General features: G+C 55.9%; 114 protein-coding genes and 2 tRNA genes (1 of these 116 running past the window's edge). 38 read left to right on the top strand and 78 right to left on the bottom strand.

Annotated features, from left to right (window positions below; all coding sequences use genetic code 11):
- On the top strand, positions 1 to 1,311 hold the 3' portion of the coding sequence (locus tag ACSSVV_RS00580) for a hypothetical protein (RefSeq protein WP_022991196.1). It extends 396 nt beyond the left edge of the window; the window shows 1,311 of its 1,707 coding nt (coding positions 397-1,707); its start codon lies beyond the left edge, outside the window; the stop codon is at positions 1,309 to 1,311.
- 85 nt (positions 1,312 to 1,396) lie between these two features.
- On the opposite strand, the gene ACSSVV_RS00575 is transcribed toward ACSSVV_RS00580, so the two are convergent.
- Positions 1,397 to 1,711 (bottom strand): SCP2 sterol-binding domain-containing protein, encoded by a 315-nt coding sequence (locus tag ACSSVV_RS00575; protein WP_011785017.1) that lies wholly within the window; start codon positions 1,709 to 1,711, stop codon positions 1,397 to 1,399.
- A 232-nt stretch (positions 1,712 to 1,943) separates the two neighbouring features.
- Here ACSSVV_RS00575 and sohB point away from each other — a divergent pair, with 232 nt between their 5' ends.
- The gene (gene sohB, locus ACSSVV_RS00570; RefSeq protein ID WP_023010310.1) at positions 1,944 to 3,005 is read left to right on the top strand and encodes a protease SohB; all 1,062 of its coding nucleotides are present in this window, start codon (positions 1,944 to 1,946) and stop codon (positions 3,003 to 3,005) included.
- Between the two features lie 49 nt (positions 3,006 to 3,054).
- On the opposite strand, the gene ACSSVV_RS00565 is transcribed toward sohB, so the two are convergent.
- The 4 genes from ACSSVV_RS00565 to metH form a co-directional block, all read right to left on the bottom strand.
- Complete coding sequence (locus ACSSVV_RS00565; RefSeq protein ID WP_022991198.1) at positions 3,055 to 3,561, bottom strand: DUF934 domain-containing protein; 507 nt, start codon at positions 3,559 to 3,561, stop codon at positions 3,055 to 3,057.
- The gene (locus ACSSVV_RS00560; protein ID WP_022991199.1) at positions 3,554 to 5,206 is read right to left on the bottom strand and encodes a nitrite/sulfite reductase; all 1,653 of its coding nucleotides are present in this window, start codon (positions 5,204 to 5,206) and stop codon (positions 3,554 to 3,556) included. Before ACSSVV_RS00560 ends, ACSSVV_RS00565 begins: the two co-directional genes overlap by 8 nt.
- A gap of 351 nt (positions 5,207 to 5,557) precedes the next feature.
- On the bottom strand, positions 5,558 to 5,791 hold the full coding sequence (locus tag ACSSVV_RS00555) for a DUF2970 domain-containing protein (RefSeq protein ID WP_022991201.1): 234 nt from the start codon (positions 5,789 to 5,791) through the stop codon (positions 5,558 to 5,560).
- A 15-nt stretch (positions 5,792 to 5,806) separates the two neighbouring features.
- Positions 5,807 to 9,505: a methionine synthase gene (metH, locus tag ACSSVV_RS00550; protein WP_023010308.1), complete on the bottom strand. Its 3,699-nt coding sequence runs from the start codon at positions 9,503 to 9,505 to the stop codon at positions 5,807 to 5,809.
- A 238-nt stretch (positions 9,506 to 9,743) separates the two neighbouring features.
- On the opposite strand from metH, the gene nfuA reads away from it, so the two are divergent.
- The 3 genes from nfuA (at position 9,744) to ACSSVV_RS00535 (ending at position 12,107) form a co-directional block, all read left to right on the top strand.
- Positions 9,744 to 10,331, top strand: a complete 588-nt coding sequence (gene nfuA / locus ACSSVV_RS00545; protein ID WP_011785011.1) for a Fe-S biogenesis protein NfuA — start codon at positions 9,744 to 9,746, stop codon at positions 10,329 to 10,331.
- Positions 10,332 to 10,514: 183 nt separating this feature from the next.
- The gene (locus ACSSVV_RS00540) at positions 10,515 to 11,726 is read left to right on the top strand and encodes a DUF445 domain-containing protein (RefSeq protein ID WP_200861785.1); all 1,212 of its coding nucleotides are present in this window, start codon (positions 10,515 to 10,517) and stop codon (positions 11,724 to 11,726) included.
- Between the two features lie 21 nt (positions 11,727 to 11,747).
- Positions 11,748 to 12,107, top strand: coding sequence for a hypothetical protein (locus ACSSVV_RS00535; protein ID WP_022991205.1), 360 nt, complete (start codon positions 11,748 to 11,750; stop codon positions 12,105 to 12,107).
- A 23-nt stretch (positions 12,108 to 12,130) separates the two neighbouring features.
- Here the strand turns inward: ACSSVV_RS00535 and ACSSVV_RS00530 are convergent, their stop codons facing one another.
- The 5 genes from ACSSVV_RS00530 to ACSSVV_RS00510 form a co-directional block, all read right to left on the bottom strand.
- On the bottom strand, positions 12,131 to 12,457 hold the full coding sequence (locus ACSSVV_RS00530) for a TusE/DsrC/DsvC family sulfur relay protein (RefSeq protein WP_031210926.1): 327 nt from the start codon (positions 12,455 to 12,457) through the stop codon (positions 12,131 to 12,133).
- A gap of 3 nt (positions 12,458 to 12,460) precedes the next feature.
- Positions 12,461 to 12,748, bottom strand: coding sequence for a sulfurtransferase complex subunit TusB (tusB, locus tag ACSSVV_RS00525; protein ID WP_022991207.1), 288 nt, complete (start codon positions 12,746 to 12,748; stop codon positions 12,461 to 12,463).
- A 9-nt stretch (positions 12,749 to 12,757) separates the two neighbouring features.
- Positions 12,758 to 13,108, bottom strand: coding sequence for a DsrE family protein (locus tag ACSSVV_RS00520; protein ID WP_022991208.1), 351 nt, complete (start codon positions 13,106 to 13,108; stop codon positions 12,758 to 12,760).
- Between the two features lie 2 nt (positions 13,109 to 13,110).
- Positions 13,111 to 13,521 carry a sulfurtransferase complex subunit TusD gene (tusD, locus tag ACSSVV_RS00515; RefSeq protein WP_014421414.1) on the bottom strand — a complete coding sequence of 137 codons (411 nt, stop codon included), beginning with the start codon at positions 13,519 to 13,521 and terminating at the stop codon, positions 13,111 to 13,113.
- A gap of 100 nt (positions 13,522 to 13,621) precedes the next feature.
- Positions 13,622 to 14,323 (bottom strand): Bax inhibitor-1/YccA family protein, encoded by a 702-nt coding sequence (locus ACSSVV_RS00510; RefSeq protein WP_022991209.1) that lies wholly within the window; start codon positions 14,321 to 14,323, stop codon positions 13,622 to 13,624.
- A 263-nt stretch (positions 14,324 to 14,586) separates the two neighbouring features.
- Between ACSSVV_RS00510 and ACSSVV_RS00505 the strand changes: the two genes are divergently transcribed.
- Positions 14,587 to 14,677, top strand: a tRNA-Ser gene (locus ACSSVV_RS00505).
- A 281-nt stretch (positions 14,678 to 14,958) separates the two neighbouring features.
- Here ACSSVV_RS00505 and ACSSVV_RS00500 read toward each other — a convergent pair.
- Genes ACSSVV_RS00500 through ACSSVV_RS00470 form a run of 7 tightly spaced genes read right to left on the bottom strand, consistent with a single transcriptional unit; the run spans position 14,959 to position 19,790 of the window.
- Entirely contained in the window at positions 14,959 to 15,912 is a 954-nt protein-coding gene (locus tag ACSSVV_RS00500; RefSeq protein WP_023010306.1) for a 5-oxoprolinase subunit C family protein, read from the bottom strand.
- Positions 15,909 to 16,592 carry a 5-oxoprolinase subunit PxpB gene (gene pxpB / locus ACSSVV_RS00495; protein WP_023010305.1) on the bottom strand — a complete coding sequence of 228 codons (684 nt, stop codon included), beginning with the start codon at positions 16,590 to 16,592 and terminating at the stop codon, positions 15,909 to 15,911. Before pxpB ends, ACSSVV_RS00500 begins: the two co-directional genes overlap by 4 nt.
- Complete coding sequence (locus tag ACSSVV_RS00490) at positions 16,589 to 17,329, bottom strand: 5-oxoprolinase subunit PxpA (RefSeq protein ID WP_023010304.1); 741 nt, start codon at positions 17,327 to 17,329, stop codon at positions 16,589 to 16,591. Before ACSSVV_RS00490 ends, pxpB begins: the two co-directional genes overlap by 4 nt.
- 19 nt (positions 17,330 to 17,348) lie before the next feature.
- Complete coding sequence (gene hemH / locus ACSSVV_RS00485; RefSeq protein WP_023010303.1) at positions 17,349 to 18,461, bottom strand: ferrochelatase; 1,113 nt, start codon at positions 18,459 to 18,461, stop codon at positions 17,349 to 17,351.
- 23 nt (positions 18,462 to 18,484) lie between these two features.
- Positions 18,485 to 18,913, bottom strand: coding sequence for a TIGR01244 family sulfur transferase (locus ACSSVV_RS00480; RefSeq protein ID WP_014421421.1), 429 nt, complete (start codon positions 18,911 to 18,913; stop codon positions 18,485 to 18,487).
- Positions 18,894 to 19,349, bottom strand: coding sequence for a YeeE/YedE family protein (locus ACSSVV_RS00475; RefSeq protein WP_031210549.1), 456 nt, complete (start codon positions 19,347 to 19,349; stop codon positions 18,894 to 18,896). Before ACSSVV_RS00475 ends, ACSSVV_RS00480 begins: the two co-directional genes overlap by 20 nt.
- 3 nt (positions 19,350 to 19,352) lie before the next feature.
- Complete coding sequence (locus ACSSVV_RS00470) at positions 19,353 to 19,790, bottom strand: YeeE/YedE family protein (RefSeq protein WP_023010302.1); 438 nt, start codon at positions 19,788 to 19,790, stop codon at positions 19,353 to 19,355.
- A 343-nt stretch (positions 19,791 to 20,133) separates the two neighbouring features.
- On the opposite strand from ACSSVV_RS00470, the gene ACSSVV_RS00465 reads away from it, so the two are divergent.
- Complete coding sequence (locus ACSSVV_RS00465; protein ID WP_011784979.1) at positions 20,134 to 20,553, top strand: phasin family protein; 420 nt, start codon at positions 20,134 to 20,136, stop codon at positions 20,551 to 20,553.
- A gap of 3 nt (positions 20,554 to 20,556) precedes the next feature.
- On the opposite strand, the gene ACSSVV_RS00460 is transcribed toward ACSSVV_RS00465, so the two are convergent.
- From ACSSVV_RS00460 to ACSSVV_RS00415, 10 genes are all read right to left on the bottom strand, one after another.
- Complete coding sequence (locus ACSSVV_RS00460; protein ID WP_023010301.1) at positions 20,557 to 21,186, bottom strand: TetR/AcrR family transcriptional regulator; 630 nt, start codon at positions 21,184 to 21,186, stop codon at positions 20,557 to 20,559.
- Between the two features lie 18 nt (positions 21,187 to 21,204).
- Positions 21,205 to 22,017: an exodeoxyribonuclease III gene (gene xthA, locus ACSSVV_RS00455; protein ID WP_023010300.1), complete on the bottom strand. Its 813-nt coding sequence runs from the start codon at positions 22,015 to 22,017 to the stop codon at positions 21,205 to 21,207.
- A 78-nt stretch (positions 22,018 to 22,095) separates the two neighbouring features.
- The gene (locus ACSSVV_RS00450; RefSeq protein ID WP_023010299.1) at positions 22,096 to 22,836 is read right to left on the bottom strand and encodes a hypothetical protein; all 741 of its coding nucleotides are present in this window, start codon (positions 22,834 to 22,836) and stop codon (positions 22,096 to 22,098) included.
- Complete coding sequence (locus tag ACSSVV_RS00445) at positions 22,833 to 23,357, bottom strand: DUF2878 domain-containing protein (RefSeq protein ID WP_023010298.1); 525 nt, start codon at positions 23,355 to 23,357, stop codon at positions 22,833 to 22,835. Before ACSSVV_RS00445 ends, ACSSVV_RS00450 begins: the two co-directional genes overlap by 4 nt.
- On the bottom strand, positions 23,354 to 24,628 hold the full coding sequence (locus ACSSVV_RS00440; protein WP_023010297.1) for an SAM-dependent methyltransferase: 1,275 nt from the start codon (positions 24,626 to 24,628) through the stop codon (positions 23,354 to 23,356). The genes ACSSVV_RS00445 and ACSSVV_RS00440 overlap by 4 nt, the downstream gene beginning before the upstream one ends.
- Positions 24,616 to 25,518: a DUF1365 domain-containing protein gene (locus tag ACSSVV_RS00435; protein WP_023010296.1), complete on the bottom strand. Its 903-nt coding sequence runs from the start codon at positions 25,516 to 25,518 to the stop codon at positions 24,616 to 24,618. The genes ACSSVV_RS00440 and ACSSVV_RS00435 overlap by 13 nt, the downstream gene beginning before the upstream one ends.
- Positions 25,519 to 25,520: 2 nt before the next feature.
- Positions 25,521 to 26,786: an NAD(P)/FAD-dependent oxidoreductase gene (locus ACSSVV_RS00430; protein ID WP_023010295.1), complete on the bottom strand. Its 1,266-nt coding sequence runs from the start codon at positions 26,784 to 26,786 to the stop codon at positions 25,521 to 25,523.
- Positions 26,787 to 26,811: 25 nt separating this feature from the next.
- Entirely contained in the window at positions 26,812 to 27,594 is a 783-nt protein-coding gene (locus tag ACSSVV_RS00425; protein WP_454105365.1) for an SDR family NAD(P)-dependent oxidoreductase, read from the bottom strand.
- On the bottom strand, positions 27,591 to 28,061 hold the full coding sequence (locus ACSSVV_RS00420) for a nuclear transport factor 2 family protein (protein WP_023010293.1): 471 nt from the start codon (positions 28,059 to 28,061) through the stop codon (positions 27,591 to 27,593). Before ACSSVV_RS00420 ends, ACSSVV_RS00425 begins: the two co-directional genes overlap by 4 nt.
- Positions 28,058 to 29,014, bottom strand: coding sequence for an acyl-CoA desaturase (locus tag ACSSVV_RS00415; protein WP_023010292.1), 957 nt, complete (start codon positions 29,012 to 29,014; stop codon positions 28,058 to 28,060). Before ACSSVV_RS00415 ends, ACSSVV_RS00420 begins: the two co-directional genes overlap by 4 nt.
- Positions 29,015 to 29,022: 8 nt before the next feature.
- Between ACSSVV_RS00415 and ACSSVV_RS00410 the strand changes: the two genes are divergently transcribed.
- Positions 29,023 to 30,048: an NAD(P)/FAD-dependent oxidoreductase gene (locus ACSSVV_RS00410; RefSeq protein ID WP_023010291.1), complete on the top strand. Its 1,026-nt coding sequence runs from the start codon at positions 29,023 to 29,025 to the stop codon at positions 30,046 to 30,048.
- 6 nt (positions 30,049 to 30,054) lie between these two features.
- Here ACSSVV_RS00410 and ACSSVV_RS00405 read toward each other — a convergent pair whose 3' ends face one another.
- Complete coding sequence (locus tag ACSSVV_RS00405; RefSeq protein ID WP_023010290.1) at positions 30,055 to 31,539, bottom strand: HD domain-containing protein; 1,485 nt, start codon at positions 31,537 to 31,539, stop codon at positions 30,055 to 30,057.
- A gap of 112 nt (positions 31,540 to 31,651) precedes the next feature.
- On the opposite strand from ACSSVV_RS00405, the gene ACSSVV_RS00400 reads away from it, so the two are divergent.
- The 7 genes from ACSSVV_RS00400 (at position 31,652) to ACSSVV_RS00370 (ending at position 37,142) form a co-directional block, all read left to right on the top strand.
- Entirely contained in the window at positions 31,652 to 32,860 is a 1,209-nt protein-coding gene (locus ACSSVV_RS00400; protein WP_023010289.1) for a PP2C family protein-serine/threonine phosphatase, read from the top strand.
- Positions 32,861 to 32,874: 14 nt separating this feature from the next.
- Entirely contained in the window at positions 32,875 to 33,366 is a 492-nt protein-coding gene (locus ACSSVV_RS00395) for an STAS domain-containing protein (protein ID WP_011784965.1), read from the top strand.
- Positions 33,367 to 33,418: 52 nt separating this feature from the next.
- A complete protein-coding gene (locus ACSSVV_RS00390; RefSeq protein WP_023010288.1) occupies positions 33,419 to 34,480 on the top strand; it encodes an NAD(P)H-dependent glycerol-3-phosphate dehydrogenase in 1,062 nt (353 codons plus the stop codon).
- Positions 34,481 to 34,510: 30 nt separating this feature from the next.
- Complete coding sequence (locus ACSSVV_RS00385; RefSeq protein ID WP_023010287.1) at positions 34,511 to 34,960, top strand: SixA phosphatase family protein; 450 nt, start codon at positions 34,511 to 34,513, stop codon at positions 34,958 to 34,960.
- Between the two features lie 41 nt (positions 34,961 to 35,001).
- Complete coding sequence (locus ACSSVV_RS00380; protein WP_023010286.1) at positions 35,002 to 35,898, top strand: radical SAM protein; 897 nt, start codon at positions 35,002 to 35,004, stop codon at positions 35,896 to 35,898.
- 14 nt (positions 35,899 to 35,912) lie between these two features.
- A complete protein-coding gene (locus ACSSVV_RS00375) occupies positions 35,913 to 36,479 on the top strand; it encodes a DUF1285 domain-containing protein (RefSeq protein ID WP_031210922.1) in 567 nt (188 codons plus the stop codon).
- Between the two features lie 201 nt (positions 36,480 to 36,680).
- The gene (locus ACSSVV_RS00370) at positions 36,681 to 37,142 is read left to right on the top strand and encodes an FKBP-type peptidyl-prolyl cis-trans isomerase (protein WP_011784960.1); all 462 of its coding nucleotides are present in this window, start codon (positions 36,681 to 36,683) and stop codon (positions 37,140 to 37,142) included.
- A gap of 122 nt (positions 37,143 to 37,264) precedes the next feature.
- Here the strand turns inward: ACSSVV_RS00370 and ACSSVV_RS00365 are convergent, their stop codons facing one another.
- The gene (locus ACSSVV_RS00365) at positions 37,265 to 38,917 is read right to left on the bottom strand and encodes an electron transfer flavoprotein-ubiquinone oxidoreductase (protein ID WP_023010284.1); all 1,653 of its coding nucleotides are present in this window, start codon (positions 38,915 to 38,917) and stop codon (positions 37,265 to 37,267) included.
- Between the two features lie 318 nt (positions 38,918 to 39,235).
- Between ACSSVV_RS00365 and ACSSVV_RS00360 the strand changes: the two genes are divergently transcribed.
- Together ACSSVV_RS00360 and ACSSVV_RS00355 are read left to right on the top strand one after the other, a co-directional pair.
- Positions 39,236 to 39,985 (top strand): electron transfer flavoprotein subunit beta/FixA family protein, encoded by a 750-nt coding sequence (locus ACSSVV_RS00360; protein ID WP_011784958.1) that lies wholly within the window; start codon positions 39,236 to 39,238, stop codon positions 39,983 to 39,985.
- Positions 39,986 to 40,927: an electron transfer flavoprotein subunit alpha/FixB family protein gene (locus ACSSVV_RS00355; RefSeq protein ID WP_014421441.1), complete on the top strand. Its 942-nt coding sequence runs from the start codon at positions 39,986 to 39,988 to the stop codon at positions 40,925 to 40,927.
- Positions 40,928 to 40,957: 30 nt separating this feature from the next.
- Here ACSSVV_RS00355 and ACSSVV_RS00350 read toward each other — a convergent pair whose 3' ends face one another.
- Positions 40,958 to 41,413, bottom strand: coding sequence for a hypothetical protein (locus tag ACSSVV_RS00350; protein WP_011784956.1), 456 nt, complete (start codon positions 41,411 to 41,413; stop codon positions 40,958 to 40,960).
- A gap of 24 nt (positions 41,414 to 41,437) precedes the next feature.
- Positions 41,438 to 41,767, bottom strand: a complete 330-nt coding sequence (locus ACSSVV_RS00345) for a hypothetical protein (RefSeq protein WP_228223593.1) — start codon at positions 41,765 to 41,767, stop codon at positions 41,438 to 41,440.
- A 158-nt stretch (positions 41,768 to 41,925) separates the two neighbouring features.
- On the opposite strand from ACSSVV_RS00345, the gene ACSSVV_RS00340 reads away from it, so the two are divergent.
- Positions 41,926 to 43,167 carry a saccharopine dehydrogenase family protein gene (locus ACSSVV_RS00340; RefSeq protein ID WP_454105364.1) on the top strand — a complete coding sequence of 414 codons (1,242 nt, stop codon included), beginning with the start codon at positions 41,926 to 41,928 and terminating at the stop codon, positions 43,165 to 43,167.
- Here ACSSVV_RS00340 and cydC read toward each other — a convergent pair whose 3' ends face one another.
- From cydC to ACSSVV_RS00320, 4 genes are read right to left on the bottom strand one after another with little or no spacing between them, the layout of a single operon-like run.
- The gene (gene cydC / locus ACSSVV_RS00335) at positions 43,168 to 44,787 is read right to left on the bottom strand and encodes a thiol reductant ABC exporter subunit CydC (RefSeq protein ID WP_454105363.1); all 1,620 of its coding nucleotides are present in this window, start codon (positions 44,785 to 44,787) and stop codon (positions 43,168 to 43,170) included.
- Positions 44,780 to 46,453, bottom strand: coding sequence for a thiol reductant ABC exporter subunit CydD (gene cydD, locus ACSSVV_RS00330; RefSeq protein ID WP_022991237.1), 1,674 nt, complete (start codon positions 46,451 to 46,453; stop codon positions 44,780 to 44,782). The genes cydC and cydD overlap by 8 nt, the downstream gene beginning before the upstream one ends.
- Positions 46,454 to 47,455 (bottom strand): cytochrome d ubiquinol oxidase subunit II, encoded by a 1,002-nt coding sequence (gene cydB / locus ACSSVV_RS00325; RefSeq protein WP_022991238.1) that lies wholly within the window; start codon positions 47,453 to 47,455, stop codon positions 46,454 to 46,456.
- Between the two features lie 2 nt (positions 47,456 to 47,457).
- Positions 47,458 to 48,897: a cytochrome ubiquinol oxidase subunit I gene (locus ACSSVV_RS00320; RefSeq protein WP_014421448.1), complete on the bottom strand. Its 1,440-nt coding sequence runs from the start codon at positions 48,895 to 48,897 to the stop codon at positions 47,458 to 47,460.
- Positions 48,898 to 49,081: 184 nt separating this feature from the next.
- Between ACSSVV_RS00320 and ACSSVV_RS00315 the strand changes: the two genes are divergently transcribed.
- Positions 49,082 to 49,711, top strand: coding sequence for a class I SAM-dependent methyltransferase (locus tag ACSSVV_RS00315; RefSeq protein WP_014421449.1), 630 nt, complete (start codon positions 49,082 to 49,084; stop codon positions 49,709 to 49,711).
- Positions 49,712 to 49,934: 223 nt separating this feature from the next.
- Positions 49,935 to 50,020: transfer RNA gene (locus tag ACSSVV_RS00310), tRNA-Leu, on the top strand.
- Positions 50,021 to 50,150: 130 nt separating this feature from the next.
- On the opposite strand, the gene ACSSVV_RS00305 is transcribed toward ACSSVV_RS00310, so the two are convergent.
- From ACSSVV_RS00305 to ACSSVV_RS00210, 20 genes are all read right to left on the bottom strand, one after another.
- Positions 50,151 to 50,417 (bottom strand): hypothetical protein, encoded by a 267-nt coding sequence (locus tag ACSSVV_RS00305; RefSeq protein WP_454105362.1) that lies wholly within the window; start codon positions 50,415 to 50,417, stop codon positions 50,151 to 50,153.
- Positions 50,418 to 50,422: 5 nt separating this feature from the next.
- On the bottom strand, positions 50,423 to 51,094 hold the full coding sequence (locus ACSSVV_RS00300; protein ID WP_454105361.1) for a hypothetical protein: 672 nt from the start codon (positions 51,092 to 51,094) through the stop codon (positions 50,423 to 50,425).
- A gap of 22 nt (positions 51,095 to 51,116) precedes the next feature.
- Positions 51,117 to 52,508, bottom strand: coding sequence for a hypothetical protein (locus tag ACSSVV_RS00295; protein WP_454105360.1), 1,392 nt, complete (start codon positions 52,506 to 52,508; stop codon positions 51,117 to 51,119).
- Positions 52,505 to 52,858 carry a hypothetical protein gene (locus ACSSVV_RS00290; RefSeq protein ID WP_454105359.1) on the bottom strand — a complete coding sequence of 118 codons (354 nt, stop codon included), beginning with the start codon at positions 52,856 to 52,858 and terminating at the stop codon, positions 52,505 to 52,507. Before ACSSVV_RS00290 ends, ACSSVV_RS00295 begins: the two co-directional genes overlap by 4 nt.
- Before the next feature lie 494 nt (positions 52,859 to 53,352).
- Positions 53,353 to 55,533 (bottom strand): hypothetical protein, encoded by a 2,181-nt coding sequence (locus ACSSVV_RS00285; RefSeq protein WP_454105358.1) that lies wholly within the window; start codon positions 55,531 to 55,533, stop codon positions 53,353 to 53,355.
- 622 nt (positions 55,534 to 56,155) lie between these two features.
- A complete protein-coding gene (locus ACSSVV_RS00280; RefSeq protein ID WP_454105357.1) occupies positions 56,156 to 56,359 on the bottom strand; it encodes a hypothetical protein in 204 nt (67 codons plus the stop codon).
- A gap of 3 nt (positions 56,360 to 56,362) precedes the next feature.
- Positions 56,363 to 56,626 carry a helix-turn-helix transcriptional regulator gene (locus ACSSVV_RS00275; RefSeq protein WP_454105356.1) on the bottom strand — a complete coding sequence of 88 codons (264 nt, stop codon included), beginning with the start codon at positions 56,624 to 56,626 and terminating at the stop codon, positions 56,363 to 56,365.
- A gap of 79 nt (positions 56,627 to 56,705) precedes the next feature.
- Positions 56,706 to 57,161, bottom strand: coding sequence for a hypothetical protein (locus ACSSVV_RS00270; protein WP_454105355.1), 456 nt, complete (start codon positions 57,159 to 57,161; stop codon positions 56,706 to 56,708).
- The gene (locus ACSSVV_RS00265; protein WP_454105354.1) at positions 57,158 to 58,465 is read right to left on the bottom strand and encodes a tyrosine-type recombinase/integrase; all 1,308 of its coding nucleotides are present in this window, start codon (positions 58,463 to 58,465) and stop codon (positions 57,158 to 57,160) included. The genes ACSSVV_RS00270 and ACSSVV_RS00265 overlap by 4 nt, the downstream gene beginning before the upstream one ends.
- Positions 58,466 to 58,743: 278 nt before the next feature.
- On the bottom strand, positions 58,744 to 59,019 hold the full coding sequence (locus tag ACSSVV_RS00260) for a hypothetical protein (RefSeq protein ID WP_454105353.1): 276 nt from the start codon (positions 59,017 to 59,019) through the stop codon (positions 58,744 to 58,746).
- A complete protein-coding gene (locus tag ACSSVV_RS00255; RefSeq protein ID WP_023010408.1) occupies positions 59,016 to 59,156 on the bottom strand; it encodes a hypothetical protein in 141 nt (46 codons plus the stop codon). Before ACSSVV_RS00255 ends, ACSSVV_RS00260 begins: the two co-directional genes overlap by 4 nt.
- Positions 59,157 to 59,159: 3 nt before the next feature.
- Positions 59,160 to 59,702, bottom strand: coding sequence for a hypothetical protein (locus tag ACSSVV_RS00250; protein WP_454105352.1), 543 nt, complete (start codon positions 59,700 to 59,702; stop codon positions 59,160 to 59,162).
- Entirely contained in the window at positions 59,699 to 61,111 is a 1,413-nt protein-coding gene (locus ACSSVV_RS00245) for a hypothetical protein (protein WP_454105351.1), read from the bottom strand. The genes ACSSVV_RS00250 and ACSSVV_RS00245 overlap by 4 nt, the downstream gene beginning before the upstream one ends.
- Positions 61,108 to 61,461 (bottom strand): hypothetical protein, encoded by a 354-nt coding sequence (locus ACSSVV_RS00240; RefSeq protein WP_454105350.1) that lies wholly within the window; start codon positions 61,459 to 61,461, stop codon positions 61,108 to 61,110. Before ACSSVV_RS00240 ends, ACSSVV_RS00245 begins: the two co-directional genes overlap by 4 nt.
- A 583-nt stretch (positions 61,462 to 62,044) precedes the next feature.
- Complete coding sequence (locus ACSSVV_RS00235; RefSeq protein ID WP_454105349.1) at positions 62,045 to 64,555, bottom strand: hypothetical protein; 2,511 nt, start codon at positions 64,553 to 64,555, stop codon at positions 62,045 to 62,047.
- Positions 64,552 to 64,767: a hypothetical protein gene (locus ACSSVV_RS00230; RefSeq protein WP_454105348.1), complete on the bottom strand. Its 216-nt coding sequence runs from the start codon at positions 64,765 to 64,767 to the stop codon at positions 64,552 to 64,554. The genes ACSSVV_RS00235 and ACSSVV_RS00230 overlap by 4 nt, the downstream gene beginning before the upstream one ends.
- Positions 64,764 to 64,967, bottom strand: coding sequence for a hypothetical protein (locus ACSSVV_RS00225; protein WP_454105347.1), 204 nt, complete (start codon positions 64,965 to 64,967; stop codon positions 64,764 to 64,766). The genes ACSSVV_RS00230 and ACSSVV_RS00225 overlap by 4 nt, the downstream gene beginning before the upstream one ends.
- Positions 64,968 to 64,969: 2 nt before the next feature.
- On the bottom strand, positions 64,970 to 65,233 hold the full coding sequence (locus ACSSVV_RS00220; RefSeq protein WP_454105346.1) for a helix-turn-helix transcriptional regulator: 264 nt from the start codon (positions 65,231 to 65,233) through the stop codon (positions 64,970 to 64,972).
- Between the two features lie 105 nt (positions 65,234 to 65,338).
- On the bottom strand, positions 65,339 to 65,995 hold the full coding sequence (locus ACSSVV_RS00215; protein WP_454105345.1) for a hypothetical protein: 657 nt from the start codon (positions 65,993 to 65,995) through the stop codon (positions 65,339 to 65,341).
- The gene (locus ACSSVV_RS00210; protein WP_454105344.1) at positions 65,992 to 67,278 is read right to left on the bottom strand and encodes a tyrosine-type recombinase/integrase; all 1,287 of its coding nucleotides are present in this window, start codon (positions 67,276 to 67,278) and stop codon (positions 65,992 to 65,994) included. Before ACSSVV_RS00210 ends, ACSSVV_RS00215 begins: the two co-directional genes overlap by 4 nt.
- A 355-nt stretch (positions 67,279 to 67,633) precedes the next feature.
- Here ACSSVV_RS00210 and ACSSVV_RS00205 point away from each other — a divergent pair, with 355 nt between their 5' ends.
- The 3 genes from ACSSVV_RS00205 to ACSSVV_RS00195 are packed head-to-tail and all read left to right on the top strand — an operon-like array spanning position 67,634 to position 70,501.
- Positions 67,634 to 68,530 (top strand): sce7726 family protein, encoded by an 897-nt coding sequence (locus ACSSVV_RS00205; protein WP_454105343.1) that lies wholly within the window; start codon positions 67,634 to 67,636, stop codon positions 68,528 to 68,530.
- A 4-nt stretch (positions 68,531 to 68,534) separates the two neighbouring features.
- On the top strand, positions 68,535 to 69,482 hold the full coding sequence (locus ACSSVV_RS00200; protein WP_454105342.1) for a sce7725 family protein: 948 nt from the start codon (positions 68,535 to 68,537) through the stop codon (positions 69,480 to 69,482).
- The gene (locus ACSSVV_RS00195; protein ID WP_454105341.1) at positions 69,479 to 70,501 is read left to right on the top strand and encodes an RES family NAD+ phosphorylase; all 1,023 of its coding nucleotides are present in this window, start codon (positions 69,479 to 69,481) and stop codon (positions 70,499 to 70,501) included. The genes ACSSVV_RS00200 and ACSSVV_RS00195 overlap by 4 nt, the downstream gene beginning before the upstream one ends.
- Before the next feature lie 159 nt (positions 70,502 to 70,660).
- On the opposite strand, the gene ACSSVV_RS00190 is transcribed toward ACSSVV_RS00195, so the two are convergent.
- From ACSSVV_RS00190 to ACSSVV_RS00175, 4 genes are all read right to left on the bottom strand, one after another.
- Positions 70,661 to 71,626 (bottom strand): TerB family tellurite resistance protein, encoded by a 966-nt coding sequence (locus ACSSVV_RS00190; RefSeq protein ID WP_454105340.1) that lies wholly within the window; start codon positions 71,624 to 71,626, stop codon positions 70,661 to 70,663.
- 5 nt (positions 71,627 to 71,631) lie between these two features.
- Positions 71,632 to 72,105 (bottom strand): hypothetical protein, encoded by a 474-nt coding sequence (locus ACSSVV_RS00185; RefSeq protein ID WP_454105339.1) that lies wholly within the window; start codon positions 72,103 to 72,105, stop codon positions 71,632 to 71,634.
- 113 nt (positions 72,106 to 72,218) lie between these two features.
- Positions 72,219 to 72,953 carry a THxN family PEP-CTERM protein gene (locus ACSSVV_RS00180; protein ID WP_454105338.1) on the bottom strand — a complete coding sequence of 245 codons (735 nt, stop codon included), beginning with the start codon at positions 72,951 to 72,953 and terminating at the stop codon, positions 72,219 to 72,221.
- Between the two features lie 196 nt (positions 72,954 to 73,149).
- Positions 73,150 to 73,299, bottom strand: coding sequence for a hypothetical protein (locus ACSSVV_RS00175; protein ID WP_014421453.1), 150 nt, complete (start codon positions 73,297 to 73,299; stop codon positions 73,150 to 73,152).
- A 148-nt stretch (positions 73,300 to 73,447) separates the two neighbouring features.
- Between ACSSVV_RS00175 and ACSSVV_RS00170 the strand changes: the two genes are divergently transcribed.
- Positions 73,448 to 74,239, top strand: coding sequence for an enoyl-CoA hydratase (locus tag ACSSVV_RS00170; protein WP_278801943.1), 792 nt, complete (start codon positions 73,448 to 73,450; stop codon positions 74,237 to 74,239).
- Here ACSSVV_RS00170 and ACSSVV_RS00165 read toward each other — a convergent pair whose 3' ends face one another.
- The 3 genes from ACSSVV_RS00165 to ACSSVV_RS00155 are packed head-to-tail and all read right to left on the bottom strand — an operon-like array spanning position 74,240 to position 76,446.
- Positions 74,240 to 74,734 (bottom strand): DUF192 domain-containing protein, encoded by a 495-nt coding sequence (locus ACSSVV_RS00165; protein WP_454105337.1) that lies wholly within the window; start codon positions 74,732 to 74,734, stop codon positions 74,240 to 74,242.
- Positions 74,731 to 75,492, bottom strand: a complete 762-nt coding sequence (locus ACSSVV_RS00160; protein ID WP_011784940.1) for an ABC transporter permease — start codon at positions 75,490 to 75,492, stop codon at positions 74,731 to 74,733. The genes ACSSVV_RS00165 and ACSSVV_RS00160 overlap by 4 nt, the downstream gene beginning before the upstream one ends.
- A gap of 33 nt (positions 75,493 to 75,525) precedes the next feature.
- On the bottom strand, positions 75,526 to 76,446 hold the full coding sequence (locus ACSSVV_RS00155; RefSeq protein ID WP_011784939.1) for an ABC transporter ATP-binding protein: 921 nt from the start codon (positions 76,444 to 76,446) through the stop codon (positions 75,526 to 75,528).
- Between the two features lie 100 nt (positions 76,447 to 76,546).
- Here ACSSVV_RS00155 and ACSSVV_RS00150 point away from each other — a divergent pair, with 100 nt between their 5' ends.
- Positions 76,547 to 77,029, top strand: a complete 483-nt coding sequence (locus ACSSVV_RS00150) for a hypothetical protein (RefSeq protein ID WP_022991244.1) — start codon at positions 76,547 to 76,549, stop codon at positions 77,027 to 77,029.
- Between the two features lie 40 nt (positions 77,030 to 77,069).
- A complete protein-coding gene (locus tag ACSSVV_RS00145; RefSeq protein ID WP_041654698.1) occupies positions 77,070 to 77,366 on the top strand; it encodes a hypothetical protein in 297 nt (98 codons plus the stop codon).
- Here the strand turns inward: ACSSVV_RS00145 and ACSSVV_RS00140 are convergent.
- The 4 genes from ACSSVV_RS00140 to ACSSVV_RS00125 all read right to left on the bottom strand — a co-directional run bounded on the left by ACSSVV_RS00140 (position 77,359) and on the right by ACSSVV_RS00125 (position 81,117).
- Entirely contained in the window at positions 77,359 to 77,937 is a 579-nt protein-coding gene (locus ACSSVV_RS00140; protein WP_454105336.1) for a hypothetical protein, read from the bottom strand. The genes ACSSVV_RS00145 and ACSSVV_RS00140 overlap by 8 nt on opposite strands.
- A 166-nt stretch (positions 77,938 to 78,103) precedes the next feature.
- Complete coding sequence (locus ACSSVV_RS00135) at positions 78,104 to 79,570, bottom strand: PhnE/PtxC family ABC transporter permease (protein WP_454105335.1); 1,467 nt, start codon at positions 79,568 to 79,570, stop codon at positions 78,104 to 78,106.
- A gap of 18 nt (positions 79,571 to 79,588) precedes the next feature.
- Positions 79,589 to 80,239 (bottom strand): ATP-binding cassette domain-containing protein, encoded by a 651-nt coding sequence (locus tag ACSSVV_RS00130; RefSeq protein ID WP_219193317.1) that lies wholly within the window; start codon positions 80,237 to 80,239, stop codon positions 79,589 to 79,591.
- On the bottom strand, positions 80,239 to 81,117 hold the full coding sequence (locus ACSSVV_RS00125; RefSeq protein WP_454105534.1) for a putative selenate ABC transporter substrate-binding protein: 879 nt from the start codon (positions 81,115 to 81,117) through the stop codon (positions 80,239 to 80,241). Before ACSSVV_RS00125 ends, ACSSVV_RS00130 begins: the two co-directional genes overlap by 1 nt.
- Before the next feature lie 170 nt (positions 81,118 to 81,287).
- On the opposite strand from ACSSVV_RS00125, the gene senB reads away from it, so the two are divergent.
- Complete coding sequence (gene senB / locus ACSSVV_RS00120) at positions 81,288 to 82,253, top strand: selenoneine biosynthesis selenosugar synthase SenB (RefSeq protein ID WP_031210917.1); 966 nt, start codon at positions 81,288 to 81,290, stop codon at positions 82,251 to 82,253.
- 49 nt (positions 82,254 to 82,302) lie between these two features.
- Here senB and ACSSVV_RS00115 read toward each other — a convergent pair whose 3' ends face one another.
- From ACSSVV_RS00115 to ACSSVV_RS00100, 4 genes are all read right to left on the bottom strand, one after another.
- Positions 82,303 to 82,935 carry a helix-hairpin-helix domain-containing protein gene (locus ACSSVV_RS00115; RefSeq protein WP_022991249.1) on the bottom strand — a complete coding sequence of 211 codons (633 nt, stop codon included), beginning with the start codon at positions 82,933 to 82,935 and terminating at the stop codon, positions 82,303 to 82,305.
- Between the two features lie 46 nt (positions 82,936 to 82,981).
- Positions 82,982 to 83,380, bottom strand: a complete 399-nt coding sequence (locus ACSSVV_RS00110) for a hypothetical protein (protein ID WP_014421463.1) — start codon at positions 83,378 to 83,380, stop codon at positions 82,982 to 82,984.
- A 160-nt stretch (positions 83,381 to 83,540) separates the two neighbouring features.
- Positions 83,541 to 85,061 (bottom strand): bifunctional GNAT family N-acetyltransferase/carbon-nitrogen hydrolase family protein, encoded by a 1,521-nt coding sequence (locus tag ACSSVV_RS00105; RefSeq protein WP_011784929.1) that lies wholly within the window; start codon positions 85,059 to 85,061, stop codon positions 83,541 to 83,543.
- Positions 85,062 to 85,319: 258 nt separating this feature from the next.
- Positions 85,320 to 86,246, bottom strand: a complete 927-nt coding sequence (locus ACSSVV_RS00100; RefSeq protein WP_454105334.1) for a hypothetical protein — start codon at positions 86,244 to 86,246, stop codon at positions 85,320 to 85,322.
- Between the two features lie 180 nt (positions 86,247 to 86,426).
- On the opposite strand from ACSSVV_RS00100, the gene ACSSVV_RS00095 reads away from it, so the two are divergent.
- Positions 86,427 to 86,981 (top strand): YiiD C-terminal domain-containing protein, encoded by a 555-nt coding sequence (locus tag ACSSVV_RS00095; RefSeq protein ID WP_023010197.1) that lies wholly within the window; start codon positions 86,427 to 86,429, stop codon positions 86,979 to 86,981.
- On the opposite strand, the gene recQ is transcribed toward ACSSVV_RS00095, so the two are convergent.
- Positions 86,965 to 88,842 (bottom strand): DNA helicase RecQ, encoded by a 1,878-nt coding sequence (gene recQ, locus ACSSVV_RS00090; RefSeq protein ID WP_454105333.1) that lies wholly within the window; start codon positions 88,840 to 88,842, stop codon positions 86,965 to 86,967. The two genes, ACSSVV_RS00095 and recQ, sit on opposite strands and share 17 nt — an antisense overlap.
- Positions 88,843 to 89,009: 167 nt before the next feature.
- Between recQ and ACSSVV_RS00085 the strand changes: the two genes are divergently transcribed.
- Positions 89,010 to 90,215: a lysophospholipid acyltransferase family protein gene (locus ACSSVV_RS00085; RefSeq protein WP_454105332.1), complete on the top strand. Its 1,206-nt coding sequence runs from the start codon at positions 89,010 to 89,012 to the stop codon at positions 90,213 to 90,215.
- A gap of 3 nt (positions 90,216 to 90,218) precedes the next feature.
- On the opposite strand, the gene glgP (ACSSVV_RS00080) is transcribed toward ACSSVV_RS00085, so the two are convergent.
- The 3 genes from glgP (ACSSVV_RS00080) to glgB are packed head-to-tail and all read right to left on the bottom strand — an operon-like array spanning position 90,219 to position 96,162.
- Positions 90,219 to 92,771 (bottom strand): alpha-glucan family phosphorylase, encoded by a 2,553-nt coding sequence (glgP, locus tag ACSSVV_RS00080; RefSeq protein WP_454105331.1) that lies wholly within the window; start codon positions 92,769 to 92,771, stop codon positions 90,219 to 90,221.
- A 32-nt stretch (positions 92,772 to 92,803) separates the two neighbouring features.
- Positions 92,804 to 94,270, bottom strand: coding sequence for a glycogen synthase GlgA (gene glgA, locus ACSSVV_RS00075; RefSeq protein ID WP_023010266.1), 1,467 nt, complete (start codon positions 94,268 to 94,270; stop codon positions 92,804 to 92,806).
- On the bottom strand, positions 94,267 to 96,162 hold the full coding sequence (glgB, locus tag ACSSVV_RS00070) for a 1,4-alpha-glucan branching protein GlgB (protein WP_023010265.1): 1,896 nt from the start codon (positions 96,160 to 96,162) through the stop codon (positions 94,267 to 94,269). The genes glgA and glgB overlap by 4 nt, the downstream gene beginning before the upstream one ends.
- Positions 96,163 to 96,339: 177 nt before the next feature.
- Between glgB and glgC the strand changes: the two genes are divergently transcribed.
- The 6 genes from glgC (at position 96,340) to glgP (ACSSVV_RS00040) (ending at position 103,990) form a co-directional block, all read left to right on the top strand.
- A complete protein-coding gene (gene glgC, locus ACSSVV_RS00065; protein WP_023010264.1) occupies positions 96,340 to 97,605 on the top strand; it encodes a glucose-1-phosphate adenylyltransferase in 1,266 nt (421 codons plus the stop codon).
- The gene (locus ACSSVV_RS00060; protein ID WP_454105330.1) at positions 97,595 to 99,307 is read left to right on the top strand and encodes a glycoside hydrolase; all 1,713 of its coding nucleotides are present in this window, start codon (positions 97,595 to 97,597) and stop codon (positions 99,305 to 99,307) included. The genes glgC and ACSSVV_RS00060 overlap by 11 nt, the downstream gene beginning before the upstream one ends.
- Entirely contained in the window at positions 99,304 to 100,776 is a 1,473-nt protein-coding gene (gene malQ / locus ACSSVV_RS00055; RefSeq protein WP_454105329.1) for a 4-alpha-glucanotransferase, read from the top strand. The genes ACSSVV_RS00060 and malQ overlap by 4 nt, the downstream gene beginning before the upstream one ends.
- Positions 100,777 to 100,881: 105 nt before the next feature.
- Positions 100,882 to 101,244 (top strand): PilZ domain-containing protein, encoded by a 363-nt coding sequence (locus ACSSVV_RS00050; protein ID WP_454105328.1) that lies wholly within the window; start codon positions 100,882 to 100,884, stop codon positions 101,242 to 101,244.
- A 42-nt stretch (positions 101,245 to 101,286) separates the two neighbouring features.
- Complete coding sequence (locus tag ACSSVV_RS00045; protein ID WP_370257148.1) at positions 101,287 to 101,472, top strand: SDR family oxidoreductase; 186 nt, start codon at positions 101,287 to 101,289, stop codon at positions 101,470 to 101,472.
- A gap of 13 nt (positions 101,473 to 101,485) precedes the next feature.
- Positions 101,486 to 103,990, top strand: coding sequence for an alpha-glucan family phosphorylase (gene glgP / locus ACSSVV_RS00040; protein ID WP_454105327.1), 2,505 nt, complete (start codon positions 101,486 to 101,488; stop codon positions 103,988 to 103,990).
- Here glgP (ACSSVV_RS00040) and ACSSVV_RS00035 read toward each other — a convergent pair whose 3' ends face one another.
- Positions 103,991 to 105,409, bottom strand: coding sequence for a TrkH family potassium uptake protein (locus tag ACSSVV_RS00035; RefSeq protein WP_011784915.1), 1,419 nt, complete (start codon positions 105,407 to 105,409; stop codon positions 103,991 to 103,993).
- 250 nt (positions 105,410 to 105,659) lie between these two features.
- Here ACSSVV_RS00035 and ACSSVV_RS00030 point away from each other — a divergent pair, with 250 nt between their 5' ends.
- Positions 105,660 to 106,199, top strand: a complete 540-nt coding sequence (locus ACSSVV_RS00030; protein WP_454105326.1) for a porin family protein — start codon at positions 105,660 to 105,662, stop codon at positions 106,197 to 106,199.
- Between the two features lie 51 nt (positions 106,200 to 106,250).
- On the opposite strand, the gene nhaD is transcribed toward ACSSVV_RS00030, so the two are convergent.
- Positions 106,251 to 107,504 (bottom strand): sodium:proton antiporter NhaD, encoded by a 1,254-nt coding sequence (gene nhaD / locus ACSSVV_RS00025; protein WP_454105325.1) that lies wholly within the window; start codon positions 107,502 to 107,504, stop codon positions 106,251 to 106,253.
- Positions 107,505 to 107,675: 171 nt separating this feature from the next.
- Here nhaD and ACSSVV_RS00020 point away from each other — a divergent pair, with 171 nt between their 5' ends.
- Positions 107,676 to 108,182, top strand: coding sequence for a hypothetical protein (locus tag ACSSVV_RS00020; protein WP_454105324.1), 507 nt, complete (start codon positions 107,676 to 107,678; stop codon positions 108,180 to 108,182).
- Positions 108,183 to 108,207: 25 nt separating this feature from the next.
- Here ACSSVV_RS00020 and ACSSVV_RS00015 read toward each other — a convergent pair whose 3' ends face one another.
- Entirely contained in the window at positions 108,208 to 109,419 is a 1,212-nt protein-coding gene (locus ACSSVV_RS00015) for an MFS transporter (protein ID WP_023010258.1), read from the bottom strand.
- 205 nt (positions 109,420 to 109,624) lie between these two features.
- Between ACSSVV_RS00015 and ACSSVV_RS00010 the strand changes: the two genes are divergently transcribed.
- Positions 109,625 to 110,449 (top strand): MipA/OmpV family protein, encoded by an 825-nt coding sequence (locus ACSSVV_RS00010; protein WP_023010257.1) that lies wholly within the window; start codon positions 109,625 to 109,627, stop codon positions 110,447 to 110,449.
- Between the two features lie 86 nt (positions 110,450 to 110,535).
- Here the strand turns inward: ACSSVV_RS00010 and ACSSVV_RS00005 are convergent, their stop codons facing one another.
- A complete protein-coding gene (locus ACSSVV_RS00005) occupies positions 110,536 to 110,961 on the bottom strand; it encodes a DUF6448 family protein (RefSeq protein WP_454105323.1) in 426 nt (141 codons plus the stop codon).
- Positions 110,962 to 110,963 lie beyond the last annotated feature (2 nt).

Genomic DNA, 110,963 nt, shown 5'->3' with positions numbered 1-110,963 from the left:
GAGAAACCTTATCCCGAATCCTGCTTCTTCGATATCGACATCAAGGAGCGCCCGGACTTTTGCAGCGATCTGGGGCTGAGGCCCATGGATGATGCGGAGTCTGAATATGAAATCCTGGCCCGTCGCATGCGCCTGACCTTCCAGGTGGCGCTGCTCGGCATTCTCCGCGAGCGCAACGAAGCGGTTAGCAAAAAACTCATTGCCAGGGCTGCCCGTGGTCTCGCACGACTGTGTCAGGGAGCGCCTATGGGGCAGATGTGGTGCCTGCTGGCGTTGGTCTCCGATACCATGCTGGATCGTGCCATGGGCTTTAGCAAGGCCCGCAAGCGTCTGCTGATGCGAATCGAGAAATACGCGCGGGAAGTGGTGTATGTCGGCAAGGTAGCTACCGCCAAGGACGCCCCCGAATCGCTGATCAAAGATCTGGTCTATCTGCTTTACCGCAGTGGCTCAGCCAACCCTGAGGTGACGCGGGTACTCTCTGCTTATCAGCTCGGTCCTGCCGAATTCCCGGATGCACTTCTTGAGGCTCATTCCCGGCGCCTCTATGGCCCTGGCACGGACGTGCTCAAATCCCTGTCTGAAGCCTTGCAGGAAGAACTTAATCAGCTGAAAGACAAGCTGGACATCATCGAGCGCGGAATAGAACCGGATCTGGCCGAACTTGCCTCGATTGCCGATACTCTGGAGCGCCTGGCCAATACGCTGGTGATGCTCGATCTGAACCGCCTGGCCAGTATTTCCCGTGAAGAAGCGGCCAAACTGCGTAAATGGGAAGAGGAAAACCGCCTGCCGGCGGAGGAGGAGCTCTATCGTCTGGCGGATTCCGTGCTGGGGGTAGAGGATGCCGTCATGCAGATTGTGACCCGTGGCATTACCTCAGAGACCGATGCCCTTGCTGGTGCAGACCGGAGCCGGGACGAATCCGTGTACCTGCAGGAAGCCATCTGGGTTGTGGCGGATGAGGCCCGTAGTGCGTTGACCCTTGCCAAGCGAGCGATCACAGCATTTATCGAATCCGATTACGACAAGCTTCATCTGGCCAATCTGCCGGGGACACTGCGCAGTATCTGGGGTGGCTTGCAAATGGTGGACGACCCCATCGCAGCGGACGTCATTGCCAGGGTTGCGACGTCTATTCAGGAGCGCCTGCTGGATGCGCGCGAAGCCCCTGCGTCTCAGGTTCTGGAAGCGCTGGCGGATGCGCTCACCTCGCTCGAGTACTACATTGAAGGCGTCGGTCGGCGGGAAGACAGGAATGTAGACCTGCTCAAGCTGGCTCAGAGTTCGCTGGATGACGTCGGTCTGTAGACGCCAGGGTGGCCCGAATTTCTGAATGGCATAAAAAAAACCTGCGGTTTGCGCAGGTTTTTTTATAGCTGGTGTTTAACCGGGCTCAGCCCATGTTGAACAGTTCCCCCAGCTTGGTTGCCAGCATCATGTCGCCTTCGGCGCGTAGCTGACCAGCCATGAACGCCTGCATGCCGTCGGTCTCGCCAGAGACGATACCCTGCAGGGTTTCAGAGTTCATGATCAGGGTAACAGAAGGATCGTCGTGTGCGCCTTCGTGCAGCTTGCAGGTGCCGTCATTGATCACGAGGTGGTAAGTCTTGTCGTCTTCGATGTCGAACTGGAATACCAGGTCCAGGCCCTGTGCTGCGTCTGCGTTGAAGTTCTGTTCGAGTTTTTCAAATACCTGAGCTACAGACATTGTTTTACCCTTTTTGATGGTTGTCTTGTCATGGTGGTGACGACTAGTGATCCCTGGCGAAGGCAGCCTGTACAGCAGCCGGGGTAGCGCCAACCTCGCAATCCGACTTTATGGTTAGAGCCGGTTCGTGTCAAGCTTGATCGAACGCTTGTTTTAATTTTATCGCGGGCTTATCAGGCCTGTGCCGAGGCGGTACACTTCGGGGTTTGCAAATACGTGTGGAGACTGCATTTTGGAATTTCTGACCGAATACGGCCTGTTCCTCGCCAAGGTGGCGACTTTCGTGGTGGCGGCGATTGTGCTCGTGTCCATCATTGTCTCGGCAACCCAGAAAGACCGGGACGATCACGAAGGTGAGGGTGAGCTGAAAATACGCAAGCTGAACGATCAGTATCGCCGGCTCAGAGAGTCAATCCAGGCCAGGTTGATGACAGACCAGGAACGAAAGGCCTGGCAGAAGAAAAAGAAAAAAGAGGACAAGGCTGAAAAGAAAGCGACGAAAAAGCAGCCAGAACCTGACGCTACCGAAGAGAAAACGGCGCGTGTTTACGTGCTTGATTTCGATGGTGACATTAAAGCCAGCGATACCGATACCCTGCGGCGTTCAGTGTCGGCGGTTCTGAGTGTTGCCAATCCGGAAACGGACGAAGTGGTTATCCGCCTGGAGAGCGGCGGTGGTCTGGTTCATGCCTATGGGCTGGCGGCAGCCCAGCTGGACCGGATTCGCAGCAAGGGCATCAAGTTGACCGCCTGCGTCGACAAGGTTGCGGCCAGCGGCGGCTATATGATGGCCTGCGTGGCTGATCGCATTATTGCTTCGCCGTTTGCCGTGCTCGGTTCCATCGGGGTGGTGGCGCAACTCCCGAACTTCCACCGGTTCCTGAAAAAGAACGACGTTGACTTTGAGGTGCTCACCGCGGGTGAACACAAGCGAACGCTGACAATCTTTGGTGAGAATACCGATAAGGGACGCCAGAAATTCCTCGAGGACCTGGAGGATACCCATGTCCTGTTCAAGGAGTATGTGAGTGAGCGGCGTCCGGATCTGGATATTCAGGCGGTTGCCAATGGAGATATCTGGTTCGGCAAGCGCGCTCTGGACGTGAAGCTGATCGATGAGATCAAAACGTCTGACGAATACCTGATTGAGGCTTGTGAGCGGGGAGACGTGATCTCAGTGTCTTTCCAGCGCAAACGTACACTGCCGGAAAAGCTCGGTTTGGCTACCAGCGCGGCGCTCGAACATACCGTCTGGAAAGTGTTGAGTGCGTTTCGGAATCAAAAAATGCAGTAAACCAGAACTGAACACCAGCGCATGACGACTCATGCGCTGGTGATTGGTCTCAGGAGGCCCGGCGGCGGAACAGGGGCTGGTCCGTGTCGGTCGCAGCCTGGTAGGTCTGGGTGAAGAAGCTCAGGCACTTCGGTGCCTTTGCAATGTCCTTGTCAGCGCGCAGTACGTAGCTGTCAAAGCCACAGCGCTTCATGAACTGAAGCTGGTCGAGCAGCACATCGCCAATGGCTCGCAGCTCGCCGCGGTACCCGAACCGTTCACGTAGCAAACGGCCAATGCTGTAACCACGGCCATCGACAAAGCGCGGGAAATTCACCGCGATCAGTGGCAATTCATTCACTTTCTCGCCAAGCAATTCCGGCTCATCGTGGCTGTCAAACCAGACACCCACTGAGGGCTTTGCGGCAAAGTGCTCATGGCCGGCCAGCCACAGATCTGCCGGAATCAAGACCGGCTTATCTTCAGGAATATCCATGGATTCACCCGCCGCAGGGCGGGGCACCACAACCCAGTCGTCATTACGAATCGTGCCGTCAGCGGCAATTACATCAGGCATATACCCGCTCCTTGAAAGGATCCAGACCGACCCGGCGATAGGTGTCCAGGAAGGTTTCCTCTTCCGTCCGGTTTTCTACGTAAACATTGATCAGCTTGGCGATGACCTCTGGCATTTCCTCACGAGCGAAGGACGGCCCAAGAATCTTGCCGATGGTGGCGTCGTGGTGTGACGATCCACCCAGGCTGATCTGATAGAACTCTTCGCCTTTCTTGTCGACGCCCAGAACACCAATATTGCCCACGTGGTGGTGGCCACAGGCGTTCATGCAGCCTGAAATGTTCAGGTCGATGGGGCCGAGGTCGTACAGGAAGTCCAGGTCATCAAAACGACGCTGGATTGCTTCAGCCACAGGAATCGACTTGGCGTTGGCCAGGGCGCAGAAATCGCCGCCGGGGCAGCAGATAACGTCGTTCAGTGTGTTCAGGTTCGCCGTTGCGAAGCCCAAAGGCAAAAGCTTTTGCCAGAGCTCAAACAGTCGATCCTGGCGGACGTCTGCCAGTACCACATTCTGCTCGTGAGTGGCCCGGGCTTCACCGTAGCTGTACTCATCCGCAAGGTCGGCAATCTGCTCCAACTGGAAGTCGGTGACATCCCCCGGGGGCGTGCCGGTCTTCTTGAGCGTCAGGGTTACAATGGCGTAGCCCGGCTTTTTGTGACTGTTGACGTTGTGGGTCAACCACTTGTCAAATTCACGGTTCTCGAAGCGCTGCGTCGCCAGCAGGTCGGTAGCATTGTCCAGTGCATCATACGCCGGCTCGGTAAAGTAGCCCTGGAATTTGCTCACCACCTCCGGTGTCAGCCGGGAAGGTGAGTCTTTGATGTGGGCCCACTCCGCTTCAACTTTTTCGGCAAAGCCCTCGGGGCTCAGCGCCTTGACCAGAATCTTGATGCGCGCCTTGAACTTGTTGTCCCGGCGGCCGTAACGGTTGTAAACCCGGACAATGGCTTCCAGGTAAGTCAGCAGATCCAGTTCCGGCAGGAAATCGCGGATGACCGGGCCAACCATGGGGGTACGACCAAGTCCGCCGCCAACGTGAACCCGGAAGCCAAGTTCTCCCTGGTCATTGCGTACCAGCTGCAAGCCAATGTCATGCACCCGGATAGCTGCGCGATCCGTGTGTTCGGAGGCATTCACGGCAATCTTGAATTTACGTGGTAAAAACGCAAACTCCGGATGGAACGTCGACCACTGGCGAATAATCTCGCAATAGGGGCGTGGATCAGCGATTTCGTCCACCTGGACACCGGAGAACGGGTCCGTGGTGGTGTTCCGGATGCAGTTACCGCTGGTCTGATTTGCGTGCATTTCCACTTCCGCCAGCTCAGCCAGAATATCGGGCACGTCTTCCAGGTTCGGCCAGTTCAGCTGGATGTTGGTGCGGGTGGTGAAATGGGCGTAGCCTTTATCATAGTCCCGGGTTACGCGTGCCAAGCGGCGAAGCTGCTCGGAGCGAAGCATGCCGTAAGGGATACAGATACGGAGCATGGGTGCGAGACGCTGAACATAAAGCCCGTTCTGCAGTCGAAGTGGAAGAAATTCCTCTTCAGCCAGCTCGCCGGCAAGGGCGCGCTCGGTCTGGTCGCGGAATTGGGCAACACGCTCTGCGGCTATCTGCCGGTCGTGCTCATCATAAACGTACATAGTGGAACGTCCTGCCTGCTACATCAGAAGAGCTCAAATTTCCGGCCGGGTTTCATGGACCGGGCCTTATTCCTGCGAGGCAGGATACCATCGTGTTTTTATTCTCAAAATGATTATTTCAACATAACATTATCGATTCAGGTGATAAGTGATCGAACCCGGGACTGGACGAATGTCAATTTGCTGCTTTACTTGAACGGGAAAGTCAGAAAAACAACAACTTCGAATACGAAGGAGGAAATGCCATGAAAAAGTCCGTGCGATCAGACAGCCAGGCCGACGCGGTGGCCGCGGTATTGCTCGTGTTACTGGCAGTTGCCTTTGCGGTGGTTTGGGTGTCCGGGCAGTAGCTTATTGCCCGGCCAGCACCAGTTTAACCACGATGATCAGCCCGCCTACAAACGCGACGGTAAACAGAACGCCGGCAATGATGTAGGGCAGTGGGCTGTGGTGTGAAAAGTCTTCCTGGCGGCGCTTGTCGGACTGCACACCGAATGCGCCTGCCAGAATGCTCTGCATGATTTTCAGAACCCCCGGGCTGCGGGGGCGTTGGTCGTTATTGTTGTTATCGGTCACGTCATTCATGGAATCCGCCTCAGGTTATTCCGCCGGATCGTACGCCAGGCTTGGCATCAACCAGCGTTCGGCCTCGGCTTTGGTCAGGCCTTTGCGTTCAGCATAGTCCTCAACCTGATCAACGCCAATTTTGCCAACGGCAAAGTACTTGGCTTCCGGGTGGGCGAAGTACCAACCGGAGACTGCTGCGGTTGGATACATAGCAAAATGCTCCGTTAGCTGCAGGCTGGTGTTGGCGGTGGCGTCCAGCAATTTGAACAGGGTGGCCTTTTCAGTGTGGTCCGGGCAGGCGGGATAGCCGGGGGCCGGACGGATACCACGATAGCGTTCCTTGATCAGGTCCTCGTTGGCCATCTGCTCGTCGGTGGCATAACCCCAGAACTCCTTGCGCACTCGCTCATGCATGCGCTCGGCAAAGGCTTCGGCCAGTCGGTCTGCCAGGGCCTGGACCATAATGGCGCTGTAGTCATCGTGGGCGTTCTTGAACTCTGTGGTCAGTTCGTCAACGCCGATGCCAGTGGTCACCGCAAAGCCGCCCACGTAATCGCCCAGATGCAGACTCTCCGGCGCCACGAAGTCGGACAGTGCCATCATTGGCTTGCCCGGAGCCTTCTCATCCTGCTGGCGCAGGTGGTGCAGGGTGGTCAGCTCTTCGGTTCGGGACTCATCGGTGTACACCACAATGTCATCACCCCGGCGATTGGCGGGCCAGAACCCGATAACGCCTCTTGCCGAGATCCGCTTGTCCCCGATCATCTGTTTCAGCAGTTTCTGGGCATCGTCAAACAGGGTGCGGGCGGCTTCGCCACGCTTCGGGTCGTCAAAAATAGCCGGGTATTTGCCGGCGATGTCCCAGGAAATAAAGAACGGTGTCCAGTCGATGTAGTCCACCAGTTCGTTCAGATCATAGTCTTCGAATACCCGGACACCGGTAAAAGCCGGCTTGGGTGGCTGGTAGTTCTCGAAATCGATTTCCGGTGCACGAGCACGGGCTTCTTTCAGCGACACCAGTTTGGTGCGGTCGCCACGGTTCTTCCGGCGTTCACGGATTTCATCATATTCGGTGCGGGCTGCTTCCACGAAAGCCGGCTTGGCGGTTTTGCTCAACAGCTGGGAAGCCACGTTCACACAGCGGGAGGCATCAGACACGTAGAGGGCAATGTCATTCTTGTACTGGGGCTCGATTTTTACGGCGGTGTGGGCTTTGGAGGTGGTGGCGCCGCCAATCATCAGCGGGATATTGAAGTCCAGCCGCTGCATTTCACGCGCTACGTGCACCATCTCATCCAGTGACGGTGTGATCAGGCCGCTCAGGCCGATCATGTCGACATTTTCTTTTCGGGCCGTTTCCAGGATTTTTTCACAGGGCACCATCACTCCAAGGTCGATCACCTCGTAGTTGTTGCACTGCAGGACAACGCCAACAATGTTTTTGCCAATGTCGTGTACGTCGCCCTTGACCGTGGCCATCAGGATCTTGCCCTTGGCCTGCTGGTCTTCAGTCTTCTCTGCTTCGATGTAGGGAATCAGGTGCGCCACGGCCTGCTTCATTACCCGGGCGCTCTTGACCACCTGGGGCAGGAACATCTTGCCGTCACCGAACAGATCGCCGACCACGTTCATGCCAGCCATCAGCGGACCTTCGATCACTTCAATGGGATGGCTGGCGTTCTGCCGGCAGGCTTCCGTGTCGTCAATAATGTAACTGGTAATGCCTTTAACCAGGGCATGCTCCAGGCGCTTCTCAACGGGCCACTCACGCCAGGCAAGATCTTCTTCTTTGGCCTGGCCGCCTTTACCTTTGAACTTTTCGGCGGCTTCAAGCAGGCGATCGGTGGAGTCATCCCGGCGGTTCAGAACCACGTCTTCCACCAGTTCCTTCAGATCCGGCTCGATCTCGTCGTAGATCACCAGTTGGCCGGGATTCACGATGCCCATATTCATGCCGGCCTTGACCGCGTGATACAGGAAGACAGAGTGAATGGCCTCACGTACCGCATCGTTGCCGCGGAACGAGAACGACACGTTACTGACGCCCCCGGAGATAGAGGCGTGGGGGCAATGCTCCCGGATCCAGCGTGTGGCGTTGATAAAGTCCACCGCGTAGTTGTTATGCTCTTCAATGCCGGTGGCAATGGCAAAGATGTTGGGGTCAAAGATAATGTCGGCCGGGTTGAAGCCGATGCCGGTCAGCACATCATAGGAGCGTTTGCAGATTTCAGTCTTGCGTTCGAAGGTATCGGCCTGGCCGTCTTCGTCAAAGGCCATCACCACCACCGCAGCGCCGTAGCGCATGCAGTCCCTGGCACGTTTGATGAACTCCTCTTCACCTTCTTTCAGGCTGATGGAGTTCACCACGGCCTTGCCCTGAATACAGCGCAGACCTGCTTCGATCACATCCCACTTGGACGAGTCGATCATGACGGGTACGCGGGAAATGTCCGGTTCAGAGGCCACCAGGTTCAGGAACGTAACCATCACCTCCCTGGAATCCAACATGCCCTCGTCCATGTTGATATCGATGATCTGCGCACCGTTCTCAACCTGATCCCGGGCAACGCTCAGGGCTTCCTCATACTGTTCTTCCTTGATCAGCCGCAGGAAGCGCTTGGAGCCGGTTACGTTGGTGCGTTCACCCACGTTGATGAACAGAGTGTTTTCGTCACCGGTAAACGGTTCCAGGCCGGAGAGTCTGAGTGCTTTCGGGCGTTCAGGAATCTGTCGGGGCGGATACTTGGCCACTGCCTTGGCGATGGCTTCAATATGATCCGGGCGCGAGCCGCAACAGCCGCCGATGATGTTCAGAAAGCCGTCTTTGGCAAAGCCTTCAATGATCTCGGCCATTTCCTCCGGGGTCTGGTCGTATTCACCAAACTCGTTGGGCAGCCCGGCGTTGGGGTGGGCTGATACATAGGTTTCGGCCTTGTTCGACAGTTCTTCCACATAAGGCCGCAGCGCGTCCGCGCCCAGTGCACAGTTCAGGCCCACGGAAATCGGTTTAGCGTGGGCAACCGAGTTGTAGAAGGCTTCAGTGGTTTGGCCGGACAGGGTTCGGCCAGAGGCGTCGGTGATGGTGCCGGAAATCATGATCGGCAGCTCAATACCACTGTCTATAAAGAACTGCTGAGTTGCGTAGATTGCTGCTTTGGCGTTCAGGGTGTCGAAAACAGTTTCAATGAGAATAAGGTCTGAACCACCTTCAACCAGGCCGGAAACTGCCTCGTAGTAATTGTCGACCAGAGTCTGGAAATCCACGTTCCGGTAACCGGGATTGTTCACATCCGGTGAAATAGAAGCGGTGCGTGAGGTGGGACCCACGGCACCGGCTACAAAACGTGGCTTTTGGGGATTCCTCGCGGTGAACTCGTCGGCGATTTCCCGTGCCAGCTTTGCCGCAGCTACGTTCAACTCCCGTGCCAGCGATTCCAGGCCATAGTCGGCCTGCGACAGCTTGGTGGAGTTGAAGGTGTTGGTCTCGATAATGTCGGCGCCCGCGTCCAGGTACTCTGCATGGATGTTGCGGAGCAGGGCAGGCTGGGTAAGGTTCAGCAGGTCATTGTTGCCCTGAACTTCCCGTTCGTAATCCTTGAATCGATCGCCCCGGAATGCGGCCTCATCCAGTTTCTGGTTCTGGATCATGGTGCCCATGCCACCATCAAGAATGACAATCCGCTCCTTGAGGGCTTGGTGCATCTGTTCCAGGCGTGTATTGCGATCGGTCATAGAAAACTCTTCCGGGTGTCGTTATTAACGTCGTGTTTTACGTTTTGGCGCGGGATCATAGCAAAAATGCTGAAAGGCGTCTTAGTACGGATGATCATTATCAAGTTCCGTTTTGCCTGTCCGCCGTTGGGATAAGGGAAATTGATTACCCCATTAATGCCCGACTATTTTACTTGGTCTTTTATGTTCCGGCGATCTCTCATAAAATGTCAGTCACACTTGATAACAGGTAGGAAGCATGGCTCTGGTAACTGTGACTGATTCCGCAAGGGATTATCTTGCGCAACTGATTGAAAAGCAGGACGTTGAAGGTATGGGCGTACGCATTTTCGTGACCCAGCCCGGCACCCGCAACGCAGAGACCTGTCTGGCATACTGTCCGCCCAATGAAGTTGTGCCAACCGATGAGCAGGTCAACCTGGAGAAGTTTACTCTGTATCTGGACCATAATTCGGTGCCGTTCCTGGAAGACGCCTATGTCGATTACTCCAAGGATCAGATGGGCGGACAACTGACCATCAAGGCGCCTAATGCCAAGGTGCCGCAGGTGGCTGATGATGCGCCCCTGCCGGAGCGTGTGAACTACGTGCTGGCCTCTGAAATCAATCCCAACCTGGCAGCTCATGGCGGTGATGTTTCGCTGGTTGAGATTGTTGACGAATCGGTTGCGGTGTTGCGCTTTGGTGGCGGGTGCCAGGGCTGCTCTGCGGTCAGCCTGACGCTGAAGCAGGGTGTCGAGAAGACTCTGAAGGAACGCGTACCAGAAATCTCCGCGGTGCGTGATGTGACAGACCACTCGAATACCGAAAACGCTTACTATCAGTAAGTTGCACCCTTCCTCCGGCAGTCGCCCCTTCTCTGGCGGCTGCCAGAAACACCCGCCTTGCCTGGCTACACGGCCAATGGCCTGTTAAGCGCGATACTTCATTATCGGTCACATAAACAGAATCAAAGCCCGGGTATTATCCGTGCCGTGTGAGCGAATGCTTTTTCTATTTCGGGGTAACGCTTGACTGACCTTGCTCTTGTGTCCGTGCCTGTAATGGCTGCCGTGGTGGGATGGTTCACTAACTGGCTCGCCATTCAGATGTCCTTTCATCCTGTCCGGTTCATCGGCGTTGGGGTTATTGGTTGGCAAGGGGTGATTCCGCGCAAGGCCGAGAAAATGGCCCACATCTGTATTGATCGCACCCTGCAGAAGTTTGGCGACCTGAATTCTGTGTACCAGAAGCTGGAGCCCAACCGCATTGTGGAACAGGTGGTGGCTCAGGTGACGCCCCGCATGGATGAGTACATTGACGAGGTCATGTACGAAATCCAGCCGGTACTCTGGGATAACCTGCCATTGTTTGTTCGTGCCCGGATTTATCAGTGGGCGCGGCAACAGTTACCGAATCGGGTAGAGGAGCTGGTTGAGGATTTTGGTGACGATCTGGATGAGCTGGTCGACCTCAAGGCGCTGTTGAGTCGGGAGCTTCAGAGCCACCCGGATTTGATGAATCGTATCTTCCAGCAGGCCGGCGCGGTTGAACTCAGATCCGTCATCAATCGGGGCGCGATTATCGGTGCCTTGATGGGCGCAGTGCTGGCGCCGGTTTCGGTGTTCTACCCCCAGCCCTGGTTACTGCCGGTGGGCGGTTTTTTCATTGGCTTTATCACTAACTGGATTGCCATAAACCTGATCTTTGCACCGGTGCGCCCGCGCCGGGTATTGTTCTGGCAGTTGCAGGGGCTGTTCCTGCGTCGGCAGGATGAAATCAGCGATATCTGGGCGCGCCTGGTGGCGGAGGAATTGATCACGGTGGAGAAAGTCGCCGATGCCATGATCAACGGTCAGCATGGTGACCGTACCCGCGCCATCATCCAGAAACACCTGCGCCCCATGCTCGACAATTCCATGGTCATGAAGCTGGCGGCCCAGGTGTCTGTGGGCATGACCGGTTACACCGAGCTCAAGCGCGTGATGAATCAGAAAGCGGTGCTGGCCACGCGGGATGTATTCAGTGATCCCGCTTTCAATCGTGAGCGTGCACCAGTCGTCGCGGGGGTGCTGGCCAGCCAGATGAAGGCCCTGCGTCCGGAAGAATTCCAGGACATACTTAGGCCGGCGTTCCGGGAGGAAGAAATTCAGCTGATGTTCGTGGGTGGCTTGTTTGGTGCCGTGGCCGGGCTCGTTCAGTTTCTTGCCATGACCGGCTTGCCCCAGGCCATTCTGGGCTGAGTACACCAGGGAGAATAGCGTATGCCAGTTTGGGCACAGATACTCACACAGGTTTTGCTGACAGCGGCCACCGTAACGGCCGTTCTCTTCGGTTTCTGGTTCTGGGTGGTAAAACCATGGCTGGCTGAGCGCATCCAGGAATTGATCGACACCGCCAATGAGATTGAGCCGAAGGTCACGAGTGGCGTTCAGAAGGGCGTTGCAGAATCTATCCGGCAGATACCCCAAAGCGCCTGGGACGGTGCAACCCGTGAATCCACTCGCCAGTTCCTCAAGTTTGGCTCGAACCTGTTTGAAAATGGGCTGAGCACCTTTCTGGGTGCCGCTGCCGAAGAGCAGCAAGCGGCCCGGGCACGGTCAGCCGAAAAGCGGGACAGATAACCGCGGCTCTATCAGCCTCGGGTTCAGAGGCAGTTCGTAGGGCGAGGCAGACCAGCTATCCGGCAGGCCGTTTTGGCGGGTGTTCCGGGGAACAGTGTCATCAGGTAGATACTGTCGCCTTTCTCGTCCCCCAGCGCTTCTCTTACGGCCTTTACGAACAACCGGTTCGACGGTGGCGACATCTCATGCTGTTTATAAAAATCCCTTAAAAAGTATATGATTTCCCAGTGTTTTTCCGTTAACTCAATGTCGTCTTCCTGAGCGATTTCCTGGGCTACCTCATTGGTCCAGGTGGCCGCGTCCTCCAGAAAACCTTCGTTGTTTCTCACAGGCGAATTAGAAGCACTCATGGTTTACCAGTTGATGATTCGTGAATGATTGACGGTCAGCTGCACAAAACCGGCGTAGTCGACCAGTTGCTCCGCGGGGACGCGGTTAGCCACGGCGCGCGCATTCGCGTCTGTCTCCAGGCCATAAGACGCCCCTGGCAGCTGTCTTTCCCGATCAAGCAGTGCGAGCACCGCATCCTCAATCAGCAGTAGCGTGTCACCCTGCTGAACAGATGCCAGACAATGCCGGAACCTGGCGTGTTCCGGAGCCTTGTTGATGATGTGCAGGGTAGTGTTGACGTTCTCAGGCATGACAGGGTCCTATCCGGCAAAAACGACGCGGCTATACTGGCCCAGGGTTTCGGAAATTGACTCCGCTGCCGTAGTCCCTGGCAGTAAATCGCTGGTCTCCAGCCCGTACTTCGCGCAAGCCCGGGAATCCACCAGTATCTGTTCAACGCCGAACAGGGCGGCCGCAGCGAGATTCTTCTCCACAGATTTCTGGCCGACGGCGTCGGCGGCCTGGCCTTTGCACAGCCAGTTGACGCCAGCCCCCAGAAACAGCATGGCGGCGGGCTGGTCGAAGGCTGCCAGGGAGAAGGTCATGTCCAGCGCTTCTCGTCCAGTCCACGAGCCATAGGGTGGCTGATCGATCACAATCAGGGTGGTCATGGTCAGTGTGCCCCGTGAAAATAAAGAACCCGGTTGGACTTCAGGTTACCCTCTACCCATTCGCCAAGACCGGCAATCTCGAAGGGTGCCCTGAGATTGCTGGCGGTCAGTTCGTAACGGGCCTGTTCGGTCTTATCGACAATGCCACGGCGCAGGGCTGAAGCAATGCAGGCGACCGCTGCGATGTTGTTCCCGGAAAGAAATTCAGACCACAGTCGCGGCCAGTGTTGCTCATCGGAGGGAGGAGCGCTCAGGGCCGACGCCAGGTGTACGCCATCACCATACAGGAACACCCGGTCGATACGGTGGCCCGCTTTCAGCAGGGCCTGAGCGAATGACAGGGCAGTCTGGGGCGCCTGTGTTGCCCAGGGGGCACCGGTAATCACGAGTGTGTAACTGAGTGGCTGAGGCATGGAACTGGATGCTGACTGATGGAAACCCTGCAAGTGTACCTAAAGCAAAAACCCCGGCATAGGCCGGGGTTTTCTCAAGGCATTGGACTGAGTGTACTGATCAGTCTTCGCCGCTGAACGCAGACAGCAGGTGCAGCAGGCTGACGAACAGGTTGTAGATGGACACATACAGGCCCACAGTAGCGATGATGTAGTTACGCTCGCCACCCTTGATGATCTGGCTGGTTTCGAAAAGGATCATGATCGAAGCGAAGATCGTGAAGCCTGCGGAAACGGCCAGGTGCAGAGCAGAACTCTCCATGAAGAACGCCAGCAGCATGGCGCCAATCAGCACGAATGCGCCAGCGGTCAGGAAGCTGGACAGGAAGCTGAAGTCCTTCTTGGTGATGATAGCGGTTGCGGACAGGCCCACGAACGCGACGGCCGTCAGCGTCAGTGCCTGAGCAACAATCTGCGAGGCGCCGGCAGCAACAAACGCACCGATGATCGGGCCAAGGGTGTAACCCATAAAGCCGGTCAGTGCAAAGGTGGTGACGATGCCCCAGGGGCTGTTCTTCAGTTTATAGGTGGCGAACAGCAGGCCGATGTAGCCCACGATGGTAATCAGGAAGCCCGGGTGCGTGCCATTCATGTTCAGGAACGCAGTCACGGCTGAAAACGCCAGGGTCATACCGAGCAGCATGTAGGTGTTACGCAACACCTTCATGGCGTCGTCGCTGATACCTGCCGTAGCGCGACTGGTCTCGCTGGCCGGCGAGTAGGCCGCCTGGTTGTTCTGAACGCCGAAACGTCTGTCTTCCATTGTCATCTCCGTTTAGTGCTTTAGTGCAACTGGATACTGTAGACCATCATAATGTCGAAACCGCAACTTTCAATCATTTACGACAGAGAAACACCAAATGGATTCCATTAAAACGCGGTAATCTTGTCTAAGCTCTGACCAGAAGCCACGGAATTTGCTTTGTTTTTCTTGCAGGGCGTTGACAGAGGGGGCAAATCCGGTATCATTCCTCCCGCTGTCGACAAGGCAGCAAGCCGAAGCGTTTCCTGATGCTTCGACAAGACGGTGGGCTGGCAGAGTGGCTGAATGCAGCGGTCTTGAAAACCGCCGACGGTTAATAGCCGTCCCGGGGTTCGAATCCCTGGCCCACCGCCATTTTTCTTCTTGTTTTTCCTCTCGATACCCCAATATCCTGGTTACACCAATCCCCCGTTGGATTCCAAACGCCACGCTTCATATCCGGGAGATTTCATCCATGGCTGAAGAACCCGAAAGTCAGGAACAGTCAGATCGCAAAAACCGCCGCTTCGCCGTGTCAGCCAATCGAGGCAGGGCGAGCCATCGCGTGCGTTATGTCGAGACGGGTGGCGCGGCCGTGGATACGGAAGAGTGCACCTTTTGTCAGACCGTTCCCGACCTTGCACATGCCGGGGGAATTAAAGCCACTCAAGTGCCTGGCCATTCTGACACCAGCGAGTGTTCTGGTAGTGAAGCTCAAAAAGCCGACGCTGATTCTGCGCCGTAGCCAGATCGCATAATTCAAACCAGATACGGTCACCGGGTAGTTGCTGAGCCAGGCGGCTGCAATCCAGCGTTGGTACGACACCGGGCTTGGGGTACCCTCCAATCGTCTGGCCATCGCTCAGCAGTACGATAGGCTGACCGTCGCCGGGAATCTGAACGGATCCGTGTGTAATACCTTCGGAGATGATGCCGGGAGGAGGGGAGTCCATGGCCGCGCCCTGAAGCCTGAAACCCATACGGTCGGATTGATCACTAACGGTGTAGCTGCTGGTTGTCAGTCGCAGGATATCTGAACGCTGAAACTGAGCGTACTGATAGCCCGGTATCAGGCCGATAACCACCTCTGAACTGAAATCAGGGCGCTGGTGTACAGGCACTTCCCGGCTCTGCACTTTTCGTTGCGCTTCCCGTGGTAACAGGTTATCTCCGCGCTTTATCGGGCCCCGGCCCGCGAGCTTTTCCCGAACAACCACGGTGCGACTGCCGAACTGCTCCGGTGAATCCAATCCTCCCGCCACGGCCAGGTAGATAAGCCGGTTATGAGCCGAGTGGCTGATGGTCAGCTCGTCGCCGTCATTCAGGTTCAAGGTTCGCCACAGTTCAACCGGTTCACCGTTCACGGTGACGCTGGTTCTGGCGCCGGTGATGGCAATCTGGAGCGCACCGTGGGCAATGGCGCGGAATCCCCCTAACATGATTTCCAGGCAGGCCGCATGGCGAGGATTGTCCAGCAGTTTGTTGGCCCAGGTAAAGCTGATCATATCAAGGGCGCCGCCTGCGGCCAGCCCGTGGTGGCGATAACCTCGGCGACCACTGTCCTGCACAGAACTTTGCACGCCGGGATGAATGACCTCCAGCCAGCTCATGAAATGAGCTCCCCACCGGCGGCCAGAAAGGCCTCCCGGCTGATGGGGGTAAAGCGCACCCGATCGCCCACCTTGAGGAGCGACAGGTTCGTTGGATCAAAAAAGCGTGTCGGGCAGCGGCCAATCAGCTGCCAGCCGCCCGGAGAAACCTGCGGGTAAACTGCTGTCTGCCGATTGGCAATGCCAACGCTTCCGGCGGGTACCTGTTTGCGAGGAGTGGTTTTCCGGGGTGCGGCGATGCTGGGGTCAACCTGCCCCATAAAGGCGAAGCCGGGGGCAAATCCAAGCGCATGCACCCGGTATTCAACCGAGCTGTGTCGACGAATCACTTCCTCGCAATCCAGGCCGCTTTCCGAGGCCAGCCACTGCAGGTCAGGCCCGGTCTCGGCACTGTAATACACCGGCAGTTCCACCAGGCGGCTTTTCAATTCCGCCGTGTGCGCCTGTGTGCTCAGCCTGTGAATGATGAGCCTGAGTTCGGCGGTTACCTGCCGGAAATCGATGAGCATGGGGTCGTACACCACCATCAATGTGGTGTATGAGGGCACCATATCCACCAGCCAGTGAAAACCCGCACGCCAAATGTTGTCGACGAGGTTGGCAATGCGGGCAGGCAGGGCGTCATCGATGGCCTGGGCCAGGGTAATCAGGATGGCATCTTCCGAAACCGCCTCGATCATCGGCCGGATTTACCGAGCGCCTGGCGGATGGCTTTGATTGCGTCGAGCGCGGCGTCATTGTCGCCATGTACACACAGGCTGTCGGCCGGAAGCTCAAGCCAGTTGCCGGTGGTACTGAATACGCCGCCCTTTTCCGCAAAGGACTGCGCCTGGCCAACGATGATGTCCGGATTCTCGTGTACGGCGCCGGCCTGGCGCCGGGAAACCAACTGGCCTTCGTCATCGTAGGCGCGGTCTGCAAAGGCTTCCAGCAGCAGGGGCAGGCCAACGTCGGCCGCCATCTGCTGATGTTCGCGGTAATTACTGGTGACCGGAATCATCAGTGCCAGATCGGTCCGGAAGGTGCGTACGGCCTCCATCACGGCGCGAAGCAATCTATTGTCCCGCATCATGTCGTTATTCAGGGCGCCATGGGGTTTGACGTAGCTTAGCGTCAGGCTTTCACTGCGGCACATGCCTTCGAGCGCCCCGAGCTGATAAAGCATCAGGGCTTCGATTTCTTCCGGCGTGTGGTGAATCGAGCGCCGGCCGAAGCCGGGCAGGTCGTGATAGGACGGGTGAGCGCCAACCGCAACGTCATGGGCAGCTGCCAGTGCCAGTGTTTTGCGAATCACCATAGGGTCTGCGGCGTGAAAGCCACAGGCCACGTTGGCCATGTCGATCAGAGGCATAACCAGGTCATCCTGGCCCATTTGCCAGACGCCGTAGCTTTCCCCCAGATCGCAATTCAGTTTCATGGCGCTGTCCTGTCTCTCCTCAGATGTCACTGCGGCCAGGGAAGGTGGCCTGTTTGCGCTCTTCCGCCAGTCTGGCCCGCTGTTCCAGGGACTCCGGCGAATTCTCGGAAATACCCCATCCCTGCAGATTTTCCTCAACCAGTTTCACGAGGGCATCGATGTGCCCCGGAGTCGCGTTCAGGCAGGGAATATAGCTAAAGCCTTCGCCGCCGGACTCCATAAAGTATTCGCGGTTTTCCTCGTTAATCTCCTCGATGGTTTCCAGACAATCGGCGGAGAAACCAGGACAGAACACATCGATCGACTTTACCCCTTTTCCGGGCAGTGCTTTAAGGGTTTCGTCGGTATAGGGTTGCAGCCATTCCTCCCGCCCGAACCGGGACTGAAAGGTAGTCATGTACTGGTCTTTACCAAGGCCAAGGCGCTCCGCCAGTAACCGCGATGTCTTGTGGCACTCGCAGTGGTACGGGTCGCCCTTCAGCAGGTATTTCAGCGGCACGCCGTGGTAGGAGAGAATCAGTTTTTCCTTGCGGCCATGCTCAGCCCAGTGCGCTTCAATATGCCGCGCCATAGCTTCGATGTACGGCGGGAAATCGTGGTAATGGGAAACAAACCGGAAATCGGGCAGCCAGCGCCGCCGGGTAAAGTCTTTTGAAATTGCATCAAACGTTGAGGCCGTGGTTGAGGCCGAATACTGAGGATAAAGCGGAAGCACCAGCAGCTTGCGCACGCCCTGTTGTTGCATCTCCTCCAGTACCCGGGGGATGGAAGGGTTGCCATAACGCATGGCGAAACCTACCACCACATTGGTGCCGAAGCGCTGTTTCATGGCCTCACGGATACCCTCAGCCTGTTTCGCCGTGTGAATCAGCAGGGGAGAACCCTCCTTTTCCCACACACTGGCATAGGCTTCCGCACTTTTCCGGGGGCGGATGCGGAGAATGACGCCGTGCAGAATCAGCCACCACAGGGGGCGCGGTACCTCGACAACCCGCGGATCCCAGAGGAATTCCGCGAGGTATTTCCTCAGGGCGGGAGTAGTAGGTGCGTCGGGGGTTCCAAGGTTGGTGATCAGCACACCGAGCCGGTCCGGCTCATTGTGGCGGTAGTTATCGATCCCGTTGTAAGGCATTGAGACGTTCCGTGAGGTGAAAATTAACGCTTGCCGGCCTGCTGCATCAGGCGGGGAATAAGCCCGGTAATGTCGTAACCTGCATTCCGTGCCCGGGACAGGATTTCCTCAGGCTGGTGGTCGCGGGCACTGCTCAGGGCCCATAGTACCGTACAGCGGGTGCCGGAACGACAGAAGGCTAGTACGGGTTTCTCGGCATCACGGATCATGGGCGCGAAACGTTCGACGTCCTGGTCGGTAATATTGCCAGACTCAACCGGCATGTAGACCCATTCAAGGCCCTCTGCTTTCGCTGCGGCCTCAATGTCGGCCATGGCCGGTTGGCCGTATTCTTCATGGTCGGGCCGATTGGCGACCAGGGTCCGAAACCCCAGCCGCGCAATTTCGGCGACGTCCTCAATAGCGATTTGTGGCGCTACGGAAATACTGTCATCAATTTTTCTGATATCCACGCGTGTCTCCCAACGACGGTCGTTTAATCCGCTCGATCACTTCGAATGCCATCATACCGGCCACCATGGACGCAACAAAGACCACGGCCTTGATTTCTCCGGCACCAAGAGCCACCAGGGCGGGCCCTGGACAAAAACCGGCAATGCCCCAGCCAATACCGAACATCATGCTGCCAATAACAAGTCTGGGCTCAATACGGTTGTTCGCCGGCATTTTCATGGTGAATCCGAGGAACGACAGGGTACGCCTGCGCGCCACGGCGAAAGCGACCAGTCCGACGATGATTGCGCCTCCCATCACGAAAGCCAGTGAAGGGTCCCAAAGCCCGGCGATATCGAGAAAACCAAGCACTTTTTCCGGATTGGCCATACCCGATACCATGAGCCCCAACCCGAAAATCAGTCCTGCCAGAAGTGAGGTGACAGAGTACTTCATCATTCAGACTCCCATCAGGTGGCGAATTACGAACACCGTTAAAAATCCTGTTGCCATAAAACTCAGGGTTGCGACCAGTGAGCGAGGCGACAGACGAGACAATCCACAGACACCATGCCCGCTGGTGCAGCCTGAGCCGTAGCGAGTGCCTATACCCACCAGCAATCCGGCAACGATCAGGGCTGGATAACCTGCGTCAACCTGAATGGGTGGAAGTTCAGAAAACAGCAGCCACAGGCTTGGGGTGCCTACAAGCCCGGCGAGAAAAGCCACCCGCCAGAGTATATCGCGGCGAGCAGGCACCAACAGGCCACCCAGTATTCCACTTATTCCTGCAATGCGGCCGTTCAAAAGCAGGAAGCTTGCAGCGGCGAGGCCGATCAGCAGGCCGCCGGTCAGTGCAGCGCCAGGGGTAAACTGGCTCCAGGCAATATCAATCATTCATAGACTCCCGCGAGATATCGGTTTTGGAATAAACATATAATGGGGAGAAATAATAACAAAAAAAGCCCGGCAGGGAATGCCGGGCAGAGGCGTGCGAGTAGTATCCATGAAAGACTTCCAGACAAACCGACATCAACAGGGATGCCGGTATTGGGAAGTATTGACCATAATTTGAACAGTTCAAGTGAGAGGCGCTTTCGTTTGAAAACATTTTTTCATATTGCATCAGTGGTTATACTGCGGCCTTTCGTTATGCGGTTCTCAGGGCCACCACTGCAATCCGGCCCCGGCTGTAATACAATGACACCTACCGCTAATGCCCGACTCCCATGAGGTATGCATGTCTGAGCACGACGACAAAAATCCTGAAAATGATCCGCAGCTGGCGGGCAAGATCAAGGATTCCGCCCGGCAAATCTGGCTGGCTGGGCTTGGCGCCTACACCAAAGCGGAAGAGGACGCCGGCAAGTTCTTTGATCGTCTGGTTCAGGAAGGCGAACAGCTGGAGAGCAAAACCCGGGGTGTGGTCGAGAAACAGATCCGGACCGTGGAAGATCGGGTAGGCGAGGTTCGTGAGCGGGCCACCGGGACCTGGGACAAACTCGAGCATATGTTCGACCAGCGGGTTTCGGGCGCGCTCCGTCGCCTCGGCATCCATCGTCGGGAAGAAATCGAAGCTATGGAGCGCCGTATCGAGGCATTGGAAAGTGAGCTGTCCAGGCTGCGCGGTCAGAACACTGCGCGCGACGAGGAAGAATAAGCTCTAGAGATAGGTCCGGCTGGTGAGCCGGATCTGTTCCTGTTCTTCTTCGTTCAGGTAGGGAAGCAACAGGTGCAACATCTGATAGACACCGCGGCCCGGGTCCACTGACTCCCGGTCATCCAGATGCGAAAGCGTGTCGAAGCTACTCCAGTAACACACCGTCAGGGTAAGCTGCTCACACACCGAAGCCAGTTCATCCGAACCGATGTTCATGATGCCTTGCCGGCGAAAACTCTCACACAGCGTGTTGAACGCCAATTCCTTCTTTTTGAGAATCCTGCGAAATCGAACCTGAAGCTGATCGTAACGGGACAGGACATTGACCAGATCCTGGTACAGGAAACGGTAGCGGGCCACGGCTTCAAACAGCAGATGCAGGAAGAAGCTGAACTGGTCCATGGACACGTCTGCTTCCTCGGGCACCGCCAGAAGATCCAGCATCTCTGCCTCATAGGCCCGGAACAATTCCTCAACGATATCGCCTTTGCTTTTGAAGTGGTAATACAGGTTGCCAGGGCTGATCTCCAGCTCATCAGAGATCAGCAGAGTGGTGACGTTGGGCTCCCCAAGGCTGTTGAACAGCAGCAGGCTGGTGTCGAGGATCCGATCCCTGGTTTTGACTTTCTTCATCCGTAATGGCCTGGTCAATCAGAGGTCGAATGAGGCCCACACCGGGCAGTGATCGGATGGTCGCTCCATGGCCCGGATATCGTAGGACACTCCTGCTGCTTTTGCCTTGGGCAGGAGGCTGTCACTGGCCATGATCAGGTCAATGCGCAGGCCTCGCCTCGGGTCACGCTCAAAGCCTTTGCTGCGATAGTCAAACCAGCTGAAGGTGTTGGCTTCGTCCGGGTGCAGATGGCGGAATACATCGGTAAAGCCCCGTTGTTCAACCTGCCCAAGCCATTCCCGCTCTTCCGGCAGGAAACTGCATTTTCCCGAACGCAACCAGCGTTTTGCATTGTCGGCGCCAATGCCGATGTCGCGGTCTGTGGGCGATATGTTCATGTCGCCCATTACCATAATATGGCCGGGTTTCTTGGCCAATTCGTCCAGGTAGGCCATCAGGTCGGCGTAGAACTTTTCCTTGGCAGGAAACTTTACAGGGTGGTCCCGGCTTTCCCCCTGGGGGAAATAACCGTTGATGACGGTCAGGGGCTCGCCGTTAACGGTGAAATGGCCGGTAATCAGGCGCCGCTGGGAGTCTTCACCATCGGAGGGGTAGCCTTTGAGAACCTCTTCCGGCTCCGCGCGGGATAACAGGGCAACACCGTAGTGGGTTTTCTGGCCATGAAAGTGAACGTGATAACCGAGCTCGCGAATGGCCCCGACCGGGAATTCCTCATCAGTGACCTTGGTTTCCTGAAGACCGATGACATCCGGATTAAGCTGCTGAATCACGGCTTTGAGCTGATGCAGGCGGGTGCGGATACTGTTCACATTGAACGACACAAACATCATGGGCGCAGAATCTCCGGAAAGATTTTTTCGGAGTTTAACACACCCCAGGGCGGGTGCCGTCTGGCAGCTGCGACCAGATTACCGTGTCAGTTCACAATCCGGTAAGCGGGCAACCTGATAGCGAATGTGGGCGATGTGGTTGGATTCGGCATCTTGCCGGATGTTGGTTAACCCCAGATAGTCGGTCAATGCACCGTCTGAGTTGTACCCCAGCACGATAGGGTCAACGAGAACCCGTAACAACAGGCTGGTGGGGCGGATCTGCACGGTCAGGTCTGCGTCCACCTTGACGGAGGTGGCTGGCTCGAGAACAAAACCGTAGTGCTCCCCCCGGGTGGGCGCCAGAAACCGGAACTCCACTGATTCGCCTTGCCGGATACGTTCCCAGTTGGCCCGGACAAAGTAGTCAAACCCTGAATCCACCACCAGCTGCTGGTCGAACGGCACCGTGAATTCTCGAGTCTCGCCCGTTGGCTCCTGCCAGGCAATACTGAGAGCCTGCTCCTGCGGGTAGGTGATGGTTAACGCTTCACCGAATGCTGGCTGGCGGAACTCTACCCGGGGCCGAAACGCGGAGTTATTGTAAGACAGCGATTTACTGGCGAATGCGTCTCCGCTTTCCGGATTCCGGTAGGAAACCTGGTGGTCAACCGGGTCAAAGACGCCTTCGGAACACGTGCCTTCGATTCGATGATCCTCCTGGTAAAGCACCTTCCCATCCTGTTTGGCCGTACCTGAAAATTCAAATACCTGGCCAGACACGGGGGATGCGGCTGCTGTCAGGAGTAGGGTAAGGAACGTCGAACCAGCGAGTTTCATGTTTCCAGCTCCGCGTACAGGGCCTTGCGAATGAACAGCAGCAAAGGAAACAGGACGAACCAGCCGACGGCCATGGCGACCAGGGAAAGTGTCAGGTCCGGCAGCGCCACTATACCGAGCTGGCTGGCGGACCAATAGGCAAAGGGGCCGGCAATGGGGGCCAGAGCCCACGGCAGCCACTGGCGCTGGCTGATCCAGCCCAGGGAATGGCACAGGGTGGTCATGAAGATGGTCCAGATCGCGATGAGCCAGGGCGGGGCAGCCAGCACCTCTTTTCCGGAATCCAGGGCCAGCACCCCGGTTCGGAACCAGAGTGTATCCATCAATCCGCCGAGCACCACGCCAAAGCCAATAAACTGCAGTTCGGAAAACCGCCGTTGACTGACCAGAGCAAGATGCAGGCCCAGGAACACCAGGATCAGCCCCACCGTAGCTAGCCCGGGGTACAGCACGCAGGCCAGCCAGCCTGCCTGGAACAGTATAAAGTTCAGCAGGTTACGGGCTGTTTTTGAAGTGATCATACACTCAGAATGTTCGCGCGTTTGTTGGCCGGCTTGGCCATGACCAGATGGGCAACGCCAATTGCCCGCTCGCTGAAGCCAGCTTCGCAGTACGCGAAATAGAAATGCCACAGGCGCTGGAAGGCCTGGTCGTATCCCAGCTGTTCCAGTTCCTGACGGCACACCATGAACCGATCACACCAGTCCCTCAGCGTTCGGGCGTAGTGAAAGCCGAAGTCTTCGGCATGGGTCAGTACCAGGTCTGAGCCCCGGTTCATAGAGCCAAGAATAGCGCCAAACGATGGGATAAAGCTGCCGGGGAAAATGTAACGCTGGATGAAATCCACATTCTTCAATGCCCGGTGGTAACGCTGTTCCGGCATGTTAATGGCCTGAATCAGCGCCAGGCCATCCGGCTTCAGCAGGTGGCTGATTTGGGACAGGTAGCTGTCCAGGAACTGGGGGCCAACGGCTTCGATCATCTCGATGGACACCAGTTTGTCGAACTGTCCCTGCAGATCGCGGTAGTCGTCAAACAACAGCGTAATCCTGTCTTCCAGACCTTCCGCTTTCACTCGCGCCTGGGCCAGCTCCAGCTGCTCCCTGGAAATGGTGGTTGTGGTGACATGGCAGCCAAAGTGTTTGGCGGCGTGAATGGCAAAGCCACCCCAGCCAGTACCGATTTCCACCACCCGGTCCTCCGGCCTCAAATCCAGCTTCCGGCAGATGGTATCCAGCTTGTGAACGGCCGCTTCTTCCAGGGTTGCATCCTCGCGGGGGTAAATGGCGGAGGAATACATCATGGTCGGGTCCAGGAACAGGCGGAACAGGTCATTGCCCAGATCGTAGTGGGCGCTGATGTTCTTGCGGGAGCCTTCCGGGGTGTTGCGGTTCAGCCAGTGCAGCGCCTTGAGCGCAGGTTTGCTGATCCAGGCAAAGCGGTCTTCGAACCGGTTCATGGTGTCGATATTACGGGTAAAAAACCGGAGCAGGGCGGTCAGGTCTGGTGAGCTCCAGTCACCTGCCACGTAGGATTCAGCAGCACCGATGCTGCCACCGGTCACCAGATCCCGCCAGGTGCTGTGATTGTGGATTACCAACTCGGCCTGGGGATAGCGTTCATCGCCATCACCGAATACAAGGTCCTGTGCACCTGCCTCCCTGATCACAAGCTTGCCATGACCAAGCTGCGCCAGCTGCTGGCAAACCAGGCTCTTTGCGACACGGCTGATCAACGAAAGCCCCGTGTTTCCAGTGCGCTGGTGTTCAACCGAGGTGTTCAGGTTCTCCATGAGCTTACCCTTCCTGCCGAATCAAATGCGTTGTCTTGTTGCGCCGGTGCTTTTTCCGTTACGTCCAGCCCCAGATCTTCGATACCGCGCTGGTAGGCGCTGTCGGTTGCATCGAGTTTGTCCGGGTGGGTGTAAAAGGGTGCCCCTTTGAGTTTCAGCTTCAGGGCATTCCAGTAAATACCGGCAATGCCTTTGATGGTTTCCAGGGGAAACCGTCTCAGGCTCCTGTGCAGGGTTTTACGATCAAGAGGGGTGCGTTGGACTACCAGCGTGGCATCAAAATGCTTGCGGCCTTCCTCTTCCACATTCATGTGAACGCGCATGTCCTTGCCGCGAAAACTGAACAGCCACTGGTAGTGCTGGTTCATGCCGTTAAATGGCGACACGTGGAAGCGTTTGCTGAAGGCAAAACGCTCGGTATGCCAGGCGCTATCGGAGCCTGGCCCTGGCTGGATGCACTCCATGCAGTACACATGGCGCTGCTTCCAGGGTGTATTGGTTATCTGGGCGACGATCACTCTGGGTATGGCGCCTGCTTCCGGCCTGCAGCCCCTTTCATAGCAAAGGTAAAAGCTGACCGGATTGAAAATGTAGCCAAGATAGCGTGGGTGGGTAACCAGTTCTATTGGCCCGTCCGGTGCCCAACCAGTGGCGCTTTTAACGCGGTTGAATACGGCCTGGCGCAGGCTGGGCACTTCCGGGTCAAGGTAATCCCGCCGGTAGAGCCCCAGCCAGTTAAAACGTTCGAGGGAAAAAAACGGGCTGGTTCTGGTTACCGTGGACCAGTCGTCAAGGTCGAGGGCGAGCATTCCGATGCTGTAGCTGAATTCATGCTGGACCGGTAGCTTGCGCCGATGCCTTATGGTGCCTTCGAGCCATTCACTGGCCATAATCAGAGCTCCACCCCGAACGCCCGGGTAACCCTCAGTGCGCTGCGCACACCGTCTTCGTGAAAGCCATTGAACCAGTAGGCACCGCAAAAGTGGGTGCGGTTCCGGTTACCGATGTCATCGTAACGCTCCTGTGCGGCAACGGCGTCCAGTGTGAAGACGGGGTGATCGTATTCAAACCGTTTGATCACTTTTTCCGGATTAATATCCCGACTGCGGTTCAGGGTGACGCAAAAGGTTTCCGGAGCGTCGTCGAAGTTCTGAAGAACGTTCATGTTGTAGGTTACGGAAACCGGTTGCGTGCTGTGTTCCGGGATCATGTAATTCCAGGCGGCCCAGGCCAGACGGTTCGAGGGCAGTACGCTGGCGTCCGTGTGCAGAACCACGTCGTTCTTCTGATATGCGATGGCTCCGAGGATGCTTCTCTCATCGTCAGTGGCGTCGTCCAGCATGGCCAGGGCCTGGTCACTGTGGCAGCCGAAAATGACCTGGTCAAAACGATGTTCCTGTCCGTTGGCCGTTAGGGTAACGCCCTCGTCATCCCGTTTTACCGAAGTTACCGGGCTGTTCAGATGGATACGTTCGCCCAGCTTGTCCATCATCCGGTTTACGTAGGTAGCCGAACCTCCGGAAATCACTCGCCAGGTGGGCCGGTCATCCACGGATAACATGCCGTGGTTGTTAAAGAACTGCAGGAAAAACCGGATTGGGAACTGTTCCAGCACAATCTCCGGCGCAGACCAGATAGCCGCACCCATGGGGACAATGTAGTAGTTTCGGAAGTACCGGCTGTAGCCGTTGCGGTTCAGGTATTCCCCGAGTGTCTCGCCATCCGGAATGGTGCCTGCGGCCAGGTCGGCCCGGGTTTCCTTGTTGAACCGGAGAATCTCCCGGATCATTTTCAGGAAATTCAGATTAAACAGATTCCGGCGCTGGGCGAACAGGGTGTTCAGACTGGTGCCGTTGTACTGCAGTCCACTGGCATGGCAGTCCACGCTGAAACTCATGTTGCTCACTTCAGAGGCCACCCCGAGCCGATCCATCAACTTGATGAAGTTGGGGTAGGTCCAGTCGTTGAACACAATAAAACCGGTATTCACCGGCCAGGTGCGACCACCAGCTTCAACCTGTTCCGTGTTGGTGTGGCCTCCGGCATAGTCGCCGGCTTCAAACACATGCACATCGTGCTTGTCGGCCAGCAGCCAGGCGGCTGTTAAACCTGATACTCCAGCGCCAATCACGGCAATTCGCTGACGTTCCTGATTCATGCAAGGTATTTCCTGTGGTCAAACTTCAATGATCGGTTTTACGGGCCATGGAGGCGGCCATGCGGTCGATGACTCCCTGGGGCAGGGCGGCTAGCAGCTTCAGGGACCAGGTAAAGCGTTTCGGGAACGCGATTTCGTTCCGGCCTTTCTCAAGCCCGGTGCGAATTCGTCGAGCCGCATCCCCGGCTGAGATGATGAACGGCATGGGAAAATCGTTTCGGTCCGTCAATGGCGTTTTGACAAACCCCGGGGATACCACCACCACCCGAATCCCCTCGGCCGCCAGATCGGCTCTCAGTGACTGTGCAAAATAGGTAAGCGCCGCCTTGGAGGCGCCATAGCCCTCGGCCCGCCCGAACGGAAACCACCAGGCCGAAGAACTCACAATCACCAGAGTAGCCGGCTTGCCTTTGGCGCGGGTCGCACGCAGAGCCGGCAGGGCAATATCCAGGCAGCGCGCCGTGCCGATCACGTTGGTGGTCACGTTGTTGGCAATGACATCGCTGTTGTATTCCGCCACTTCCAGATACTCACAGGTACCGGCGTTCAGAATGACCATGTCCAGGTCGCCAAAGTGGTCAAGCTGCGACTTGACCCCCTGCAAGTCATTCTTGCTGGTGGTGTCCGCAGCGGCGGCGGCTATCTGGTTCGGGAAGGTTTGCAACAGCTCATCCAATGGCTCCTGCCGGCGGCCGGTCACAATCAGTTTGTGACCGGCACCGGCGAGTTCGTGAACCAGCGCTTCGCCAATACCGGATGAGGCGCCGGTTAACCAGATGTTGCTGGGTGATGACAGCAAGTGGCTCATCCCGCCTGCTCCTTTACCCAACGAATCATCCGGCCCAATACGGGCAGGTTTTCATACAATAGCTGGCCGGCGTCGAAATAGTCCCGGTGATACCGCACTTTCCCGTCCCGGATTTCCAGGTGGCTGATGCCTTCTACAAACACCGGCTTGCCGCCGCGAACACGCTTGTGTTGAAGTTCCATCACCCAGGGCAGGCTGCACCAGCATTCCTGAATGACGGGTTCATGGAAACGGAACTGGCAGCGGATAACGTTGCCGTAGGCGCTCGCCATGTATTCGGTCAGCTGATCAAGGCCATGTACCCGACCAAAAGGATCCTGAAACTCGATATCCTCGCCGTATACCTGCTGGAGCTTGTTGAGATTGCCTTTGTCGAGCGCGTTATACAGCGAACAGAAACGGTCCAGTACCACGGGCAATCCTGAATCCGGTGCCCCGACTTCAATGGCAGAGGCAGACGTCGTCATGAGCGGTTCCTCCTCTTGTTGTCCAGTTCCCGGGTTTCTTTCTGGATATGAGCCGGAATCGGATTAAGATCCCAGATAATGCCCAGCTTGGAAAGCAACCACAGGCCATACCAAGTCACATCAATTTCGTACCAGCGGAAACCCTGGCGTACCGATTGCGGCCAGCGGTGGTGGTTATTGTGCCAGCCCTCGCCCAGGGTGATCAGAGCCAGCCAGAAATTGTTGCGGCTGTCGTCATCGGTCTCAAACCGTCTTTTACCCCAGACGTGTGACAGGGAGTTGATCGAAACCGTTGCGTGAAAAAGCACCACGGTTGATATGAAGAAACCCCATACCAGGAGCTGAAGCCCGTTGGTGCCGAGCTCGGGCGCCCACAGGGCCAGTGCCTCGCCAAACAGGTAAATAGCAACCGCGAACGCAGCGGGTATTAGAGAGTCAAAACGGTTGATGAACCTGAGTTCCGGGAATTTCAGCCAGTCGCGCACCCTGCGTTCATCCATCGCAAAGCCCGCATCACAGGTGAACCATCCCATATGGGACCACCAGAACCCGCCCTGGTGTGGTGAGTGCAGATCCTGCTCATTGTCCGAGTGCTGGTGATGATGCCGGTGGTGCGCGGCCCACCACAAAGGACCCCGCTGGGCCGCGCTGGCCCCCAGAATGGCAAACGCGAACTGTGCAGGCCGGCTGGTTTTGAAGGTTTTGTGGGAGAAATAGCGATGGTAGAAGCCCGTGATCGCGAACATCCTTACCAGGAAGAATGCAACGGCAAAAACCACTGCGAAGGTACTGACACCGGTGTAAAGTGCCAGCAAACAGGCAAGGTGGAGAGCGATGAAGGGAAGGACTCGTACCCAGTTAAAGGTGCGGGAGTCCGTATCCAGGTGATCTGATCCAGCTTCGGAATCGAACCATCTCAGAATGTTTGTTAACCAACTATTTACTCGGGTCATATACAACCATGCGTGAAGTAACATCAGACACCACATCAATACGCAGCATCGCGGTTATTGGTTCAGGGCTGGCGGGGCTGACGGCTGCAATTCTTCTTGGCGATTCGGGCCATAATGTCCGAGTATTCGAGAAAAGTCGCGGCCCCGGTGGTCGTCTGGCGTCCAAGCGCGTAGCGAACGGCTCCGCCGATATCGGCGCGCAATACTTCACTTCCCGCAATCCCGGCTTCACCCGGTTTCTGGATCGCTGGGCCGGGCCCCAGAGCTACCAGAGCTGGAATGCCCGGTTCGGCTATCAGACGGAAGGGGGCAGCTGGCAGGCGTTTCCGGAGGAACACCGGTTTGTTGGTACTCCGCGAATGACGGCCATTTCCCGGGCTCTTTCTGAACACATTACGCTGGCATCCGGTGTTCGAATCGTCCGATTGTCGAAAGAAGATTCGAAATGGCAGCTCACCGGTAGCGATGGGCAGCACTACGACGGCTTTGATCAGGTCGTGATCACGGCGCCACCGGCGCAGGCTCAGGAACTATTGCGGGACAGCGGGCTTGATGCGATGGCGGAAGGGCTGGCTGGACACGTGGGTAATATCCTGCCGTGCTGGGCGGTAGCTGCCCATTTTAATCGCTCCGTTGATTTCCCGTTCGATGCTGCGCGCCCCAACTCGGACGTGTTGTTCTGGGTGGCCAACAACTCCTCCAAACCCGGCCGCGAAGACGAGGGCCAGTGGTGGGTGCTGCACGCTAACCCCGAGTGGACACATCAGCACGTGGATGACGCTCCGGAAAGCATTGCTGAAGCTCTGCTGGCGGAATTCAAGGCACTGGCCGGGCATGAAGAGGCTCCGGATGACTGGGTACCTCATCGTTGGCTGTACGCACGGTCGGAAGCCGCCGATAACCCCGGCTATCTTTTCGACCAGAATACTGGCATTGGTCTGGCAGGCGACTGGCTGGCGGGCGGCCGGGTTGAAGGCGCCTGGGAAAGTGCCTCGCAACTGGTGCAGGTGATGGCCGACAGCCCTGAACAGTAATCTGCGTTACTCGGTCAGGTCGGAGGGAGCTTTTTCTGCCACTTCCGGCCGCCGGTAGAAATGGGTGATGGTGCCGTCGCCGAACTTTGAGAAGAACGCACTCACTTCGGTGATATTCCTCAGGCTGCGCTCCCGGGTGATCGGGTTCTTCACCAGCACCTTGATGCCGTTGAAGTTGTCCTGAATGTTCGAGAAGCGGGCCTTCATGGAGCAGGTCACCACGTTGTCCGGGTTAATGCCCAGCTCCGATGCCAGCCAGCGGCTGTGGTTCAGGATTTCGGTCTTGCCCAGATTCTCTCGTGTGTCGATATGGTCCAGCTTCACGCGGTTCACAATGCAGAACGAGTAGCTCCTGGGCTCCCGGCGGGCCACCTTGCGGAAGGCTTCCCAGAAAAAGTTATCGGTCAGCTCGGCAAACCATTTCATGTTGCTCAGGCAGGTATCCACCCAGTCGAAGCTTTCCGGGTCCTCCAGCACTTCGTTAATGGCCTCACGCAGCAACCAGTCGAAGCCCAGAGCGGTCTTGTGCGCATATACCTTGCGATACATCTGGTGGCGGCTGTACACGAAGTCTTCCAGGGCGCCCAGGCCTTTCTGTGTAATCGCAAGCCCCATCCAGGGTTCAGAAACGTCCCAGCCGAACCGCAGGTTGCTCAGCAGGTGATCGAGATTGAAACCGCCGATGGTGACCGAGCTGTGGAAGCCGTCCCGCAACATGTAATCGGCCCGGTCCGCATCAATCTCCCCCGATACGATGGATGACAGCAGGCCCATCACCAGCTGCGGTACATCCCGGGGCGGAATATTGCCGGCAATGGCATCATCACCAGCGATAAATTCCCAGAAGGTCTGGGCGTGGCGGCAGAAGGTTTCGCTGGGCGTAACATCGGTGGTTTCCATAATGCCGATGACATCGATGGCAGCCAGCCCGGCGCTCTCCAGATCCACAGACGAGAGTACGTCATGGGCGACTCGAACAGAGTAGTGTTCATGCTCCAGCTCTTCCGGTTCACTGGCGTGGTAGGCGGAATAGTCGACGCCTTCCCACAAATCCCGGAACCGTTCAGGACGAGACATCAGGTCGCGAATCTTCCGGGCCTGGGTGAACTGATGGGAGAAACTGGAGTGGCCGCTGTCGTGCAGCAAGCAGCCAAGCCGGATGGTTTTGGCGAGGTAATCAATGGCATCGAGCTGGCTCAGGCTGAGATCGGTCTGCTCACTCAGCTGTCGTTCCCGAAGGTAAGCATCGATCATGGCCCGGAACATCCGCGTGCCCACATGCATCACCCCGATGCTGTGCAGGAAACGGGAATGCGTGGCGCCGGGGAAAACCAGGCTCAGAATGTCGTTCTGGCAGATGTTGCGCAAGCGCTGGAACAGAGGGTGGTCAATCACCTGGATTTCGTGCCGGTAGAGCGGGATACCGCCATGCACCGGGTCCATGATCAGTTTGTCATAGGCTCCGAGCAGATCATTAACGGCACGTCTCATGGTTACAATTCTCCCAAAATGATGATTGCGGCCTTGTTATATCACAGGGGCATGCCAGAATAGGCCATATAAAGCCTTTTTTCTTTACCGCTGGTAGTTTAGGGCAGCCAACATGACCTCGCGCACCGAGCGCATTCTGATAATTGACGCCGATGAACAGGCCCGAGCCGATCTGTCCCGTTACCTGGAGGCGCGGGGGTTTTACGTAACTGGTGCAGCGGGGGTAAACGCTGCCCGAGGATTGTTCGACGACAATATCCCGGATGTGATCTTTGCAGATCTCCCTCCAGAGGCGATCAGAGACCTGTCCCGGCGCCTTGATGAAACAGAAAGTTTCACGCCGATAGTGGCCTGCACCAGCAGCCAGTCCAGCGCCGATGTGGTCCAGGCCATGCGGGCCGGAGCCGCCGATGTCGTGCTCAAACCCTGCAATGACGACCGCAATGCACTGGACGACGTTATCGGCAAGTTGTTTGACCGGGTCAGGGTAAACCGCCTGAACCAGTTGTACCGGCAGGAACTGGAAGAAGCCAACCGGGACCTGCGCAACGGTATTGCCGAGCTAAGGGCCGATCAGAATGCCGGTCGCAAGGTGCAGCTAAAAATGCTGCCAGACCATCAGCTCACGCTTTCCGGGCTCAGCGTTGATTACCTCATCAAGCCGTCCCTGTATCTCAGTGGCGATTTTCTCGACTATTTTCGCATCAGTGAAGACAAGGTCCTCGTTTATATCGCCGACGTTTCTGGCCATGGCGCCAGTTCCGCATTCGTTACCGTGTTACTGCGAAACCTCACCAATCGTTTGCAGCGGAATCTTCGGCGTCAGTCCAGTGAAGACATCCTGCACCCGGAACGTTTCCTGGAGCGCATCAACTCAGAGCTGTTGGATACAGGGCTTGGCAAGCATGTCACCGTGTTTGTTGGCATCATTTCAACGACTGAACGTACATTGAGTTATGCGGTTGGGGCGCATTTCCCGATGCCCATTCTGTCTTTTGAAGACGGTGAAACCCGTTTTCTGGAAGGCAGCGGGCTGCCGGTAGGGCTGTTTGAAACGCCGGAATGGGAACTTTACCAGGTGAAGCTGGACCGACCATTCAGGCTGTTGTTGTTCTCCGATGGCCTGTTGGAAGTGATCCCGGCCAAATCTCTGGATGAAAAGGAGAACAGACTACTTGAACTCGTTTCAGGAGGTAGTCACACTATCGCATCGCTGAGCGACGCTCTGGGGCTGGATAAGATCTCGGAGCTGCCTGACGATATCGCGATAGTATCGGTAACTGATACCATAAACGGGTCAGATAACACGTCGTCGACTTAGTGGCAGTGTGAAAAATGGCTGGTTATAAAATCCTGCAAGCAGAACAGCAGGGAATATACGTCCTGAAGTTTATTGGGGAAATCCGGCTGAACCTGTGTTCGACGCTGGACAATCTGGTTGAGTCCATAACCCGTGATCCGGCATTCAAAACCGTGGTTATCGATCTCACCGAGACGGAAATCATCGACAGCACAACGCTTGGCCTGCTGGCCAAGATTGCGCTGGCGGCGCAGAAACAAAGTCATTTTCTGCCAACGCTGATTTCCACCAACCCCGATATCACCCGCATTATTACGTCCATGGGCTTCGACAAGATTTTCATTATTGTCCGTGAGCCAGCTTCCCGAATTGAAGAACTCGAAGAAATCCCCGTGCTCAAGGCGAGCGAACAGCAGGTTCGCGATAAAGTTCTTGATGCCCATAAAGTACTGATGGGCATGAATAGCCGGAACAGGGAAGAATTCAAGAATCTGGTACGGGCGCTGGAATGCGAGGAAACTGGCTGAAACGCCAGTCCTGCACCGGGCCTGACCCTGACAGAAACAGAACGGAACGTTTATGCCTGATAACCCGACGCCCGGTAATCACGGGGCGAATTCCTACGATGTGGCAGTACTTGGCGGCGGCAGCTTCGGCACTGCCATGGCAAAAGTACTGGGCGAAAACGGCCACGTTGTGCACTTCTGGATGCGCGATGAAGCCCAGGCAGAGGAAATCCGCAGTACCCGCATTAACCGCCGGTATATGCCTGCCGTTACCCTAGAGGGCGATATTCAGCCGACAACAGACCTGGCCGAAGCCGTGCGCAAGGCGGAGATCGTGCTGGTTGCCATCCCGTCAAAAGCGTTCCGGTCGGTCATTCGCGAACACAGCAGCGCGTTCCGCGATGGCCAGATCGTCGTCAGCCTGACCAAAGGCATTGAAGAGCATGGTTTCAAGTTGATGAGCGAAATTCTGCTGGAGGAACTCCCCAGATGCCGCTCCGGCGTTCTGAGCGGGCCGAACCTGGCTGGCGAGATCGTCAACCGGGAACTGACCGCCACCGTGATCGCAGCAAAAGACCCGGATGTGCGCCGCACAGTGCAGGAACTGCTGGGCTGCGAATACTTTCGGGTTTACGCCAATGTTGATGTCTACGGTGTGGAACTGGCCGGCGCACTTAAGAATATCTACGCCATTGTTGCCGGCCTGGCATCGGCCCTGAACATGGGCGAGAATGCGAAAGCCATGCTGATTACCCGTGGCCTGGCCGAAATGAGCCGTTTTGCGGTTAGCCTTGGCGCCAACCCGATGACCTTTATGGGCCTTGCAGGTGTTGGCGACCTGATTGCCACCTGTACCTCCAGCAAAAGCCGGAATTTCCGGGTTGGTTACGCCATTGGCAAGGGCCAGAAGCTGGAAGAAGCCGTGCAGGAGCTGGGGCAGGTGGCCGAAGGTATCTATACCCTGAAACTGGTACGGGAAAAATCTGAGGCTATTGGCATCTACATGCCTCTGGTACGGGGGCTTTACGAGATTCTCTATGAAAGCGCTTCCATCAATGCAGTGATCAACAGCCTGATGATGGCCGTGCAGAACTCTGATGTGGAGTTCATTCTGCCGCGCACCATTACCCAGTGACCCGGGATTGTCATCCTGAAGGAGAGGCACGTGCATCTGATTGTTATGCGCCATGGTGAGGCCGGCTGGCATTCGCTGGATCAGGAGCGTGAGCTGACCGAGGCGGGTCGCCGCGGCGTGGCAGCCGTGGCGGCGCAAATTGCCTCTTCCCCGTGGCGTCCCGCCCAGATCTGGTCCAGCCCCTATGTTCGGGCCCGGCAAACCGCCGCGATTGTGGCGGAAGTGCTGAATTGCCCGGTCCAGGAAAAAGCCTTTATCACACCCGATGATGACCCTGGCCGTTGTCTGGATGAGTTTCTGGACAACCAGGTTTCACCATTGATGCTGGTTTCCCACATGCCATTTGTGGGTAGCTTCTCCACTCTGTTGGTGGATGGCCATCGGCAGGGCATTCCCTTTATGACTTCTCAGGCTGTACTGCTGGATATGCCTGTAGTGGGGCCAGGCTGCGCCGACTTGAAAGCCCAGTTTCTGCCCTGATTTAATCAGTACATCACTCATTTCTGATACTGAACGAACCTATGTACAGTTTTCCCATTGATTACATTGAGCCGGTCTTCCGGCCGCCCAGCGAGGCCAAATCGCTGATTCTGCCGGTGACTAATGGCTGTTCCTGGAACCAGTGCACCTTCTGTGAGATGTATACTCAGCCCCAGAAGAAATTCCGGGCTCGAAAGCCCGAAGACATCAGGGCAGACATCGAGAAAGCAGCAGCGGCATTTAGCGACGTGCGCCGGGTTTTCCTGGCCGATGGAGACGCCATGGTGCTGCCCACCCGGCGCTTGCTGGAAATAATCGCTGACTTGAAGCGAGCTTTTCCCGGCCTGGAACGCGTTTCCAGCTACTGCCTGCCACGAAACCTGGCGAAAAAATCGGTTGAAGAGTTGGCGCAGCTCCGGGAAGCCGGCCTGCAAATCCTCTATGTGGGCATGGAATCCGGCGACGACGAGATTCTTCGGCGCGTTAACAAAGGTGAAACCTGGGAATCCACCCGGTCTGCCCTGGTGAAGATCCGGGAAGCGGGCCTGGTGAGCTCGGTGATGGTGCTCAATGGTCTGGGCGGTGAAGCTCTTTCACGGCAGCATGCCATTAACACTGCCACACTGTGCAATGAAACCCAGCCCGATTATCTGTCTACCCTGGTGGTCAGCTTCCCGCAGGGTGAAGAGCGATTCCGCGAGGGTTTCGGGGCGGATTTCGTGCCCCTGGGCCAGCAGGCCCTGTTCGAGGAAATCCGTGTGTTCCTGGAGCACCTGGAACTGGACAACACCATTTTCCGCAGCGATCACGCCTCCAATTACCTTGTGCTCAAAGGTACGCTGGGCCGCGATAAAGACCGCCTGCTGCAGCAGGTAAACATGGCCATTACCCAGCCTGGCGCTGTGCCTCTGCGGGCAGAATGGATGCGTGGGCTCTGATCAGGGAGAAAAACATGAACCGGACACCCGATGACATTGCCAAATCCCTCGAAGACGCCGGCAAGAGCAGGGATCTGCCACCGCTGGATAAATGGCACCCCGAACTTTCCGGCGATATGGATCTGGTGATCACCCGCGACGGCCAGTGGGTCTTCAAAGGTGAGCCCATCGTCCGGGAGGCCACGGTAAAGCTGTTCTCTACCATTCTCAGGCGGGAAAGCGATGGAGAGTACTACCTGGTTACGCCGGTCGAGAAATGGCGTATCCAGGTTGAGGACGCACCACTGCTGGCCCATGGTCTGGAGGTGAAAGGCGAGGGCGCGGAGCAGGTTATCACCCTGGCCACCAACATGGGCGAAACCCTGGAGATTGGCGAGCAGCACCCGTTACATGTGGGTTCCTACTCCGAGACTGGCGAACCTCGGCCAGTTATTCAGGTACGCCACGGTGTTGAAGCCCGGCTGGTTACCTCGGCGTTCTATGACCTCGCCGAACTGGCCGAGGAAACCGAAGCGGCGGGAAAAACCGTGTACGGGGTGCTTAGTCACGGAAAATTCTGGGAAATCGGGCGAGGCGGTTGAAAAGCGCCTGACCACCCCAATGAATAAGGTAGAAAACGCAGTCTGTCACTTGTTAAACTGTGGTTTCTTACTTGTTATCGAGCCTGGCTCTCTAACGAGGCCCGGTGGTCGTTAGTCCCTCTGTGCAGTCTGGCTGTTCACGATCACTTTCGATTGCCTACAATCTAAATACACAGTCATTGCGACACGCAAGGAGATCACATGGCCCAACCTCGTGTTGTCACCATCCATTACACGCTCACTAACGACCAGGGAGAGCAACTCGATTCCTCCCGCGTAGAAGGCCGTGAGCCCCTGGCATACCTGGAAGGTGCACAGAACATCATCGGCGGACTGGAAAGTGCGCTGACCGAGAAGAACGCTGGCGACCAGGTTAAAGTTTCCGTAGAGCCAGCTGAAGGCTACGGTGAAGTAAACGAAGAGCTCATCCAGCCGGTTCCGCGCTCTGCTTTCGAGGGCGTAGACACCATCGAGCCAGGCATGCAGTTCCAGGCACAAACTCCGGGCGGCCCCCAGGTCGTTCGTGTAGTAGAAGTTGGCGACGAAACCGTTACCATCGATGCCAACCACCCGCTGGCGGGCCAGACTCTGCACTTCGACGTTGAAGTGGTAGAAACCCGCGAAGCAACCGACGAAGAGCAAGAGCACGGCCACGTGCACTGATATGCCTTCTGATGGTTGATCAGAAAACGGCACCTTCGGGGGCCGTTTTTTTATGCCCGGAATAATCTGCGAGCATAAAAAAACCGGGGCAAGCCCCGGTTTTCTGAAACAGTGATCGTGGATCACATGTTCGGGTAGTTCGGACCACCGCCGCCTTCCGGCGTTACCCAGGTGATGTTCTGGGCAGGATCCTTGATGTCACAGGTCTTGCAGTGAACACAGTTCTGGGCGTTGATCTGGAACTTCTTGCCGCTGCCGTCGTCTTTCTCGACCACTTCGTATACGCCGGCCGGGCAGTAACGTTGCGCTGGCTCGTCGTACTTTGGCAGGTTTTCTTTCAGCGGAATTTCCGGGTCGGTCAGCTTCAGGTGAACCGGCTGATCTTCCTCATGGTTGGTGTTGGAAATGAACACCGAGGACAGGCGGTCAAACGTCAGCTTGTTATCCGGCTTCGGATAGTCGATCTTCTTGCACTCAGACGCCGGCTTCAGGGTGGCGTAGTCCGGAGTCGTGTCGTGGAAGGTGATAGGCAGGCTGCCGCGCAGAATGTTCTGCTCGAAGAATGCGATGGCACCGCCGACGATATTGCCGAACTTGTGCATGGCCGGGCCGAAGTTACGCTCGGCGTAAAGTTCCTTGTACAGCCAGCTGTCTTCGAAACGCTTCTGGAAGCTGGTGATTTCCTCACCGGTTTTACCTTCCTTCAGGGCCTCGAATACGGCTTCAGCGCCCAACAGGCCGGATTTCATGGCGGTGTGGGAGCCTTTGATCTTGGAGCTGTTCAGGGTGCCGGCATCACAGCCCAGCAGCAGGCCGCCCGGGAAGCTCATCTTCGGCAGGGCGTTGTAGCCACCCTTGGCGATTGCACGGGCGCCGTAGGCAACACGCTTGCCACCTTCCAGATACTTCTTGATTTCCGGATGGTACTTGAGACGCTGGAACTCTTCGAACGGGCTCAGGTGCGGGTTGCTGTAGGAAAGATCGGTGATCAGACCAACATAAACCTGACCATTTTCCAGGTGATACAGGAAAGAGCCGCCGGTGGAGCCGGATTCGTTCAGCGGCCAGCCGGTGGTGTGAACAACCAGGCCTGGCTCGTGTTTGGCCGGGTCGATGTCCCACAGTTCTTTGATGCCGATGCCGTAGTGCTGCGGATCCTTGCCTTCGTCCAGCTTGAAGTCGTTGATCAGGCGCTTGCCCAGATGACCGCGACAGCCTTCAGTAAACAGGGTGTACTTGGCGCGCAGTTCCATACCCGGCATATAGCCGTCTTTCTCGGAACCGTCACGGGCAACGCCCATATCACCGGTGATAATGCCTTTTACCTGGCCATCTTCAACGATGGTTTCTGAAGCGGCAAAGCCCGGATACACTTCAACACCCAGCTGTTCGGCCTGCTCAGCCAGCCAGCGGCAAAGGTTGCCCAGGCTGATGATGTAGTTGCCGTGGTTGTGCATGTTCTTGGGCACAAAGGCATTGGGTACTTTGGTGGCCTTTTCCTGATTCTTCAGCAGGAAAATGTCATCCCGGGTAACCGGGGTATTCAGGGGGGCGCCTTTCTCTTTCCAGTCCGGGAAGAGTTCGTTCAGGGCCGTGGGCTCGAATACGGTGCCGGCGAGGATGTGCGCGCCGATCTCAGAACCTTTTTCAACCACACAAACGGTTAGTTCTTCGCCGGCTTCCTGCGCCAGTTGCATGACGCGGCAGGCTGCCGACAGGCCCGCAGGGCCGCCGCCGACGATCAGAACATCAAATTCCATCGATTCGCGTTCCACGTTGGTCTCCTCAAACAGCTTTTAATGGATATTGTTTGCCCGCAGGCCTCATCAGGGGCGCCATCATACCGGTAAAAATGCGTATAGACGACAGCCCAAAACCGCTCAAAACGGCTATTTGTCCCGAAAGGATAACGCATTTGAAGAATCAAACAAACGTTTGTTTGAAATCTGCACTAACCTTTGGCATTGTACGTATACACCGAAATATCGTGTGTTTTGAGTCGATTTTTAGTATCGTCTCATTGTCAGGTCGGGTCAACCCGGTCCTTTGACTGTGAAGACTCATTAAATCCATCGTAGAAGAACGAGGAATCTATGAAGGTTCTGGTCGCTGTAAAACGAGTTATCGACTACAACGTGAAGGTGCGCGTCAAGCCGGACAACACCGGCGTTGATCTCGCCAACGTCAAGATGGCAATGAACCCGTTCTGCGAAATCGCAGTTGAAGAAGCGGTTCGTCTGAAAGAGAAGGGCGTTGCCAGTGAAATCGTTGTTGTATCCATTGGCCCGAAGGCTTCTCAGGAACAGATCCGTACTGCCCTGGCTCTGGGTGCTGACCGCGGTATCCACATCGAGACTGACGAAGAAGTTCAGTCCCTCGAAGCGGCCAAGCTGCTGAAGGCTGTTGTTGAGAAAGAAGAGCCCAAGCTGGTTATTCTTGGCAAGCAGTCCATCGATTCCGACAACAACCAGACTGGCCAGATGCTGGCTGCTCTGACTGGCATGGGCCAGGGCACCTTCGCCTCTGAAGTGGTTGTTGACGGTGACAAGGTTAACGTAACCCGCGAAGTAGACGGCGGTCTGATGACAGTTGCTCTGAACCTGCCGGCGGTTGTTACCACAGACCTGCGTCTGAACGAGCCGCGCTATGCTTCTCTGCCGAACATCATGAAAGCCAAGAAGAAGCCGCTGGACTCCATGTCTCCGGCTGACCTGGGCGTTGACGTTGCCGCTCGCCTGTCCACCCTGAAAGTCGAAGCCCCGGCTGCACGCCAGGCTGGTATCAAGGTGGCTGACGTAGCTGAGCTGGTGGATAAACTGAAGAACGAAGCGAAGGTGATCTAAATGAGCATCCTGGTAATTGCTGAACACGACAACAGCAGCCTGAAACAGGCTACTCTGAACGTTGTAGCGGCTGCCAAGGCCATCGGTGGCGACATCGACGTGCTGGTTGCCGGTGAGAACGTAGGCGCCGTCGCTGAAGCCGCTGCCAAGGCAGAAGGCGTGAACAAGGTGCTGGTTGCCGACAACGCCGCTTACGGTCACTTCCTGGCAGAAAACCTGTCTGAGCTGGTTGCTGAAGTAGGCAAGGGCTACAGCCACATCCTGACCTCTGCCGGCACCACAGGTAAAGACTTTATGCCGCGTGTTGCTGCGCTGCTGGACGTTGCCCAGGTTTCTGACATTATCCGCGTTGAATCCGAAGACACCTTCGTGCGTCCGATCTACGCTGGTAACGCCATTGCGACCGTCAAGGCAAGCGACAGCATCAAGGTTGTGACGGTTCGTCCGACCGCGTTCGACCCGGTAGCCGCTGAAGGTGGTTCTGCCTCTGTTGAGCAGCTGGACGTAGTAAAAGACGCTGGCCTGTCTTCCTTCGTTGGTGAAGAGAAAGCCCAGTCTGATCGTCCGGACCTGGCTTCTGCCGGTATCGTTATCTCCGGTGGCCGCGGCATGCAGAACGGCGACAACTTCAAGATGCTGGAGCAGGTTGCTGATCTGCTGGGCGCTGCGGTTGGTGCTTCCCGTGCCGCTGTTGATGCCGGCTTCGTGCCGAACGACATGCAGGTTGGTCAGACCGGCAAGATCGTTGCTCCGCAGCTGTACGTTGCGGTTGGCATCTCCGGTGCCATCCAGCATCTGGCGGGCATGTCTGATTCCAAGGTGATCGTTGCGATCAACAAGGACGAAGAAGCCCCGATCTTCCAGGTGGCCGACTACGGCCTGGTTGCAGACCTGTTCGAAGCAGTTCCGCAGCTGGAAGAGGAACTGAAGAAAGTTCTGTAACTTTCTGAAGTTTCAGAAAAAGAAGGCGCCTCAGGGCGCCTTCTTTGTTTTTGAAACAATGCGTTTTTCCGCTTTGCCGATGATCAGTGTATCCGCGAGGATATGCAGTGCCCGGTTAGAGGTTCTCACCGCTTTGTAAACCTGCTCGCTCTTTTGATGGTGGGATTGTTTTATCCGGCGGGCGCTGTCCCGAAACTCATCGTCCCTGGAAAACAGGTCAATCAGGCCAAACGTGGTGTTGGCGATGGCTTTGTGGACTTTCTCGACTGCGGTCGCGCCGCCGGACACCGTTTCTTCCAGCAACCGGGCGCGGTTGCGAACCTCCATCAGGTCCATCCGGCTTTTCTGAATAGCGCTCAGAGCACCTATTCGATGGGCATTCAGGATTCTCAGGTCGCGCCGGTTACCATTGGACAGCCGGAATGCAGCAAACAACAGTATTGCGCTGCCGGCCAGACACATCAGGCTAACGATCAGTAACAGCATGGAAGGGCTCCTGTTGCTCTTGTCCTAGCGATACTCAATGTGCATATCTACCTCAATGTCCCGCTCGTCCAGTTCCCGCTCCAGCTCTTTCATCACTTCCTGATAGACCATTTTCCGGGTCATTACTGGCAGGCGGTCGGCCAGCACCCGTCCGGTGCGGGATTCGCGTTTGGCCAAGGCAATCGGATCCCGTACCCGTAACGTAAGCACCAGCTCAGGATCCTGATGTGTGTCGCTGATATCCTCGCTTTCCAGCATTTGCTTGATCATCTTTCGCTGCTCAAGCACTTGCCAAGCCAGCAGCGCGCTGAAAGCCAGAAGAAACAGGCTGATAATAATCAGAAAGACGCTCAAAGGGGCTCTCCTCCTTTAATGACTGGGCAGAGTGTGCCGCAGTCCACAGGACAAACGATTGGCCGGCCCGACGCCGGTTCACGAGTTCACGGGAAAGTAGCACCACAGAATAAACCTGTTACCATCCATTCATACATTCGTTTGAACAAGGACAGACCATGACAGACACCAAAGCTGCGAACTATGACCTTGTCGTGTTCGGTGCCACCAGTTTCGTCGGCCAGATTCTGGCTCGCTACCTTCTGGAAAACTATGGTGCAGACAAGGAGGTCAAATGGGCCATTGCCGGCCGCTCCGAAGGAAAGCTGAACCAGCTCAAGTCGGATCTGGGGGCAGGCGCCGCATCATTACCGGTCATTCTGGCGGATGCAGCAGACGAGCCTGCGCTACGCGATCTGTGCGGCCAGACGCGAGTGGTCATCTCAACCGTGGGCCCTTACGCTCTTTTCGGCGAGACTCTGGTAAAAGTCTGCGCCGAGACAGGTACGGACTACTGCGACCTCACTGGTGAAGTACAATGGATCCGTCGGATGATTGAGCGGTACGAGGTCAAGGCTAAAGAGAGCGGTGCGCGGATTGTGCATTGCTGCGGCTTTGACTCGATTCCTTCCGATATGGGCGTTTGGTTCCTGCAGCAGCAATCGGAAGCAACCTTTGGCAAACCCTGCCAGGATGTGCGCATGAGGGTGAAAGTCGCCAAGGGCGGCCTTTCTGGCGGCACGGTGGCTTCCATGATCAACGTGGCCAAGGAAGCCGCAGCCGACCCCAAGTTGCGCAAGGAACTGGCCAATCCGTTCTCCATCTGCCCGCCGGAGCATCGCTCCGAGAAACGCCAGCCCAGCCTGAAATCTGCTGAGTTCGACAAGAACTTCAACGCCTGGCTGGCCCCGTTTGTGATGGGGGCCATCAACACCCGTGTGGTGCACCGCTCCAATGCGTTGCAGGGTGCCCGCTACGGCAAAGAGTTCACCTACGACGAAGCCATCATGACGGGCAAGGGCACCAAAGGCCGCCTGACCGCTTACGGTATGGTGGGTGCGCTGGGTGCGTTCTTCACCGCGTCCGCCATCAAGCCAACACGTTGGGTGGTAGAAAAGCTGGTACCCAAGCCTGGGGAGGGCCCGAGCCCGGAAGATCAGGAGAAAGGTTTTTACGACCTGCGTTTCGTGGGCAAAACCACCGATGGCAAGACCATGATCACCAAGGTGACGGGCGATCGTGACCCGGGTTACGGCTCGACATCGAAAATGCTTGGTGAAGCCGGTCTGTGCCTGGCCTTTGACGTGAAAGATGACGTCAAAGGTGGCTTCTGGACACCGGCCTCGGCGCTCGATGGCAAATTGCTCGAGCGCCTGCAGGCCAATGCCGGTCTGACGTTTGAAGTGGTCGAAACCCGCTGATCAACCCAGGTGCAGAATACGGTCGGAGGCCAGCAGGGCTTCCGGCCCGTGCCCGAGACAAACCACGGTGCGCCCCTGTAGCCAACGGCTGATCTGGGGCGAAATCCGTGTTCGGGTTGCCTCGTCCACACCGGTGAAAGGCTCATCCAGAATCACCACGGGTGCCTGACTCAGTAAAACCCTGGCCAGCACCAGGCGCCGGGCCTCCCCGCCAGATAAACGGTTGCCGGCGCTGCCCAGCCAGGTACCCAATCCTTCAGCGTCCTGGGCGAACCGTTCCGCCAGTTCGACTATCTCCAGTACCCGCCACATATCACCGTCCCCGGCGTTGGGGTTTGCCAACTGAAGGTTCGCTTTCACGGTGTCTTCAAACACCACGGTCGCTTGCGTGAGGTAGGCGCAGGGCAGGGAATGACGTTCTCCCCGGCATGGCTCTGCCAGCCCGGCCAGGGTATCTGCCAGGGTGGATTTGCCACTGCCGGAGACGCCAACGACACCCACGGTGTCGCCCGGGCGAAGCGTCAGCGTGAAGTGGCTGAGTAAGGGCGAATAACCCGCGTAACCCACGGTGATATCGCAGGCCTGAAGAGAGAAGCCCTCCGGCAGTTCGCCAGCAGAACCAGCGGGTGATGCCGCGGCCCTTTCCAGACCGTGGTCGGAGTTCAGGCGGCGCGCAGCAGCACGAGTCGCTCCCAGTTTGCCAAAGGCATCCGGGAGCATGGCGTAGACTTCGGCCAGGCCCAGCAGGGCAATGGGCAGGAGAACCAGTACCGGGCCGCTCAGAGTGCCTTGCTCGAACAGGCGGAAGCCCAGCCACAAGGCTGCCACCGCCGCGACATTGATCAGCAGATGAGAGCCAGCCTGATGCCAGCCGGTTCGGCTGTCGATCCGGGCCTGATCCCTGGAAAGTTCTACGCTTCGACGCATCAGCCGGGCCGTGTGCTTACCCGTGCGGCCAGCGGCGGTAAGTTCCGCAAAGCCTTCAAGATGCTCAACCAGTTCGCCTCGCAGGCTCTCCTGCTGATCGCTCAACTGTCCGGAGGCAGCGTAAGTTCGTAGATACACCAGCCAGGTGGACAGGAGGAACGAAAGCGACAGAATCACCACCAGAATCAGCGCCACAACACCATCAAACAGTAACCACGCCATTGCGGCAAGCAGTAGGGTAACCACGGCTGCCAGGGCGGCGGGGGCAATCAGCCTGAGATAAAGTGTGTCCAGCGCATCGACATCGGCTGTGAGCCGGGAAAGCCACTGCGCGCCGGAACGGGAACTGCGCTCTGTTCGTGGCCGGGCCGCCAATCGGTCAAACAGGGCCACCCGAATATCGGTGAGTAGCTGCAGTACCGTGTTGTGGTTGTACACGCGCTCCAGATACCGGAACACCGTTCGGGACACCGCAAAAAACCGGATACCACCGCCCGGCACATAAAGATTGATGTAGGCCTGTATCCCTGCCGCCAGCAACAGGCCAACCAGCGCGGTTTCGGTCAGAAACCAGCCAGACAACGCTAGCAGACCGATACCGGAAAGCAGGGTGCCCAGTAGCAAGCCGGCACCAACCGTAAGGCGGCCTTTGCGACGAAAAATCAGTGCCAGCCAGGGCCTCAGTTCAGGCATCGCGCACCTCGCCGTCATTCACGACCAGTACACGGTCTGCCAGGGTCAGCAGCGCCTGATGATGTGTGGAAAACACCAGTGTTTTTCCGGATTCGCTGAGTTTATGCAGGGCCTCCAGAATGAACACCTCGCTGGTGGCATCCAGCCCGGCCGTCGGTTCATCCAGCAGAACCAGGGGATAGTCCGCCAGGAAGATACGGGCCAGGCTCAAACGACGGGCCTGACCACCGGAAAGCCCCAGACCATCCTCGGCAATGCGGCTGTGAATGCCGTCAGCGCGGCTGTCCACCAGCTCACCCAGGCCCACCTGTCGTAATGCATAGTCGATGGCAATATCCGTCGCATCCGGGGTGGTTAGCCGAAGGTTTTCGGCCCAGGTACCCTGAATCCAGAAGCCCCGCTGGCCAAGCCATCCAAACGGCTGATTGCCCGGAGCCTCGCCGAATACTGACACAGCCCCTGCCTCTGACTGAATAAAGCCAGCCAGCAGATGCAAAAGGGTCGATTTGCCTCCACCAGAGGGTCCGGTAAGGGCGATCACCTGACCGGCCTTGATGCGGATATCCAGGTTATCGAAGATGACCGGGCCCTCGCCGTAACGGAGCGTGACCCCGGAGATCTGAATGCCTTGATTGCTAATGCTGTTGTCTGGCCGGATCGGCTCTGCGTTGTCGACAGACTGTTCCAGCCGGGCCAGAATCTCGGCACCGGCCCCCAGGGCGGCTGCCCGGTCGTGATAGTGCTGGGATAGCGTGCGCAAGGGCTGAAAGAACTCCGGGGCCAGCAGCAGGATAAGTAATCCGCTGAACAGCGTGAGTTCGTCGCTTGGGCCAAATTCGATATAACCCAGCAATCCGAAGCCGATATAGATGGCCAATACCGCAATCGCCACAGAGGCAAAGAATTCCAGTACCGCTGACGACAAAAATGCCACTTTCAGCGTTTTCATGGTGATCTTGCGGTACTGGTCGGAACGGTTTTCCAGCGTGCGGCTGGCCGCCTCGGTTTGCCCGAACAGCTGAAGCGTCGTTAGCCCTCGTACCTTATCCAGAAACTGGCCGGACAACCGGCTGACCGTTTCGAAATGTTGCTGGTTCAGCTTTTCTGCGCCCATGCCCACCAGGGCCATGAACAGCGGAATGAGCGGAGCAGAGAGCACCAGGAAAATACCAGCCAGCCAGTCCAGCCAGAACACCAGAACAAGGATGGCCAGGGGAATCACCACGGAGAGGGTCATCTGCGGCAGAAAACGCGCGAAATAGCCGTGAAGCGCCTCCACGTGGTCCAACCACTCGCGAGCCAGGGACGCAGCGGACGTATCCGCCAGATTAACCGGACCGGTGGCTTTCCAGTGATGATGCAGTTGCCGGCGGGCATCGCGCCGCACCTGCTCGCTGCAGCGGGCTGCAAAGCGGGTTTGCAGCCCCTGGCCTGCGGCCCGAATCACCAGAACCGCAAGCAGGGCCAGAAATACGGGCGTGAGTTCGGAAACCGGCGTTTTTTCAATCACACCCCGGTGAATCAGCCAGGCCAGCAACACCATTTGTACGATGGTTGCCAGCCCGGCAAGAACACCGGCCAGAACGGTTGCGGTGATCCAGCGCTGGCTGTTGCGGGCCAGACCCGATAGCCAGGCGCGGACCTTTAACCGGGCCGGATCCGCCACTCAGTGGTACCCTTCGCCCGCACGCACCTTGCCGCGGAATACCCAGTAGGTCCAGGCGGTGTAGGCCAGAACAATGGGAATGACGAACAGCAGGCCGAGCAGCAGGAACAGCTGGGACTCATAAGCGGAAGCCGCATCCCACAGGGTGTAGTTGGGCGGAACCACATACGGCCACTTGCTCACCACAAGTCCGAGGTAGGTAGTGATGAACAGGCCCATGGTGGCGACGAATGGCATACCTTCAAACCGGTTGCGTACCGAACGCCAGATCTGGAAAGCACACAGCAGGGTCAGGGCCGGCAGAATCCAGATCACGCTCAGATTGGAGAACCAGCGCTCCCGCACCATGTCGTCAACAAAGGGCGTCCATACGCTGATAATGCCAAACACCACCAACACGGCAATCAGCAGTGGTGCACTTACCTGGTAGGCCCACTCTTGCAGGCGCCCTTCGGTTTTCATGATCAGCCAGGTAGAACCCAGCAGGGCATAACCGGCCAGCATCCCCAGGCCTGTCAGCACGGTGAACGGGGTCAGCCAGTCCAGCGCGCCGCCAACGTAGGCGCCATTCACGGTATTGAAACCCTGGATGTAAGCCCCGACCACAGCACCCTGAGCGAATGCGGCAATGGTAGAGCCACCGGCAAACGACCAGTTCCACAGGTACCTTGAGGTACGAGCCTTGAATCGGAATTCAAACGCCACACCCCGGAAGATGAGCCCTGCCAGCAGCAGGAACACACCAATGTAGAGTGCTGGCAGGAAGATGGAATACACCATCGGGAAGGCGGCCAACAGGCCGGCTCCGCCCAGCACCAGCCAGGTTTCGTTGCCGTCCCAGACCGGGGCCACCGAGTTCATCATGGTATCCCGGTCCTCTTCCGACGGAGCGAACGGAAACAGGATACCCACGCCCAGGTCGAAGCCGTCCATCAACACATACATGATGATGCCGAAGCCAATAATGAATGCCCAGATGAGGGCGAGATCAAACAGTTCCATGGTCAGTGCCCCCCTTCGTTAGCCGGTTTTGCCTGATGAACGCCGTGTGAGCCGGATTCAATCTCGAACGGCACATGGGCCGCAGAGAGCGGACGGGCAGGGCGATCAGAGGCATGTTCTTCATCGTCAGAATCTTCAAGACCAACGTAAAGCACCCGCATGAGGTAATACACGCCGGCACTGAACACCAGGGCATAGACAACGATATAGCCGATCAACGTGAACAGCGCCATGCCGCCGGTAAGCGAGGGCGTTACCGATTCGGCCTGGGTCATCATGCCGTACACCAGCCAGGGTGCCCGGCCTACCTCGGTCACAAACCAGCCGGTAAGCACGGCAAAGAAGGGCGCGATACTCATAAAGCGCATCCCCTGAAGATACCAGCGGGTCTTGTAAAGCTGGCCACCCGCGCGCAGAAACAGGCCTGCGAGCGCAAACAGAATCATCAGGACACCAATGCCGACCATGATCCGGAAGGACCAGAACACAATCGCCACCGGTGGTTGCTCTTCGACCGCCACTTCATTCAGACCCGGCACTTCGCCATCCCACTCGTGGGTAAGAATCAGGCTGGCCAGGCTGGGAATGCCAATCTCGAAATGGTTGGTCTGGTTTTCCTGGTCGGGAATGGCAAACAGCAACAGCGGCACATTGCGGGAGGTTTCCCAGTTGCCTTCCATAGCCGCGACTTTGGTGGGCTGATGTTCCAGAGTATTCAGGCCATGGAAGTCACCTACAACCGCCTGGGCCGGGGCAATGAACAGCAGCAACCAGAGGCACATGGAGAGTGCCTTGCGATTGGCTTCCACCTCACGCCCCCGCAACAGATACCAGGCACTGACACCCGCCACGACAAATCCACCGGTAAGGAAGGACGCCAGGGCCATGTGCATAAAGCGATACGGGAAGGACGGGTTGAAGATAGCCTCGCTCCAGGAGACCACATGGAACACTCCCTCACGGAATTCGACACCGGCCGGTGTCTGCATCCAACTGTTGGCTGCGAGAATCCAGAAGGACGAGATAAAGGTGCCGGTGGCGACCATGATGGCGGCGAACAGATGAACGCCGGCGGGTACCTTGTCGCGGCCAAACAGCAGCACCCCCAGGAACGCCGCCTCCAGGAAGAATGCGGTGATCACCTCATAACTCAGGATGGGGCCGAGGAAGTTGGCCGAGGCCTGAGAGAACGCGCTCCAGTTGGTACCGAACTGGAATGACATCACAATGCCCGAGACCACGCCCATGCCAAAGACCACAGCGAAGACCTTGGTCCAGAAGCTCGACAGTTTGGTCCACACCGGATTACGGGTTTTGAAGGCGAGGCCCTCAAGTACCGCGATGTAGGAGGCTAGCCCGATGGTAAACACCGGAAAAATGGCGTGAAATGACACCACAAACGCGAACTGGATTCGCGATAGGATGAGAGGATCTAGTTCCATAGGAACCTCCGGTAACTCGCACAAGTCATAACAAACGGGTCAGCGAACCCGTTCAGCCGCTGCCATAGTTTATTTTGTTATGTTGTTATTACCGGCAGATGATTACGATGCTACGCAAATCGTAGCAGATTTCGATAGGGCAGTTTGTCGCACCCCTTGATATAAAACAATTATGGTGAGCCAGATGAGCTTTTACGAGGAACGAATTCTCCCCCACATCATAGACAAGGCCTGTTCCATGGGCCAGGTGATGAAGCTGCGCAGCCAGGTGGTTCCGCAGGCCCGGGGCCGGGTACTGGAAGTGGGCATGGGCTCTGGCATCAATCTGGAGTTCTACAACCAGGACCAGGTTGAGCTGGTTTACGGCCTGGAACCCTCAGAAGGCATGCGCCGAAAAGCGCTACCCAACCTGCAACGTTCCCCCATAAAAGTAGAGTGGCTGGATCTGCCGGGGGAGAAAATACCCCTGGAGGACAACAGCGTGGACACCGTGCTGCTGACCTTCACCCTATGCACCATCCCTGACTGGCACGCCGCGCTGCAGCAAATGAAACGCGTACTCAGGCCGGGTGGCAATCTGTTGTTCCTGGAGCATGGCGAATCCCCCCACGATGGCACCCGCAAATGGCAACATCGAATCACACCTGGCTGGCGCAAGCTGGCCGGTGGCTGCCACCTGAACCGCCATATAGCGGACCTGATCAGGGAAGCGGGTTTCGAAATCCTGGAGCTGGAAAACCTCTACATCCCCAAAGCGCCCAAAATCGCGGGTTACATCTACAAGGGCAGGGCGATCAAGCCGGTGGCGGCATAGAAAGCGTATTGAAGAGCGGTTGGGAAACAGAATTGCGTTACGTCATCGGCCCTTATACAATTCCGCCCTTCAAGAATCTCCCCTCCGATGCCCGGATGGTGAAATTGGTAGACACAAGAGACTTAAAATCAGGGCAATGGGAGAGAGAAAAGCCTGAAAAAACAATTCGCTAGATCATTCGGAAATTTTGTATGTAGCGGATATGTAGCAGGTGAAATAAAAAGCCGGGATGGTGAAATTGGTAGACACACAGCACTTAAAATGCTGAGGCCGTAGGCCGTGCGGGTTCAAGTCCCGCTCCCGGCACCATCTTTTTTAACCGCTCGCATGGACTGCCAAGCGGTAGCGCCACCTGCCGGAAATGGTGGGACAGTCGGGAGAGACCGGCACCGATAAGGGCGGCCATCCACCGGATCAGGTCTATAGCCCGTCGCCAGCTTCAGGCCATATCACACCATCTGATAAAACCTTCAGACAGCCACTCAGCATCATGGCCGGTATGGTCGCAAAGGTGCCGGAGCATCCACGTATTCTGTGTCAGCGCGTCAAAGGCTTCCTCTAGCTCGTCTGCGCTTGCTGAGCGCCCCATCTTGCCCAGCCAGAAACAACGGGCATCCTCCATCAGTAGCGCCAGTGCAGCACACCACAGGCGGTATTCCGCCTGGGCTGCTTCGCTGCCTTCGTTCTGCATGTCTGGCGCTGCCACTGGGTTCACTCTGTCGCGGCGTCAAATTGTGCCTGGGCTTCAATCGCTCGCTGTCGGGCGGCAATGGCTGAATCTACGTCCTCAATCTTGAGGGCGCTTTCCGCGATTCGGGACGCTTGTTCAATCGCATTCCGAGCGGCTGCCAGATCCGCGTTGAACGTCTCCCGCTTTTCGGCAATGTCCGGGCAATGCTTGCTTTCCATCACACCCCGAAACTTTCCGAGCGTTTCGCGATCCACGCCTGTCACGAAGTCCGGGGCTTCCAGAATGGCGGCAAGGCTACGGCCATCACCGCTCTCGGCAATCTTCGCCAGCCATTGGGTGCGCTCCTGTTGCGTAGCACGTCCGAAGGCGCGCGCAATGTCGCTTGCGTAACGATCCGGCTGCATACCTAGCCGCTCGCTGGCTTCCTGATTCAAAGCGGCATAACCGCCTGCCTCGCTGGCTGCAATCTCGGCCTTTGTGCGTTGGATCGAATCAAGGTAACGCTGGCTCGCTTTTGCCAGCCGGTGGGGGCGTTCGGGTGAACCATCGTTAGCACTTGCAAGGGAGCCCAGCGCCTCGGCGGCTTGTGTCAGCTTGGTCAGGTGGGTACGGGCAAAGGAACTTTCAGACAGCCGGTTTTTAAGCGCTGACAATCCTGCAATCTGGCTTTCTAGGGTTCGTTGGTCAGTCATTGGGTATTACCTCTGTTTCGGATTAGTGGCCGACTACAAGAATCGGCGCTTCAACGGTTGGCTTTTTCGTTAGCCAGGCTGCCCCGGCTATGGCGTTGGCTCTGTCGTCATGGCCTTGCGGCCCGTGGTCTATCGTGTCCTTGCCATTGCGGCCCGTGCGGCGCTCCAATAGCGTGAACTGGGTTAGTGTTTTCTCGTCTGGCGGTAGCTCTACGGCTCCGGTTTGGAGCATTGGCGTTAGCTCTGTGTAAAGCTCTGAGCGGTTCAGTTCGCTGTTATTCATCGTGATACCGTGCTTGCGGTATTCCTGCCGGGGCCATTCAGCGGCGTAGCGGTCGCCAGTGCATCGGGTGATTCGGTACTGCTTCATAATTTCCGCGTACCGTCCTGTAATAACCGCCGGGTCGCCTCTATCTGACCAAATGCCATCTATCACACTGCGTTCACCTTCCCGGTGACTGATTGCCAGCGTGTATTCATCAGCGCCCCCGCCTGCAACGTCCACGAAAGCCGCGTAACGGATGCCGGATTGTGGCGGAAGGGTTAAAGGCTCTGAGCGGGTGTTACTGTCCACCAGTTCGCGGGTAAGGAAGGCGCTAATATCGTTGCGGAACTGAGCCAGGTATTCAGCGGCGGCGGCTGCGGGATCTCGCTCTAGTGCCTGATCCACAATGCGGCGGGGTAATGTCGGGTTCATGGTCAGGGTGGGAGCCTGAGCCACCAGAATAGCGCCCTCCTGTCCGTAGTACCGGCGGTATGCGTCCCACAATGCACCACGGCGGCTGTAGGGGCTGGAAAGGGCAATCAATGGGCCATCCAATGAGGCAAGGCCGGGGCGTACTGCGTTCAGGATCTCAAAGTCAGGGTTTGCGCTGTCCTCACTCCGCCAGAATGCCACCTCATCAGCCAGAACGACGCTGAATGTATAGCCACGGGTTGCCCGGAATGAAGCCGTACCCACTTCAATAACTGAGCGGTTCGCAAGCTCCAGGGTTTCCGCTGATTCCTTTACGATCAGCCGTTGCAACATCGGGTTAGTGTTCATCAGGCCGGTGATATAGCGGAACACGGCGCGGGCCTGTTTGCGGTCTGCGGCAAGGCATAGCACGGTTGCCACTTCGCCAGGGCTTAGCCGGTCTGTGTAGTCCATGAAACAGGCATGGAACACGGCCAGCAGTGCGGCGGCCTGAGACTTACCGCCACGTCTGCCAATGGCCAGCCATAGTTCATCGTGTGCGGCCTCTGGGGCGTTCTCACGGCCTGTTAGTTCCTGCCAGTGGGGTAGCTCGTCATCAGCCAACGGAAGGCCATAGAAGCCAGCCAGCAGGGCGCGCCATGCCTTGAAACTATCGCCCCCGAACTGTTCACCGAACAAGGCCGGATCTGTCATCAGGGTGCGTATGGTAACGCTCATTTATCACCCCTCGCTTTCAGGAAGGTGGCAAGGTCTGGAACGTCCTTAGCCTGTCTGTCTAGGCCCAGCTTTGTGAGTATGCCCTGAAGGCTGTTAGCGGCTTGTGTCCACTTGCCTACATCAAAATCAGTTCCACGGGCTAGGTTCTGTTCCTGTTGTGCCAGCCAGTATTCAAGCCACAAGGCGCGCTCTACCAGACTCCGCTGGGCATAGCTCAAACGGTCAGCGCCCCCCAGATCATCAGTAAAAGCGCGGTAACGCTCCCGCATAACCTGGGCTACTCCGGTGCGGCCATCTAGGCCATCCAAGTAGCCGGGCGTGTATTTTTCGGGGATCTGCTTTGCGGCCATAATATGCGGCTAATTCCACGGTTTGTGATACCTATTAGCTACATATTTTACGCGGTCTGAACTATAACCGTTAGATAACAGTACTTTGAAGTAACCACACTAGAGATAGAATATCATCAGGGAACAGAAAATCAGGCAGTTATAGCAGGGTAGGCGGGCTGTTTTGGCGGTTTTCTGCGGCTGGCTCTCAATACCATCTAGCCATGCTTCGGTGTAACCATCGTAACCGCGTGTAACCATATCCGGAAAAATTACGGTTACGCTTCTAGCCATACTCTCCCAAGGGTTTCAGCATTTTGTAACCGTGTAACCGTAAAAAAGGCCATATACCGTTTATTCGATATACAGCCCTTTCTTTTACTTCCTCCTATAAATTTTTCAAAAGTAAGAAAATCACGGTTACATGGTTACACTTTGCCCTAATCCCTTGCGCCCCAAGGGCTGCGGCTGTAACCAAAGACTCGCTAAATTACGGTTACAGCCGGTTACAATGGTTACGCTTTTAGCTTTACCGCCTTTGTCGTCCGCCCTTTAACCCGGTGTGTGGTTGATCCCTTTCCGTCCTCACTCATCAGCCGTAACAGTTCGTCCTTTTTCTTCCTGAACGCTGCAATCTGCGAGTTGTCGAAATGCTCTATCAGGTAATCATCCACCACCTTAGCGGGGCTTTTGACGTAAACGCTTCCAGCGTCCTGAATAATGCGCTCATCATGGAAACGGTCGTTCAAGTGTTCCGCTATGTCTCTGGCCAGTTGCGGCAATGAATCGCTGAACCGTTCATATACCGTGTCCAGCCCATAGCGGGTGATAAAACCGTTTAGCCATTCTTCTGCCAGGGTTTCGGCGCTATCCCTGCCTAGTCGCTGCATCGTCTCGATTTCATGGTTCAGGTAGCTGGCTGTATAGGCCAGAACAGCCCGGAAATAGCGAGGGTTTCCGACTTCCTGAAATAGCGGGCGCTTGGTAATGTCTCCCATTTCCTGAAAAATGCTCATGCGGTTGGCGAATTGATCCTCTACGCCATTTTCAGTAACGAGACTCCCGACACTCTCCGCACTGGTAAACACTTTCGCGAATACCTCCACGGTGCATGAAAGCTGATTTTTGGGACTTAGGGTGATTTCTGATTGAAGCTGCTTCAGTTCCGACTTTACCGCCTTGAACTCATCAATCAGCAGAACCATTGCCCGTTTAAAATCCTCTGCGGATCTGCCCACGGGCTTACCCTCTAGCATGGCTTCCACTTCCTTCATGGACGTTTCGACACACGCGCCCATCTGCTTCAGGATTCCGGTTAGAAAGCCTTTCCCCCAGTCGGAGTCCGCCAGAATCCACAAATAAGCCTTTTTCCGGTCGAGGGCAAAGCGCGCCATTGTTATGAACTTCAGGAACTCATCAAAGCGGCTGAAATGCTCCTTATAGTCCGCAATGATCCGGGCGTAATCCTCTGGCTTGTCGAATTGAGGGAAGGGCTTATGGGTTAGCACAATGCGCGCCCTGTCCTCTAGCAGTTCCAAGCGGCTGAACGTCCCGAACATATCCACGCGCCATTCAATGCTTTCACGTTGGTTGTGATACTTCAGGTAATCCATAACGGCGTTTTTCGCTACGGCCATGCAGCCGTTTACGAACTTCTGCCGTGCGTTTTCCTCTGCCTCTGGTTTGTCGCATCCAAAGGAAAGCCGTTTAGCCAATGTCTCGACTGCGGCCCGGTCTATGATTGCGCCAAAGGTTTTAGCCAGGAACTTGAACGCGTCAGGCTCTCGAAACTGAACGAGGCTTTCAGCATGGTTGACCAAAAACACTTTGCTTTTGCTCCCGCTCCAGAATGCCCCGTTTATCATGCGGGTGATATTTTCGGCGTTTGGCTTTACGCTTTCGGCTTCCTCTGGTTCCTCGTCTGCGTCCACACCTAGCATGGCTAGGAGTTGTCCGTGTACCTGATAGGCTAGTTCCTGGGCCTCGTCAGTGATAGCCGTTCCGAACTGCTCCACGGCCTGTTCACGGGACTTTTCGGCCATGAAGGCGCGGCGGTTGTGCAGTTCGATAGATACCCCCGGCTTTACTTCGATTTCTCGGCAAAGATCCACTAGGGCGTTTTCTGCGTTCCAGTCGATACCGTGAAAGCTGCAAAGCAAATCAATCACGCCATGCCAATAGCCATCGTTGAACGGGTCGTTATGGTGGTGGATGAAAAAGCGGTCTGTATCAGGATCGTATATCCCGCCGGGGTTGCCGTCTCGCGTTCTGTCGGGTGCATAGAAACGCTTTTCAGACACGAATACAGCCCCTTTACCCTCTAACAGTTCACGGGTGTTGTAGTGGCTGCGGACAAAGTCAGAAGGCACCACGCCATCGGGTGCAATGTCTGCCGGGTCTTTGTGTTTGCGTTCCGGCTTCACCTTTGCCTTTTTGGCTTCATCCTCCGCTGCCTGTCGTTCTGCTTCCTCCGCCAGTTCATCAGCCCAGCGGTCGGGGTTCATTGTGCCTTTCCAGTTATTCGCCTCTATGTGGCTTTCGTAAAACTCGCCCCGGTTTGGCAGATAGCAAAGCTGCCCCGGCCTTTCGGTCACGCGGTCGGGCTTCACTTTGGCTTTCTTTAACTTGTCATTCAGGATCTTCTGAAGGGCTTTCCATACGCCACCAGATACCGCCTCTGACAGCGGCACAATCAACCGGGCCTTTTGGTGCTGCTCGGTTGCGCTCCGGCTTGTGTAAGCCATGAAATTGCCGGGAATTGCGTTCCGGGCGGCCTCCACCATATCGGCAAAGGTCTGGCTGTTTGGCTCGTCTACGTCTGCCCATAAGGCCCAGAACTCGCCATCTTTGTGCTGTTCAGCGTGTACGCGGCTGAATAGGGTAGAAGGGATTACCCATTGCGCCTGATCCTTAGCCACGCTGGGTGGATCTGCCAACATGCTTTCAATGTCTGACAGGGTGCAGGCAATAAAAGGGCGCGGGTTCTTTTCGTTGTTCGGGCTATGCCATTGGCCGTAGCCACTGCACAATTTCTGTTCAGCGGTGCTATAATCACCTTGCCCGTTCTCGAATGCGCCCCCGTTTGCTTGCCCGGCTGCGGGGGTTGTTCGTTGTAGCTCTGTCATTGCTTCACCCCCTTCGTAAATCCCATTCGATCCGCTACCTGTTCAGCTTCCTGTCTAGTTAGGCCGCATTGCTTTTCTAGGAACTTGCGATAACTCCGGCGGGTGGTGAATCCGGCCCCGCTCCGTCCCACTGATCCCATTTCAAAGGCGGCGCGCTCGGTTCTCATGGCTTTGTGTGTTTCGGTTGCTCGCTTCATTTCGCCCCCTTAACAAACGCCACCAGATCCGCCAGGGTCACGGCTTTGCATCCACTGACTTCATGCACTGGCAAGCGGCCATCCGATACAGCTGCGGTGATTTCGTGGGCGGGAATGCCTACGACTTTGGGGGCGCGGCTTAGGGCTACATACTTCAGCCCGTTGCCGTGGTTGCTGAATGTTCCGGTTTCGTGGGTCATGGATTAGCCCTCCATGCCTGAACAGGTGCGGGCGTTTTCTTCGATCCACGCCAGAACATCATCAGCGCGGTAGCGAACATGGCGGCCCAGCTTGATAAAACGGGGGCCTTCACCGGCCCAGCGGGCGCGCTCGCACCATGCCTCAGACTTTCGCAGATAGGCGGCTAATACTTTCTGATCCCATAGCCGGGGCATGGTTACGGATGATTCAGGGGGTAGGTTGCTGCCGTTGTATTGTGCGGTTTCTAATGTGGTGGTGGTTTGCATGATTAAGGCTACCTTTGCTTTGACTGTAGCCTTATCCTGCTTTTTGCTTTGAAATCAGGGCGTAACGAAAAAAACGGCGTTATTTTTTCACAACTGCTAAGGGCTTTAGGTCATCCGCCGATAGCTCAAAAATGCGGGCGGCGTTGACGGCATCCTTATAGCCTTTGTTAACGAATATCATCAGGTTCCCCGCACATCGCCATAGTTCATCCTCTACCATTTTCGGGCGTGTTCGGTCGCAGTAGGTGGCCCATGTTTTCGAAAAGCTCTCGCCTTCAATCTCTGCCTTCACTTTGCAGGCTATGTTTAAGAACCATAGTTTTAGATCCCCGTCTGGGTCTTTGGGCCTGCCTCGTTTTTCCCCTTCCGGCATGGCCAGCAGTAGAAGCAACGGAAAATGAAGGTCATCCATTTTGTAAACGCCAGCTTTTCCCCAGACTCCCAAACGGATAGCAGTTCGGGCCGCGTCGGGGTTCTTTTGCTCTATGGCGTATTCCAGAATTGCCCGTACTTCCTTTTCAGTGATATTTGTCACGCGCTCGCCTCCCTGTTAAATGGGATAACCTGGGCCACGGGTTCGGGCAATCCCTCTGCCATCCGGTGCAGCATTTCCAGCGCCTCTAACTTTTCCTCGAAAAAATCATGGTGCTGATAATGTCGGGCCTGAACGCCACCTAAGCCGTGGCTAAGTAGCTGGCCTAGAACGTCTGAACTCACGCGGTAAGGCTTTGCAGCCAGTCGGGTTTCAATGGTGGCGCGGATAGATCCCGGCGTGAAGTGGCCGTTTTCTAGTTCCTTTGCTTCCTCCATATCCTTTTCAATGCGCGCCACTGCGTCCCGCATGTACGTGTTACAGATAGCCCTTTTGCCACCGTCACAACTGAACACATATTCCCCGCCCCCGGTGATACGGTCGATTGCTGCCAGTGCTTCCGGCAAAAGCGGGATAGTGTGGCGGCGGGGTTCGGTTCTGCGGCCCTTGTAGTCCAGCAGGGTTAGGGAAGGGGCGTCCCTGTCTATGTCCTGCATGGTGGCTCTACCTAGCTGGTCTAGGCGTTGTCCGCCGGTCAGAACGTGCAGCATCATCAGCGAGCGGCGCGGCTCTGGCTGTTCCTTTACGCGTGTCCAATAGGCGCGGAACTCCGCAAGGCTTAACGCTCTGTCTCTGGCCTTGCTTGATCCCGCTACTTTCTCAATATCGTTGCAGGGGTTGGTTTTAACGTCTGCCAGTTTCAGGCCATCAGGATAGCGGCGATTACGGCGGGCGTTTATGGCCTTTCTGAATGCGGTTTTCATATAGCTGCGGATCTTGTCGGCCTGCCGTGGCTTTTTGGCCTTTTCCAGCCGCTCTAAGATCCGGTCGCAATCATCAATAGTGATTTTGTTGGCGGGGCGCTTCCATAGGGTGCGAAAGGGCTTTTGAATGTCGTTTTCAATCTCTCGCTTCACTTTGGCGGCTGATACCTTGCCTTGATCCTCTAGCCATTCTGCATAGCCCAGCATCATTTCACCAAACGTGGCGGAACCGTTGGCCGTTTCTTTCTCTACTCGCGGATCAATTCCGGCGGCCATCTTGCCCAGATATTCGCGGGCCTTTTTGCGCGCCAGGTCTGGGGAGAATGTCGGGGCTTTGCCTATGGTGACTTTGGTCACTTTGCCGCGTAACCGGCCCTGACAGAAAAACGTATAGCCGTATTCCCGCACGCCATCCACCAGGCGGCCATTGCTTACCCGTACACCAAAGCCGGGTTGCTCCGAGTCCCAATAGATCGTTTGTTGACCGTTCACCGGCTCTAGCTTGGCTAGGGCTGTTTTTTTGAGTTTCACTTTCTCGGCCATGTTATCCCCCGTGTTTCCCGCTGCTACATAAACCAAATATGTAGCAAATATGTAGCAGGTCAGCTAAAAACTATTCAAACTCACTAGGGATAAAAATACGGTAAACGACTGAAAAATAATAGGGTGTGGTGCTACATAAAAACTGTTCAAAGTGGGCACGAATGACTTAAAATCTGAAGCTCGTTAGAGCGTGCCGGTTCGATTCCGGCCAGCCGCACCACTTCTTAGCCTGTCTGGGTGGCCCTCCACCGGTTCCCCTCTATAGCGGTTCCCCGGTTTCAGACCGTATCACACCAGCGCCTAAACGCCTCCGCCAGAATGTCAGCATCATGGCCAGTCATTGCACATAACCGCCTTGTCTGCGGCCCTGCGTGCCTTAGATCCTGATAAGCCTGCTCCATTTCTTCGGCTATTGCCTTGCGCTTAATGCCCTCGCGGTAGCTCATGGCATCATCAAGAAACAGCCGCAATGCAGCGCCCCATAGTTGCCGCTCTGGCATTTCATCCGGGGGCTGTAAGGGCTGCTCTATCAATTCCAGATCCGGTTCTGTCATTCACCGGCTTTCTGTTTCAGCTCGGCAATCTCCTGTTTTAGCCTGGCTGCTTCCTCACGGCGGCGGGCTTGCTCTGCTTCCCGCTCTGCGCGCTTGCCGGTTACTGCGTCGTGAATATGCTTTGTTACCTGATCCATTGTTCAGCCCTCTAGGTCAATTTGCTGTTTGTTGAGTTGCGAACCGTCCCGGCGGTGGGGGTTCAAGCTGGCGGCAATCCGGCGCTCTAGTTGGTAGAACTCGGAACTGCCAATACCCGTTAGCGGAACTGGTTTTGATAGACCGGCCTGGCTGGCGGTCATGTTTGCGTCATGGCCTGCCTGTTCAGCATCAGCGGCGGCGGCTTCCCACTGGCTGATAGCTTCAGTGAACGCGGTCACGGCTTCATGGCTTGCCTGTAGTGCCTTTCTGGCGGCCTCTATGGCCTTCTCCCGTGCCTTTTGGTGCTGGGCTACCGCTGGGCCTGCCTCGGCTCTGATCGCGGCTGAAAGCTGTTTCTGTAGTGCATCGGCCTGAATGGCTAGGGTACGGCGGCGCTTGTCGGTCTGGGCTGCCTGCTCTACCAGTTCGTCAGCATTGCCACCGGCGGCAACTTGCGCGGATAGCTCGGCATCAGTGACAGGGTTCAGGCTTTCTAGCTCTCGCTGTATGCCCTGTAGCTGGGTTCGGATTTCATCGGCTTTCATGCGTGTTCTCCGTTCATTCGTATAGTGACTTTCGGCATTTCAAAGGGTGGAAGGGCGGCGCAATCCACGGCCCCGGCTACTGCGTTGGCCAGATCATCATGGCCACCGGGCGGGTGGTCGATACTGTCCTTACCGGCGCGGCTTGTCCGGCGCTCAAGGCTTACCAGTTCGCTCTGTAGTTGCTTGTTGTCCAGCAGTTCCACACGGTCGCTGTTAATCAGCGGTAGCAGATCGCGGTATAGGTCGCTCCGGGGCTTCGGTGCTAGTTCGTATTTAATGCCCTGCTTTCGGAAGGGTTCGCGGGCGAACTCCCCGGCGTACCTGTCCCCGGTAACGGTGTCTATCCGGTATTTCTTCAGCAGGTTGCAGAACTCCAGAACCACGGATTCAGGGCTGAAGGGCGGCTTCACGGCTCGCACTACGTCCAGAATGATCTGATCCCCTTCCCGGTGGGTAATGGCTAGGGTCATGGCATCCTTTGAGCCGCCGGAAGGGTCAACAAAACCGAAATAGTGGCGGTCTGACAGGGGCGGCAACTCTAGCCGGTCTGGTGCCGTGCAGGCCTCTACCGCTTCCAGGCTGATAAAGGTTTCCACATCCGTCCTGAACTCTGCCATGTATTCCGCTTTGGCTGCGGCGGGGTCGCGTTCCATTGCCTCCCTGACTACCTTTTCGGGTAGTGTCGGGTTCACGGCGCGGCTAGGTGCCTGGGCCACCAGAATAGAGCCTTCCTTGCCGTAGTATCGGCTGTAGGCATCCCATAGCGCGCCCCGGCGGCTGTAAGGGCTGGAAAGGGCAATCAGCGGGCCGGCCAGGGTGGCCATTGCCGGGCGTATCGCGTTGATAACCTCCCGGTCTGGGTTCGCGCTGTCGTCGGATCTCCAGAACGCTATTTCATCGGCAATACAGCAGGCCACGGTATAGCCCCGAACGGCCCGGAAACTTGCGGTGTGAACCTCTATGGCTGCCCGGTTCGATAACTCCAGGCTTTCGGTGGTTTCCCGCGTAATCAGCCGTTCCAGCATGGCGTTAGAGTGGAACAGGCCACTGATATAGCGGAACACTGAACGGGCCTGCTTTCGGTCTGCGGCCAAAACCATAACGGTAGCCACTTCGCCGGGGCTTAGGCGGTCGCTGTAGTCCATGAATGCAGCATGAAACACGGCCAGCAGGGCGGCGGCCTGAGACTTGCCACCACGGCGGCCAATGGCCAGCCATAGTTCATCGTGTGCGGCCTCTGGGGCGCTCTCACGGCCTGTTAGTTCCTGCCAGTGGGGTAGCTCATCCTCTGCCAGTTCTAGCCCGTAAAAGCCCGCCAGCAGTGTCCGCCATGCCTTGAAGCTATCACCGCCAAACTGTTCACCGAATAGGGCGGGGTCTTTCATCAGGGTGCGTATGGTAACGCTCATTTTTCCGCCCTCGCTTTCAGGAAGGTGGCAAGGTCGGGAACGTCCTTAGCCTGTCTGTCTAGGCCTAGCTTTGTGAGTATGCCCTGAAGGCTGTTAGCGGCTTGTGTCCACTTGCCTACATCAAAATCAGTTCCACGGGCTAGGTTCTGTTCCTGTTGTGCCAGCCAGTATTCAAGCCACAAGGCGCGCTCTACCAGACTCCGCTGGGCATAGCTCAAACGGTCAGCGCCCCCCAGATCATCAGTAAAAGCGCGGTAACGCTCCCGCATAACCTGGGCCACGGCTAAACGTCCATCCAGTTCATCCAGATAGCCGGGGCTGTATTTTTCGGGAATCTGCTTTGCCGCCATAATCAGGGGGTAATCCTTTGGTTTCTGCCTTGCATGATGCACCCAATGATGCACAGTATATCAATCAGGGATTAAAGCCGTTAGATAACAGTACTTTGAAGTAAACACACTAGAGACATAATATCCTTGGTTCGGGTGAAATAGTCGGGATTCAGCAGGGTAGGCGGGCTTTTTGGGCAGTTGTTCGCGGCTATCTATTAAGGCGCGCAAATAGCCTGAAGCTATCAAATGCGGTTGTGGTAATTTTGGCCGGATTTCAATCCTTAGCCGGGGCTATGGTGTAACGTCAATCCCTTGCGCCCCAAGGGCTAGAGCCTAACTTACACCCAAAATACACCAGACCGGTATAACGTGAATCCCTTGTGGCAGTAGGGCTGAACGCTTACTTACACCTAAATAGAGAAAAATCCTTTTTTCTTTCTCTCCCTTTCCCTGTTTTTATCTGTCTTAGGATTTTGGGTGTAAGGTGTAAAATTAGGCCTCCGCCTTACTCTCCCAAGGGTTTGACGTTATACCGCTTGGGTGTAAGTAGTGTATCGTGGGTGTACGTCAGCCATAAAAAAAGGGGCTTTGCGCCCCTCAATCACACTACAGCCCGGCTAAGGTATCGTTCCCGCCTCCCGCTGGTCTGCTTTTCCAGTTCTCCGGCGGTTATCATCCGCTCTATAAGCTCCTGAAACAGATCCCGCTTAACGTCCTGGGCCTGCAATTCCTGCCAGCCTTTCGGCTTTGTGACTAGCTGTTTCAGGCGGCTGTGGGTTGCCCCGGTGCCTTTGGCGTTCCTGTGTACGGTTTGGCGGGCCAGCTCCATGACGTGCCGTTCCTGCGCCCCCTGTCCATCGTTGTAGGCTTTCAGCAGGATATAGCTCACGTCATCAATGGACTGTTTCACCAGTGCATGAGCATAGCGGGCGTGTTCTAGGGTTATCGTGCCTTCCTCAAGGGCCAGTATGGTAGCCACGCGGTATAGGTGTTCCGGGGCGCGGGCATATATGCCACCGGCAATGTGGTGGTTTAGCTGGTCATCTTCTTCATACCAGTCTATACACTCGTCCAGGTAGTCGGCTGCGTCCTCGTCCGGCGCTATGGTGGTTCCACCTTGGCGGATCTCTGTTAGCCCGTTGGTTATGTTGAACTCACACAAGGCCAGGGCGTGTTCATCCACCGGGGCGCGGCGTAGCTTTTCCCGCGTATCTGGGCAACGGGTTATCAGGGTGCGGCCCAGAAAGCCACTGGCGATATTGTCCGTTTTAATGAAGCTGTCCAGCCGCTCCGGTACGGAATGGCCCATCAGGCTGAAAAACGGGTCAGGTAGTCCATTTTCTAGCCACTCTAGGCGCTCTCTGGTTTTCTCTATGGCGCGCGTCAGCCGCCGGGCCTTTTCGTCATCGTCTCCGGCTTCCTCTAGTGCCTTTTCCTGCCCGGCAAGCTCTTTCCGGTACAAGTCCAAAAAGCTACGTTTCTCTATGCCCCTGAACGTGTAAAGCTCGGTGCTGTTCATGGTGAGAATTTCGGCTTCCATCTTGGTTTCATAGCTTTGGGCGTTTTTGCTGTGCATTGTGCCTAGAAAGCTGTGAACCTCGTCCACGATGTAGAGGCTTGAACCGTGGCCATCCAGCAGGTTGTAAATCAGATCCTTAAAGCTCCCGGCGTTGCCGTGAATCCGGTCTGAACAATACTGATCGCGGGCTAGGCGTTTAACTGCGTCCTGTGCCTTTTCCTTGCCGGTTGCCGTTGGCGCTATGGCAAGGGTCATCAGGTTCAGCTTATTAGTGAACACGCTATTACGGTTCCGGCCTACCAGTGCCATCAGGTGCAGGGCGGCGAACGGGTATAGTTCGGGGCGCGGTCTGCGGGCTGTCAGCTTCATATATTTGCAGATTTCACCGGCCAACCCCGGCGGGTTCAGCAGATCCACGCCAGCCGGTTTCGGTTGTTCCGTTTCTGGCTCTGGTTGGTTCTCGAACATGGCCTTGAACTCTGCCAGTGCTTGTTCCGCTTCCTTGGCGGCCATGTGATCCCGTTGGCGTTGTTTCTGGCCTTCCTCGTCTACTTCATTGGCTAGTTCAGCTACAGCCCGGCTAAAGTCACCACCGAACCGCAAGGCGCATAACAGGTCGAACACGTCCAGGGCGTGACCATCGTGGTTCAGACTTGATAGCGGGTCTGTTTCCCCGTGGTGGCTGTATACCTTGCCGCTGTCCAGCAGGATAATTCCCGGCGTTCCGGTGCTGCTATGCGGGCTGAGATACCGGCGGCCTATGCGCTTGCACCCATTGTGCTCCAGAATTGCACCTTCCGTGCCTGCATAGGCGGCCTTCACCTTGTCTATGATCCCGGCTTGCTCGCTTGTCACGTTAGCCGGTCTGGGTTTCGGGGCGGCCTTGCTGGCTTCCGCTTCCTGTAGTGCCGTTTCCGCCTCGTAGGCTTCAGTACAGGCCTTAACAAGCGGGTGGCTATCGTCGTGCGGGTTCAGGAACGGGCGCTCTGTTTCGTCTATGTACTCGAACGGCGCGCCTTCCTCTATCACGTTGGGGGCAAAAAATACCTGTTGTGACCGGCTCTGAACCGCGTCAGTGCCGTTTAACAGCATCAGGCCACGGGATAGGATCTTGTATTGCTCATAGTCCACCGGATAGGCCAGCGGGATAAGTGGCTTCCAGCGTTTGGCCACTACGCCATGCTTGTCCTGTTCATGGCTGGCGGACGTGTAGGCAAGATAGGCCACGTTCCAATGGTCATAAGTGGCGCGGATCTCTGCGGCGCTTTTGTCGTCGTCGTCGTGGTCTGTTACCAGTGCATAGAACAGGGCGTTAACTGCCTGTTCCTTGCGCTTTCCGTCTGCTCTGAATGGGGTCAGGGCGGCGGCCTCGGTTTTAGGTCGAACGGTCGGGCCACTGGTTGCCAGCCACGCCAGTTCAGCCAGGCTAAGGACTTTAGCCGGGGCTTTGTCCTCTACGCTGTTGTAGTACGGATAGGCGGCGCTATTGGTGGTTAGTTTCTGCTCAGCGGTGCTATAATCACCTTGCCCGTTATCGAATGCGCCCCCGTTTGCTTGCCCGGCTGCGGGGGTTGTTCGTTGTAGCTCTGTCATTTTGCCCCCTTCGGTTTTTCCAGTCCCATAGCCTCTACCATCTGTTCCGCTTGCTGGCGGGTGAATCCGTGGTATTTCTCTAGGTACTTTCTGAGGCTCCGGCGCGTTGTGTTGCCCTTGGTTTGCAGCCCGATACCGCCTAACTGAAACTGAGCGCGGGCGCGGTGCTGTTCTTTGTGGCTGGGGGTAAGGTGTTGGCTGTAGTCGATCATTTCGCCCCCTTAACAAACGCCACCAGATCCGCCAGGGTCACGGCTTTGCATCCACTGACTTCATGGACTGGCAAGCGGCCATCCGATACAGCGGCGGTGATTTCATGGGCGGGAATGCCTACCGCTTTGGGGGCGCGGCTTAGGGCTATGTACTTCAGCCCGTTGCCGTGGTTGTTGAATGCTCCGGTTTCACGGGTCATGGTTAGCCCTCCATGCCGGAACAGTTGCGGGCGTTATCCTCAATCCACGCCAGTACATCATCAGCGCGGTAGCGAACATGGCGGCCCAAACGGATGAAACGGGGGCCTTCACCGGCCCAGCGGGCGCGCTCGCACCATGCGGTAGACTTACCAAGGTAAGCGGCTAGTAATTTCTGATCCCATAGCCGGGGCATCGTTACGGATGCTTCAGGGGGTAGGGTGGTACTGTTGTTTTTCGCGGCTTCTAATACGCTAGGGTTTTGCATGACTGAGCCCTCATTGCTTTGATGTTGGCTCAGTATCTATTTGAATTTAAAGGTAAAAAATTCCGTGCCGTACGACAAATAATATTTACCGTACGGGACTGAACATTATTTCTTTGGCTTTCTAGGTCTGCCCCCCTTTCCGGCATATTCAGGCGCGATTTCTCGCAGCCAGCTTTTTACAGTTTCTAGTTTCAATTCCTCGCCACCTGTAATAGCGTTTTGAGTCAATTCTTTTGCTAGTTCATGCAAGAGCCCCGCAACATACCCCGTTTTGAGTTCTTGGTCTTTGTCGTTATTCCAAAGCTCTAAAGCCTCCGCCTGAATTCTATTTTTGGCGGATCTGAATTTATCGGCTTTATTCGCGAATCCTTGCACACGACATAATTGATCAAGATAAAGGTCGTGGTACTCAACTAGCTGTTCACGAGTAGGGTGGTGCATTTCCTCTATCGCTCTTCCCAGCTCGCAGAATGCGGCGGCAATGCGGGCAATGTTGCCTTCATCAACGGCAATCAATGCCTCCCCGGTGCAGTGTTCAAGATTTCGCCAACGGCTATCGAAGGCCTTAGCTGCTTTTGCGCCCTCGATCTGGTCTAGTTGGTGACTTAGGAACGCCTCTAAGTCTGGCTCTTCTGTTGCGTCAAGATAATCTGAAAAGGCTTTCTCTGATAGCGGGCCACAACCGATAAATAGCTCTGCCTTTACCGCTTCCTCATAACTGAAGTACGGGTGCTCTATATGGTCAAAGAGAATTGACTTCACGCGCTCGCCTCCCTGTTGAACGGCAATACCTGGGCCACGGGTTCGGGCTGGCCTTCTACCATGCGGTAGAGCATTTGCAGGGCTTCCAGTTTTTCTTCATAGAATCCGTGGTGCTGATAATGCCGGGCCTGAACGCCACCTAAGCCGTGGCTAAGTAGCTGGGCCAAAACGTCAGAACTCACGCGGTAAGGCTTTGCAGCCAGTCGGGTTTCAATGGTTGCCCTGATCGTGCCGGGCGTGAAGTGTCCGCCCTCCAGTTCCTTGGCGGCTTTCATTGCGTCCCTGATCTTGTCCACGCGCTCCGATATGTATTTGCCATTAATCGGCCTTATGCCACCGTCGCAAGTGAACACGTATTCACCGGCCCCGGTGATCCGTTCGATACAGGCCACGGCTTCAGGCAATAGCGGGATAGCATGGCGGCGGGGTTCGGCTCTGCGGCCTTTGTAGTCCAGCAGGGTGACGGTCTGGGTGTCGCGGTCTATGTCGTGCAGGGTGACGCGGGTTAGCTGTTCTATACGCTGTCCGCCGGTCAGAACGTGCAGCATCATAATAGACCGGCCCGGCTCTGGCAGTTCCTTAACGTGATTCCAATAGGCGCGGAACTCGGCAAGGGACAGGGCGCGGGTTCTAGCCTGGCTAGAGCCTTCTACCTTCACCATATCGCGGGCGGGGTTGGCCTTTATGTTCATGTTTCGCAACTTCTCCGGGGCGTTCACGTTGCCACGGGCCTTGATTGCTTCAGTGAAGGCGGAACGGATATAGGAACGGATCTTATCGGCCTGCCGTAGCTTGCCATCGTCCTTGATCTTCGCCACCACCTTTACACAGTCGTCTAGGTCGATTTCAGCGGCGCGCTTTTTCCATAGCTTCGGCTGTTTTTTCTCAATATCTGCGGTGATCTGGTTTCGGACATTGCGGGCGGATTTCTTGCCCTTCAGTTCCAGCAGGTCAGCGTAGCCGGTCATCAGATCCCCAAACGTGGCGGCCTCTGCTTCCTGTTTCTCCGGGCGGGGGTCTATGCCGTTGGCTATGTCGTTGTTGATCTCTACGGCGCGCTTGCGGCTTTGCTCTGCGCTGGGTGCGGTGCCGGTATAGCGGCCAATGGTGACGCGGATCACTTCGCCCTTGAACCGAACTTGAAAAAACAGGGTTTTGCTTCCGCTGGGCATGATCCGAACGCCATAGCCCTGAATGGCAGAATCCCAGACAATGCGGCGCTTTCCGTCCGTGGCTTTCAGCTTGTCTAGGTTTGTTTTGTTGAGCTTCACTTTCTCGGCCATTTCGTCCCCCGGTGCATCACTGGTGCATCACTTTGATTCAAAGTAGATCAAAGACACTAGGGACTATTCTGGCCTAACTAGCTGAAATTTCAAAGCTGTTAGTGGTTAACCATTTTTGTTCAAAGTCAAAAGAAAGGACTTAAAATCTCTCGGCCGCAAGGCCGTGCCGGTTCGATTCCGGCTCCGGGCACCATATTAATCAACGGCTTATAGAAAACTTTGTTTTCGACCCTGTTGGGCTGTTTCGAAATGTAGACGCTATGTAGACAAATTCGAGTTGTGGTGCCTAAGCTTGGTATGTAAATCTGCAGTTTTGTCGATTAGACTCATTTAAACGCACTTTGGCGTCCTTGTAATGACGAGCAAGAGCTTACAAAACGAAAACAAGAGTGCTGCGCTTTCTCGCCTGTTTTCTCCTGGACTTTTCCGACAGCTAGCTCGGGAGGGCCAGTCTTCTCGCCTTGTACGTTTATTGAACGAAGCTGAATTGCTGAACGATCTCGCGTCGAAAAACCTAGCACAGGTATTCGACGAAGCCTTCCAGATCAGTCAGGCAAAGAATCTCAGAAGCGAACAGGTTTATAAGGCTGCTATTACGCACAAGGTGCTTCTCGGAACCCATAGCCTGAAGACTGCATCGCTGTTTACAGAATTCAGGGTTGGAAACTCCAAAGCGGATGTCGTGGTGGTGAATGGTACGTCTACCGTTTATGAGATTAAGTCTGAAAAAGATAGCTTGGAGAGGTTAGAAAGCCAGTTAGCCGATTACTTTCAGGTGTTTTCACGGGTAAATGTGATTTGCGCCGAAAAACACGTTCAGAAGGTACTGAATTGTACTCCCGCCAGTGTTGGCATATTGACGCTGAATTCTCGCTATCAAATTTCTACACTGCGTGAGGCCACTGACTGCGATAAGCGCGTCGACAAAGCTGTTCTATTCGATTCGTTGTCGTTAACTGAAGCGGCAACTATCATTGAAAGGCTTGGCGTTCAGATACCAGACGTGCCTAATACATCTAAGTATCAGGTGATGAAGAGCATCTTTTGTGAATTACCCCATTACAAGTTAAAGCAGGAAGCAGTAAAGGCGCTTCGGGAATCACGGAGTGTTGAACACCTCTCAGATTTCATTCTTCAGTTGCCAAGATCCCTACAACCTCTTGGGGTTACTACTAGAATCAGGAAAACGGATCAAGACAGGTTGCTGAAAACTATAAATCAGCCAGCCGAAAATATTTTGAAATGGAATTAGATGTATGTACTACCCATTTTTTAGAGGAAAACAGTACGATCTATTGGCGATAAAGGAAAGTGCACCTACTCTGGCAGAAAGTGGTTTTAGGCCGATAATTGAGCCGGTTAAGGAGTCACTTAGTGGACTAACTCGCTGCCTCGAGGCATTAGATGAATTTGGCTCTGAGGCCGTTCTTATCGTCAATCCGCGGTATGGAGATCATAAGGGGAACTGGGAACAATTAGTTCATTACTTCAAGGAAGAGCTTTCTGAGTTTAAAAAGATTTTTCCGGGAATACTGTTGTTAGAAGACAGCGACCTAGAGGAGGTTCAAGCACTCGTCGAAAAATACGGAACGAGTAACCTTTTCTTTTTACATAGTGGCTTCACTAAAGCCAAGCTTTTATCTTCTTGGCTCACTGAAGCTAAGATTCCGGCGACCCACGTCTTCGTTGAAGATTTTAGCGTAAAAACTTATCGGCGCTATTTTAAAGATTCTCATCGAGTTCTCATTCGAGATGGATTCGAAAAAAGGGTAAACGCCAAGCATCCAGAAATAGAGATGTTCTCAGACCTTCACCTGACATACGAGGACGAGGGGATGGAGGGTTTCGGAGATTTCCTAACTGTTGGAGATGATTACTCCGAATCGGGTGGTCCTGCATATGCTGTGGCAATTCATATCACGTACATAGATTCCGAAAATGATGACATTATGTTCATTCATCATTTTAAGTCCATCCGGCAAGATACCCCTCAAGATCCAGCGGGAAAATTCCTAGAAGCGTTGGACAAACTTGTTGCGGAATTTCGATCCCCCGAAAATCAGATTCTCGAGACTTCTGCAATCAGAGAGTTTTTAAGGCTTCACGAAAAAAGGCATTTCCCTGGTCTTGGGTATGTCAAAAAGCTTTCGATGATTCATCATCTTGAAACTCTCGCAGCTTTCCTTGCCGTGGAGACATTATGAAGTGCTGCGGTGAGTGTATTGGTGATAGATACATTACGAGGCAGATCATTCCCGCGCTATCTAGCTCAAATGGTCGGTGCTCATACTGCGGAAATGATGGACTAGACCTCATTGCACCAATAGAGTTGCGTGAATATTTTGAGGCGCTCATCGGGATCTATATACAAGATGAGCAAGGTAAAACCCTAGTTGAATGGCTTCGTGAAGATTGGGCGATTTTTGATAATGAGCAAATGGACAATGCTCATGCCAAAGAATTGCTTTCTGAGATTCTTGATGACGGAGAAATCGTACGAAGAAGTTTCAAGCCTGCTGTGAAACGCGATTCATATAGCCTCAGGGAATGGCGCCAGTTAAGGGAAGAGCTTATGAAAAAGAATCGTTTCTTCCCGGAAACAACAATAGATCTAGATCGGCTTTCTTCCCTCTTTCCGCACTTGATCACTAGTGGAGAGGAGTTACCAGAATATTGGTACAGAGCGCGGGCCCAAGAAGGCGTGCTGACTATCGACGCAAGGAGTATGGGCGCTCCACCTGCTAACCTTGCCTCACATGGAAGAGCCAATCCGGCAGGAATCCCCTATTTGTATTTGGCCTCGAATATAGATACAGCTTTGTCTGAAATTAGACCCCACACTGGAGAGAGAATCAGTTTAGGTGCTTTCAAGTTACCACCGTACCTAAGTTACATCGACCTTCGTCATCCCAAAAAAACTGTTTCACCCTTTATTCTTCAGGATGAAACGGAAGTTGCGACTCTGAGGGGAGATATACAGTTTCTTGAAAGGCTTGGAAATGAATTGACTAGGCCGGTTCTTCCTAAATCGGCAGCAATAGACTACATACCTAGTCAGTATCTTTGTGAATTTATCAAGCGCAATGGTTACGACGGTGTTTTATATAGTAGCTCAGTTGGCTCAGGTTTTAATGCTGCCATTTTTAATGCAGGGGCCTTTTCGTGTGAGTCGGTTCATACCTGCACGGTTACCAGAGTCTCCGTCGAATATGATCGCGTCTAAGAATTATTGACCCCAGTACAGTTATTGACAGAACTCCAAGGTGGCGGGTAGATCTCACTACTCAGCATCGCTCCCCCAACGACGGCGTCGTTGGGTAATGAAATGGTCATTTCTGTGGCAAAGCCGATTCAGTCCACGTTCCAAGCATGCAGTCATACGCTAGGAAGCTTCCGGCGGATTATCGGAGGAAGAAGTACCTGGTTGATTGGTAAACCGCGAAAACACATTCTTTGACGCTTTCCTTAGTGACCTGATGCCAGTTTTTGTCATCTGAAAGCCCGCACCTATACCTTCTGCTGCGCTCCTACCATGGCGCTTAAAACTCGCGACGCCGGCCTTAGCAGTCTCGGAAACGTTTGTGGAAAGGGAGTTGATCTCCCTGAAAGTCTGCTGAACACGGACAATAGCCATTTCCTCTCGTTCATCATAAATTCCGTCAGCTTCAGCAATACCGGTGATGAACGATATGATCTCATTAGACATTGACTTGTAGTTGCAGTCCGGGTTCTGCTTTTTGAAACGAGCGAGTTTCTCACTTATTTCTCTGATCGAGTGTTCTTCTGCCTTTAACTCAATCACGGAAAGAGCATATTCAACAAAAGCTTTGTCATACCCCCATTCATCAATGAAGTAGGCTTTTATGAAGTCGCGCTCACCATCATCGATCTTTCCGTCAATGCCGGCGAGCTTAATGCCTAATAGAGCAATCAGATCGAACAGACCTGTGGCGAGTACATCCAAGGGAGTGTTTATGAAATCTGGAATCGTCTTCACCCTGCTCGAGGATCCCCGAACGAAATATTTGGCGAATACAACACTTAAACCCGCTCCGGCAACCCCTGCTGCAATTGCCCAACCAACAGGAGTCGTTGCCGCCGCACCAATACCTAGCGCGCCCAGAATTCCCGTTTTCGCAAAAAATGTTGATGCAACGAGCGAGGATTTAGCGACGGCCACTCCTGTGGCGGCGCCGTTAGCAGCATCCACGCAATCTAAAAGGTACGATTTCAACCGTAGTGAGGTGTAGGCCTGATCACCAATATCGAGCTTCAATTTGAATCGGAGGGGATCCTGAATAACCTGCCTGACGTTCTCCATCGCATCTTCTGTTTGAGAGCCGATCATCTTGATTATTCCGCAAGTGGGGAGAAATGACGTTGGGCTGATGCAACTGCATTCGCAAGGTCTCTATCTGCATAATCTTGTTTTACCCCCATTACGAAGCCATAAAGCATGGCTAGAGGGGTTATGAACGGTGCGATCAGTGTGCCGATGAGGGGTACCGATGCCACCAGTATCCCAAAGATACCGCCTAGCACTAGGCCGAATGAGGCATTGGGGAATTTCTCGAGAGTTTCCAGAACGATATCCAATATTTTTCGGCCGACTTTGATCAGAAATTTGCCCGCTTTAATCGTTACCTTGGTAATTGCATGCAAGGCGGATTTAATATCCGCAGACGCATTCAAATTATCGATGGTGGACTTTATAGATTCGTCGGTGTGAGATGTCCTATTAAAATCACTAACAGTGTCCAGGGTGACCAGAGCGTAGTCATGGCGCAGGTATTCTCCGGACTCCGGGTGTTTAGCTTCAATGATCATCCAGATCCTCTAACCGTCTTTCTTTGCCTATTTAATAGCATGAGCGAAATACGAATAAAATAAGAAAACCGCGCCCGTCTCCAGACGCGGCTTCCTAATCGTTTGCGTGGCTATCAAGCAGCCTTAGCCATCCGCTTCCTTACACCAAATCCCAGCAGTCCCAGGCCCAGCAAGGCGAGGGTAGAGGGTTCCGGTACGGAAACCGGGCGGGAGGTGATGACGCCTTTGAGTGTGGCATCGTTGTCTTTCTTTTCCTTGGTCCAGAATTCACTGGCCAGTGCACCGTTGTAGAAGAAACCTGAGATATCTACAAAGTAGTTGACGCCATCAATCAGGAAGGAATCAGAGGCGCCGACGTTGAGCGCGAAGGTCACTCTGTCTGCACAGCCATTCTTGTTAACGCCGACACCATTGGTGCCGCCGTCTGCACAGGGCCGGTCATTGTTGGGTGTTTCCCAATGTTCGAACTCGAACACGGAATACACGGTTTCTGCCATTCCGTCGATGGTCAGGTTGGTTTCGACGGTCAGTTGGGCAGTATTCAGTGACGGTTCGAAGATGGGCCAGTTGTAGTGGGTGAAGGTACCCAGGTTGAAGTCAACGTTCTCATTGACGTTGACGGCTGGGGGCGCTGAGCCGTCGAAACGGTAACCACTCTGCTGTCCTCCGAAAATGGCCGGTGTTCCCCAACGGATTTCATTGGTTCCACCACCCGATACGGCCGGGCTTACGGGATTGGTGGCGGTCCAGATTCCGCTAACACCGGTTAGCTGAATCACCGCGGCCTGGGCGGAGCCTGCGGCAAACAGGGCCACGGCGGCGCTGGCGATCAATAGTTTCTTATTCATTGGTGACACTCCCTGTGGGCTTCGTCATTTGTTTACCGTCGCTCGAAGGTGTAATCCCTGAGCTCCGGGAGACAATCAGCAACGGGAGTGCCTGATCTTAAAAACTGTCCGTTTAACAATATGAAAGGAGTGCCACCTTTGTGACTGGGCGATATTTGATCAGCTGCATTGTAAAAAAAACGGACATACCCAGAGGCTAACGATCCGGGCTGTCCTGTTCTGGCAGGGGCTCAATGCTGTTGATGTCGCCGGTGGGGGCGGCCGGTTCATCCTTGATAATCACGACGATACCGCCAACGATAATGGCAAGACCAACAACGGCTTTGAGCAATGTTGAGCGAGACATGCATCACCTCCTGTGTCGGGTACATGTTATTACCCTGAGGGCAATTCCTGGCATTGCAACCATACGCCGAAGGTCGGTTCGACATAGGCGGCGGCCTTGGGAATACTGACACCAAGAAATATCCGATAAAAACCAAGGGGAGTGTTGTATGACGGCGGCATCTGATGAACTGGTGCGACTGCACGCTGAAAACGGCGTGGCCACAGTAACCCTGAACCAACCGGAGCGGCGTAACAGTCTTTCAATGGCCTTGCTGGAAGCGCTTTCAGAGGTACTTGAGCAGATTGCCGGGGACGGTAATGTGCGCGTGGTAGTACTTGCTGCTGCCGGCAAGGTGTTCTGTGCCGGACACGATCTTCGTGAAATGCGCGAGCAGTTCGACAGCCACGATTTCCAGTTGCGGCTTTTCCGGCAATGCAGCAAGGTGATGCAGCAGATTGTGAACCTGCCCAAACCGGTGATTGCCCGCGTCGCTGGCGTAGCGACGGCCGCTGGTTGTCAGCTGGTGGCAAGTTGCGATCTGGCCGTGGCCGAGAAGGGGGCCCGTTTTGCTACGCCAGGTGTGAACATTGGCCTGTTCTGCTCAACGCCCATGGTGGCTCTGTCCCGCAATGTCAGCCGCAAGCATGCCATGGAGATGCTCTTGACCGGTGAGCTGATTGATGCGGCCCGGGCAGAACAGATCGGGCTGATTAATCGAGCGGTCGAGCCGGAAGCTCTGGATGAGACCGTGTACGGCATGGCAGCCACCATCGCCGCAAAGTCCGGGCATACCCTGAAAATTGGTAAAGAGGCGTTCTACAAGCAGCTGGAAATGCCGCTGGCCCATGCCTATGACTACACCGCCAATGTGATGGCGGAGAACATGCAAGCGAGCGATGCCCGGGAGGGAATTTCTGCGTTTCTGGATAAGCGGGACCCAGACTGGCAACACAAGTAATCAGCGGTTGCAGAAGGCTGGCTGGTCCCGGACCAATCGGTCTCCTGCTTCGATTTGCCGGCTACTGAAGTAACCGGCGTTCATTTCCACGGCGTGCCAGTAGGAGGCGCCTGCGGGGTAGCTGGGGCAATCGTTGCTGCGCGACGATGCACAGGGGTGCATCTGGCGGATGCTGACGATCACGCCCTCGTTGTCCAGAAAGGCAATATCCAGCGGTAGAAGGGTCTGGTACATCCAGAAGCCTTGCTCCGGGCTGCGCTCATAATCGTAGATGAACAGCATGCCGGCGTTTTCTGCCAGAGCTTCCCGACCCATCAGGCCTTTCTGTCGGTCTTTGCTGTCACTCGCCACTTCCAGCACCACTGGATGTCGCGCTGTCTCTGTGACGAAACAGGCCTGGGCCACCGGGAGGTGCCCGGAATCTTTGGCCCCTGCCGAGCCACAGCTTGCAAGCAGGGTACTCACAACCAGCAGGGAGAAAAAACGAGTCATCATGAACGCAGACGGTAGCCGGTTTTGAAGATCCACCAGACGGCGGTCATACACATGGTCAGGAATACCATGGTCATGCCTACACTAATGCCCACGTGCACATCGGAAACCCCATAGAAGGCCCACCGGAAGCCGCTGATCAGGTACACCACCGGATTAAAAAGGCTGATGGTTTGCCAGATCTCGGGCAGCATCTCGATGGAATAGAAGGTGCCGCCCAGGAACACCAGTGGCGTCACAATCATCATTGGCACAATCTGCAGCTTCTCGAAGCCATCCGCCCAGATACCGATGATGAAGCCGAACAGGCTGAAGGTCATGGCTGTAAGCACCAGGAACGAAAACATCCAGAAAGGATGGAGTATTGAGTAGTCAACGAACAGCTTCGCGGTGGCCAGAATGATCAGACCCAATATCACGGCCTTGGTGGTTGCGGCCCCCACATAACCCAGCACGATTTCCACGTAGGATACCGGCGCAGACAGCACTTCATAGATGGTACCGGAGAATTTCGGCATGTAGATGCCGAAGGAGGCGTTGGAGATGCTCTGCATCAGCAGTGACAGCATCACCAGGCCGGGAATGATGTAGGCCCCGTAGCTGATGTTGTCGATGTCGCCCATGCGCGAGCCGATGGCCGAGCCGAATACCACAAAGTACAGGCAGGTGGAGATAACGGGCGACAGCACGCTTTGCATGACCGTGCGTTTCATGCGTGCCATCTCGAACTTGTAGATTGCTTTAACACCGTAAAGATTCATTGTTCTCTCCGTGCGGACCGTTCGGGCGGGTGGCTACTCGTGCACCAGGCCCACGAATATCTCTTCCAGGGAACTCTCCCGGGTTTGCAGATCACGGTACTCAATGTCCAGATCACCCAGGGTACGAAGCAGTCGGGCCACGCCGGCCTGTTGTTGCTGAGAGTCGAAGGTGTAGATCAGCTCGTAGCCGTCTTCTGAAAGCTCGATTGGCTCCAGGGTGAGTTCCCCGGGCAGCTTATCCAGTTTTTGCTGAAGCTGCAGGCGAAGTTCTTTCTTGCCCAGCTTGGACATCAGGCGGTTCTTGTCTTCCACCAAGATGATCTCGCCCTGGCGGATAACGCCAATGCGGTCAGCCATTTCTTCCGCTTCTTCAATATAGTGGGTGGTCAGAATGATGGTGGTGCCGTTCTCGCGGAGTTTGCGCACCATCTCCCACATGTCACGCCGTAGCTCCACATCCACTCCGGCGGTAGGTTCATCCAGGAACAGAATGCGCGGTTCGTGGGACAGCGCCTTGGCGATCATCACCCGGCGTTTCATACCGCCAGACAGTGACATGATGCGGTTGTTGCGCTTGTCCCAGAGGGACAGGTCTTTCAGAACCTTTTCGATATGGGCAGGCTTGGGTGCCTTGCCGAACAGGCCGCGACTGAAAGATACCGCATCCCAAACGGTTTCAAAGGAGTCGGTATTAAGCTCCTGGGGCACCAGGCCGATGGCCTCCCGGGCTTTGCGGTATTGCTTGACGATGTCGTGGCCGGCGGCTTTGACCTCGCCATCGCTCTTGTTGACGATGCCGCAGATGATAGAGATCAGGGTGGTTTTACCAGCACCGTTGGGGCCGAGCAGCGCGAAGATCTCGCCGGGGTAGATTTCCAGGTTGACGTCTTTGAGGGCCTGGAAGCCATCTTCGTAGATCTTGTTCAGGTGCTTAACGGATATGTCCGGTTGCACGGGCGTGTCCTGTTCTGTTGGTGGTAGACCAGAAAGCCGCACATTTTCTCATGCTGGCAGCAGTTTAGAAACCTTTGCTATGTCCGGAATTATCCCCATAATGCCGGTTTCAGATCTGGTTGTGAGGCAGGGTATGGTACGAACCATCGTGGTTCCGGGTTTAGTGTTGGCTGCAATTGGGGCTTTGGTGTTTGGCCCACAGTGGCTGAAAACCGCCGGCACCCCCGAGGAACGGCCAGAATGCGACCTGCTTTCCCGTGCCTGCACCTGGGAGACCGACGAAGGCGCCTGGCGAGTGGAACTCAGCACGCTCGAAGAAGGCGTTCAGGGCATGGAATACCGGCTGGCCATTACCGTACCGGAAGCGCCGGACCGTTTTCTGGCGGTGCTGAGAGGGCAGTCCATGTATATGGGCGAATATCCGGTACCCATGGAGCGCCAGGAGCCCCTGAGCTATCAGGCAACCTTTACAGCTCCGTTCTGCACGACGGGTGCGGAGATGATCTGGCGCATTGACCTGCAGGATGGCCAGAAAGTATTGGAAAATGTGCCCTGGGCACTGGTGTTCCGGGCTGAGAAATAGTTAAATCCCGTCAAATTTCGATGACTTCCAGGGAACAGTGATGGATTACGGGGAAAGCGTTCAGAAGGTGCTATTGCGGAAAATTCGCAAGGCCGAGCAGGATCTCGTTCAGCTCAAGCTGGATTACTGTCGCTTCGTGTTCGGGCTGACCCACCGGGCTACGGTTTCAGCCAATGGCCAGTCCTGGGTAGTGCGGGCGGTGGATGTGGAGTCCATGGCTTACACCGATGATGGCGAATTCACCAAACCTGTCATTACCGGCTCACCTGCCAACGATGATTCCTGCCGGGAGACCGTTAACCTGGGCAGCGACTGGACTCTGGAAACCACTAAATAAACGCGTTACTGGTCACCGCCTCGTAGAGGCTCGAGTTGGCAGGCACATAATGGTTTGCTTGCCAGAATTCCGCACCTTCCAGCCCGGCACGGTAACAGGCCATCAGAACGCTGCTACCGGTGAGCGTTGAAATGGCCTGCAGCGCCTCCGGCTGCCGAATACCTGTCTTCCGGCTGACAATGCCCGCAACCATACCTGCCAGCGCCTCTGAGTGGCGAACGGGTTTCGGGCTCAGGGCGCAGCTGGCACCGTAGAGCCAGGCGGCAGCATAAGTACGAACCGCCTCTGGCGATTCTGACAGTACCAGGCCTTTCACCCGGCAATCCCGCTCCTGCAATCCCGCCAAAATGTGCAACTGGGTGAAAAGTTCAGTTCGATCCGGTGTCGTCATGCCTTTATAGTGACCCGCTTCTTTGCCCGAACTGGCGATCCTGCGCGCGGAACTCCTGGAATTATCGGCTTGCGGCTCGGCGCCTGCGACACCGGCCGGAACGAAGGATTCCATTCGGGACAGGGCAATCACCCGCGAGGCTAACAGTGCCAGCAGGGCAATCAGCCCCAGTTCTGTCATTGTGACCAATCCATTGACCATCGTGGTATTCCTCTGAAAGCGGAGCGACAAGCTGATTCATCGAGGTTATTGTAACGTTGTGTAACCGGCGGGACAGGGGGCAAAATCAGAAAATGGCACTGAAGCCCGGTTTAGCGTCGAAAAATGTGATGGCAGTCCCAAGGGATCAGCAGGTGGGCATGGTTTGAAGGGCCAGTTTGCGACGAATGAAACGGCCCAGGGCGTCGACACCGATGTTCAGCAGGGCGGTAATCAAAATCAGCACCATGGCGCGATCAAAACGAATATTCTGAATGGCACTGTCGACGTAAAAGCCGAGAGTGTAGATACCAAGGATGCCCAGTATCGCCGTTTCGCGCATGATGATTTCCCAGCGGTAGAACAGGAATGCCAGGAATGAGCGGTAGATGCGGGGCACCAGTTCCCAGCTGTAGCGGGAAAAACCCACCGGAGCGTCCGGGCGCAGGTGAATGGTGTTGGTCTGCCGGCCAATCAGGTGGCCGATAATGCCACCGTTGTGCAGGGCCAGCGCCACCACGGCCGGCAGCATGGAAGGCCCCCACAGCTGTAGCAGAATATAAGCAAGAATGTATTCCGGTGTCGAACGGGCGATCACCAGAAACACATGCCCGGAGGTACGCCGCGCCGGGCCACCGAAATGATTCGAGATCAGGGGGAAGGCCAGCAGGGACAGAATGCCGGTGGCCACCAGCGCTATCTGCGTCAATACCACGGTGTTCCAGATGCCTGGCAAAGCTTCCGTTATCATCACATCGGATAACCACGCCCAGATAGCCGCAAGCCCTTCGCCATCCCGGATGGGTGAAGGAATGATGTCCTCAGTAAAGAAGCGTTCCACGTTGCCCCAGACAATGGGTAGACCGTCCCCAAGAAAAAAAGGCGCTGCAAGAATATAGATCGGCAGTAGTTTGGGGCGAACCCATAAGGGCATGGTGGCTATCAGCACATAGAACAGAATCAGCATGGCGCCGGCATCTGAGTACAGACCCTGGGAGAATGAGGATTCCAGGTAGAAACCCAGAGTCGGAAGCCCCACAAAGCCCAGAATGGCAGAGGAACGCAGACCACACTCGAGCCGGTAGGCCGTATAGGTGCGCATCTGAACCCAGCAATCGGGGATACGGGCATACAGAAAGGCGGCAATGGATGAGGTTCCCGGTGGCAGCAGACGGCCCGGTTGCGGGTCTGCCTCTTCCAGGATTTCCGAATAGACCTTGGCGAAGATGCCGGAATAGGGAATGGCAATGGCCAGCACACCCGTGAGCGGGTGGAAACCGAAAAACTGAAGAAAGATCAGCGCCCAGAACAGCTCATGGATGGCACGGATAAAGGCGCAGAAGATTCGTACTGGCAGAAAGCGGTACACCAGCGCCAGCAGGAAGCCGCAGATACTCCCGAGAGTTACGCCCACGAAGGCAAAAGCTACGGTCCGCAGCAGGGCAGTGAGCAAGCCTTCGGTACTGAAAAAATTGGGTGTGGCCACGCCCAGAAAGAAGCGGCCGAGATCCTGCCAGGGGTTGGCAGTGGTAATGGCAATGTCCGCAACCAACAGCCCGAGCAGCGCAACGGCAAGAAAGATAAAGCTGGCTCGTACGGTCGGGTAGGCGAACATGCTGAAAGTCGATGCCTGTCAGTAGAGAACGGAAATGTCAGCGGCGGTCAGCTCACTGGCCGGCTGGTCCAGGGCAATCTGGCCGTCCTGAATACCGATGATGCGGGTACAGTGCGCCAGAGCCATCTCCACATCGTGCAGGGCAACAATACTGGTGGTGAATTGATTGGTAAGCATGGTCATCACCTGCTGGGCCATTGGCCCGTCCAGGGCGGAAATGGGCTCATCGGCCAACAGCGTTGGCGCCTGCCGATAGAGTGCCCGCGCAATGGCGACCCGTTGCCGTTGGCCGCCAGACAGTGCTGCCGCCGGAATCCAGAGTTTTTCTGGTATACCCAGTTCGGTCAGTAACGCCCGGATGGCGTCTTTGTCCCGCCGGAACGGACGGATCAGCGTAAGCGTGTTGTACCAGGTGGCATGCTGGTCCAGTTGCCCCATAAACACATTGTGGAAGACAGGAAGGGCGTTGACCAATCCCAGACCCTGGGGAACGAGTGAAGCCTTGCCTTCGAGCCGGTCATAAAGTAAGCGGATAAGCGTGGATTTGCCGGCACCACTTTTGCCAACCAGACCAACGTGTTCCCCTTCATTGATTCGGAAGGAGAGCGGGCCGATAACCCGCTCTCCATCGAAACTGGCGGTCAGGCCATGGAAATCAAAGCCTGACATCAATCGAGAATTCCGATGTTTTCCGCTGTTGCACGAATGGGCTCGTAGTCGTCATTGGACGCCGGAATGAAGCCGGAGCGGGGGAAGCTCTCCAGCAAGGCAGGATCGTCCAGCTTCAGCAGGGCTTCGGTGACCTTCTGCTTGAAGCCATCACCAAAACGCTCGTCGACATCGCCACGGATGGTCCACTGATAATCCGGGTAGGAAGGCGTTTTCCAGATTACCTGAACGGAATCAGTATCGATGTTGCCGTTTTCCAGTTCTTTTTCCCAAACCTGGAAGTTCAGGGCGCCCACTTCATAGGTTCCGGCCTCGACCAGGCGAAGGGTACGGGTATGGTTGCCACTGAATCCAACCCGGGAGAACAGGGAATCGGGCGCTTCATTAAAGACATCCCGAATGTAGAACTCCGGCATCAGGCGGCCCGAGGTCGAACCTTTTGAACCGAAGGTAAAGGTTTTGCCGCGCAGCTCGTCTTCCAGCTCATCCAGACTGTTGGCCGGCTGAATTCCAGTGCTGGTATTGGCGATAAAGTAGGTCTCGAAGGCTTCGTCTTCAACGCCTTGGGCAATGGCTTCGGAACCCGGAACCAGTCGGCGGGCCTGAACACCAGACAAGCCCCCAAACCACGCCAGTTGTACCTGGTTATTGCGGAAGGCAGAGACTGCAGCGGCGTAGGATTTCACCGGGATGTAACGCACCTCAACATCCAGCTGCTCCTGAAGATAGTCAGCCACGCCGCGAAAGCGCTCGACCAGTTTGGTTTCATCTTCATCCGGAATGGCGGTGAACACGAAAGTGTCTGCCTGAACGGTGGTTGCGGCTGCCAGTGAGAGCAAGCCCGTCGCCAGCCATTTTCTGAGGTTGCTGATTGCCATCATGAATCATTCCTTTGCGAGGTGGGGTTTGGTGAAAAACGTTGCCATGTACTTGAAAACCCAGTCAGGATAACGTGATTTCCGTCAAGTCTGAACCGGTATACGAGGGAAGGCTTTACCTGGCGCAGTGCCACATGCAGAATTTTTCAAAAACAGAACAAGTGACCGCCATGCGATTGACCATAGTAACTCCAGCCGGCCCGGATTCGAAAGCAGGTAATCGGGCCACCGCACTGCGTTGGCAGAGTCTGCTGGAAGCAGCCAGTCATCAGGTGGAAGTGGTGACAGAATACCAGCGCCAGGAAACGGACTGCCTGATTGCCCTGCACGCCTGGCGAAGTGCTGACGCGGTTAAGCGGTACCGGGAAACATGGCCCGAGAAACCTTTGATCGTGGTACTTACCGGCACAGACATATACCGCTTTCAGCACGAGTTTCCGGACATCACATGGGCCTCCATGGACGCCGCTGATCTGTTGATCGGGCTGCATGATCTGGTGGCCGAGGATATTCCCGAACGCTACCACGACAAATTGCTGTGCCTGCGGCAATCCGCGCCCAAGCCGTCAGTGGCGGGTAGCGCCCGGGCAGAAAAGGACCAGTTCCACGTTTGCGTTATTGGCCATCTGCGTGACGAAAAGGATTCTCTGCGTGCTGCCTGGGCCTGCTACCACCTTCCTGAGCAATCCCGCATTGTGGTTTCCTGCGCCGGCAAGGCCCACAACGAGGCGTGGCGGGAAAAGGCGCTGGAAGAAAGCCGGTCCAATCCCCGGTTTCATTATCTGGGTGAGTTGGACAAGCCAAAGCTGGAGCACCTGATGGCCGTGAGTAATCTTATGGTGATCAGTTCCATCATGGAGGGTGGGGCGAATGTGGTGTCGGAAGCCTGTCGGGCGGGCTTGCCGATTCTTGCCTCTGATATTCCCGGCAACCGTGGTTTGCTGGGCGATGACTATCCCGGCTGTTTTCCGGTTAAAGACGATAAAGCTCTGGCGAGCCTGATGTTACGTGCGGAAACCGACGCGGAATTCCTGGCGGAACTGCGAGCGAAGGTAAATGCCCTTGCGTCTGGATTTACCCCGGAGAGCGAACTGGAAAGCCTGGAACTCGCCCTGGTCAGATGCAAAAAAGGGTAGGCCGACGGGCCTACCCCTTATTTCAAGCCATGGGGTTGCGAGATAGGTTTCAGAGTACCTTTTTCGCTTCGGCAGACAACTCGCTGAACCCTTTCAGGCTCTTGAATGCTTCCAGCTTCTGCTTGTCCGCATCGCTGGGGTTGGCAATCTGCTCGATGGAGGTAATGCCAGCCTCTTTCATTTTCTTTGCGGTTGCCGGGCCAATGCCCTTCACGCGGGTAAGGTCAGACTTGTCTGCCGGCTTGGCCGATTTCTTCGGAGCTGCGGCCTTGGGCTTGGCAGTGCTCGTTTTCTTGGCGGCCGGCTTGGCAGCGGCGGTTTTCTTGGCCGGAGCCGCTTTCTTGGTACCACTGGCCTTCGAGGTTGATTCGCCGGACTTGGACACTGACTTGCCAGTTTCCTTTGAAGCGATACCCAGGCGCTCCAGCAATGCCGACTGCAGTTCGTGGAATTCATTCATGCGGCGCTCAAATTCGTCGTTAAAGCGCTTCATTTCACGATCACGCAGCTCATCCATGTCTTTCAGGAGCTTGCGTACCGGCTCCTGAACCTGGTTCTGCAGGTTGTCGAACTGCTTCAGTGCGTCGTTAATCAGCCCTTCGATCTGGGCGGATGTTTTCTCGAACTCTTTGTTTACTTTCTTGACGATCTTATCAACGCTTGGCTTGGCTTTCTTTGCCATGGAGTGTCTCCTTACGGAAGGGAAGTGCGGGTGAAGTGAACGGGCATCAGGCCATTTGTCGCATACCGGAAGCGGGGCTCGACCCACGCCGGGATTTCAGGCTCTGTTTCTTGAGAACAACTTCTCTTATGCGCCGCAGTTTGTCAGAGAGCGGCGATTCATCTCGAGCATTTAGCTCAACAAAATCAAGTGAGTAGAAGAAGTTGCTACAGTGTTTTCGCTTTTCGGTAACCAGGCCGGTCAGGCCTTCGGCACGGATTTCTTCAAACGGCATATCCATAACAAGGTCGAGAACCACGGTATCTCCGGGTTCAAACAGCTTGTCCGTTTTCATCACGCAGCCGTAACTGTCGAGTTCATAAAGTCGCGCTTCAACGGTTTCCTTGCGAAAAATGCCGTGTCGGATTCGGAAACGCGCGACCAGGTCCGGTAGTTCTTCGTTCATGGAACGCTTGCTCTGCTATTGAGGTCGGCCAGATATATACTGAACATTAATTAAACAATAGACGGGCCAGAAACTTTTGGCAATGCCGTCAGCTATCTACCGCAGCCCGTTCATGGAAATAATCAGGATTTGGCCCCCTGTGCGGGGCCAAATCTGCCCATTACCGAGTTTTCAGCTCGTAAAGGTCAACACGTCGATCTTTCAGATTGGTGACAGAACCTTCGTTTCTGACCAGTTTGAGCTTTTCCAGATCCATGTCTGAAAACATGATCATTTCAGTGTTCGGTGTGGTTTCTGCCATCACTGCATCATGTGGGAATGCGAAATCCGACGGCGAGAATACCGAAGACTGGGCGTACTGAACATCCAGGTTTTCCACTTTCGGCAGGTTGCCCACGCTGCCGGTAATCACCACGTAGCACTCGTTTTCTATGGCCCGGGCCTGGGCACAATGGCGCACGCGCAAATAGCCGTTCTTGGTATCGGTCCAGAAGGGGACACAGATAATGTCCACATCCTGACTGGCGGCGATACGGCCCAGTTCCGGAAACTCAATGTCGTAGCAGATCATGATAGCGACACGGCCGGCATCGGTATCGAATACCTGGAATTTATCACCACCCTCAATAACCCAGTCGCGACGTTCGTGAGGGGTAATGTGGACCTTGCGCTGCTCGTCTACACGACCGTCACGGTGGCACAGGTATGAGACGTTGTAGACCCGGTCATCTTCAATCAGCGGCATGGAGCCGGTGATAATGTTGATATTATAACTGACGGCCATTTCCGACATTTCGTTGCGGAACTGTTCGGTAAAGCCTGCGAGGAACCGAATGGCACGGGTCTGATCCATCTGGTCGGTCAGCCCCATCAGCGGCGCGTTGAAAAATTCCGGGAACAGGGCAAAGTCGCTTTTATAATCCGACAGTGCGTCCACGAAGTACTCAACCTGCTTGAGCACCTCCTCCACCGAGGTGAATTCCCGCATCTGCCACTGCACCGCCCCCATGCGCACCTGGGTTTTTTTGACGTTGAGTACCGATGAGGGGGGCGTATAGAGAATGTTTCTCCATTCCAGCAACGTCGCATATCCGAGGGATTTCTGGTCCTCCGGCAGGTATTTGTGCATCAGCCGTGTAACCTGGAAATCGTTGGAAAGCTGGAACGTCAGGATCGGGTCGTAGATTTCCTTGCGATCAACGCGCTGAATGTATTCTTCCGGAGTGTATTGCTCGGCGTACTTGAAGTAGCTTGGAATCCGCCCGCCGGCGAGGATGGCCCGCAGGTTCATGGAACGACAGAGCTCTTTTCGTGCTTCATACAAACGACGCCCCAGTCGATAGCCCCGGTATTCGGGGTCTATAAAGACATCCAGGCCGTAAAGCGAATCGCCGTTGGGGTTGTGCCAGATTTTCTCGTTACGCAGAATCAGGTCGTCGTAGGCGTGAGGGTTGCTGAATCTTTCGTATTTCACGCATACCGTGAGCGCAACCGCCACCAACTGGCCGTTGTCTTCGATACAGATCTGGCCATCCGGAAACTGTTCTACCAGAGCCTTGATGGTTTCTTTTGGCCACGCGCCACCAATGTCGTCGTAAACCCGATCCATCAACTCTTGCAACTGGCCGTAGTCATCAAGGGTCAGGTTACGCAGATTCAGGTGGAGCTCTTCATGGGCCATAGGGTTCTCCCTGTCGTGTCTGGCGAATGTGCTGTGATCTCAGCATTCTAGCAAAGAGTGTTCAAGACTTCGCAGGATCTGCCGTTAGCAACTATGTTTCGACTACACTAACTGTTAAATGCAATTTGTTTTTGGCCCTGATTGGAGGCCGCCAGCGAGAACGATGTATACAGCGGCCATATCGAGACCATCGGCAGAGTGCTGAATGACAAGGTAACGCGTTTCCGGGTGTAATTCGTGCCGGCCAGGGATGGCCCGCTAGTCTTCGACACTCAGTAGCTCAACACGGCGCTCCAGGTTTTCCAGGGTTCGACGCCCGACATATCTGGATTCTTCACTAAGATATGGGTTCTCCAGCGTGATTATTGTGCGCCGATCAAGGCCCAGTGACGGTACGGCTCTACCAAACCAGTTTTTCAGATACACCGCGAAGCTGCCGTCCAGAATGGCTCGCTCCAGCCCCAGCTGCAGCCGTTGTGCGGTCTCGTGATCGTCCGGCGCCACAAAAAGGTAGGATGGCATGGCGTAGGCCAGCAGTATGTTAGGCTCGATCACCAGGTCGTCGGCTTTGTTATGCTCGAGGTCGAAAAGCACTTCGCTCACCCCGCGGGCATAACAGTCGAAGCGTTTGTTGCGCAGCATGCCAAACAGTATTTCATAGCGAGTATGGGTGATCACGGTAATGCCGTTAGCTTCGAGAATCGGGGTGTCTGGCCAGTGCGCGCCCTGGCCAATACGGATATCTCGCTTGCGCAGGTCGTCCAGGCTGGACACCCCCTCAAACAGGCTGAGCTGTTCCGGCAACACCATACATACTCTGAACCCGAGCAAGCCACCGTCCACAGGCACCGGAATGGCGTTGAGAAACGTTTCCCGTTCCTCTGACGTCGCCACGTTAGCAATATCCAGAATCCGGCTCTGAGGGTTAGCCAATTCCCTAAGGGCGCGCCCCTGGCTTATTTCTTCACTGCGGATAATCTGGAACTCACCGTACTCCGAGGTTTTGCGCAATGCGAGTTCAACCAGATTGCGAATGGCCGGGTTATCGTAGTTGCGGTACCAGAGTATGTAGTCTCGTGTGAGAGCCGATTCGGATTCGGACGCAGCCGTTGGCTGAACGTGAATGCACGCCGCAAGCGCCAGAACTGGCCAGAGGCGCGCTATCATTTTATTGAATGTGTACAACTGCGTGCCCTTTCCCTGTTATCCGGCTGCAAGCAACGGTAACGTTACAGACAATGGCTACAGCTTAGATCAGAAAGCGTTAATCGAAACGTACAGGTTTCAAAAAAACTGTAAAAGATTCTTGAAGTAGCCGTATCTGACTGTAAAGATCGCCTTTTCTGTACTTCAGGATATGGCTTTATGGCTCTTATTGATTCTCTGATTGGCACCGCCGGCCAATGGGTAAGCTCCAGTGACCCCAAGGCGACGCTGCTGCAACCGCTGGAATGGCTCAAGAAGACCGGCAGTTATGCCGCGGTTAACCGCATTATTGGCATGGCGATACCGTTCGCGCCCCGTAATCACTTCAGTGTTGAGGAGCTTCGCCCGGGCTACGTCAAAGCTCGCGTGCGCCTCAAGGGCAATAAAAACCACTTTGGTAGCCTGTATGCTGGGGCCTATTTCCTGGTGGCGGAGATTCCCGGTGGGGTGTTAACCCTTTTCGACCTTGGCCCTGCCTACACGCCAATCCTGAAGGAAATGACTCTGGAGTTTCTGCAGCCGGCCAATTCTGATGTGACCGTGGAATTTGAACTACCACCAGAGGCGGTGGCTGCCATCCTTGCCGATGCAGACGCCACCGGCAGGGCCAAATTCACTCTGGAAGGTATTCTGAGAGATGAAGAAGGCAACCACGTCGCCACCTCCATCGCCCATTATCGGGTGCGCAAGAAGGGTTTCAAGCCTCAGGATTGATAGAGCGTAGCGCCTGCAGGAAAGCGTCGCCATACTTTTCCAGCTTGGCGGCGCCCACGCCGCTGACCTCGGCCAGCTCCTCCAGGGTGGAAGGGCGGCGTTCAAGCATGTCGAAAAGGGTTGTGTCATGGAAGATCACGTAGGGCGGCACGCCCTGCTTGTCCGCCAGCTCTTTGCGGCAGGCCCGCAACGCATCCCACCCGGCGTGGTCGGTAATCTGGTCCCGCACGTTCTGGCCGCTCCGGCGGCTGGTTGATGACTTACCACCAGCGGTTTTGCGGACCACCGGGTCTTTCCGCAGTTCAATTGCCTGTGCGCCCTTGAGCAGGGGGCGGCATCGCTCGGTTAGCTGAAGCGCGCCATAGCCTTCCGGGTCTGCCCGCAGGTAGCCATTCGCCACCAGTTGCCGGAATACCGATTTCCATTCGTTCGCGGACAGTTCCTGACCGATACCATAGGTGGTGATCGCCTGGTGGCCGGATTGCAGGATTCGTTCATTCTCTGACCCGCGAAGTACATCAATGACATAGTTAACGCCAAAGCGCTGGCCGGTGCGGTAGACGCAGGAGAGGGCCTTCTGCACCGCCACCGTGCCATCCCAGGTTTCCGGAGGGTTCAGGCAGGTATCGCAGTTTCCGCAGGGAGCCTCCAGGTTGTCTCCAAAATAGTGCAACAACACTTGTCGCCGGCACTGGGTCACTTCGCACAGCCCAAGCATGGCATCCAGCTTCTGTCGCTCAACCCGCTTGAACTGATCGTTACCCTGAGAGGCCTCCAGCATCTGCCGGAGTTTGATGACATCCTGCAGGCCATAGACCATCCACGCGGTGGACGGTTTGCCATCCCGGCCCGCCCGGCCCGTTTCCTGGTAATAGGCTTCCAGGCTTTTGGGGAGGTCCAGGTGGGCGACAAAACGCACATCAGGTTTATCGATGCCCATGCCAAAGGCAATGGTTGCCACCACAATAACGCCATCTTCCCTGAGAAAACGATCCTGATTGCGGGCGCGGTCTTCAGCGCTTAGCCCGGCATGGTAGGGCAGTGCGGTATAGCCCTTGCTGCTCAGTAATCGGGCTGTGGCATCGACCTTGTTTCGGGACAAGCAATAGACAATACCGCAATCACCTTCATGCTCTGCTTTAATAAAGTCCAACAACTGCTTGTTTGCGTTGGTCTTTGGCGTAATCCGATACTGAATGTTGGGACGATCAAAGCCACTGATGAAATGCCGGGCGGTGGTCAGCGACAGCCGTTCCGCAATCTCTTTTCGCGTGCGCTCATCAGCGGTCGCTGTCAGTGCGATACGGGGGATGCCGGGAAATTCCTGGGCCAGCATGCTCAGTTGAAGGTAGTCGGACCGGAAATCGTGCCCCCACTGGGAGACGCAGTGAGCCTCGTCTATGGCAAACAACGACAGGGACGCGTTATGCAGCAGCTCAATGGTTCGCGGCTGAATCAGCCGTTCCGGAGCGCAATAGAGCAGGTCAAGCTCGCCGGTCGCCAGGGCGTATTCGGTGGCACGGGCCTGTTCGAAATCCATGGTGGAATTCAGGAACGCCGCTTTCACTCCAAGCTCCCGCAACGCCGCCACCTGATCCTGCATAAGCGCGATCAGCGGTGAGATAACAATAGCGGTGCCGGGCCGAACCAGAGCGGGCACCTGATAACATAGGGATTTACCACCCCCGGTGGGCATCAACACAAGGGCATCACCGCCGTTGACCACTTCCCGGACAATATCCCCCTGCAGTGGCCGAAAACTCTCGTAACCAAATACCTCGTGCAGAACCTGCTCCGGATTTCGGCCCGCAGCGGTGGGTGGTTCAGTGGCGAGTTGGTCGAAGTCCTGGTCCATGTACATTCAGTGGTCAGCTCGTGGCGGAGTGATTAAGCAGCGCGATTCTACCAGATCCTTCCGGATGTTTGGTCAACTGGCCATTCGGGTGGAGGCAAACCGGCAAGAGAAAGGATACAATAGCGCCCCTTTCGTACACTGTGATCAACGCTGCGAACAATAACAGGGCTTGCATGCAGGAATTTGACGCAATCCGTCCCTATTCGGATGAAGAGACCGCGCCAACCATCCAGAGGTTGGTTAACGACCGGGAATTCCTGGATATGGTTGGGCGGTTCAAGTCGCCAACCGTTGCAAAATGGGCGCCGGGCGTTCTGAGGATGTTTATTCGCCGCTGGCTGGTCGGCCATTTCGGGCATTACACCCGTGTAGATGATATGCAGGCCGGGGTTTCGAAATACGTCGGAGAACTGGTGGAAAATACCACCACCCGCGTCACCCTCAGTGGCCTGGAAAATCTCAGCAAGAACAGCGCCCATCTGTTTATTTCCAATCACCGGGACATTGTTTTTGACCCGATGGTGGTCAACTACCTGCTGTTCCAGAACGGCTTCCACACAACCCGGATTGCAATTGGCGACAACCTGCTCTCCAATCGGGTGTTTGCGGAAATGATGCGGCTGAACAAGAGTTTTGTGGTGCGCCGTAACATGACCAGCCCAAGGGAAATGCGCGATGCCTACCTCACGCTTTCCGGCTTCATCAATCACAGCATTGATACCAATCACAGCATCTGGATTGCTCAGCGCGAAGGCCGCGCGAAAGACGGCATTGACGCTACCGACCCGGCGATCATCAAGATGTTCTACATGAGCCGGAAAAAATCCGGGCTGGCGTTCGATGAAGCCATGAACCGTCTTCACATCGTGCCGGTATCTATTGCCTACGAATACGACCCCTGCGATGCCGACAAGGCCAAAGAACTGGAAGTGCGGGGCCGGACTGGCGCCTATCAGAAGGCCGAAGGCGAGGACACAGACCAGATCGTTAAAGGACTGACGGGCTATAAAGGCCACGTTCATGTCCATTTCGGGGCCCCGATTGCCGATTCACCGGACAACCCGAAAGCACTGGCCGCACGCATTGACCATGAAATGCACGCCAATTACCACCTGCACGCCTCCAATCTGGTGGCGTACCAGATGCGGGGAGTTCACCCGGATGCCCATGAGACTCCGGGCAGCGTGAGTGAGAGCGTGGTAACCGCCGAGACCTGGTCTCCGGCCGATATGGACGCTGCCACGGCAGAAATGGAGCGCCGGCTGGAGGCCTGCGAACCGGCGATCCGCCCTTATTTGCTGGATATGTATGCCAATCCGGTGGTCAATGCACTGGCCGCGAATAACAACGAGCAACCGCTGAACCCGACTACCGACTAAGTGTCATGCCCAGAGCATGGCCCCAATCTCCAGCGGGTGGGTTAGCGCCTTGTGGTGCGGATAGATGCGCAATCGCAGTGTTTGCAACCCCGGGTAGGGTGGCTGGATCCGGGTTTTGAACAGGGTCTTACCGTCTTTCTCTCCGCTGGCTTCCAGCACAAATGCGTCGGGCCCGGGGCCAGTGTGAGTGCCGGTGCACTCAGGCTCGACCAGGCATTCCACCCGTACATCATCGGGCGCCAGACCATTCAGCGCCACCGATACTTTCAGCTCCACGGATTCATCCCAGTGACAGCGATCTGACACGCAGCCGTCCACATGGATGGACACGCCGTTCCAGGCCTCGTGCACCCGGGCTTTCCACTCTGCCAGCTCCTGCGCCAGTGCGGCATTGTTGTCTCTCAACCGCGCGCCCTGCCGGGTGGCTGGCTGATAATAGTTGCGAACATAGTCCATCACCATACGCTGGGCATTGAACCGGGGCGTAATGGTTTTCATGGACGCTTTGGAACGGCTTACCCAGCCCTGGGAGTAGCCCTGTGAGGCTCGGTTGTAATAGAGCGGAATCACTTCCCGCTCCAGCAGGTCCAACAGGTCCCGGGCTTCCTCGCGGTTGCGAAATTCTACATCCAGTTCGGTGTCGCGCGGCGTAATCGCCCAGCCATTGGTTTCGTCGTAGCCTTCACCCCACCAGCCGTCCAGCACGCTCAGGTTCAGGGCACCATTAACGGCTGCTTTCTCACCAGAGGTGCCGCTGGCTTCCTTGGGGTATTCCGGCGTGTTGAGCCAGACATCAACACCGCTCAGCAGCCGGCGCGCCATGGCCTGATCATAATCCTCCAACAGAATAATGTGCCCCATCAGGTTGGACTGCATGGAGAGGTCGTGTATGACCTTGATCAGCTGTTGCCCGGGTTTGTCCTGGGGATGGGCCTTGCCGGCAAATACCAGCACAACCGGCTGCTCCGGATTGGTGAGCAGCCGTTCCAGGCGGGGCAGATCGGAGAAGATCAGCGTAGCTCGCTTGTAGGTAGCAAAGCGGCGGGCGAAGCCGACCACCAGCGCGTCATTTTCCGGCGATACCAGCCTGCGGGCCATCCGCTCAGTCACTGAATGGCCCGTGCCATTGCGCTTGTGCTGGCGTTTCAGGCGCCGCACGATGAACTCGGCCATCTGCTGTTTCAGGGCCTTGTGAACGCTCCAGTAATGGTAGTCCGGGATCTTGTCGATGAACTGCCAGAATGTCGGGTTTCTCAGTTCACTTTTCCAGGTTGGCGCCTGGATATCGAACAGACTTGCCCATTCCGGCGCCAGGAAAGTTGGTACATGAACACCATTGGTAATGTAGCCAAGAGGGTTCTCGGCCGCCGGTATCTGTGGCCAGATATCGCCTTCCATCCGAGCGGCTACACCGCCGTGAATCCGGCTTACGCCGTTATGAAACCGGGAGCCCCGAAGGCCGAGACTCGTCATATTGAAGCTTTGATCACCGTTTTTGCTGCCCAGCCCGAAAACGGCATCGAATTCCAGCCCGGAGTGGTCCAGGAAAGGCGACAGGAAGTGCTCCACCAGGTCGCGGGGGAAGATATCGTGGCCCGCCGGCACTGGAGTATGGGTGGTAAACAAGGTGCATCCGGCTACCGACTCAAGGGCGGCACCAAAAGACAGCCCTTCGGCCATGGCCATACGGCAACGTTCCAGTATCTGGAAGGCTGCGTGGCCCTCGTTGATATGCCACACCGTAGGCTGGATACCCAGGGCCGCCAGAACCCGGGTGCCTCCAATGCCAAGCAACATTTCCTGGCTGATGCGGGTGGCGGAGTCGCCGCCATAAAGCTGGAGTGTCAGCTCCCGGTCCTCATCGTTGTTTTCACCGGTGTTGGTGTCCAGCAGGTACAGGGAAATATGCCCGACCCGGGCCAGCCAAACCCGTGCATGCACTTCGCGCCCTGGGAAGGGCACAGAGACGGTCAGTGCATTGCCATCTACCTCTACCGGCGTGATTGGCAGCTCATCGCTGGAATGGCACTGATAACGGGCAATCTGGTGCCCTTGGGCATCAATGGTCTGAATGAAATAGCCCTGCTGATACAGTAGCCCAACGGCGACAAAGGGCAGCCCCAGGTCACTGGCCGCCTTGCAATGGTCACCAGCCAGTATGCCAAGGCCTCCGGAGTAGATCGGGAAACTCTCGTGAAACCCGAACTCGGCGCAAAAGTAGGCCACAAGGCTATCTTCAGGATTCAGGGCCTCCAGCACTTCGGTGCCGGGTTGGGATTCAAGATAAGCGTCGTAAGCGGACAATACTCGCCGGTATTCGGCGAGAAAGGCGCGGTCTTCCGATGCCTGATCGAGCCGGGCCTGGGCCACCCGTCGCAGGAACAGTTTCGGGTTGTGCTCCACTTTTTGCCAGAGACGGAGATCAATCCGCGCGAACAGGCTGCGCACGCCATGATCCCAGCTGTAGAACAGGTCATTGGCCAGCGTATCAAGTCGTTCCAGTGCTTCTGGTAGTCTGGGGCGGGCTTCCAGCCGGAATTCAGTTGCGGTGTGCATGGTGATGACCTCCTTGGGCCAGGGGCACCGTGTCAGTCTTCATGTATCCGGTCGTTGCCGGCAATGAGGTTCCGGTAAAGGGCCGCGTATTCGCCGGCCCGGTTCTTCCAGGAATAGTCGCCTTTCATGCCGTTTTCCTGCAATTTGCGCCAGGTTTTCCGGTCCTCCCGCGCTGCCAGCGCACGGGTAATGGCGGCATGTAATGCGTCTGGCGTCGCCTCACGAAACACAAAACCATTGGCTTGTTCCGGTGTTTCCTCATTGGGGTCAAACACCGTATCGTTAAGGCCGCCGACGCCGTGCACCACAGGTACGGTGCCGTATCTCAGGCTGTACATCTGGTTCAGGCCGCAGGGTTCAAACCGGGAAGGCATCAGGAAAATATCGGCCCCGGCGGTTATCCGGTGTGCCAGGCCTTCGTTGTAACCGAGCGTGAGTGAACATTGCCCGGGCCATTCACGAACCATGGCTTTCAGGCTTTCCTGGTAGTGGTGTTCGCCGGAGCCGAGCAGGGCAAACTGACATCCTCGTTCCAGTAATGGCTTGATGACCCCGAGCAGCCAGTCGAGCCCTTTCTGTTCCACCAGGCGCCCGACGAACCCCAGCAATGGAGCCCCGCAAACCTCCAGCCCGAGTTCCTGCTGCAGCCTTGCCTGGCATTGTGATTTGTTGGCGGGGTAGTCCGCGCCGTAGTGAAACTCCAGGTGCGGGTCGTCTTCCGGGTTCCATTGGCGGGTATCAATGCCATTGAGAATGCCCTTCAGCCTGGCGGATTTGTGGCGCAACAAGCCGTCCAGGCCATTACCGAACCAGGGTGTCTGGATTTCATCGGCGTAGCTGGGGCTCACGGTGGTGATGGCATCGCTGAACACCAGCCCACCTTTGATAAAGGAAAGTTGGCCGTGGAATTCCAGGAACTCGTAGCGCCACAGGGAATCGGGCAGGCCCAGGGCCCGAAAGGTCTCATGGGAAAACAGCCCCTGGTAAGCAAGATTGTGGATGGTGAACACGGTTTTCGGGGCATCCTGACTGTCCGCCAGGAACACCGGAATCAGTGCGGATTGCCAGTCGTTGCAGTGAACGATGTCCGGGCGCCACGCCAGACCCAGTTGCCCAAGTGCCAACATAGCTCCAATTCGCCCGAACAAGTGAAACCGGTGAGCATTGTCCCACCAGTCTTCACCATTTTCATTCTGATAGGGGCTGTCGCCAGCACGATCGAAAAGAGCCGGGCAATCCACCAACCACAGAGTTACCGCCGTACCCGGCAGACGGGTTTGCCACAGGGAGACATCATACTGACCATACCGGAACCGGGTTTTCCTGCGGGCGCCACCCTCTCGCGCTGCCTTCAGTGCAGCAGGATAGCCGGGTAGCAGAACCTGACAGTCGTAGCCCAGACGGCAGAGTGCCTCAGGAAGGCTGGCGGAAACATCGGCCAGCCCCCCGGTTTTCACGAGAGGAAAAACCTCACTGGTAGCAAACAGCACCCGGGTCATGGCGCGGGCCTCAACATAACCAGCCCCAGGGGCGGGAGTGTTAACTCCAGGGAGCACGGTCGGGCCATCCAGGGTGTGGGCTCAGCTTGCAAGGGCAGGGGGTTGCCGAGGTTGCTGCCGCCATACCAGGTGGAGTCTGAATTAAAAACTTCCTGCCAGTTGCCTCCGCCAGGCAGGCCTATACGGTAGTGATGCCTGGGCACGGGTGTAAAGTTGGCAACAACCACCAGCGCCCCATGCTCCGGTGAGCCGGCAATCCGTAGAAAACTGATCACGGATTGGGTGGAATCGTGGCAGTCAATCCACTCGAATCCTTCACCGGTAAAACTTTTTCGATACAGGGCCGGGTATAGCCGATAGAGGCCGTTAAGGTCCTGGATCAGTTTTCGCAGCCCCTGGTGCTCCGGGTATTGCAATAGATACCAGTCCAGCTCACGGCGTTCGCTCCACTCCTGGCGCTGGCCGAATTCACCCCCCATGAACAGCAGCTTCGCGCCGGGGTAGGCAAACATGTAGCTGAACAGCAGGCGCAGCGAGGCCCTCTGCTGCCAGTCATCTCCCGGCATTTTCTGAATCAGGCTGGATTTGCCGTGTACGACTTCGTCGTGGGATAGCGGCAGCACGAAATTTTCCGAAAAAGCGTAAAGCAAACCAAAGGTGAGCTTGTCATGGTGATACTGGCGATACACCGGATCCTGTTGCAGGTAATGCAGGGTGTCGTGCATCCATCCCATGTTCCATTTCAGGTTGAAACCGAGCCCGCCAATTTCCGGAGGCCGGGTCACCCTGGGCCAGGACGTGGACTCTTCCGCCATCATCAGTACACCCGGAAACCTGCTCTGGCACACCCGGTTCAGATCCTGGAGGAAACGGATCGCCTCCAGATTCTCATGGCCGCCATGTTCGTTCGGCAGCCATTCACCCTCATTCCGGGAGTAGTTCAGGTACAGCATGGAGGCAACGGCATCCACCCGTAGCCCGTCCATGTGAAAGGTATCCAGCCAGAAAAGCGCACTGCCTATGAGAAAGTTCCGGACTTCGTGGCGACCGTAGTTGTAGATGAGCGTGCCCCAATCCTGGTGACGCCCGCGGCGGGGATCTTCATGTTCATAGAGTGCCGTGCCATCAAATTCGGCGAGGGCGAAGTCGTCATCGGGGAAATGCCCCGGCACCCAATCGAGAATCACGCCGATGTTGTTCTGATGACACAGGTCGACCAGATATCGAAGATCATCCGGGCTGCCATAACGGCTGGTGGGGGCGTAATAGCCGGTAGTCTGGTAACCCCAGGATTCGTCCAGCGGGTGCTCGGTAATCGGGAGTAGCTCAATATGCGTAAAGCCGGTTTCCAACACGTAGGGCACCAACTGATCGGCCAGCTCCCGATAGGTCAGCCAGCGCCCGGAACCGTGATGGCGCCAGGAGCCAGGGTGTACCTCATAGACAGAAACAGGGCTCCGCTGCCAGTCGAACCGGTTTCTGCCCTCAAGCCAGTCGCCGTCGCCCCAGGCGTATTTCCCCCGCTCGGTCACCACTGCGGCATTGGAAGGCCGGTGCTCAAAGGCCTGACCGTAGGGATCGGTTTTGGTGATGTCGTGGCCGTTTCGGGTTGTGATGGCAAACTTGTAAAGGTCTCCCGGCTTTACTCCCCCAATGAATACCGACCAGACACCATAATCTTTGTTAACCGCCATGGGATGACGGCCGCTGTCCCAGTCGTTGAAGTCGCCGATCACACTCACGGCCTGGGCGTTGGGTGCCCAAACGGCAAAACGCGCGCCTTCGATTCCTCGCTGATTCCCAAGGTGGGCACCCAGCACATTGTAGATATGCCAGTGCCTGCCTTCGGCAAACAGGTGCAGGTCGAACTCACTCAGGGCGGGGCTTTCCATAGACCACAGATTCCTGAACAAAAGTGGAAACCAGAGGTTAGACCATCAATCGTTTTTGCGTTTGTACAAAATATGACCTAAGACAATTGTACGTCATAATTCAATGATAGTGTTTTTCTGCAAGAGCAAACGTCAAATTTGTGTCGGCGCGTATCCGGTTTAAACAGGGAAGCTGCTATGCAAACCGCCAAGCGTTTCGTCAGTCGTCTTACTCGTCAAACCCTGGCCCTGGTGCTGGCTGGCGGCAGGGGCTCACGGCTTCACGACCTCACCAAATGGCGAGCCAAGCCCGCCGTTCCCTTCGGGGGTAAGTTCAGGATTATCGATTTCCCGTTGTCCAACTGCATCAACTCCGGCATTGGCCAGGTAGGCGTCATTACCCAGTACAAATCCCACTCACTGATCCGTCACATTCAGCGCGGCTGGGGATTCCTGCGGGGGGAACTGGACGAATTTGTGGAACTGTTGCCAGCCCAGCAGCGCATTGAGACCTCCTGGTACGAGGGCACAGCAGACGCCGTACTGCAGAACCTGGACATCATTCGCAGCCACCAGCCGGAGTACGTGTTGATTCTGGCAGGTGACCATGTCTACAAAATGGATTACGGCACCATGCTGGCTGCCCACGTGGAACAGGAGGCGGATATTACCGTGGGCTGTATTGAGGTGCCCGTCGAAGAAGCTTCGGCGTTCGGGGTGATGTCGGTGGATGAAGATTTACGCATTACCGAATTCGAGGAAAAGCCGGCCAATCCCAAGGCCATGCCGGGTAAACCCGGTACAGCATTGGTCTCGATGGGTATTTACGTATTCAGCACGGCGGTTCTGTTTGACGAGCTGCTGCGGGATCATAAGATGGACGGCAATTCCTCCCACGACTTCGGCAAGGATATTATTCCCTCGGTAATCAAGCGCCACCGGGTTGCTGCTTTCCCATTCCGGGATCCGATCAACAACAAGGTTGCTTACTGGCGCGATGTCGGCACCATCGACTCTCTGTGGCAGGCAAATCTGGAGCTGATCGACATCAGCCCGGAACTGAACCTTTACGATTCGGACTGGCCTATCTGGACTTATCAGGAGCAGCTGCCTCCTGCCAAATTTGTCTTCGACGACGACAATCGCCGGGGCACAGCGGTGGATTCCATGGTGGCCGGCGGTTGCATCGTTTCCGGCGCCCGCGTTCGCCACTCGTTGTTATTCTCCCAGGTCAGGGTGCATTCATTCAGCGATATCCAGGATACGGTGGTTTTTCCGGATGTAGACATCGGTCGGGATTGCCATATTCGAAAAGCAGTGATTGATCGCGGATGCCGTATTCCGGAAGGCACCCGGATCGGCTTCGACCGGAAGGCAGACGAGAAACGCTTTCACGTGTCGTCAAAAGGTGTAGTGCTGGTTACCCCCGAGATGCTCGGGCAGGATTATCCCCATGGCCTCTGACAACCGTACGCCGGTGGTGCTGTGCTGGCACATGCACCAACCGGACTATCAGGATCACGGCAACGGGCAGTTTCTTTTTCCCTGGGTCTACCTCCACTGCATTAAAGACTACGTGGACATGGCCGCCCACCTGGAAGCCCACCCGGATGCCCGGGCGGTGGTGAATTTTGCCCCCGTGCTGCTGGAACAGATTGAAACCTACCTGTATCACATCGAGCGCTGGCGCCATGGCGGGCAAACCATCGGCGATCCTCTGCTTGCGGCTTTGGTTAATCCGGCACTGCCGGAACCCGGCTCACCGGCATTCCTGGATTTGATGGAAAAGTGCCTGAGAGCCAATGCCGAACGCATTATCAAACGTTTTCCCGCATATGACCGGTTGGCGGAAGTGGCCCATCTGTACCGAACCCGGCCAGACCTACAGCGTTATCTTTCCACCCAGTTCCTCGCTGATCTGCTGGTGTGGTATCACCTGGGTTGGATGGCAGAAACCGTGCGTCGCAAGCATGGTGTGGTGCAAAGCCTTCAGGAAAAGGCGCATCAGTACACACTGGACGACCGTAAGGCATTGCTGGGGGTTATTGCGGAATTGATGGCCAGCATTGGCCCGCGCTATCGGCACCTCGCGCATACCGGGCAGGTGGAGCTGGCCATGAGCCCCTGGGCCCATCCCATCGTGCCCTTGTTGCTGAGTTTCAGTTCCGCCAGAGAAGCGATGCCGGAGATCGCGCTTCCGGAGCATGATCACTATCCGGGCGGGAAAGAGCGGGCCATCTGGCATCTGGCCGAGGGCAGGCGAGCCTTCAAGCGCTTTTTCGGCACCGAACCTGCGGGTTGCTGGGCATCTGAAGGTGGGTTGAGCCAGGCCACGCTGCTGTTGCTTGGCGAGCAAGGCTTTCGATGGACCGCTTCCGGTGATTCAGTCATCAATAACAGCATCAACAAGGCCAGGACGAACAAATCCTTGCCTGAAGATGCCAGCATCCATCATCCGTACCGGTTTAACGATGCCAATGTAACCGCTTTTTTTCGTGACGATGGATTATCGGATCTGATTGGTTTTACCTATGCCGACTGGCACGCCAGGGACGCGGTTGGCGACCTGGTGCATCACATGGAAAACATCGCCAGAGAAGACAAGAAACCGGTGATCTCAGTGATTCTGGACGGCGAGAATGCCTGGGAGTACTACCCGGAGAACGGCTTCCATTTTCTTGACGAGCTGTACCGTGTGCTTGAGAAACACCCGAAACTGCGACTGACCACTTATTCGACCCTTCAGGAAGAGCATTACACAGAGCCTGTGCAACTCCCGGAACTGGTGGCTGGAAGCTGGATTTATGGAACCTTTTCCACCTGGATAGGCGATCCCGACAAAAACCGGGCCTGGGACCTGCTGTGCGAGGCCAAGCAGCATTTTGACCGGGCGCTGGATAATGGCTCCCTCAACACGGACCAGAAGCAGGCGGCCTCACATCAGCTCGGATTGTGTGAGGGCTCGGACTGGTTCTGGTGGTTTGGCGATTACAACCCGGCAGCGGTGGTTCGGGATTTCGAGCAGCTGTATCGCCGGCACCTGGCCAACCTGTATGAGCGTATTGGCTACCCGGCGCCGTCCAGCCTGTTCCAGCCCCTGAGCCAGGGTGGAGGGGAGCCCGCCAAGGGCGGTGCCATGCGGCCGGGGCATGAGGCCGATTCATGACTGTAGAAATGCCATCCAATCCGGTTCTGGCAAGGCGGCGTGCCGGTGTGCTGTTGCACCCGACCGCATTACCTGGCGTTTCCGGCAAGCTGGGCGCCGCTGCCCGGCAGTTTGTGGATGTTCTGGCCGAGGCAGGCATCACGGTGTGGCAGACACTGCCATTGGGGCCCACTCATGCAGACCTTTCGCCGTACCAGTCGCTCTCGGCCCATGCCGGGAACCCCGTTCTGATCGACCTTGAGGAACTGGTGGCGCCCGGTCTTCTCGACAGCCAGGAACTTACCGCCTTTACCCGTACCGAAGCCCTGGAACATGCCAGCCAGCGATTCCATGCCGGTTGCTATCGTGAGTCAGAAGCCCTCAACGCACAGGCTTACCAGAATTTTCTGGAGCATCATCAGTGGCTGGATGATTTTGCGCTGTTCATGACAGCCAGAGAGGCGTTTCCAGGGGTGAACTGGCTGGACTGGCCGGAAGACCTGCGCGATCACAAGCCGACAGCCCTGGAAGCCCTGAGAGAGTCCCACCAAAGTACATTGCAACGGGTGTGCCTGGAGCAGTACCTGTTTTTCATACAATGGACAGCGGTGCGTCATTACGCGGCCGAAAGGGGCATCTGGCTATTTGGCGACATCCCCATTTTCGTCGCTCACGACAGCGCTGATGTCTGGGCCGCACCCCACCTGTACAAGCTTGATGGTGAAGGTAAGCCCAGAGTGGTTGCCGGGGTGCCCCCGGACTATTTCTCCCCCGAGGGTCAGCACTGGGGAAACCCGCTATTCGACTGGCAGCGAATGGCGGAGGACCGATACCACTGGTGGGTGCAGCGCCTGGCCAGCCAGCAGGAACGGTTCGATCTCCTTAGAATTGACCATTTCCGGGGGCTGCAGGCTTACTGGGAGATTCCGGCGGAGAATCCGCGCCCGGTCGATGGCTACTGGGTGCCGGGCCCGGCCGATGATTTTCTGGAAACCTGCTTCCGGGAGTTACCCCGTTTGCCACTGGTTGCCGAGAACCTCGGCATCATCGGGGAAGATGTGGAAGCCCTTCGACACCGTTTCCGGCTACCGGGTATGACCGTCATACAATTCGGTTTTGATGGCAGCGCCGCCAACCCCCATCTATTGCATAACCACAAGGAATGGGATCTGGTCTATACCGGCACCCACGACAATGACACCACACTGGGCTGGTACCAGAGCCTGGATGAGCGAACCCGGGAGCATGTTAACCGGTATCTGAGAATTAACGGCCCGGATATGCCATGGCCCGTGATACAGGCTGCGATGGGCTCGGTATCACGACTGGTGATCGTTCCGATACAGGATCTTTTGGCTCTCGGATCCGAGGCACGCTTCAACATGCCTGGCACGATCCAGGGTAACTGGAAATGGACCTTACCCGAGGATTATCGAGCGAGGATCGACCTGCCAGGGCTGAGAAATATTGTGAACCTATACGGTCGATAGCCGAGTGATCACCCTCTTGATCAGAATCAAGATGGTTAATATTTGATCAGGTGTAAAGTGGAGGAGTTGCGGTATCCACTCGGCAAGCTGACAGGAGGAAACGGCATGGAACATCGGCTAAGCCAACGAGTAGAAGGCGGGTTGCCCATTCTGGTCTACAAACGTGGCATGCCAGTAGCGACTGGTATGATCCGGGACGCTTCCAGGCGTGGTCTGTTTATTGCGACCGATTATTCGGATGTGAGGCTGAACCAGACGATCGAGCTGTCCTTCCGGTTTCCGGAACGTTCGGAGCGGGGGCACTGCACACTGAGCGCCCATGTGGTTAGGACTGATGATGGCGGTCTGGGGGTTGATTTTGACGGCGTTGAGAACGATGCGCTGACAATTTCTGAACTGATTGCCTGCCTGCAGGAACAGGCGTCTACAGACCTTCTTGTCGGGCGAGTTCGCAAGCAAATGCACTGACTTCAATAAAGACAAGAACTGACTCTGTAAGGGACGACTGACATGGCACGACTTGAAGGCAAAGTAGCTGCAGTAACCGGCGGCGCACTGGGCATTGGCAAAGCGACGGTTGAACGGATGGGCGAGCCGGACGACATTGCCTGGGGCATTGTCTTCCTCGCATCCGATGAGTCCAAATTCATGACCGGGAGCGAACTGGTTATCGACGGCGGCTATACCGCGCATTAACGGCTGAAGCCCCATGACTCTGGCCGCGTATACCATGAGGGCCCTGCCAGCACAGTTGTCTGGGCTGATGGCGATTGCACTGGATCTGCAGTGGAGCTGGCACCACGGATGTGATCAGTTGTGGCGGCAGCTCGATGAAGAAATCTGGGAGGCAACCCACAACGCCTGGCTGGTGCTGAACAGCGCTTCGGCAGAGCGGCTGCAACAGCTGGCCGAAGACCCGGAATTCCTGACCCGGTACCAGCAACAACTGAATCGCCATGAGGCCTTCAACCAGTGCCCGACCTGGTATTCTGAAAACTGCGGAAACCAGCTGGCCACTGGCGTCGCCTGGTTCTGCATGGAGTATGGGGTGTCGGAATCCCTGCCGTTATACAGCGGCGGCCTGGGCGTACTGGCCGGCGATTTCCTGAAGGCTTCCAGCGATCTGGGTGTACCGGTCACAGCCGTGGGCTTGCTCTACCAGCAGGGCTATTTCCGGCAGGCCCTGAACGCTGAGGGGGAACAGCTGGAGTTTCACCCCTATAACGATCCGACCATGCTCCCGGTTACTCCGTTACGGGACAGCAGCGGAGAATGGGCAAGGGTAAACGTACCTTTTCCCGGCCGTACAGTTCGCCTGAGGGCCTGGAAAGGACAGGTGGGGCGCTGTGAATTGTTGCTGCTCGACAGCAATGACCCCCGGAATGAGCCCGGCGACCGGGGTATTACCAGCGAGCTCTACAGCGGCGATCCGGAAAAACGCCTGCAACAGGAAATGGTGCTTGGAATTGGCGGCTGGCGCTTGTTGGCACAATTGGGGCGCAAACCTGCTTTGTGCCACATTAACGAAGGCCACAGCGCATTGGCGTTGGTTGAGCGCGCCGTGCACTGGCAACAGCAGAATGAGACCAGTTTTGAAGTGGCGCGGCTGGCAACCAGAGCCACCAACCTTTTTACCACCCACACTTCAGTAGCTGCTGGTTTTGACCGGTTCCCGGCGAAACTTGCCCGATTGTACCTGGAGCCCTGGTTGCAGGAAATCGGCCAGCCGCTGGAGACCATACTGACCGTTGCCAATGGTGGTTCAAGCGATTTGAACATGTCGGGGCTTGCGCTGGGTATGAGCGGGCGTTTTAACGGGGTCAGCCAGATTCACAAACAGGTTACCCAATCCATTTTTCAGCCCTGGTTCGGGCGCTGGCCGGCCGCTGATGTGCCGGCAGAATACGTGACCAACGGCGTGCATACCCCCAGTTGGGACTCCCCGGAAGCGGACGAATTATGGACGTCGGCCTGTGGCCAGGACCGGTGGCGACAGCCCATGACGGACCTGTGCCCACTGCGAGATACCAGGGACCACGATCTCTGGCAGATGCGCAGAAACCAGAGGCATCGGCTGGTTTATTACCTGCGAGAGCGACTGCAGAGCCAGCACTGCGAACACAACTACGGCAACAGCCGGGAAGCAGCCTGTGGCTTACTGCTGGATACCGAATCCCTGACCCTGGGCTTTGCCCGCCGCTTTACCGATTACAAACGCCCGGACTTGCTGCTGACAGATCCGGAACGACTGATTCGACTCCTCAGCAACCGGGACCGGCCGCTGCAGATTGTATTGGCGGGCAAGGCCCACCCCCACGACAGTGAAGGCAAGGCCATCATCAAGCGTTGGAAGCAGTTCACCCGGTTGCCAGAGGTGGAAGGGCGAGTGGTGTTCATTGAAGACTACGATATGGCCGTTGCCAGTGAACTTATTCAGGGCGTGGATGTGTGGCTGAATTGCCCGCGCCATCCCTGGGAAGCCTGCGGTACCAGCGGCATGAAGGTACTGGTTAATGGTGGTTTGAACCTGTCGCAATATGATGGCTGGTGGGCGGAAGCCTGGCAGCCTGAGCTGGGCTGGGCCATTCGCCCGGGAGCCACCTTCGAGGAGTTGAGCCAGACGGATAAACACGACGAGGCGGATGCCGAAGAACTCTATCAGTTGCTGGAAAATCAGGTTGTACCGGAGTTTTACCAGCGCAATGAACAGGGATTACCGGCCAACTGGCTGGCCAGAATCCGAGCCAGCATGAACGAATTAACCGCACAATACTCAGCCAACCGCATGGTGAGGGAGTATGTCACGGAATTCTATCTGCCCATGGTAGCGCAGGGCGCTGAGCGCACCGCGGAAGGGGCCGGCAAACTTGTTTCAGTGAAAGAAACCATAGCCCGACACTGGCCTCGCCTGAGATTTGGTGCAATGGACGCCCGGGAGGAAGGGCAAGAGCTGCGGGTTGATCTGGATGTGTATCTGGATGGCCTGAGCCCGGAACTGGTTGCCGTGGAACTGGTGGCAGAGGCCTCAACCTTCGGCCCACGCCTGGTGCAGCCTATGGCACTTACCGGGCCGCTACCGGAAGCCGAACAGACTTACCGTTACTACTGCTCCGTGCCAGCACGCCCCCGTGAACACTACACCCCTCGCATCCGCAGTCACGAGCCAAAGCTGAACCTGCCGCTGGAAGACGCTCACATCCTCTGGTTGCGCTGATCAGCCACGCCAGAAGCCCGGTGAGAGCACAATCACCACGCTCAGGATTTCCAGTCGACCCATCAACATGCCTACGGACAGAATCCACTTGGCGGCATCGGGCAGGGGCGAGAAGTTGCCGGCGGGGCCAATGATATCGCCAAGGCCAGGACCAACGTTGGTCAGCGAGGTGAGGGCGCCTGAAAGGGCTGTGACAAAGTCGAGCTGCAGAGACGCCAGCAACACGGTGATCACCAGCAGACACAACAGGAAGATGAAGGTGTAGGCAATCATCGAGGAGATGATCTCGTCGCTGACGGCACGGCCGTTGTAATTACGGGTGAACACAGCCCGCGGGTGCAACAGGCGCATCAACTGCTCCCGCAGAATGATCAGCGATAGCTGGAACCGGAAGATTTTCATGCCCCCGGCCGTTGAACCCGAACAACCGCCCACAAACATCAGGAAGAAAAACACCACAAAAGCCAGTGGGCCCCAGGCGGAGTAGTCTTCAGACGCATAGCCCGTGGTCGTAACAACGGAAGTTACATTAAAAAGCGTGGCTGCGTAATTGTGAATCGGGTCGAAGGGTACCGGGGAGACCCACCAGCGATAGAGCGTGAGCATCGCCGGCACCGCAAACAGAATTCCCAGGAACAGACGAACCTGCTGGTCACGGAAAAGAACCCCATGCTGGCCGTGCATTTCCCGCACAAACAGGAAGAACGGCAGGCTGCCGATGATCATGAAAAAAGTGGCTTCCAGCAGGATAAGATCGCTGAACTTGCCCATAGACAAATCTGAGGTTGAAAAACCGCCCGTGGCGATGCTGGTCAGGCCATGGTTGAACGCGTCAAAGAGAGACATACCGGACAGCCAGTAGGTAACAACCGCAACCACGGAAAACACCAGATACACCAACAGCAGGCCTCGGCTGAGGGTTTTCATACGTGGCAACGCCTTTTCTGTCCACTCAGACGATTCGGTGGCGAACAGGCGCATCCCGCCCACTCGCAGGAAAGGCAGTACGGCAACGAACATGCCGATAATCCCGATACCGCCCAGCCATTGAAGGATCGAGCGCCAGAGCAGCAGATCCTTGTCCATCGTGTCCAGGCCGGTGAACACCGTCGCCCCCGTGGTGGTGATGCCAGAGGTGCCCTCAAAAAACGCATCGGCCGCCGAGATGTCGTTATCGCTCAGGTAAAAGGGAAGGGCAGATAGAAGGGCGATGACAAACCAGCTGGAGACCGTGAGCACGAACATATAGCGAGGTTTCAGTTCACGGGGTTCACGGTACGTCAGCAACAGCCCCAGAACACCAAGCACGCAGACAATAGCCGCCGATTCGGCAAACGCAATGGCATTGGGTGCACCGGAGGGGGTGGCAGCCAACAGTAATACCGGTAACGTCATGAAAACACTCAGAAGTATAAACATGACGCTGACAATGAAAACGACAGGGGCTAGGTTTCTCAAGGCACGCTCAAGCCAGCTGACAAAAGACGGCGTCAGCATACCCGCGGGCTTTCTCAACCGCAAGGAAACAGGCCCCGGACAGAAGTATTAACCCGGAATTAAATCGACGTAAAAAACGGGTAAATACGGAACCCACCTATGGCGGGAATCGTCGGACTGATGCACGTTTACTGTCAGGCCGTGCAGGCCTGTATGAACAGGGAGAAAGATTATGAAGACCACAAGAAAGGTTCTTATTATCGCAACAGCCACAGCCGGGCTGGCCCTTGCCGGGCTGGCGTCTGCCCAGGACATGTATAAATCCGGTGTTGGCGGGCTCTACGCCGGCCTGAATTACACCTTCATGGAAACCGATTTCGATGGCCTGGCAGAAGCCGACACCGGCACCTTGTCTGGCAAGGTCGGCGTGATGGCCACCGACTATTTCGGTGTTGAAGCCCGGGCGGGCTTTGGCGTGGATGATGACCGAATCGGCGGTGTTGACGTAAAAATCGATAACTTCTTCGGTGGCTACGGCACGGTGAACGTGGTTAATGAGAGCCCGGTAACACCGTACGCTGTTTTCGGCTTCACGCGCATTGAGGCCGAAGCTGGCTCAGTGGAAGACGACGATTCGGATTTCTCGTACGGTGCCGGCGTGAACGTGAAGTTTGCCCAGAACCTCTCAGGCAACCTCGAATACATGCGCTATTACGATGACGATGACATTACCGTAGACGGCATCGGCCTGGGTGTTCAGGTTAACTTCTGACAGTAAGATAGCCACAGCCTGCGGGGTGGAACCTCGCAGGCTTTTTCGACTTTAGCCGTTCATCACAGAGCCAAGCAGAATGACCCCGGCATAACCCACCGTATACGCGGCCAGAAGGTGTAACGCGTACTTTAGATAAGCCGCGAAGGTGAGCCCGTCGATTTTGCTCATGGCTACAATTCCCGCCGCAGAGCCGATTACCAACAACGAACCGCCCACACCAACGGCATAGGTTAACCCCATCCACTCCGCCGGGCTCATATTGATGCCGGATTTTAGAAGCGCAGCCGTTAAAGGCACGTTGTCGATGACTGCGGAGAAGATGCCCATCAGATAGTTGGCGTATACCGGCGGCATCACATCATAAATTGCCACCAACGAATCCAGAGCATGAATCTCCTTGAGCATGCCCACCAGCAGCAGGATACCCAGGAAGAACAGCAGGGTTTCAAACTCGATAACCCGAATGTATTCGAGAATCGGGTCCAGATCCGAATCGTCGCTCATGAAGCGAGACACCAGGAACATGATGGAAAGCCCGAAAAGGAAGGTAAGCACCGGTGGAATGCTGAACAGCGCGTTGCCGGTGATGGTGGCAATGATTGTGACCAGAAAGAGGCCTGCGATCACCGCGTCCACGGTTCGGACTTCGTTGGAACTGGCTTTCAGAGTAACAGTGCCGGACAAACCGCCTGAAAGAAGCACGGCCAGCAGAAATACCGTGATTGAAGCGGGGATGGCGAGTGTCAGCAGCGTCAGGATTTCTACCTTGTCTGCCAGGAAGATCATCAACGTGGTGACATCCCCCGTGATTAGTGAAACACCGCCGGAGTTGACCGCAAACACAACTAAAACAATGAACTGCAGCCGCTTCTTCAGCTCCAGGTTTAAGGACAGAATCAGAGAGCAGGAAACCAGCGTTGCCGTGATATTGTCCGCCAGAGAAGAAAACACGAAGCAGAACAGGCCGGTCAGAAACAGTAAGCGCCGCTCGGTGACCTGCCGAGGCATGATCAGATAGATCATGTTCTCAATCATGCCTTTCTTGTTCAGATAGGCCACAAACGTCATCGCCGCTACCAGAAATAGCCATAACCCGGCGATCTCGGCAATGCTCTCCGACAGACCAGTGGAAACCGCCGCGGTTTCGTCGGCACCGGAACTGAACAGAAACAGTAGAACCCAACTGAGCGTGCCAAAGAACAGCGTGGTTTTCGCCTTGTTGACGTGAATGACTTCTTCAAAGATGACGCCGAGCAGCGCCAGGACGGCAACAGCAATCAGAACAGCTTCAAGAATCGGCATTTTGGAATCCTAAACCCCGGGGAAGATTAGGCAGCGATTCTAAACCCATTAGCGGGAGCCTCCAAGGTTAGTAAACTACGGAACACTGCCTATACTTGAATCTGACGTACATCAAAAGGGCATTCGCTCTTTCTGTTATTGATGGAAAAGTCACAACGGGGAGAGAAAGTCATGAAACATAGTTTGAGAACTCTGGTTTGCGCCAGCCTGATTTCGCTACCGCTCGCCACCTTTGCCCAGGGTGGGCCCGGACAGGGGAGCCAGGCTGGAATGATGAACCAGGAACGGATTCAACAAATGCAGCAGAACATGGATCGAATGAACCAGACCATGCAGCAAATGCAGAATGCAACGACCAGAGAAGAACGCCAACGCTTGCGAGAGGAACATATGGAGCGCATGCAGGAACACCTGCAGATTATGCGAGAGTCCGGAATGGGGCCTAGCATGATGGGTCAGGGCATGGGAATGAACGGCCAGGATCCTGGCATGGGTAACCGAAACCCAGGGCAGGGCCAGATGAAAAATCAGGGGCCTGGCAATAGCGGCCAGGGAATGCGGCAAGGCGGAACTACCATGAGCGAGGACCAACGACTGCAACGCATGGAACAGCGAATGGACCAGATGCAGTTGATGATGGAGCAAATGCTTCAGAATCAGCGCCAGGGAAACCAGTAACGCCGAAAACGAATCAAACCCTGCCTTAAGTGGCCGAAGCGAGATTACGTTTACTGCTGGCGCGCATCCAAAGCACTGAAAGTGCGATGCAACCGATGGGCGCCAGCATTAGCAGATTCATAGTTTCCCAACCCAGATGATGCAGCAAGGTGCCAGACATCAGCGAACCGATGGTGACCAAAACAAAAATCACCAGGTCGTTTATACCCTGAACTTTGCCTCGCTCAGCCTCCGTATGCAGGGTTGAGAGCAGGGTGCTGCCGCCAATAAACAGGAAGTTCCATCCTACTCCCAACAAAACCAGCGCAACCCAGAAGTGGACAAGCGATGTGCCCAGTATCGTGGTGACCGCAGTGCCCACCAGAATCAGGCAGCCGGTCACCAGAATGCGCCCTAGACCAAACCGGGCAATCAGACTGCCGGTAAAAAAAGAGGGCGCGTACATGCCCAGAACATGCCACTGCATGATAAAGGCGACCTGATCCATTCCGAACGACTGACCACGCATTGCCAGTGGCGTTGCCGTCATCACCAGAACCATAATGGCGTATCCAATGGCGCCCGAGGCCACCGCCACGGTAAAAGCAGGACTGCGGGCAATGGCGCTCAAGGAGCGGGTACTTTCACCTTCATGGGGTTCGCCGACATAAGGCACTTTGAGCTGGCTTAGCAGTGCGATTGCGACCAAAGCCAGAATCGCGATGACCAGATACGGACCACCGGATGGCACCTCTGAAACCAGGTTGCCCATGGCACTGGCATTCCAAGGTCCGAGAAACGCGGCGACAACACCGCCCGCCAGAACAAAGGAAATCGCACGGCTACGGAACGACGGGCTGGCCACATCCAGTGCCGCGAACCGGTAATACATCGCAAAGCCTTGGTATAACCCAAGTAAAAGACTGCCCAGGCAGAATACGCTGAAGGACTGAACGGCAATGCCGAGAAAACTCAGCCCGCCACCGCCGGCACCCCCGATAGCTGCGCCCATAATAAAGCCGCGACGGCGACCAACTTTTTTCATGAACAACGAAGCGGGCAGGGTGGAAAACACTGTGCCGAGCATCATGATGGCGATCGGCAGTGTCGCCAGACCTGGATCGGGACTCAGTTGCTGCCCAACCACGCCGCTCAGGGTCATTACGGTGATCGCAGCAATCATAAACATCACCTGACAGATCACCAGAATGGCAACGTTGCGCTTTTCCAGGTGGTACACGGCTGGACTGGTTGTCATTGGGCTGCCTTGGTTGAATGGCTGGCGATGGCGAGAGCTTTATATTCTAAGGTTATTCCTCTGGAATGAAATAGAAAGGAGCAAAATGAGTGAGCGCTAAAGGTCCCGAAAGCGCGTTAGCGAGAGCATTATCGTCGGAGAGAAATAATCATCCATTGTGATGAGTAAGTCGTATTACCGATGACTGTTTGTCAGAGGAAAAACCATGAAAAAGGCAGCCCTTAAAGTCGCCACATTTGTTGGCGCTTTCTCATGCCTGGGACCGGTAGGTGCAACAGAGAGCAGAACGCCTCTCGTTCCACTTCCTTCTATTGACGATTTCACCAACGGTGATGGCTGGGGATTTGGTCTTGGGCTGAGCGTTGAATATGAGACGGCTTACGAGGGTTCGGATGAGTTCGAGCTTGAGGCCGACCCCGCAGGTGGTGTTCAGTGGCGAACCGGTGAAAACATCTTTTTCTGGGCCGGCGAAGCCGTTGGGTGGCGAACGTTGGTGAAGGATTCCTGGTTATTTCAGACATCTATAGGGTATGAAGAAGGCCGGGAAGAGGGTGACTCAGAAGATGGAAGGCTGGATGGTTTAGGCGAGTCGGATTCCGGCGTGGCGGTATTGCTGGAAGCACGTTACTCGCTTACAGAGGACTGGCGTTACTTTTTGGATGGACGCGTATCAACAGGAGAAATTGGTACGCTCGGAATTTTCGGTGCAGGAACGTGTTTGGCGTGCCAGGCTGATGGTACTGGCTGGGAAGTGGGCGCTGCCGCGACTTTCCACGATAGCAAGCTCGCCAACCGGGACTTTGGCATAACCACACAACAATCCATTGATTCGGGGCTACCGGAAACTGATGTTGATAGTGGGTATAGATCAACGGGCGTTAATGTCAGCTACCGAAATTACTTGGGCGAGAACTGGCAGGTATTCGGCGAAGCTCTTTACGAAATCTACGGCAGTGACGTTTCAGACAGCCCGATCTCCAGGAACGATTACGAGGCGGAAGTAGGCGTTGGCTTCATTTATGTTTTTTAGGTTTGGCTGGCGTGACTAGGGATGCTCACTGAAGACCACGGCAAAGCAGGCCGTCAGCCTGCTTTGCATCTGCTCCCAAATAAAAATCAGTGGCCCTGCGCTCCAGCGGCGCCATGCACTCCCTCTATATAGTGAATGTAATTGACGTAGTCAGCGACAAAGTCACGCCCCATATCAACGCTTTGATCAACCATGGCCCTTGCACGCTGAGCCTCATGATAACGCTCACGAATGCCATCCTCGATCTTGCGGGTTATATTTGCCACGAGGCGATCAATTTGCCCGTTTTCCAACGCTGCATCCGCCGCCATTAAACCCGGATCAATCTGTCCCGAAGGCTTTATGCCCGCAAAGGGTGCGCCTTCGGAGGCACGATGAACCTCAACGAGCGTCGAGAACAAATGCTGATCGGCAATGTGTTTCGCAGTTTCGCTTTGCCCGCGGACTTGGCGCACATCGGCGAATACCCTTTTGATTTCGGCCTCATCCTTTGCCGGCACCCATTTGAGCAAGG

Source organism: Marinobacter sp. MBR-105, assembly GCF_053628895.1.
The sequence above is the reverse complement of the archived record's forward strand: the minus strand, read 5'-3'. Positions and strand labels throughout refer to the sequence as shown.

Excerpts from the sequence above, each read along its gene's own strand:
- ACSSVV_RS00280 (WP_454105357.1), bottom strand. The coding sequence starts at position 56,359 with ATGACCCACGAAACCGGAACATTCAGCAACCACGGCAACGGGCTGAAG.
- cydB (WP_022991238.1), bottom strand. The coding sequence starts at position 47,455 with ATGGAACTGTTTGATCTCGCCCTCATCTGGGCATTCATTATTGGCTTC.
- ACSSVV_RS00035 (WP_011784915.1), bottom strand. The coding sequence starts at position 105,409 with ATGTTTATACTTCTGAGTGTTTTCATGACGTTACCGGTATTACTGTTG.
- ACSSVV_RS00370 (WP_011784960.1), top strand. The coding sequence starts at position 36,681 with ATGGCCCAACCTCGTGTTGTCACCATCCATTACACGCTCACTAACGAC.
- ACSSVV_RS00110 (WP_014421463.1), bottom strand. The coding sequence starts at position 83,380 with ATGAACGAAGAACTACCGGACCTGGTCGCGCGTTTCCGAATCCGACAC.
- ACSSVV_RS00470 (WP_023010302.1), bottom strand. The coding sequence starts at position 19,790 with ATGATTGATATTGCCTGGAGCCAGTTTACCCCTGGCGCTGCACTGACC.
- ACSSVV_RS00085 (WP_454105332.1), top strand. The coding sequence starts at position 89,010 with ATGCAGGAATTTGACGCAATCCGTCCCTATTCGGATGAAGAGACCGCG.
- ACSSVV_RS00275 (WP_454105356.1), bottom strand. The coding sequence starts at position 56,626 with ATGCAAACCACCACCACATTAGAAACCGCACAATACAACGGCAGCAAC.
- xthA (WP_023010300.1), bottom strand. The coding sequence starts at position 22,017 with ATGATGTTTGTGTCGTTCAATGTGAACAGTATCCGCACCCGCCTGCAT.
- ACSSVV_RS00350 (WP_011784956.1), bottom strand. The coding sequence starts at position 41,413 with ATGCTGTTACTGATCGTTAGCCTGATGTGTCTGGCCGGCAGCGCAATA.
- ACSSVV_RS00165 (WP_454105337.1), bottom strand. The coding sequence starts at position 74,734 with ATGATGACTCGTTTTTTCTCCCTGCTGGTTGTGAGTACCCTGCTTGCA.
- ACSSVV_RS00425 (WP_454105365.1), bottom strand. The coding sequence starts at position 27,594 with ATGAGCCACTTGCTGTCATCACCCAGCAACATCTGGTTAACCGGCGCC.
- ACSSVV_RS00200 (WP_454105342.1), top strand. The coding sequence starts at position 68,535 with ATGTACTACCCATTTTTTAGAGGAAAACAGTACGATCTATTGGCGATA.
- ACSSVV_RS00140 (WP_454105336.1), bottom strand. The coding sequence starts at position 77,937 with ATGACAGAACTGGGGCTGATTGCCCTGCTGGCACTGTTAGCCTCGCGG.
- glgP (WP_454105331.1), bottom strand. The coding sequence starts at position 92,771 with ATGCACACCGCAACTGAATTCCGGCTGGAAGCCCGCCCCAGACTACCA.
- ACSSVV_RS00320 (WP_014421448.1), bottom strand. The coding sequence starts at position 48,897 with ATGGAACTAGATCCTCTCATCCTATCGCGAATCCAGTTCGCGTTTGTG.
- ACSSVV_RS00095 (WP_023010197.1), top strand. The coding sequence starts at position 86,427 with ATGGCTCTTATTGATTCTCTGATTGGCACCGCCGGCCAATGGGTAAGC.
- ACSSVV_RS00465 (WP_011784979.1), top strand. The coding sequence starts at position 20,134 with ATGTCTGAGCACGACGACAAAAATCCTGAAAATGATCCGCAGCTGGCG.
- ACSSVV_RS00205 (WP_454105343.1), top strand. The coding sequence starts at position 67,634 with ATGACGAGCAAGAGCTTACAAAACGAAAACAAGAGTGCTGCGCTTTCT.
- ACSSVV_RS00430 (WP_023010295.1), bottom strand. The coding sequence starts at position 26,786 with ATGAATCAGGAACGTCAGCGAATTGCCGTGATTGGCGCTGGAGTATCA.
- ACSSVV_RS00240 (WP_454105350.1), bottom strand. The coding sequence starts at position 61,461 with ATGGCGGCAAAGCAGATTCCCGAAAAATACAGCCCCGGCTATCTGGAT.
- malQ (WP_454105329.1), top strand. The coding sequence starts at position 99,304 with ATGACTGTAGAAATGCCATCCAATCCGGTTCTGGCAAGGCGGCGTGCC.
- ACSSVV_RS00135 (WP_454105335.1), bottom strand. The coding sequence starts at position 79,570 with ATGTTCGCCTACCCGACCGTACGAGCCAGCTTTATCTTTCTTGCCGTT.
- ACSSVV_RS00145 (WP_041654698.1), top strand. The coding sequence starts at position 77,070 with ATGGATTACGGGGAAAGCGTTCAGAAGGTGCTATTGCGGAAAATTCGC.
- ACSSVV_RS00355 (WP_014421441.1), top strand. The coding sequence starts at position 39,986 with ATGAGCATCCTGGTAATTGCTGAACACGACAACAGCAGCCTGAAACAG.
- ACSSVV_RS00535 (WP_022991205.1), top strand. The coding sequence starts at position 11,748 with ATGCCAGTTTGGGCACAGATACTCACACAGGTTTTGCTGACAGCGGCC.
- hemH (WP_023010303.1), bottom strand. The coding sequence starts at position 18,461 with ATGCCTTACAACGGGATCGATAACTACCGCCACAATGAGCCGGACCGG.
- ACSSVV_RS00195 (WP_454105341.1), top strand. The coding sequence starts at position 69,479 with ATGAAGTGCTGCGGTGAGTGTATTGGTGATAGATACATTACGAGGCAG.
- ACSSVV_RS00575 (WP_011785017.1), bottom strand. The coding sequence starts at position 1,711 with ATGTCTGTAGCTCAGGTATTTGAAAAACTCGAACAGAACTTCAACGCA.
- ACSSVV_RS00405 (WP_023010290.1), bottom strand. The coding sequence starts at position 31,539 with ATGAGACGTGCCGTTAATGATCTGCTCGGAGCCTATGACAAACTGATC.
- ACSSVV_RS00360 (WP_011784958.1), top strand. The coding sequence starts at position 39,236 with ATGAAGGTTCTGGTCGCTGTAAAACGAGTTATCGACTACAACGTGAAG.
- ACSSVV_RS00315 (WP_014421449.1), top strand. The coding sequence starts at position 49,082 with ATGAGCTTTTACGAGGAACGAATTCTCCCCCACATCATAGACAAGGCC.
- ACSSVV_RS00435 (WP_023010296.1), bottom strand. The coding sequence starts at position 25,518 with ATGGCCAGTGAATGGCTCGAAGGCACCATAAGGCATCGGCGCAAGCTA.
- nfuA (WP_011785011.1), top strand. The coding sequence starts at position 9,744 with ATGGCTCTGGTAACTGTGACTGATTCCGCAAGGGATTATCTTGCGCAA.
- ACSSVV_RS00375 (WP_031210922.1), top strand. The coding sequence starts at position 35,913 with ATGAACCGGACACCCGATGACATTGCCAAATCCCTCGAAGACGCCGGC.
- ACSSVV_RS00490 (WP_023010304.1), bottom strand. The coding sequence starts at position 17,329 with ATGAAACTGAATTGCGATCTGGGGGAAAGCTACGGCGTCTGGCAAATG.
- ACSSVV_RS00045 (WP_370257148.1), top strand. The coding sequence starts at position 101,287 with ATGGCACGACTTGAAGGCAAAGTAGCTGCAGTAACCGGCGGCGCACTG.
- ACSSVV_RS00340 (WP_454105364.1), top strand. The coding sequence starts at position 41,926 with ATGACAGACACCAAAGCTGCGAACTATGACCTTGTCGTGTTCGGTGCC.
- ACSSVV_RS00390 (WP_023010288.1), top strand. The coding sequence starts at position 33,419 with ATGCCTGATAACCCGACGCCCGGTAATCACGGGGCGAATTCCTACGAT.
- ACSSVV_RS00185 (WP_454105339.1), bottom strand. The coding sequence starts at position 72,105 with ATGATCATTGAAGCTAAACACCCGGAGTCCGGAGAATACCTGCGCCAT.
- ACSSVV_RS00295 (WP_454105360.1), bottom strand. The coding sequence starts at position 52,508 with ATGAGCGTTACCATACGCACCCTGATGACAGATCCGGCCTTGTTCGGT.
- ACSSVV_RS00160 (WP_011784940.1), bottom strand. The coding sequence starts at position 75,492 with ATGAATCTTTACGGTGTTAAAGCAATCTACAAGTTCGAGATGGCACGC.
- ACSSVV_RS00210 (WP_454105344.1), bottom strand. The coding sequence starts at position 67,278 with ATGGCCGAGAAAGTGAAGCTCAACAAAACAAACCTAGACAAGCTGAAA.
- ACSSVV_RS00230 (WP_454105348.1), bottom strand. The coding sequence starts at position 64,767 with ATGATCGACTACAGCCAACACCTTACCCCCAGCCACAAAGAACAGCAC.
- ACSSVV_RS00175 (WP_014421453.1), bottom strand. The coding sequence starts at position 73,299 with ATGTCTCGCTCAACATTGCTCAAAGCCGTTGTTGGTCTTGCCATTATC.
- senB (WP_031210917.1), top strand. The coding sequence starts at position 81,288 with ATGCGATTGACCATAGTAACTCCAGCCGGCCCGGATTCGAAAGCAGGT.
- ACSSVV_RS00130 (WP_219193317.1), bottom strand. The coding sequence starts at position 80,239 with ATGTCAGGCTTTGATTTCCATGGCCTGACCGCCAGTTTCGATGGAGAG.
- ACSSVV_RS00440 (WP_023010297.1), bottom strand. The coding sequence starts at position 24,628 with ATGGAGAACCTGAACACCTCGGTTGAACACCAGCGCACTGGAAACACG.
- ACSSVV_RS00190 (WP_454105340.1), bottom strand. The coding sequence starts at position 71,626 with ATGATCGGCTCTCAAACAGAAGATGCGATGGAGAACGTCAGGCAGGTT.
- ACSSVV_RS00170 (WP_278801943.1), top strand. The coding sequence starts at position 73,448 with ATGACGGCGGCATCTGATGAACTGGTGCGACTGCACGCTGAAAACGGC.
- ACSSVV_RS00510 (WP_022991209.1), bottom strand. The coding sequence starts at position 14,323 with ATGGAAGACAGACGTTTCGGCGTTCAGAACAACCAGGCGGCCTACTCG.
- ACSSVV_RS00460 (WP_023010301.1), bottom strand. The coding sequence starts at position 21,186 with ATGAAGAAAGTCAAAACCAGGGATCGGATCCTCGACACCAGCCTGCTG.
- tusD (WP_014421414.1), bottom strand. The coding sequence starts at position 13,521 with ATGCCTCAGCCACTCAGTTACACACTCGTGATTACCGGTGCCCCCTGG.
- ACSSVV_RS00400 (WP_023010289.1), top strand. The coding sequence starts at position 31,652 with ATGACCTCGCGCACCGAGCGCATTCTGATAATTGACGCCGATGAACAG.
- tusB (WP_022991207.1), bottom strand. The coding sequence starts at position 12,748 with ATGCCTGAGAACGTCAACACTACCCTGCACATCATCAACAAGGCTCCG.
- glgB (WP_023010265.1), bottom strand. The coding sequence starts at position 96,162 with ATGGAAAGCCCCGCCCTGAGTGAGTTCGACCTGCACCTGTTTGCCGAA.
- ACSSVV_RS00115 (WP_022991249.1), bottom strand. The coding sequence starts at position 82,935 with ATGGCAAAGAAAGCCAAGCCAAGCGTTGATAAGATCGTCAAGAAAGTA.
- ACSSVV_RS00150 (WP_022991244.1), top strand. The coding sequence starts at position 76,547 with ATGCCGGTTTCAGATCTGGTTGTGAGGCAGGGTATGGTACGAACCATC.
- ACSSVV_RS00030 (WP_454105326.1), top strand. The coding sequence starts at position 105,660 with ATGAAGACCACAAGAAAGGTTCTTATTATCGCAACAGCCACAGCCGGG.
- ACSSVV_RS00020 (WP_454105324.1), top strand. The coding sequence starts at position 107,676 with ATGAAACATAGTTTGAGAACTCTGGTTTGCGCCAGCCTGATTTCGCTA.
- glgP (WP_454105327.1), top strand. The coding sequence starts at position 101,486 with ATGACTCTGGCCGCGTATACCATGAGGGCCCTGCCAGCACAGTTGTCT.
- ACSSVV_RS00265 (WP_454105354.1), bottom strand. The coding sequence starts at position 58,465 with ATGGCCGAGAAAGTGAAACTCAAAAAAACAGCCCTAGCCAAGCTAGAG.
- ACSSVV_RS00530 (WP_031210926.1), bottom strand. The coding sequence starts at position 12,457 with ATGAGTGCTTCTAATTCGCCTGTGAGAAACAACGAAGGTTTTCTGGAG.
- ACSSVV_RS00300 (WP_454105361.1), bottom strand. The coding sequence starts at position 51,094 with ATGACTGACCAACGAACCCTAGAAAGCCAGATTGCAGGATTGTCAGCG.
- ACSSVV_RS00380 (WP_023010286.1), top strand. The coding sequence starts at position 35,002 with ATGTACAGTTTTCCCATTGATTACATTGAGCCGGTCTTCCGGCCGCCC.
- glgC (WP_023010264.1), top strand. The coding sequence starts at position 96,340 with ATGCAAACCGCCAAGCGTTTCGTCAGTCGTCTTACTCGTCAAACCCTG.
- ACSSVV_RS00560 (WP_022991199.1), bottom strand. The coding sequence starts at position 5,206 with ATGTACGTTTATGATGAGCACGACCGGCAGATAGCCGCAGAGCGTGTT.
- ACSSVV_RS00255 (WP_023010408.1), bottom strand. The coding sequence starts at position 59,156 with ATGGATCAGGTAACAAAGCATATTCACGACGCAGTAACCGGCAAGCGC.
- ACSSVV_RS00250 (WP_454105352.1), bottom strand. The coding sequence starts at position 59,702 with ATGAAAGCCGATGAAATCCGAACCCAGCTACAGGGCATACAGCGAGAG.
- ACSSVV_RS00050 (WP_454105328.1), top strand. The coding sequence starts at position 100,882 with ATGGAACATCGGCTAAGCCAACGAGTAGAAGGCGGGTTGCCCATTCTG.
- ACSSVV_RS00445 (WP_023010298.1), bottom strand. The coding sequence starts at position 23,357 with ATGATCACTTCAAAAACAGCCCGTAACCTGCTGAACTTTATACTGTTC.
- ACSSVV_RS00565 (WP_022991198.1), bottom strand. The coding sequence starts at position 3,561 with ATGCCTGATGTAATTGCCGCTGACGGCACGATTCGTAATGACGACTGG.
- ACSSVV_RS00500 (WP_023010306.1), bottom strand. The coding sequence starts at position 15,912 with ATGAGCTGGCTGGAGGTCATTCATCCCGGCGTGCAAAGTTCTGTGCAG.
- ACSSVV_RS00220 (WP_454105346.1), bottom strand. The coding sequence starts at position 65,233 with ATGCAAAACCCTAGCGTATTAGAAGCCGCGAAAAACAACAGTACCACC.
- recQ (WP_454105333.1), bottom strand. The coding sequence starts at position 88,842 with ATGTACATGGACCAGGACTTCGACCAACTCGCCACTGAACCACCCACC.
- ACSSVV_RS00520 (WP_022991208.1), bottom strand. The coding sequence starts at position 13,108 with ATGACCACCCTGATTGTGATCGATCAGCCACCCTATGGCTCGTGGACT.
- cydC (WP_454105363.1), bottom strand. The coding sequence starts at position 44,787 with ATGCCTGAACTGAGGCCCTGGCTGGCACTGATTTTTCGTCGCAAAGGC.
- ACSSVV_RS00225 (WP_454105347.1), bottom strand. The coding sequence starts at position 64,967 with ATGACCCGTGAAACCGGAGCATTCAACAACCACGGCAACGGGCTGAAG.
- ACSSVV_RS00395 (WP_011784965.1), top strand. The coding sequence starts at position 32,875 with ATGGCTGGTTATAAAATCCTGCAAGCAGAACAGCAGGGAATATACGTC.
- ACSSVV_RS00010 (WP_023010257.1), top strand. The coding sequence starts at position 109,625 with ATGAAAAAGGCAGCCCTTAAAGTCGCCACATTTGTTGGCGCTTTCTCA.
- ACSSVV_RS00180 (WP_454105338.1), bottom strand. The coding sequence starts at position 72,953 with ATGAATAAGAAACTATTGATCGCCAGCGCCGCCGTGGCCCTGTTTGCC.
- ACSSVV_RS00410 (WP_023010291.1), top strand. The coding sequence starts at position 29,023 with ATGCGTGAAGTAACATCAGACACCACATCAATACGCAGCATCGCGGTT.
- ACSSVV_RS00105 (WP_011784929.1), bottom strand. The coding sequence starts at position 85,061 with ATGGCCCATGAAGAGCTCCACCTGAATCTGCGTAACCTGACCCTTGAT.
- ACSSVV_RS00415 (WP_023010292.1), bottom strand. The coding sequence starts at position 29,014 with ATGACCCGAGTAAATAGTTGGTTAACAAACATTCTGAGATGGTTCGAT.
- ACSSVV_RS00555 (WP_022991201.1), bottom strand. The coding sequence starts at position 5,791 with ATGAATGACGTGACCGATAACAACAATAACGACCAACGCCCCCGCAGC.
- metH (WP_023010308.1), bottom strand. The coding sequence starts at position 9,505 with ATGACCGATCGCAATACACGCCTGGAACAGATGCACCAAGCCCTCAAG.
- ACSSVV_RS00475 (WP_031210549.1), bottom strand. The coding sequence starts at position 19,349 with ATGAAGTACTCTGTCACCTCACTTCTGGCAGGACTGATTTTCGGGTTG.
- glgA (WP_023010266.1), bottom strand. The coding sequence starts at position 94,270 with ATGACCCGGGTGCTGTTTGCTACCAGTGAGGTTTTTCCTCTCGTGAAA.
- ACSSVV_RS00125 (WP_454105534.1), bottom strand. The coding sequence starts at position 81,117 with ATGGCAATCAGCAACCTCAGAAAATGGCTGGCGACGGGCTTGCTCTCA.
- nhaD (WP_454105325.1), bottom strand. The coding sequence starts at position 107,504 with ATGCCGATTCTTGAAGCTGTTCTGATTGCTGTTGCCGTCCTGGCGCTG.
- ACSSVV_RS00290 (WP_454105359.1), bottom strand. The coding sequence starts at position 52,858 with ATGGCCGCAAAGCAGATCCCCGAAAAATACACGCCCGGCTACTTGGAT.
- ACSSVV_RS00245 (WP_454105351.1), bottom strand. The coding sequence starts at position 61,111 with ATGAGCGTTACCATACGCACCCTGATGAAAGACCCCGCCCTATTCGGT.
- ACSSVV_RS00015 (WP_023010258.1), bottom strand. The coding sequence starts at position 109,419 with ATGACAACCAGTCCAGCCGTGTACCACCTGGAAAAGCGCAACGTTGCC.
- ACSSVV_RS00060 (WP_454105330.1), top strand. The coding sequence starts at position 97,595 with ATGGCCTCTGACAACCGTACGCCGGTGGTGCTGTGCTGGCACATGCAC.
- ACSSVV_RS00260 (WP_454105353.1), bottom strand. The coding sequence starts at position 59,019 with ATGACAGAACCGGATCTGGAATTGATAGAGCAGCCCTTACAGCCCCCG.
- ACSSVV_RS00235 (WP_454105349.1), bottom strand. The coding sequence starts at position 64,555 with ATGACAGAGCTACAACGAACAACCCCCGCAGCCGGGCAAGCAAACGGG.
- ACSSVV_RS00450 (WP_023010299.1), bottom strand. The coding sequence starts at position 22,836 with ATGAAACTCGCTGGTTCGACGTTCCTTACCCTACTCCTGACAGCAGCC.
- ACSSVV_RS00420 (WP_023010293.1), bottom strand. The coding sequence starts at position 28,061 with ATGACGACGTCTGCCTCTGCCATTGAAGTCGGGGCACCGGATTCAGGA.
- pxpB (WP_023010305.1), bottom strand. The coding sequence starts at position 16,592 with ATGATCGAGGCGGTTTCGGAAGATGCCATCCTGATTACCCTGGCCCAG.